A 115,343-nucleotide genomic window follows, 5' to 3' on the forward strand; every position below is an offset into this window, starting at 1 on the left:
ACCGCTGGTAGAAGTCGCGCAATCAGAGTATCACAAATGCAACGTTGTGCATTACAGCAAATTTGACCGGCAATGTCGCCGATGGGTCAAAAGCCGCCCTTGGCGGCCAGACCGGGCGACTTCCGCTTTGTGGCCAGAAGCGGACCGTCGGCCGCGATCTCAATCGTGTCTCTGGGGTCAGAAGCAGACGTTCATGCGGATAGCGACTTCGCAACAGCTCTCGCGTGCTCGATGAATAACTTTGCCAACGGGCCCGGTGTGCGGGTCTTCAATGTAAGAAGTGCGACCGCATAGTGGGTAATCGGGATTTCGACCGGCAGGATTTTCAGCCCTACCCGTCGGGAACTGAATTGGGCAACCGAGTTCGGTAGAATGCCGACGAATTTGCCAGTTGCGATAAGGGTCGTGGTCAACTGAATTGACAACGTGGCAACCGCGGGCCGGGGCGCTTTCAGTCCGCTGGCGACAAAAATTCCCGAGATGATTCCACCGGGCGCGCTGTCATACGGCGGAAGCACCCACGATTGCTCCATCAAATCAACAAGCGCGATGCGGCGGCGACGCGCCCATTGACTATTAGCTCCAGCAACGGCCACAAACGGCTCCTGAATTAGCGGCTCGAAGACCAAATCCTCTTCGAGAAAGGGATCCGGCAGCCGTCCAATCAGAAGTTCGACCTTGCGCTCGCGCAGTGGACCGAACTGCGCCAGCGCGACGTCTGCATGGACCACACGCAACTGCACCCGCGGATGCTGTTGCAGGAAGCGCTCCGATATCGCAGGCACCATGCCTGCATTCATGATCTCTGGACATCCGATTGCAAGTTCACCCGACGCGGGATCACTCAGGAATTCGATCTGCTTCAATCCCTGACGCATCTCATCGAACACGTTGATTCCGCATTTGAGCAGCGCCTGGCCGTAATTGGTCAGCTCGACGCCCTGCGCGGTGCGGTCGAACAGCTTTACCTTGAGTGTCTGCTCGAGATCGGAAATCGTCTTGGACACGACGGGATGGGAAATCGCAAGGCGCTGGGCAGCCTTCGCCATGCTCCCCGCTTCGGCCACAGCCAGCACAATGTGGAGGTCGCGCAGCCTGATCCGCCGGCCAATCCGCTCAGACCATTCCATTTTCGAACCCCTTAGTCTGCAGGCTACAGGGATATCCAAAAATCGAACTTTCAAACTACAGGGACCCGAGGCAGCATTCAATCCGCGATCGGCCATGGCTTCCGGTCCCCGGCAGCCGCGCCGGCCCTGATGGAGGGAGAGATGTCCAAGCGAAGTATCTTCGGCGCTGCGATTCTCGTTCTTTCAACCGTCGCAACGGGAAACGCCAGCGCGCAGGACGCGGTCAAGATCGGCATGGTCATGCCCATGACCGGTCCACTTGCTGCAGCAGGTCAGCAGGTGCTGGCGGCGCCGCCTTTATATGAAACAGCACGGCGACACGGTTGCCGGCAGAAAGGTTGAGCTGATCGTAAGGGACGGCGCGTCCTCGGGCGAAACCGGCAAGCGCCTGATCCAGGAGCTCATCGTTAATGACAAGGTGGATATCATCGGCGGAGGCTTGACCGCAGACCTTTTCGCGAGCGCCGGCCTCATTACGGAAGCACAGAAGCCGACCGTCATCATGATTTCGAGCACGACGGCAGTGGTCGCGAAATCACCATTTTACGTCCGCACCAGTTGCACGCTCGCGCAATCTTCCGCGATCCTGGCCGACTGGACGATAAAAAAAGGCCTCGCCAAGGCGGTGACACTGGTAACGGAGTTCGCACCCGGGCTGGAAGCCGAGGAAACCTTCACCAACAACTACAAGGCCGCGGGCGGACAGATCGCGGAAGCGATCCGCGTCCCGCTGCGCAATCCCGACTTCGCCCCCTTCCTTCAACGCGTCAAGGACGCCGCCCCGCAGGCGTTGTTCGTGTTCGTACCTTCGACTCAAGCCGCGACGTTCGCCAAGCAGTTCGTCGAGCGTGGTCTCGACAAGGCAGGTATCACGCTGATTGGGCCCGGTGACCTGACCGACGACGAAGCCTTGCCGAACATGGGCGATGCCATGCTCGGCGTCGTCACCGCGCACTTTTATTCGGCAGCGCATGCATCCGCCGTCAACGCGGCATTCACCGACGCCTATCGCAAGGAAGCGAAAGACGGCCCGAACTTCATGGCGGTCTCCGGCTATGACGGGATGCACGCGATCTATGAAGCGCTAAAGAGGACTTCCGGCTCCGCGGATGGCAAGGTGCTGATCGCCGCCATGAGGGGCATGACCTGGGAGAGCCCGCGCGGCCCGATGTCTATCGACCGCAACACTGGCGAGGTCGTGCACAACATCTATATCCGGAAGGTAGAGAAGACCGGAAGCGAACTGCGCAATGTCGAGTTCGAGACCTTCAACAACGTCAGAGACCCTCGCGTCGCGGCACAATGAAGCATCTCGAAGTTATCGTCGCGGGAGGCGGCATCGGCGGGCTGAGTCTCGCGCTCAGCCTGCATCAGGCCGGAATAGCAGTCCGTGTCTACGAGGCCGTGCGCGAGCCCGCGCCGCTCGGCGTTGGCATCAATCTGCAACCGACCGCGGTACGTGAACTGACTGAACTCGAACTGGGCGACGTCCTTGCGGTGACCGGCATCGCTACGCAGCGGCTCAATCTCTGCAACAAGTTCGGCCAGCTGATCCATGCCGAGCGCCGGGGGCTGGAGGCTGGATATCGCTGGCCGCAATACTCGATCCATCGAGGGAAGCTTCAGCGCCTCCTGCTCCAGGCCGTCCGCGAGCGTATCGGAGACCAAAATGTCCGAACCGGACTGAGGCTGGTCAGATTTGAGCAGGACGAGAACCGCGTCAAGGCTCGCTTCGCTGATCGTCAATCCGGGTCGGACCAGGTCGAGGAAGCGGACATTCTCGTCGGCGCCGATGGTATCCATTCAGGCGTTCGGCAGCAGCTTTTTCCTGGAGAAGGCGCGCCTCGCTTCGCCGGTCAGGTGTTGTGGCGAGCGGCCGTGGAGGCCGAATCGTTCCTCGATGGCAAGACGATGGTCATTGCCGGTCATTTTCACCAGCGAGTCATCGTCTATCCCATTGCTCGGAGGCGGAGCGGCAAAGTCCTCATCAACTGGATTTGCCAAAAGACGGTGACGAACCAGGCACCACCGCGCGAGGACTGGAACCGGCGTGTTGCGAAGGAAGAGGTCTTGTCAGCGTTCGGCGGCTGGAAATTTCCGTGGCTCGATCTGCCCGCACTGATCGATCAGTCACCCGACATCTATGAGTTTCCACTGGTCGATCGCGACCCGATCGCCGCCTGGTCGTTCGGCCGCGTCACTCTACTTGGCGATGCTGCTCATCCGATGCAGCCAATCGGCGGCCAGGCCGGCTCCCAGGCCATCCTCGATTCCCGTGTGCTTACCCGTGCCCTGGTTGAAACTGATGATATTGTCGCGGCGCTAGGCCGTTACGACGCGGAGCGCCGGCCGATGATGAACGACATCATCGTGCGAAATCGCAATTTTGGACCTGAAGCGGCCATGCAGATTGCAGAAGAACGCGCGCCAAACGGCTTCGCTTGCATCGACGATATCATCTCACGTCAAGAACTCGATGCTATCGTCGGTTCCTTTGCAAAGGCCGCGGGTCTCGACGTCGAAACGGTCAACCGTCGGCCATCATACGTCTCTCGGCAAGAACAGCTGTCCGAGCCAACTTCTTTTGGTGCCAGGCAGGGCCCTTTGTAGGCAAGACGAGGTCGCTGTGGGTTAAAAGCCCCGATGGCGACCGAACCGGGTGACTTCCGATCACCCTCGAAGAGCCGACCTTCCCGACCGTCCTGCAGACCGTCGGTTAGGGCCAAAAGCTGATCGATGGCGTGGGCAATCAAAACGCCAACGCTCACAATAATCAGAAAGGCAATAATGACGTTAAACATGGCTGCACAAAAACGTTTGGCCCGCGATCAGTCAAAAGATTTCCGTTATTAAGGTTGCTTCTTGTCCATGACTGATGCGCTCAAGACACGCGGTCTAATGGATACAAGGATTGATTTCCTCGCCCAGCCGACAGCCAGCCATGACAAAGGGCAACAAAAGCTGCGGCTGGCTGATGTCCTTGAACTGTTCGAGCTGATGCGATGAGCGAACCGGCATGCATCCTCTGCGACGATTGCAGCTGTCTGTGAGGCGCACCAGGATCAGCCGTGGACCGGTCCGCACGCCTGTACATGTGGTGGTGCCGGCGCACCCTGCCCGAAGTGCAACAAGCTCGAAGGCGAGCTACCTCGGTTGCCGCGCGGGTTTCGGGACATGTTTGATAAGGGTGACCGCTGAAACCGGAGGCGGTGTCCTTGTGTGGAGCGTTTGAGCCGATCCAAGATGGCCGGATCTACATCGAGAAGATTAACGCTCCGATGCTCTACTAGGACAAGGCGGCACCGGCCGAATTTCGCTGCGGCGCCCTGGCGGCCCATTCGGAACCGTTCCATGTCGGCGGCGTTTGCCAGCAGGCTCGAATGCTGAGATCGCCGACATAAAATGGATTCTAGTTGTATTGGTTGGTGGCGTAGCACCAGTTCAAACCGATCTTGTATTTGAGAAGCTATCGGATTGCCTGACCGCCGAGGAGCAATTGCAGCACACCTATGCCGATGCCTACGCCGCTTTAAGTCAACGCTTCATTATTGATGAAGGCCGGTTCGACCGGCGCCGCAGTCGCAACTACCGCCGGGCTCGAGAAGGTGCGACCGGAAAACTTGCGAATGCCGGGACCTGCATTCCGCATGCGGGGACAGATAAGCCAATCACCTCGCTAGACAATCAAGCAGCACCGGGGTCTCAGGCGCCTACGCCTGCTCCTTCGCCAAGCTCAAAACCATAGCGTCAACGATGCGGTCCCGCGTTTGCTTCCGACTGAACGATGCAAAAAAACAAAATCCCGACGCCGGTGAGGGCCATAGCACAGTGTTCGCGAAGGCGGCCACACCATTTCGATTTAGATGAAGTAGTTGCAGAGGAAAGCTTATGGTGCGCTTATTGCTCGGCATCAGCTTGATCCTAGTCGGTTTGACGGCCACTGAGAACGCTCGGGCCCATGGTGCTTGCGGCGTTGGCTGTCATACGACGGTCTTTGGCGCATGCGTGCGTGATGGGTGGCAAGAAGCTCGGCCGGTTCGGAATGAATGTCCTGCTACCTCACGGCCAACCCCGCCCTGCGGTCACTACTATCGATGGGCGCGCCCCTTAACCGCTTGCATTCAGCGTTGAGGGCGGCTCCGTCACATTCGCAGCCCGACGGCAAATGGCCCCAGCGCCGAGGAAACGCTGAAGCCGTGTCCCGTTGCTCGTATCCGAGAAACCGGACTGACGGAGCACGAGATCGCCCAGAAGCTCGGACGCGTGCGACCGGGACCGGCGAAGTCCTTCGACGGCATAGAGCGCGGTAAGCGGCGGTCAGCCTGCTCATCGTAATCCAACTGCCCCCCCCGCGGCGAGCGCGTCTATTCACTCAAGCTGATTTGCAGGACAACATCGTATGCGCGACTGCAGAGCAAGATCGCTCAATCGTTCTCCAACAGAGGACTAAGAAAGGAGATGCCGGCGCACTTCTCCTGGTCTCATATCCAGAGCAACTGCGTGTTCCAACGCAAGTCGCCTCTGGATCAAAGCGACTGTCCATCCCTCAGGAATAACGTCCAGCGCTCGCTCTAAGGCCTCTTCGCGTGAGGTCGCGGCAAGCCAGATCTGGATCTCGCCGTCATCGGTTGTCACGCGAACTAGATGAACCTCGGTCGCCTGGTGCATGAGAATTAATAGCAATGCCAGTTAGTTTGTTTCTACTCTTGCGGACGGTTATTTTCTCAATTGCCTTCGGCGGCTGTAACCCTGGTGACGTCAGCCAATCGTTGATGTGGGCTGCCGTTTCGGCCTGACGGGCTCGGCGAAGATATAGCTCACGCTGCGTGCCCGGCGGGAGCTGCGCGGCAGCTTCCATGAAGCGAGCGGCCTCCTCGGCCAGTCTCTCTTCGAATGTCTTCGTATGTTTGGTTCGGTTGCGACGCTTGATAAACATAACGCGGTCCTTCCGCTGGATGACGGCGGGAACGCGGTGACAGCGATCTCATCACCGATGGATACCGGGGGCTGCGCGGTGATGGCAAAGTGTACGAAGGCTCGCGCCAAATTTCCACTAGATATTCTAGTAAACGATTGTTTTTATTACAAAATACTCAAACATCTCAAAACACTAATTTCCCGTCTAGTGATAGTCACGCTGCCTGATCTCGCTCTTAGCAATAGATCGTCATGCCAAAGCATCGTCGCGCCCGGACGCTCCATCGTCGCGCCTGGCGCCTCGTACCATCCGCCAGCACGCTTGATCGGCATCATATCGCACTGGACAGCCCGGGAGACGTTGGTCGCTATTGCACGGTTAGGCACCCAGAGTGCTGCATGAACGGCCAACGGTGCCGGTGATGAGGTCTGCAACCGGCTGATCGTGGCGACCAAGTCGATCGCATAGCCGACCCGGCTCATTTCCGTCCTGTGATCGGATGTCACCAAGTACACTGCGGCGAACTCGCCCCTGCGTAGTAGGTCGCGGATCGGTTGGCATAGTCGGAAAGGTCGATCATCGGCGCGCCTCAACGCGAGCAGCCTTATCATGCCCGTCGTGCCAGCTCTTGCCGTCCTTCATCCGGCCCACGCCACCGATCCACACCTTGCCATGCGGGTTAACGATCGGGCTAAAGCCCGGGCAAGGAACGCTCAACCACGAAGTTCGGCGTATGCGCCGGCTGGGCGCGCTCGTCGATGACAGGCGAATCCACTTCGGTGCCGCCGAAGCGCACCAAGATCAGCGCCACCGATCGGTCGATCCGGGATCGTCCGTTCGCTGCAGCGCTCGCGCTCCGCCCCTTTCGCGCTGGCACCCCGCTTAGGAACAGCAACGGGCATTCCGAGTTGATTCCGGGATGAGAGGCCAGGAGCACTTCCGTGCCCATGACGATGGCATGCGCCAAAGACCTTGAACTCATCGCTCTGCGGGAGCTCCGCAGTCTCCCCGGCGGAGAGTATGTCTGCCACGTCGAAATTAGTCCCTCCGGTACTGATTGGACCTTGGTGGCGGTTGTCCGTGATGGGGCTGACCCTGAGCAGGTCCTCGTAGCAGCAAAGACCACCGAACTGAGGCTAAAGCAGCGGTACTCGGTGCGATTCGATTGGTGAGCTAATTTAGTCTCCGACGCCGTTATGGGCCGACAGGCTCGCGCGCGGTCGCTACGGTCTCGTCGAACGATGCAAGCACAGGCCGTCAAGTTCCTATAAACGCGGTTGGGCGCACGCTCGAATGGGAAATGATCCCATCCGAGAGGCACTGCCATGGTCGAGAATTATACCCTTCCATCGTTCGATGATATGCCGAACGACTGGTCCGACGCTCCAGCCCAGTACGCGAGATCGCCTTCGGACAATCAGCGACGGTTCGATCCGGACGCCTACCTGAGATCGGTGCACAACGATGATCCGCAGCGCCCTCTCATGTTCGACGATCTCCCATCGCCGGGACCAGATAACACACCAATGGCCGGGTCAGGAATGGCCCGGAACAGAACAACACGACCAATCGCAAGCCGAGAACGAACTGAAGAGGTTCGGTCGAGAGGCGGCGCATGGTGTGCGGTCACTTCCACCTGACGGACACGATGGCGAAGCAGCGCGCCGGGGAGAGTGTCAGTCAACTCCCATTGAAAATTAAAGCACTTTCGGCCTTCCAAGGCCAAAATCTACCATTCGGGTTAAGGGAAATGGCGTTTCCTACTGCCGCTTGGGTGAAGCAACGTGAGCCGCGTCAAGGTTCTATCGTCGGGCGCCTCCGGGGGCCAACCGCCCGTGGACCTCGCGCCAGGTTGGCGGCGCCACCCCGTCGGCCAGCGGCGTAGCTTCATAAATGCCCTTCGCGATGGCACGCGCGAGCTGAAAGCCGATGGGAGTCAGCGATTATTCACACTGCACCCTTCCGACCACTCCGAGCTAAACTCCATCTATTCAGCGACGCTTCTTCATCGCATGTTCCAAACCCTGGCGAAGAGACTCCGGAGTATAAGGTTTCACGATAAATATCGCGCCCAATCGCGCGGCTTCAGATTTCACTCCGCTGTCACCTGTCGCGAGAACCAAGCACAGATCGGGCCAGCGCACGTAAACGTCTCTTGCGAGCTGCAGACCGGAAACTCCCGGGAGGCCGACGTCCGTAAGTAAGATGTCCACGGGTTGCTCATCCAAGATCTTCAGCGCCTCTTGAGCCGTGCTGGCCCCTTTTACCTTGCATCCGATATCGCTCAGCATCTCCGTCGTCGTAAGGCGGATGAGGTCGTCTCTTCGACGAGCAAAACGGTCGCGTCCTTGTAAGTCTTTTCGCTGGCCAAGTGTTGCGATCCCTGAGCCACGCGCCTTTGAGCTTGATTGGCCAACACGTGTCTGATTTTCCGGGCGAGCGCCTCGCGCGTGTAAGGCTTGGCCAGAAGATCGACCCCGGGATCGAGCCGCCCGCCGTGCACGATGGCGTTCTGAGTATAGCCGGATGTAAAAAGTACGGCGACGTTAGGCAATCGTTCCTTGGCTTTTCGAGCTAAGTCCGGGCTGCGCAGCATGCCAGGCATCATGACGTCGGTGAAGATCAAGTCTATCGGGATGCCGCTATCGACGACGACGAGTGCGCTCGCCGCATCTCGCGCCTTGACCACGCGATAGCCGAGCTCGGTGAGCATCGAGACCGCGACCTCGCGAACCTCATCGTCATCCTCAACCACGAGGACGGTTTCCTCTCCGCCTTTGACCTCGCCGGACGGAGACCCGACCAGAGTATCTTCACTCGCCACCTCTCGCGGGAAGTACAGCTTCACCGTGGTTCCGGCACCTACCTCGCTGTAGATTTTGACATGTCCGCCGGACTGCTTGAGGAACCCGTAAACCATGGCGAGGCCTAGGCCCGTGCACTTGTCCTCCGTCTTGGTTGTAAAGAATGGCTCATAGACCCGTTCCAGGATGTCCGGCGGAATGCCGGTGCCCGTATCAGTCACCGCGATCATCACGTATTGTCCCGCGGACAATTCCTCATGCTGCCGGACATATTCGTCATCGAGGAAGGCGTTGCTTGCCTCAATCGTCAGCCGGCCTTCGCCGTTCATCGCGTCGCGTGCGTTGATCGCGAGGTTCAAAACCGCATTTTCCAGTTGATCCGGGTCGATAAGGCTATTCCACAGTCCACCCGCGACTACCGTCTCAACCTCGATTTCCCCACCCAGGGCGCGACGAAGCATCTCATCCATACCGTTGATAAGACGCCCGACGTTCACAACTCTTGGCTCCAGCGGCTGTCGCCTCGCGAAGGCAAGCAACTGGGAGGCAAGTTTCGACCCCCGGGCAACACCTCCGAGAGCGCTTTGGACCCGCATCTCGGCACGGGCATTGCCGGCGATATCCTTGCTCAGCAGTTGCAGGTTTCCGCTGATGACCTGCAGCAAGTTGTTGAAGTCGTGAGCGACGCCGCCGGTGAGTTGCCCGATCGCCTCCAGCTTCTGCGAACGGATCATGGTCGCCTGCGCCGCTTGGAGCGCAGCTTCGGCCTCGCGCCGTTCGGTGATATCCCGCGTCACCTTGGCGAAGCGACGAGCTTACCGTCATCATCCCGAATGGCATCGATCACGACGTGCGCCCAGAACGCAGTGCCGTCCTTTCGGACCCGTTGACCTTCGTTCTCCCATCGCCCGACTCGGGTCGCCGTCTCCAGGCCGGTACGCGGAAGCCCGGCGGCGCGGTCGGCTTCCGTGTAGAAGTTGGAGAAATGTCTGCCAATGATTTCTTCGGGAGTATAGCCCTTGATACGCTGCGCACCGGCGTTCCAACTCGCCACGTAGCCGTCCACATCCAGCATGTAGATGGCGTAATCGGTGACGCTCTGAACGAGCAATCGGAACTGTTCTTCGCTTTCCCGCAGTTTAGACTCGGCGGCCCTTCGCTCGGTCAAGTCGCGGGTGATCTTGGCGAATCCGACAAGGTCCCCCTCGGGCGAGCGGATCGCGTCGATGACCACATGGGCCCAGAACTGCGTGCCGTCCTTGCGCACGCGCCAGCCCTCGCGCTCGAAGCGGCCTGTACGCTCTGCCTCCGCCAGCGCCAGCGCAGGAACGTTCTGCGCCCGCTCAGCGTCGGTGTAGAAGGTCGAGAAATGACGACCGATGATCTCGTCCGCTTCATAGCCCTTGAAGCGCCTGGCGCCAGGGTTCCAGCTGGTCACACGACCCTCACGATCCAACATGTAGATCGCGTAATCAGTGATCGCCTCGAAGAGAAGCCGATAACGGCCGTCGCTGGTCTGGGCGGCTTCGAAGCGGTTTGAGGTTTCCATCCGAATCCTATCCCAGCTCCAATGTGGGTTGGGACGCAGCCTACTGAAACTGCGCTGAATCGATACGGTTCCATGAACGGGATGGAGGCTAGCTTCTGGGACACCTCAAAGGCTAGTTGCCCCTCCACCCGTTGGCCCTAGCGATGCAGCACCGAACGGACCGATGAGTGGCGCTGCATTCGCTTCGTTCCTAATCAAAAGGTCTCGCATCCGGGTCGCGCGGTCCTCAGGCCTGGCCTCTCGGCCTTTGATGTGGAGAGAATCTCCTATCCCGGGCTCTGGGTTTGCGAGGGCAAGATCGAAGGCGATCGAGCGGCTTTACGTTTTAGGTCGATTGAAGGGTTCAGCCTCTCGCTTATGCGCGCGCCGGTCTCAGATTGCCGGTCAGGCAGGTCGGCTATTTCAGGCGGATCGGGCCGTGTAACCAGATAGAGCTCGCCGGCAAACAGCATAAAAGCGGCGACCGCCACGCCGAACATGGCTAGGACCAGATCGTGTGAGTCATCCAACCGCATTGAACGATAGTTGGCCAAAGTATGCAGCCGTCGCCTTTGGCTATCCGCGCGAGCGCTAGTGTAGAATAACAGCGGGCCTTCAGACCTTTGGATATCCGCGACAGGCGTCGTTGAACGGCGGGCGATGGCTCCCGTTTCAACATCCTTGGGATGATCTCGTTCCATACTATGACGTTCTACGAAAGCCGACATACGCCAACTATCTTGTGCCGTTCAACAGCTTCGCCGAATACGCTCCGGAAACAAATTCTGAGACGAAGAAAAAGGACGTCGTTTGGTTCGCGCTGAGCGACGACCGGCCGCTGGCCGCGTTCGCCGGAAGGCGCTGCAGCGGCCATTGGCTGAGGATGCGCTCGAGATCGTCGCGCGCGGCGAGGCGAAGGAAGGCGTCTCGGTATCGTCAAGAAGGCAACCGGAACGGTGTTCAGCCAAGCGCGCAGCTTTGAGATCGAGCCTGGCCCGAAACGGCACGCTCTTTTTGCCGACAAGCGCCGTTCCATCGACCGTTGCCGAACCCTCGGTATACGTGCCTGTGAATCCGCAAGTGACTTCGCGGCCGCCGAATAGGAAATTCACGCCGACCGCGTCGGCGTGTTGGCCGGTCGTCAATTCGCCGCGCCACTTTCCGTCATTGAACGTGTACGCGCCGAAGTAATAGAAGTGGCTATCGCCGCCCAAGACCCGACCGTCGTGAAGAACTATGATGCCGCTGGCGTGAGCGTTCGATCCATCCTCCATCATGATCCGGATCGAATACAGGCCATTCTTGACGTCTGACATCCCAACGCCCTCCCCGCGGCAGAGAATAGCGTCGTGGAACGGTCGAAGCGATGGCTACCATCGTCGCAGCTGCCAACGAGGGTTACAGAACCGTCTCGATCAGGCCCAACGTCTTTGCTTCCTGCGCCTCCAAATACCAGTTTGACGGCGCCTTCTGCATGACCTCGTCGATCATCACGTTCGATCCCAGGATGAGATTATGAAAACCCTCGTTCTGCATAGCGATCGAGCATTCGATTTCGTTGAGCGTCGCCCTCACGACAGCGATGCATGTCGTTAATGGGCCATCGATCACCAAGTTCTTAGAAAGCTTGCGTTCATGGATCATCAGCCGCGTGCCGCGCGCGAGGTATCGGTTCGGCCGCGCGAAGAAGCTCAGGAACGTCACGCCGGCCGAATAAATTACAGCCTTACCAAGGAATACGAAGCGCCGTTGCGGTTCCGTCTCGCTCGCGAACCGCACGTCCTCCCCCATCATTCGGGCGACCTCCGGATCGCCACCTAAGGTCGACAGTTCGATGACGACAAGGTCTCTATCGGCCGCGTTGTCGAACTGCGTTCGAAACGCGGTGTACATGTTGTAGTCGACGACGCCCGAGAGGCTGATCGCCGGCGATTTAAAGGCGGTGGCAGGCAGCGGGGCTAGTTCCATCGGGTCGATCCTTCTGTGGCAGTCGTGGTCTCAGCCCAACATGCAGATGCCGCGCCGAAAAAGGACTACTCCTCGGGCAACCGATACAGAACCCGATCGCGGCGTACGGTCATCCGCCAAAGCCCGGCGATTGCTGAAAGACCGATCCGTAAAACGAGCACAACCAATGTAATCTGGAGCCAGATCAGGCCGCCTATCTCGCGGAATACAAACTCGACGCGAGGTCCCCACGGCGGCGGAATGGCGTCGCCAATCGTCTCAATGCCGCGCTGAAGAATGCGCTGCGCGCCAGTTAGTAGTTCCGGCTTCCCGTAGAAGGCGGCTACGATCAACACCCATGCCAAGATCGCCGTGATGGTGCGGAAGGAATGCACCTTCAAGTGATAGCCTAATCCGGGCCGATCGTAACCGCGAATTTTCGCCATCGGGTGATCCTTAGTCAGGACCCGATCAGGATCACTACATCGTTCGCTTATGACGCTTGTGGTGCTTGTGAGAACTGCTCTTCATTCCCATTCCGCTCTTCATACCGCCCTTTTCGGCAGTGTCATTGGCCGTTGCGCCAGGATTTGCCGACGACGGGCTGCTTGAAGCGCCCTGGCCGCTCTTCTGCGCTGGCGAATTGCCTCCGCCACCACCTTGTGCGGACGCGGCTGCAATCGATCCAAAGATAAACGCCGTAGCCAAAACCACTTTCGCAATTCTCATGGGTATTCCTCCGATTGCTGCCCAAGTGGCAAACCAGGGGAGTCCCGAGTGGTTCCAAAAGGCAACTTCGGGCGGAGCTGCCCTCGGCATAGGCAACGGCCCAAGGCGAGCTGAGAAGTGCGTCGGATTGATTTTACGACGCGAGGACGACCGGCAGCGGACATCATTCTGAGCGAGCCGGAGTCATAGCCAGCGCGCATGAATGAAGCTGAGACCGCACGACTGATGAAGGTGTCCGAGGCGATCGTCCGGGAGCTCGACCGCCAGGGCCTGGCGGATGCCCTCGTTCGCGCTCCGATTCGACGCGCTCGAGCTAGCACGGGTAGCGATCCGGGCGGCGGACGGCGACGTGATACCGTTTCGAAAGCCGTAAAGCTGATGGACCTCACCCTCCGCCCCACCGTCATAGCCGGCGACCGTGGACTAAGACGTGCGGCGGCCTTGACCCGATCGCCGAAATGCGTCGCGGCGTTCACCGCGTAGCGCCCGCTCATGCAGTAGCCGACGGTGCCGATGATGTTGGTGTTGGCGGCCTTCTCGGGTCTGCTTGTCGTCGCCGGCGAGCCTGGCGCCGGACGCGACCGGGAAATTCGAGGTGCTGGCGTCGGAAGCAGTGGCGGCCATACCGCTGGCCTAATTTTAGAACGGCTCAAAACTTTGCGTACAGCAAAAATTAAAACCCCGCCGTAGGGCACGGCGGGGGCATGCTGACGCGTCTCAGCCTCAGTGCATGTGGCTAATCAGGTAGAATCCGCCACCGAGAACAATCACTGCTGGTACGGCCCAAAGTATGATCACAGGCATAGCTTCCTCCTCCATTTCACGCTGGAATAACTTGGCAATGAACTTGACGTTCCTGCCGTGCCACGTCTGCGCGCCAACACCTTTTGATCTGGATCAAAAGGTTGGATCAGATCAGATGGAGAACGGTTATTAAGCCGCCTCAGTAGCTCTACCGAGAACATCGGTCACCACTTCAGCAAGCCCTCACGGGATCAAATCGTGCTGGTGGAAGAAGGCCACGTCGACTCCAGATCCGGTTCGGTGGTGACCAGCTTGCCAAGTTGGAGGGTCAACTCGACCAACCGCTTCACGATCCCGCGTCGGCCTGCCAGGCTCCAGTCACATGCGAAGGGCCGCTGCGGGCGGCCCTTCCTCGTTCATCCTTTCAAGCCCGAAGGATCAGTCGATCTCTTCGATGATGCGACGCTCATGGGGTTCTACGATGTAGGTGTGACTGTCTCGGTTGATGTATCGGTACTCCCGAAGGGTCGGAGCATCGCGGTAGACCTCTTCCGGGAAAGCCTCGATCTCGACATCCTCTGGCACGCGCTCTCCGGTCCGGACCTCGGTCCTAACGGTGCTGCCCGTCGTGCGACGCTCGCGCTCGACCGGACGCGCCTTAACGTGCTTGCGGATCACGTCGCGATCTCGGTCGCTGAACTTCATCTTGCGCTCCTCGGTCCGCGCCGGCGCGGAAGCGGTCGAACGCCCGGAGTAAGGCAGGACGGTCACGATCTTGTAGCTGGACGGCTCCACGATAACGATCTCGTCCTTTACGAGAACGAAGTCGTAGCCACGGTACTGTGGCAGGATTTCTACGACTTCGGCGGGCAGCGGTTGCAGGCGGACGTCGTGCGGCACGACGGTGCCCACCGACAGTGAGAAATTTACGTTGGTCAACGGCTGAACGTTCAGGTGTGAGATCGACGTATTGATCCGGGTCCGCTGCTGATCGTTGATGTTCACCGACGCGTTCACGTTGGTATTCGCCGAACGCTCGGCCGTGTTCTGCTGATTGTTCGGCTGCTGGGCCGCATTGGTCGATCCGGTACCAATCGGCGCCTGGTTTGTGCCTGCGGCGGGCGGATTGGCGCCCTGCGTCTGGGTATTTGTGCTCGATGGCGAATTGGTCTGCGCCTGGTTGGAAGGCGTCGTGGTCTGGTTGGCCAGCTGGTTGGTCTGAGCCTGGTTCGCCGAGTTGTTCGAGGTCGGGGCTTGCGTGGTATTGGTGGTCGTACCGGAACTGGACGACTGGCTTGCGGCGGGCTGACCATTCGAAGAAGGGGACTGCGTCTGCGCCGAATTCGTCGAAGGGTTGGTCTGCGAAGATGAGCTGGGAGACGGAGTTGATGGCGAAGTCGAAGGCGACGTGGTCGATGTGGAATCCTGCTGATGCTGCGCCGTCGGCGGATTCGAACTTGATGTCGGTGGAGAAGACTGTGCGAAGGCCGAGGTCGCGAGGGCAACTGCGGCGGTCGTGGCCAGGAATAAACGCTTGTTCATGTGAAACCTCCCAAATGCGATCGTCGATCAAACCCTCGACAAGACGCTCGGTTCCTCTTGGGCATTCTCGGCAAGGCCGGATTAGCAGAAAATAAGATTCCTTAACTGCTTTGGCGAACGCGCTAAATTCGGAAATAACAGGAACTTCACTTCGTGCTCTTCGTTTGCGGAGGCTATCTTCTTTGCTGTTTGAGGAGGACATCATGAAGAAGTTGATCGTGTGCGGGGCGCTCGCCGCCTTCGGCGCTCAAGCTGCCAATGCTACTGAATTCTACATCGTACGCGACGCGGCTACCAAGAAGTGCACAGTCGTCGATACAAAACCGACGCCGACCACCACGACCGTCGTGGGCGATGGCGTCTATAAGACCAAAACGGAAGCGGAGTCTGCCGTGAAGACCACCAAGGTCTGCACCGAGCAGTAATCTCAACGCGGCGCGTCGCGCGAGGTAGTCGAGTTGCCGCTGGAGCTTGTCCGGACCGGTTCTTCCGCTAACTTCAGCTTGTCCATCGAAACGGCGATGTCGTGCTCGCTCATTCCGAGAAGGCCGCCGATCCCGATAACGACTGCGTCGACCTTGCCGCTCTTGTCGAGGAGCAGTTCGTTGATGTCGCCGAGCTTTTCATTGGCGTCATTGTTGACGTTCAGGCCTATGAGCTTCGAGGCGCGCCAGCTTCCCTCAAGCGCCATCTTTGCATCAGCGGATTGAGCGCTCGCAGCAGGCGCAGCATGATCGGCCGGTTGAGTGGACTGCGAGATCGCAGTTGCGCCGATGCCCTCCAAGATGAAGCAGTAAGGCTGTCCGCAACGACATGCGGCATCGATGCGGAGCGGAGGCCGATCGCGGGCCTGCCACGCCCTCGCAGCGATCATGACGAGTCCGAAGGGCTCGGCCGATCGCCCATCTCCGCGGTGAACAGCAGAAACATTTGCCTATTTTTCCCGTTGTCGGCGGGGCGCTCAAACAACGTGGAGGATCGTTGATGAAGAGAATTGCAATGTCGGCGCTGATGGTCGGCGCTCTCGGTCTAGCCTCGGTGGCCACGACGTCTCCTGCCGAAGCTCACTGGCGTGGGGGCGGCTGGGGACCAGGCATCGCAGGCGGTCTGGTCGCGGGCGCGGTCATCGGTGGCCTTGCTTCGTCGGCTTACGCCTGGGGACCGGGCTATGGCTACGACGGGGGGCCTGGCTACTATCGAGCGGGCTACTACGGTGGGCCCTACGCCTACGACTACGGTTACGACGAACCGTATCGCTGGGGCGGCGGCTACGCCACAACCTACTATACGGCGCCCGTGTCATACGGCTATCGCTACCGCCGCGTCGTACGCCCTGCCTACGCCTATTACAGCGGATCCTATCCGGTCGTTCGGCATCGCTGGCATCGTCATCATCACTGGTGAAGCCGGACCAACTGCACAATGGAGGCCGCGCGGAAGGCGCGGCCTTTTTGCGCATCGGAGAATTTTCCGCTCACCGCCGTCGGCCGGCAACGGGTCGTGCCGATCGAAGGCAAGCCGCCGTTCGGGCGCTCTTGTTGGCGGCTTCGCCGACCGCTTCGAATGTGGACGTGCCTGGGCGGAGCGGGCGGATTCTTTCTTGACCCCGGCGGAAGGTGCTGCGGGCATGGCGGCCAAGGCTTGGCGCACCTGCTCCTGCGGGTCTTCAGAGGTGACATCTGCCTGCACGGTGCTCGGCACTTCGGCGCGCGGACGCGTGTCGAATACGATCTTCTCCGGAGGAATTCGCGCCGAGCTAATCCGGATGATGGTTGTCTGGATCCGCCGCGGCGGCAGTTTCGATGGGAGCCGGCAGGTACCGGTCCGCCGCGAAGAGCAACGCCAGCAGCAGCCCCCCGACGAAGAAGAATTAACGAATGATCGGCATGGACGGCCGTTCGCAAATCAGAAATCAGGTATCGGCGGGGGCCGGCTTGCAGGGGCGGGCCGCTGCCTTCAGCGACCCGCCCGGAGGGCTTAGTCGCAAGAGCGGCACCATTTCCAAAACCGATTGCGCGGCACCCGTGGATCTATTTCGAGCTGAGAAGATCGCAACTGTCCCGGACCGATCACTTCATGACTGCCGCTTTTGCGGAGTGAAGCTCACCCTCGTCAGAACGATCATGGAATCTGAAAGCGGAGTTGTCATTCATACGTTTGAATGCGAGCGGTGCGGAGACCGCACTTGGACCGACTAAATTGAAATCATGAAGGCGTACACAATCTCAAGCGGTTCACGACGAAAAGCCGATCCGTACTGTCAACTGCAACGGAAACGGACTGGTTAGTTTGTTGCGGTCAATGCGGCTGAAGCCGGGTTGTCTATAGGCTAGATGTCCTGACAAACGAAAAGCGACCCCAGCGCTGGGGGCGCCAGGGTCGCCACTAAGCTCCCGGTCGGGGGGCAACCTAACGCAGGAGCCAAATGACGACTCCTGGCGTTGCCACTTGTTCCCAGAGGCGAACCTCAGCCTACTCTGAGGTTTTCCGCGGACGTCTTGCCCCGGTTGTTCGTTTCTTCGTAGCTCACCTTAGCACCCTCATTGAGGCTGCTCAGTCCCGCTTTCTCGACGGCCGAGATGTGCACGAAAACATCCTTGCCGCCGTTGTCGGGCTGGATGAACCCATAACCCTTGGTCGGGTTGAACCACTTCACAGTACCTGTAGCCACTAGACCAATCTCCTTAGAGCTAATGACTGCAACCTAGGTCGATAGCGCTTTACCGCGCAAGGCCAAACGGGCCACGCTGTGAGCCGCTAATTGGATAATGCCGCTAGTTCCCCAATCACCGAAAAGAAACGACCCCGACGCGCCGCGCGCGCCGAGGCCGCATTCCAACTCTCGGCAAGGGCTTGGGGGGTCTGATTTTGCCGAGAGCCCGTCCAACGACTCTTGACGCCCTCTCTCGTTCCTCTGTCCTCCGACACACAAATTGGACCTTATGGGCTACTTCGGCGGATGCGTTAGCAAATCGGGAACCAAATCGGCGCAGGCTTCTTTGTGGGACGGGACCGCTGGGGACATATCGCGGACCGTTTCGGGAGGAGCTGGCGTGCCGGCCCTGGCGCCAGCTCTTCTTCCAACTGTGTGAAGCAAGTAACAGCCGCTCGGTACAAGCGTTGCTAGATTGTCGTTGCTGGGAATTTCAGGGCCCAGAGGCTGGAAGAAGAGGGCGCCGTCGGGACAAACCATTTCGGGCCCGGCGGCGTACTTTTGAGATTTGCCGGCCAAGCGCGTGAGCGTCTCCGTGATGAATGGCAACAAAATCGCTACCAAGACTGTGTTGAAGCTGGGAACCTCACGCTGCGGATGACGCAGAAGCGGTTCGCGCGCCTCACCGCGCTGCAACCTCTACGATACTACTTCTGGGGTAATCGCCACAGTATGCATTTTGTGCCAAGCTATAGCCATCAGGATTTTGCCAAGCCTTCCTGGGGCTAGAGCCAGCGCCGCCCGCAAGCATTTTAAGCGAGGCGGCGTTGTGTTGTCGGGTGTCCTAATTCCCTCTCAAGAAATGGCCCCAGCACTTCTGGGGGCCGGTGCTGGGGCCGTCACTCGATCCGCCGATCATATTCTTGGAGGTCGGCAGCCTCGATACTGCGCCCCGCTCTAAGCCTCCCGCAATAGCGTGCGCGCAACAGTGTCCACGTTCCCCAGTGCGAGTAGGGCAGCACCGGATTGACCAACTTGTTGTAGGCCGCTCCAGGCACAGAGGTAGACCTAGCGGCTTCTCACCTGGGCCGTTGGGCGCGATCATAGAAAATGGGATCCAGGTCTCGCGAGTCCATGTTCGGAGCGACCGTCAGGCACCTGGCCAAACGGGCCACCGAGGCACGCTGGGAGGCCGATGTACTCGCCTGCCAGGCATGGAATGCCCGCATGCTCGCGTTTCAGGGGCCTGCCGAGCACCAAGAAGATCAATGGCTTACTTCGTTCTATTTGCCGACAGCGCGACCGCCGCACCAGAAACCGCAACAGATGCGTCCACTTTTCGTTCAGCGGTTCGCGCTCCGCCCGCGATCAGCCGAACTGAGAAGATGGACGAGATACTTGCCGGCGCTCATTTTCGGCGACACGTTGAACGAATGATCGAGCCCCCGCTTGCCGTACACCGTGCAGGTGGAGCGCGGCCCGATATCTGACAGAAGGATCTCGTCCGGCCTGCTCGCCGCGTCCATCGTGACGTTAGAGCAGCGGTAGTCTTTGCAGAAAACAGCGATGTGCTTTGCGCCGGTTTCGCGCAATACGCGAAACGAGATCTTAGTTGGATAGTCCTTTCATCGTGCGATTACAGCCGCCTCTCATGCTAGCTGATAATCCACGAAGCCTAGCGAGCGGCCACGTTCCGTCCACCGTCAATCGGTCAAGGTCATTGCCGGGAATAATTTAGTTCTACTCCAAAATTATGCTGGACTAGATTGCCGATGCTTTATCGCCGACTGAGCAAGATACTGCGCTGTTGCAGATCCCTGACTTTCTCGGGCGCGATGTCGAGCTGGCCGAGGATGTCTTCATTGTGCTCGCCCTGGTAGGCCGGCGCACCGGGGGATGGCAATTCCGAGCTACTAAAGATCCAGGGGTTGCCTGGCATGCGGACGACCCCGCCGGCGCGGTCATCGACCTCAACCACGGCATTCCATTCCTTGGCCCAGTCGGTGTCAGCGAACTCATTGACAGTGCGTACGCGGCCTACCGCAAGCCCCGCTTCGCTGACTTGCGCCTGCAACTGCTCCAGATTTTCGAAGGTCGTGAGCCAGGTGCGAATTTCAGCAAGCAGCGGGCCGAGGTTTTCCCGGCGTAACCTGGCGGTGGCATAGCGCGGATCGGCCAGCAGATCGCTCCGCCGCATCATCGCGCAGTAACGCGTGAACATCGGCGAATAGATCGGACTGGCGGCGATCGTCAGGCGAGCGCCGTCGAACATTTCGAAGATGTGAGATTCGTTGGCTGAGAGCGCGATCGGTTCACCGTCGGTATCGATCTCCGACATCATCGCGCCGGCGCGTTCGTTGACCGAGAGCATCGTCGCCGCCATCGAGACGTCGACATGCTGGCCTTCGCCGGTGCGATTGCGATGCTGCAGCGCTGCCAGCACGGCAATCACGCCTTGCAGTCCGGTATAGATGTCTGCATGGCTGCAAGAATCGCCGCGTGGCTCGGACAACGCCTCGCCGAAATGGTCCTGCACGATCGAGGTCAGGCCGGTTTCGGCCTGCACTGTCGGCGCAAAGGCCGGGCGATTCCGCCACGAGGTCGTCTGTCCGTAGCCGCTCAGCGACACATAGATGATGCCGGGATTGAATGCGCGGATGTCCTCATAACCGAAGCCGAATCGTGCCAGGGTACCGGGACGAAAATTCTCGACGATGATGTCGGCGTCCCGGCACAGCCGGGTGACGATTTCGCGCGCCTCGGCGTAGTTCAGATCGATGCTGAGATTTCGCTTTCCGGCGTTCTGTTGCACGAAATAGAGACCGATGCCGTTCACGTTGGGCAATCCGGCGCGGCCGATATCGCCGGATGGCGGCTCGATCTTGGTGACATCGGCGCCAAGGTCACGCAGTGCCTTGGTGCAGTGGGGACCCGCCAGCACACGGGTGAAATCGACGACCCGAAGTCCATGAAGTGGCGCAGCCGACATCGTCAGTCTCCCTCGAACACGGCCGTCGCGGGGCCGGAGGCAAAGAAGGCGTCGGCGCCGCGCTGGCGGTCCTTGGTTTGCCAGATCATGTCGTTGATCTCGACCTGTCGGGCATCGGCGGCCGCGATGCCGCCCCGCCCCTGCAGGTTCGCCTGCATCTTGATGCCCTTGATGACCCGGGTCGGGCCGGCGGCCAGCTGCCGGGCCATGGTCATCGACGCCCCTGACAACTCGGCTTCCGGAACCACGAGATTGATGATGCCCCAGCGCTCGAACGCCTCGGGCGTATGACGGCGGCCGAGCATCGAGATTTCCTTGGCCCGCGCGATGCCGGCCCGCTGCGCAATCCGCTGCGTGCCGCCGAGCAAAGGCAGCAATCCGACAGCCACCTCGACCTGGCCGAGGAAAGACGTGTTGGCCGCGACAATCATGTCGCAGGTCAGCGCGAGCTCGAGGCCGCCGCCGAGCGCGCCGCCATTGACGGCGGCGACCGTCGGGACCGGCACATCCTCGAGACTGCGCCAGACCCTCTCGAGCCCGGCCTGATCGGTGTGCAGCTTGGTGCCGGTTCCCCAGGACGCCATCTCTGCACCGGCGCAGAAATGCCGCATCGCGCTGCGCAGCAGGATCGCACGGCAGCCGGCCGAGAGCACTTCATGGTAGGCCGCGACCACATCATTGATGAGCTTGTCGTCCAGCAGATTATGCGGCGGCTTCGCCAGCGTGACCACGCCGACCTTGCCGTCCAGCTCGTGAGTTACAGTCATGCCAATCCCTCGCTCGATCAAAAGCCGGCAGCAGGCTTCCGCCGCAATGGCGCGACCGGCTTGCGTTTCCTCATCGCGGGTTGCTTCGCACAGCTCCCGCCGTTCCTGATGGTTTGAATGTCGCCCGTCATAATAAACGTGACAACGTCAAGCTCTGCCAATTATGATGTCGAAAATTGCCAAACGGCCGCGAGAGCCGTTCACCGGCCTGTCAATCTGTGCCAGCCGGACGGGGAGAAAACGCCATGAAGGCGATCAAGATCGTGATGCCGATCTCGAGCGATCCCGATGCGCCGACGCAGAGCCTGCTCGGCCTCGGCGCACTGGCGGCCGAGCTGGCGGCGCAGGGCGTCTCGGTGCGCGAGCTGTTCGCACGCACCGGTCTCGATGCCACACAACTGGAAGATCCGCACGCGCGAATCTCGCATAGGCAGCGCCTGGCGATCTACCGCAACGCCATCCGGCTGGCGAAGCGATCCGACATCGGATTGCTCGCGGGCGCGCGGCAGCGCATCAGCGACTACGGCATCTACGGTTATGCCATGGTGTCGAGCCGGACCTTCGGCGAGGCGCTGATGTTCTCGCTCGACCACATCACGATGGCCGGGCCGGCGGTGCGGCAGATCAGCTTCCGGATCGAGCACGGCGCGACCGCAATCCTGCGCAGCCATGGGCTCGATCCGCTCGGAGAGCTGCTGCCCTTTGCCGCCGAATTCTGGCGCAGCTCGATGACGGCGCTGTTCAGCCGCGTGCTCGAGGCGCCGTTCCCGAGCACGCGGATGATCTTTCCATTCGCCGCGCCGGCACACTGGCGCAACTACGAGCGGATGTTCAACTGTCCGATCGAATTCGACGCCGATCGCATGGAATGGCACTTCGACGCCAAGGCGCTCGATCTGCCCTGCCCGAACGCAAATCCGATTACCGCCAAGGTCTGCCAACAGGTCTGCGACGTCGTGATGAAGGAGCGGCCCGGCGAATCCGAGCTGGTCAGGCGGATCCGCGCCGCATGTCTCAACAGCCCCAACAAGTTTCCGGCCGCGGCGGAGATCGCATCCCAGCTCGGGCTCTCGTTGCGCACCTTTCACCGCAGGCTGGCGGAGGATGGCCAGTCCTACCAGGCGATCGCGACGGGATGCGCCGGTCGTTGGCCACCGAGCTGCTCGAGAACACGCACCTGGCCATCGACCAGGTCGCCGAGCGCGTCGGCTTCGCCGACGCGACCAGCTTTCGCAAGGCGTTCAAGAAGTGGACCAACCGCTCGCCGTCGGATTTTCGTCATCCCGAGCAGCGCGAGAACCCGCGAGCGCGATGACAATCTGATCGCCGCGCCGACCGGGCGTCAGGGCGCAGCGACGAGCAGCATCGCCAGCTGCGCAACCACGAGCAGGCACAGTGCCACCGCCAATGTCAGCAGATGTCCGAAGCGGACTTCGTCCGGATCGACCGGCGAGTCCAGGAGCTCTGTGCAGACGAGCAGACAATCCACATCAACCACCGTCAGTCATGCTTGCTTCCGACATGACGGCATCGGCCGGCTCGATCCTGCCGACACATGATCCGAACCCGATGGTCACATAGCCTTCCCTGCTGCATCGGCCGCGGAAGGTGACCTCGTCGCCGTCCTGAAGGAAATCCCGGAGCTCTCCGTTCGGCAGCACGGCCGGCCGTGATCCTGCGACGGTGAATTCGAGCAAGCTCGAGAGCTGGGCCGGACTTGGTCCCGAAATGGTGCCCGTGCCGATCAGGTCGCCCGGCTGCAAATTACAGCCGTTGATGCTGTGGTGGGCAACCATCTGCGCCGGCGTCCAGTACAGGTACTTGCTGTTGGAGGTGAGAATCGCCGCAGCCGACCGGTTCGCCGCACGCATCTGCGGAGTCGAAAGCAGGACCTCGAGCTGGACGTCGAGTCCTCCGCGGGATTGATCGGCGTCGTCGAACAAATAATCGAGCGGACGCGGATCGTTGTCGGGACGCTCCAGTGCCGGGACGCGGAACGGCGCCAGTGCGTCTGATGTGACGACCCAGGGCGAAACCGAGGTGGCGAAGCTCTTGCTGAGGAAAGGCCCTAGCGGAAACATCTCCCAGCGCTGGATGTCGCGCGCCGACCAGTCGTTCAGCAGCGAATAGCCGATGATCTGCTGCGATGCTTCGGCGATCGGCACGGGACGGCCGAGCCGGTTGCCGGCGCGAGGTAGAATCCCATCTCGAGCTCGAAATCCAGCCGCTCGCACGGACCGAAGCTCGGTGCCTCGCCGGCCGTCGCGGGCGGGCGCTGCCCGAGCGGCCGTCGCACCATCCCTCGCCCGACCTGCACCGATGACGCCCGGCCGTGATAGGCGATGGGGACCCATTTGTAGTTGGCCGGAAGCGGGTTCTCCGGCGTCAACAGTGCGCCGGCCGCCTGCGCGTGATAGATGCCGGCGTAGAAGTCCGTATAGTTCGAGACGTGCGTGGGCAGATAGAGCGTTGCGTCCGCGACCGGCGTCAGCAGTTCGGACGCATGGCGCCTGATATCATTGGCCGCACTGCCCTGACCAAGCAGGTCTGACGCGCGGCGACGTAACTCCCGCATCGCCGCGGCTCCGAGCGAGAACAACGCATTGAGCGTGCTGTCCTGGAGCGCCTGGCGGATCGGCAGCGCCAGCCGTTCGTCCGAACCGAGCGCCCGCTTGAGGTCGAAGACGCGATCCCCGATCGCCATGCCGATCCTCGGCCGCGGATCGGTCGCGGTCGCGAAGACGCCGAGCGGCAGGTTCTGGATCGGGAAGTCGGTGTCGTTGCCGTCGGCGGTCTCGACAAAGCTCCGCCGTGCCGGGTCGTGCGTCTCGTCGAGCTGCCGCGAACTGATCATGCGTTGTTTCACTCTCCGCAGGCGTGCTGCGATTTCACGAACCGGCCGCCGCGAGGCTGACCTGATCGCCGGCCAGGGCCGTTCCGATCTCGGACTGGATGAGCTGCGCCGTGAACGCCTCGTGTTCGCGCGTTGCACGTGCGCTGCGATCCGTCACCGAGAAAAGCCAGACGAACAGGAAGGCGAGCGGCATCGAGAACAATGCGGGATTGTCGTAAGGGAACACCGCCGAAGGAAAGCCGAGGACGGCGACCCATACGGTCTTGCTCAGGACGACCAAGACGACCGACGCAACCAGCCCGGCGAGACCGCCGGCGACAGCGCCACGCGTGGTGGTTCCGCGCCAGAACATCGCCATCGCCAGCACCGGAAAGTTGCAGCTTGCGGCAACCGACAAGGCAAGCCCGGCCATGAATGCAACGTTCTGGTTCTCGAAGGCATAGGCTAGCAGGACCGCGATGACGCCAATTGCCATCGCAGCGATCCGCGACACCAGGAGTTCGCGGTGCTCCGACGCCTTGCCACCGGTCAGCACCTGGCCATAGATGTCGTGACTTACGGCCGAGGCGCCAGCGAGCGTCAGGCCCGCAACAACCGCAAGAATGGTCGCGAACGCCACCGCGGAAATAAAGCCGAGCAGAACCGGGCCGCCCATTGCGTGGGCGAGATGGATCGAAGCCATGTTCGGCCCCCCGATCAGGTCTGCGATCTTGTTGAACTGGCCGGATGCTGTGACATTGAAATAGCTGGGCTCGGGCATCAGGATTGCCGCGGCGGCAAAGCCAAGCACCGGAATCACCCAGCAGAAATAGGCCACGCACATCGTCGCGTAGAACACGGATTTGCGGGCCGCCGCGGCGTCACTCACGGTGAAGAACCGCATCAGAATATGTGGCAGGCCGGCCGTGCCGAACACGAGTGCCAGTCCGAGCGAGATGGCGGAGACCGGTTCGGCAAACAATCCACCTGGCACAAGGATCGCAGCTCCCTTGGGATGAATGCGGCTTGCAGCCTCGAGCAGTCGCGCAAGGCTGAAATCGAAATGCCATAGTGCCGCAAGCGCGAGCAACGTTCCGCCACACAGCAGCAACACCGCCTTCGAGATCTGCACCCAGGTGGTGGCCTGCATGCCGCCAACGATCACGTAGAGGATCATCAGAACACCTACACCAACCACGGCGAGCACGTAGTCGATCCCGAACAGCAGCTGGATCACCTTGCCCGCACCGATCAGCTGCGCGATGAGATAGAACAGGACAACAACGAGGCTTCCGGTCGCGGCGACAAGCCGGACCGATGTCTGGTCAAGGCGAAACGCGGCTGCGTCCGCAAAGGTATAGCTTCCGAGATTGCGCATGCGCTCCGACATCAGGAAGAGCACGATCGGCCACCCCGTCAGGAACCCGAGGGCGTAAAGGAAGCCGTCGAATCCGTTGGCGTAGACGAGCGCGGAGATGCCGAGGAATGCGGCCGCCGACAGGAAATCGCCGGCGGTCGCCAGCCCGTTCTGCAACGGTGTGATCGCGTGGCCGGCAGTGTAGAAGCCAGCCTTCGATTTCGTGCTGCCCGCCGAACGGTAGGTAATGAGGAGCGTGATGGCGACGGTCAAGGCGAACATCGCGATGGCAATCCAGTCGGGCCCGCGCCCGCCCACCATCGGCGCGCCCTGCGCCAGTGCCGCGGATGGAAAGGCCACGCCGAGCGCGACAAGCAGGCATCTGGCGATCATCGACCAAGCTCCCGTTTGACGGCGCGGGCGAGTTCATCGAAGCGGGTATTCGACCGTTGGACGTAGATTCCGGTGAAAACCACGAGCACTGCGACCATGGCGAGCGCGAGCGCAAAACCGAGAGGAAGAGCGCTCCCCGCGATGCTCGTGCCAAGCGCGGCTTTTGCGACCGAAACCAAGGCAATGAACCCGAAGAACATGACCAGCGTCAGGATAGACAGGATCCATCGCAGCCTGGCGCGTCCCGAGACCAGTTCCCTGAACGTCGCATCGGCGAGGATCTCCCGCGTGCGGCCGGACGGCGCCTGTAGCATCTGGTTCCTCCTTCGAAGACATTGTGGACCGCCGTGCCACGTCTGCGCGCCCTGCGTCGCAGAGAATCAAAGCTTCGGAGGTGTCTTCCTGCTGGGCTCAGAGCATCAGAATCCGGACCGAATCCGACAAGGTGCTATCCTGCCAAACTACGGGTGATTTCATGCCATCGGCGGCGAGCCAACTAAATCGAGATGAGTCTCGGTCCGCTCTACACTGTAAGGATGTCGCAGCAGCGCGGGTTCATGGCGCGCTCGGAGGGCGGGTCAATTGCTGTGTTTTCAACGGACTACGGTGTCGAAAAAAGGGTTTAGGTGCATTTTCACGCAGCGGCAGTGGCACGGAGGCGATTCTGAGCGCATATCACAAACCATAGGACGATAGTGTCAGGTTGGGAAAACGGAATAGCAGCGACCATACGGCTTATCCGCTGGACGGGCACCATCGATGTCGACGCGCTCAATACCAAGTCCCGCGCCGGAGCAACTGCATCCGACCTTCAGTTGACTTGCGAGGTGCAATGACAGGCCGCCCCAAGCCATGAACCGGATCGGCCGCAGGATTATCTTCGCAGTGCTGCTGATCGTGGTGCTGTTGATCGTCTGGCAGTTTCTTGAATCGCTTTAGAAACCCGCCAGCGCGAGCCGCGGCGACGACAAGACGGCCTTTCATGGCGCCGCTTAGGACGCGCTGACGCGCGCAATCGCCAACGCCGAGGCGCTGGTCCCTCAGCACAACGCTTCACGCCGCCGTTTAGGTTTAGGACCTTTCGGGCGCGTTGAGCGTTGTGACGCGTAGCACTGGGGCAGGCAAGAACCCGGAGGTTGGGTCATGTCTACTGTCCCTCTGGACCTCGAAAGAAAGATCGCACAGCGGTGGGCTGCCAGATTTCGGCGGCCAGTGTTATCGGCGCGTGAAGGGCACGAGGCCGACGGCCAGACTGAACAGCTTGCCGCGCCCGTCCAATCCGAACCAATGCCCCGCCAGAAGCATCGGCCTCGAAGCCTCAGCAACAGTGTGAGTGCGGGACCGAAGCCCCGCACCTTTGTTCTCGTATTGCAGCTGTCCACCGATTGTCCACAGAACGACCGAAACGTTTCAGGATCGGACCACGAACCTGCTCGTCAATACGGCCCCGAGAGCCGTGGTAAGGCCTAGGAACGCCAAAAAATAATCAGCAGTACAATTCCGATCAAATGACCCAATCGCGTTGCCGTCGCAGGTGCCGATAGTTCATCGAGGCCACTCCGTCAGCGCGAAAATTCTACCATAAGCGCTTGATTCTCCGATGGGTGAGTTGCGGACGGTAGGAGTACTGACCTATTCCGCCGATGCCGCCGGTTCGGTGGCCCCCTATCTAAGACTGTTCACACTGCCCCGAGCAAGCCGCGGGTGGCTCGGTCGATCTCTTCGACATAGCGGCGGCGCGCGAGCGACTCGGGCAAATAGCCGATCACCTTGCGGCTGTCGGCGGATTCGACCACGGCCAGAAGATCCGCCTCCGCCTTGTCGAACACGGCCATCGCGGTCTTCACGTTCATTTCGGGCAGCAGCACGTCGTCGAAATAGCGCACGAGCTCCACCACCTGGATGTCGTCCGCGATGGGATCGAGCTCGACGGAATACAGTTCTGGGAGCAGCACCAGTCCGCAATATTCGTCGGCGTCGTTGACGATCACAATCGCCTGCAGCGAGCTCAAGGGGAACTCGCGGCGGCAGGCCGCGATGGTCGAGGTCGATGGCGCCTTGGCGACGTCGCCGCGCATTATCCCCTGCACCGTCAGGTTGCGCAGCCAGCCGACGTCGTTGGCACTTCGGATCGTCTCCCCGCGCAGGTGCAGGCGCCAGGTCGAGAACGAATGGCCGAACATGAACCGGACGCAGATGCTAGTGACGATGCAGCCAGCCAGCACGACCGCGGTGACGTCGACGCTGCGCGTCAGCTCCAGCACCAGGAACGACATCGTCAGCGGACCGCCGACGATGGCGACGCCGAGCGTCGCCATGCCCGTGAGCATGCCTACCAGGGGATCAATCCCGAGCTGCGGGCTCCCGAGGACGACCAGCGCGGCGAACAATTTTCCGAGCAGGCTGCCGACGAACAGCGAGGCGAAAAAGAGACCGCCGCGGAAGCCGGAGGCGAGCGAGATCATGCACGCGGCAAGCTTCAGCACGATGATCGTTGCAATCAGGCCTGCCGCCATCTCGTGGTGCATGTCGAGCACCATCGCGCCGTGGCCGGCGGCGAGCACCTGCGGCGTGACGATCGCCAGCGCGCCGACGCAAATTCCGCCGATCGCCGGCCTGATCCAGAGCGGAAGCCAGGACTGTGCGAACATGCGCTCGAACAGAACGGAGCTTCGCATCACCAGAATTCCGACACCACCGGCGATCAACGCCAGCACGATCAGGGTGAGGTATTGCTCGACGCTGACCGTGCCGACGCTCGGAACTTCCAGCAAATAGGGCGAGCCGCCGAGCCATTTCGCGGCGAGTGCGCCCGACAGCGACGCGGCGAGAATGGGGGCTGCACTCGCCACCGAGTATACGCCGACGATCAGCTCATAGGCATAGAACGCGCCGGTGATCGGGGCGCCGAACGCCGCCGCGATCGCGGCGGCCGCGCCGCAGCCGACGATCAGGCGGAGGTCGGTGCGCCGCAAATTGAGGAACTGGCCGAGCAGGGAGGCGACGCCCGAGCCGATCTGGGTGTAACCTGCCTCGAGCCCGACCGACGCGCCGCAGCCGTTGGAGATCAGGGTCTGGCTCGAGACCACCACGCTGTCGCGGAGAGAGAGATGCCCGCCACGCAGCGCGTTGGCCTCGATCGGATCGACCGCGTTCGAGATCTTCAGGCGCCGCCGCGACCACTCCATGATCCCGAGCGCGAGCCCTCCGACCGCGGGGGCGGTGAGCGCCGCCCACGGGTTGATATGGTCATGGGCGCTGAGGCGGACGTCGACCGGGATCCCGTAGATCAGGACGTGGGCGATCTGCGCGACCTCGCTCATCAGCGTGACGATGGCACCCGCGATCAAGCCTACCAGGAGCGCCAGTGGGATCAGGTAGAATTCGTTGCGACGCAAAAGCGCGCGCACCCGAACCAATAATTTGTTGGTTCCTCTTCGCAGGGCAATGTGGCGGATCGCGAACACCATTCAGCTCTTGTAAGGTCCCTGCGAAGAAAGGTCAGCGGACCGGATCTGCGATGCCCATCGGGCTTAGGCTGCTCCGCGAATCTGGACAGGTCAACGAGAATTAGAATTTTCCCCTTCTGGGTGCAATTGCTAGGCCAAGCCAATAGCAAACTGCATCTGCCGAGAAGGAGCTGATCGGCAGATGGTAAGCGAGGCGCCATCATCGCCTGTGGTCATGGGCCTCATCAAGCGCGTGCTCGATGAGCGGCCCTCGCGTACTGCGCCCGCCGCGCGTTTCCGAAATGAGCTCGAGGACTACATGTCCGAGGAGGACGCGGATGATACGTTCAAGACCATCGTGTCGCGGGGCCGCTATGCGCAGCTGGTTGCCCTTGACGAACAGTCGGAGACATTCAGCCTGGAAAACCCGGGCTGAACGGGGTGACTTGCGCCACTTCAAAACATTCTACGAATGACCGCTCAGGGTCAAAAGCGCCGTTTTCAAAGTCTGACAGTCACTTCTGGTCTACCCCGATAAGCAGACAATCTCGGAGAACGCCCAGACTTCGCATTGGGGGCCATTACCAGAAGTCATCATCCAGCCGGATACGTCGACTAGGCCGGTATACCCGCATTCTGAAGCGCTGACCTCAGTTGAGGTTGCGTCTCCAAAGATCGAAACGACTGTTCTACGTGCGCCGTGCGGAAGTCGGGCTGCCTTCTCCGTCTATTGCGCCGGTGATCGTGTTGCGACCAGTTGCCTCTAAACCTGAAATGACACCTATGCCAGGGTACGAAATGCGACCGTCTGGAAACGCACGCTGCAGTCCCCGGCGTCGCAGTACGCCGGCAAAGATGTCTGCAAGTTGATAATATTCCGGCTCATCCGGCGTACAAAAACGCGTATGCGAAGCGTGCAATTCAGACAGCATGGTGTTGATGACGCGCGCCAGAGAGCCTTGGGAGGTTGCCCGCTGAACGCCTGGGAAGATATCTCTCTCGAACCGTCGGCCAGTCCAGTCCGTTGTGACGCGGGTCGTAAAAGCGACCACGTACGGTCTCCCAAACGCTCTCGAAGGTCGAGACGCCATCAGCGGGAACGTAGGAGTTGTCAGTCTCTCCCTTTAGAGGCTCCGCGGCGTTTGGGGCCTTCGCAGCCACGGCACACGCCGTAACCATGGCTGCTAGTCGCAACACTTGGCGACGCGAAGGCGATGTATCGACAGCCTCTTTCATCTTCATCGTCCGATCTCACGGTGAAGCGCATGCCGGGCGCATTCGACGGCCACGCGATGCCGGCCTGTTACGGAATGGTCGCACTCCATTGGGCGAAGGAGGCGGTCATTGAGGTCAAGACACGCCAGACCAAGATAGCGATCCTGCCGCTCGATGCTACTTCCTGCAGGACTTTGCGTCAGTCGAGCCAAGATTAGCCGGTGGGCTTTATCCGCCTATCAGCACCGATCGGCCTCGCATCTCGACTCTGAATACCTTCTACATGAACGAGTATCTCGGCCTCTGATCAGCTTGTCGAAGACGGCTGCTCAGCGCAGCAAACAAGCTCAGGCGTGAGATAGCCGTCATTTCGGTGGGATTTGGGGATGCAATCTCGGCATAAAGCTGCACGGCGGCCTGGTGAGCCGTCGCCATACGTCGCTCTACGGGCTGAGCGGACATGATCAATTTTTGAGTACCAGCCCCAACACCCGAGGTGATCAGCTCGGCTGCGACGCCACGACGGCGGAGATCTCTTCAAGAAGCGTCGCGTGCTGTTCCCAGGGTATGCAATCGACACTCATCTGCGGTCGCCCGGGATTGTCGACCCGGCTGTCATCAACCGCCTGCCCGGTCTCCACCGCCGCCGACAGGAACACGTGATCCATATTGCGATTGAAATAGCGTAGAAGAGCGTCCCGCAACGCCGGCTTGGTGCAGGCCATTGCAGCAAGGAGGCCATAAGCTCCCCAGTTCGACACGCCGGCGACGATGAGCACATCGACCGGGGTTGTTGCTGCGATCACCTCGCCGTTGGGAATTCCGCGTTCGATGATCTCCTTGGGCAGGGATCCCATCCCGATTTCATTGCCCCCGTCCCCAATACCGATCGTGTGCCAGCGACGCTTCGCGGCGGGGTCACTAAAAAGAAGATGGAGCGGCGCCGTTTCGCGCGACATATCCCATCCGTGCTCCCGATGAGGCTTTCCATCCGATCCCGGAGAGGCCCGCTCAATTGCGATCAAGTGAGTTATCGGTCGATCGTCCGTTTCCAGGTACTGTCGTAAGCGGAGAACCGAATTCTCTGTCGTCGACACGACCTCGAGATTCACGGATGCCGGCAGCGCATCGACTACGGCCCACACCGCCTTTGCACACGGTGCATCGGTGATGACCGTTACCGGGATCCCCGCATTTGCGAGGCCCGCGGCCAGATGGGCCATCCCGCCGAGCCCATCCGTTTCCGGAGAAGGCGGCTCCGCGTGCTGGATATAGAACCCGGTGACGATGCCAACGTGCGCGTTGGGCGTGTTCATGATGGCCTCTGCGGCGCGGGCGAGATTGCCTTTTGCCCACTCGGTCATCTGGCTGATGTCGCGTTTGACTCTGCGCCCGATGATCGCCTCGATCCGGGCCACGGACTCATTTACTGTCTCCACCTCGACTTGCAGCGTATTCACGGATAGTTCGTCAGGTTCGTGTTGGCTTCCGGGGATGGAATAGCTCTTCGACGGACTGTTTCGGGTCCTTGATGCAAGAGCGGTCCTTGCGATCATTTTTCTGGGCATCGAGCTTCTGCAGGAAACGGAAACGCGGCGATGGGGTCGCGTGCCCCGATCGCCCGTGCTTGGTCATGCCGAAACCCTTTTGGCCGCCATGTGTCATTTGATCGCCAACGAAACCGTGCAGCTCATTTCTTGCACCCGGGAGTCGCCACCGGGGCCAAAGCTTCATTCGGTTCGCCGAGAATAGCCCTGATCGTCAAGAGCCGCGAGGGTTGTGGGACAGTCGGTTTACGAGATCAAAATGCTGCAGTGCGGCACATTGAGACGCGCAACGCTACTCGCGGATCAAAGGCGCGAACCGGACGGGCGCTACGATCGTGGTTGTGGCCGTTCCGTCGGCGTGTTTTGCCAACACCACAAGCTTCTGATCGAAGCCGCCAACCGGGATGACCATGCGGCCGCCAGGCCCCAATTGCGCGATCAGCGGCGGTGGGACGTGGTTAGGAGCTGCGGTCACGATGATGGCATCGAAGGGCGCATGCTCCGGCCAGCCTTGGTAGCCATCGCCGATCTTGGTCGAAACATTTGTGTGAAGGCGAAGAAATAAAAGCCGCGGCTGAGTACGCCGAGGCGCCCCTGTCGGGGTGTCTTCGGACACGACAGTCAGCAACTAAAACGGACGTGAAGTGTTTCCAAATCGGGCGACTTTCAATTGGGAGAGCCCGATGCCTAGGAAATCCCTGAGCATATTATTCGCAGTAATTGCCGTGGCGTATGCACCGACTGTTGCTTCTGCGCGCGGAGGCTTCGGCGGTGTGGCTTTCACGGTGGCGGGTTCCACGGCGGGTTTGGTGGAGGCGGCTGGCATGGCGGCGGTTGGCGCGGAGCCGGGTTTGGAGAAGCGGCTCTTGGACTTGGGATAGGTCTCGGCCTGGCGGGTGCCTACGGTTATCCCTACGGATACGGCTACCCGTATGACTACGGCTACGATTACGGCTAAGGGGCTGAGAAACAGGAAAAGAGTTCGCCCCGGATTGCACAGCAAGAGCACTTTCGAGAGATACTGCGAACAAAATCCCGAATGGGGCAACCGAGCAAAAGCTCTCGTGCTCGCGAACGGTGAAGCTGCTCGGTTGCGCAAGGGCGATCCGAAGCGGCTCAGCACGCACCGCAATCGAGGACATCTCTTCGAGCCCCGCAACACAGGAATGCGCTGGAACGGATATCGCTACTGCAAGAGGTGTGACCGAGACAATCAGAAGGTCGGACCCGAGCTGAGGCCGGAGGCAATAGAAGCCGTGCGCTCGGCAGTGCTGAAGGGAGAACGATTGACGACATAACCCAGTAGAAACGGTCGCAGAGCGATCTGCACGTTCAAGGCACTCAAGCGCTATCGAATCGAGCAACCGGAGTTTGATCGCTTTATGATCGAGAACGCCAAGAACAGGATCTCTCGCGCCGTGCTAGTCAAATGCCGGATAGTACCTGCCGACGCGGCGTACTTTCGACTGGATGTGACGCGCGATGACATCCCCCCTTTCGAAATGCTGCCCGGTGACTATGAATGGATTCAATCGATCCTCCGTTCGAAGCGCGTGCCGTTCGAGGTCAGGGGTGACCTAGCCCAAGACATCCTTGTATCGCTGCTTGCAAGGGCCATTAGCCGCGATCAAGTGGCTCGTCGGGTTGATGACTTTCTCTCGGCGCACTACGGCAAGAATAGCCGGATGGGCTATGGCACAATTCAGGCCCCGCTCTCGCTTGATGAACCAATTCGCCGAGACAGCAACGTAACGCTCTGGAGCAAAGCCAGACACCGGCTTTGGGACGACGAACTATAAGCCGGCCTTGATATTACCTCTTGCGCTCGACTCCTGGTTGATTCCGAGTCCCCGAAGAGATCACCGGAGCTAGACGACGATGGCGACCATCGGCACCGTGGCTTGTCTCGCAATAGCTGGCATAGCGATGCTTGCCAGAGCGCGCTTTAAAGCGCGTGCGTACCACCGCCAGCAAATGACCGCCAACGCTATGCGCTCAATGGGCACCGATTGATTTGACCGGCTCAGGAACTTGCTTGCTCCTGAGCGGTTCTAAAGGCGTCGTACTTTGACGAATTTAGGATTAATCAGATGAATCGGTTGCTAGCCGTTCTGGCTTTTTGCGCTATCTGCATTATTCCAAACGCTGCATCGGCACAGCATTCAAAGCTACAGCTCAATCAGCCTTCCGATTTCAGCTCTCGTCAGCGCTGCGCATGCGGCACATCATGGCACAGATCTATTCACACCGTTCGATACAGGCACTATCGGCTGCTGAGATCGGCATATCTGATCGGTTATGATCCCCTGCCATATCGCTTCGGCTCCACGTTCGTTTTCGAGCCGCCGTATCGCTATTACCATCGGTGACGGCGGGTCCGCGATGAGCTGGATTAAGGTACTGCTTTTGCTTTCCGTGCTTCTTCTCGGATGCGCTGATCTCGCGACAACGAACAAGATTTTGGAGATGGGGTTCGGCGCGGCAAACCCTTTTATGCGTTTCGCTCAGACTTGGTTTGGTGCCTGGTGGTTGATTCCCAAGCTGGGGTTGACGTTCCTGATCATGGCGCTGCTCTGGCGTAGCAAGAATGTCTTCAATGCCGCACTTGTGGTGGCGTTTTGCGCGACCCCGTGATCAACAACGTTCTCCTCATTATTGCGTCCATCCCGGAGTGAAGCCGCTCGGCGCCGATGGTCCCCAACGCACGTTAATGCCACCGGCGTCAGGAAAACCTCCTTGGCGCCGTAAGCCCACTCCCTTCCTTCTCCGGTGTGGTCAGAAGATTCGATCTGTTGGGAAAGGTGAGCGCCGCGGCCTCTCGGCGACTTCAGATCGAGAGGCCAGCCGCAAGCGCCGGCTCGTCAAGGGACCCGAGGAATTCCAGAAGGTGCGACAGCGCCCGAAATCGGAAATGAACAGCGCCGGGACCAGATGGCGCCGGCTGATCGAGATCGGGTTGAAGGCGCGTCCCGGCGGCAATCCAAGAAACCTAGCGAGCAGCTAGGTTCCACCCACCATCAATCGGTCAAGGCTCCGTCCGCGACACCGCCCCCGCGATTCGATGGCATGACCCCTGCACTAGATTTCCTGCTGGGGATTCAGTGTCCCAGGAATAGACGCCGTTACGCGGTGTATTTTTGAGACGGCGCCCCGGATCAATGGGGAGGTATCGTTGAATAGTGCAGCACCTCAGAAGGCTAGGTTTCTCGTTCGGACGGGAGGCACCGGCTGGATGGTCTACGATCGAGAACTCAAGGGGCCAGCGCAATTGGAAAAGGGTGGCCGGTTCGCGGAGAAGCTGACGAAGGAACAGGCTGAAAATCTAAGGCAGATGCTGACGGATTCCCTGCCACCGCCGCCTGCGGGCAAGCGTCGCGCCGCGCGTTCCGAGTAAATTGCATTGTTGTCCACAGTGTGGATTACGCCACACCGCGCGGACGTGAATCGCCGTACCATAGGCTTCAGGAGTGTGACTCCATGGGCCTCGGACCCGTCGCGAATGGCAGGCTATGCTTTGGCGGCCTACATGGGCCGCGCGGCGTTAATCGAGCTCCCGCCTGACAATTGGAAATACAACGCATTCCGGTTTCGCGAATGCAAGAGCGGCACCATTTCCAAAACCGATTGCGCGGCACCCGTGGATCTATTTCGAGCTGAGAAGATCGCAACTGTCCCGGACCGATCACATCATGACTGCCGCTTTTGCGGAGTGAAGCTCACCCTAGTCAGAACGATCATGGAATCTGAGAGCGGAATTGTCATTCATACGTTTGAATGCCCGCGGTGTGGCGATCGTACTTGGACCGACTAAGGCTAGCAGGCAGCTACCGGATCTAGAGATCAGTCACTCACCGCAACCACACCGATCCTCATAAAAACACCAGCGCCCCTACCGGGGCTGGTGTTGAAGTTGCGCAAGCGTGTAGCGTGCACCGCTGCGTACGCTGAGCTTTGCCAAGCTGGCCAGCGCTAGACAATGCACCGATTGGTCTATGCGGAACTCGCTAAACCGGCCCGAGCTAGAGGCCAACGCTCAACGCGACGCCGGTCACATCGCGCAAAAGTTCCCTGGGTATATTCTTCGCACACCGCGTTTACCGGTCACTTGCCTGCAGGCATGGCAACTGCTGGACTTGTAGGCTGCGAACTCGTTGCCAAGAAGTCACGCCATCGAACCGAATGGATAGCCGGCGTCATTATCGTGGCGGCGCTCGCGCTCGCAGCTTATTGGTGAGGGATAGATGGGGCGGCATTTTTTCTGAGCCCCGCAGTTTGCTTCTAATGCGTTCATTGATCAGAGCTCGAATTGGCAAGAAACCAAGTTCAGATATCATGGAGCATGTCGCGAAATGAATTTTTATTATCAGTCTAGCGCTAATCATTCAGGCCACACGCAACAGCTACGCCCCCTGTCGATCAAGCGGATGGAAGCCAGAGCAAGACGCGCTTGGGATTCAAGGCGACTGACCTGATCGTCTACCCTGCGCACGGCGTCGGTCAAATCGTTGCGATCGAAGAGCAGACTGTAGCCGGCGCCTGCCTCGAGTTCTTCGTCGTCTATTTTACGAAGAGCAAGATGACACTACGCGTTCCAACGAGCAGAGCGGCCAAAACCGGAATGCGTTGGTTGTCCGACTCCAGCACCATCCAGCACGCACGACGAATCCTGGGTCAACCACCTCATAAGGCGCGGGGTAATTGGTCGCGGATTGCCCAAGAGTACGAAAGCAAGATCAATTCGGGTGATATTGTTGCAATTGCCGAAGTGATGCGCGATCTCCACAGGCGCGCTGCCAGCCCGGACCAGAGCTACGCCGAACGGCAGCTCTACACGGCGGCCATTGATCGCTTGTCCGAAGAAGTAGCTCTTGTTAGTGGCATGACCGAACAAGAAGCGGTGAAAGAGCTGGAAAGTGCGATAGCCACCGAAGTCAGGCGCAGCGCCTAGTTGAGGCTTCTCGAACCAGTCATAGCTTTGCATCCAAGGCGACGCGCTGAAATGCTCATCACCGCAAGCTGAGAGGGAAACTCAAGCCTGTATGAGCGCGAACTACCGAGATGACGGAAGATTCTAAGATGCAGATGAAGGGTGACCGCTCATACTCCGACCCCGAGAAGGCCGCCCGCAGGCTCATGGAGCACGCCCGGGCGTTCGAGCCCATCCAGGATGGCCGGATCTACATTGAGAAGATCAACCGCCCCATGCTCGATGAGGACAAGGCGACGCCGGCCGAGTATTGGGCTGGGCTACAGCACGCAATCGGCCAAGGCTGGCTCGAGTACCATGAGAGTGGGACGTTCGTGAGACTGACGCAGTCTGGGAAAGATCTGTTCACCTGACAGGATCCCAGCGAGATGGACTGGCCGGAACTGCCTTTTGATTTCCAGAAAAAGACCCCGGGGTGAGTGGGCACTCCCCCGGGGCCGAGTGCTGGGCGTCCAACGTACTGCCGGCAGGACAGCACCTGAACGGCTGACAACCCGGCGCGCGACGCGACCGTTCCTATTTGAGCAGGACACTGGGACGCATCGGCCTCTTTCATTTGCCCTAAAATAATAAGTCCCAGCGCCCCGGGGAGGGTGACGCTGGGACTGAAAGCGAATGCGCCAACTTGGGGGCCGGAGAACGCATTCACGATTGCCTAATTTTCCCGATTGGGAATCGTTCCTAACGAGAGGAGTTGCGGTTCAAAGAAAGGCCCCAGCACCTCTGGGGGCCAACGGGCCGGTGCTGGGGCCATCACTTGATCCGCCGATCTTATATCTTGGAGGCCGGCGGGTTCGATCTTCCGCCCCCCTCTCAGCCTCCCGCAATAGCGCGCTTGCAACAGTGTCCTAGTTCCAGCGCCGCTCAATCCTCGGGATGGGGCGTTGCGCCGTTGCGCCGAAGAACGCCGGGTCTTCGGCGATGTAGTCGAACACCTCGCCGTAGCTGAGGCCGAGCTTTTCATGGATCAGAGCCCAATGGGCGCCATCGGGAAGGTCCAGCGCGTCGAGCTCCTGGATGACCTCACGCACACGCTCTTTCGAAGGGCGGCTCATATCCTGCCTAAAGAAATGGCCTCAGCGAGGGGGGTACAAGCTGAGGCCCAAATCGATCGTCATGAGGTGCTAAGTTGTCACCAGATGAAGAGACAGCTCGCCACCAGCGCGATAAATGACGCCGCCAGTCCGACCAAGCTGTGCTCGCTCCCATCCATCTGACCGAACTCGAACATGATGCCAGTATGCGGCCGGCCGGACGTTCCCGCATTCACTTAGGTATGGCAGCGACTTGTCATAAGAAACGGCCCCAGCACCCTTGGAGGGCAATGCTGGGGCCTCACCGCGCCGGCTGAATACCGCAGGTCGGTCAAAGAACTGGATCAAGGTCAAGAACCGGACGCATCCGGCCATGTCGCGGGAGTTTTGAATATGGTCAAGGACGTTTTCGACCAATGGTGGGAATGGGCCAGGAAGCCGCTGGAGAGCCATGTGGAAATCCCCGTAGAGATCTGGCGTCCCGTTTCACGACTTTCCCCAGAAGATCGGCTTGACCGTCGGACGGTCAATGAAGCCGTGGCAAATCACAAAGAGCCCGACGCCGATTAGGGTATCGCGGCGCCAAAGCAAATGCCTATTGCCTGCTTTACCTAAGCTATTGGCTCACATCACCTAATCGTCGTAGCTTAGTGGATGCGGGGTTCGCTGCGTTCGGCCAAGGATCAATTATGTGGTTCCGGATTTTGGCGGTGGGAATTATTGGCTTTGCCGGTATGGGTGCAGTTGCAGCGCTCGCGAGAGATCCGGCGCCGGCACCGACCCTCGAGTATCCAGTGGCGGAGCGCGCTAAGAAGGCCGATCGGCTTTCGCTCGTCCCAGAGCAGCGGACGGTGCGCACCATAACGAGCGCTCCCGCGGTGCAGCCAGCACCGATCGCATCGGTACCGCAGCCACCTGCCCTGCAAACGAAAACCGTCCTGGAGCCTCCCGCTCCTGTCGTCGCCTCCCATCGGGGCGAAGCGATCCATTCTAGTTCGAAAAAGAGAAAGCGGCTCGCCAGCACCAAACAATCTCAAGCCGCCCAGGTCGAAAAGCCGATCCGCACCGTCGACTGCAGCGGAAATGGGCTGGACGGTCTCTTGCGGTCAATGCGGCTCAAGCCGGGGTGCTTGTGAGCTGAAGTGGGAACGGCCCCGAAGCGCTTGCCGACGGAAGGCTCGTGATTATTCGAGCGGTAGAGAAAGCGCCGGCAGCGGCTTGTCGGCCCGCCCGCAGCCAGATCGTCCCCTGACTGGCAACACGGAGGTCGAGGCAGCCGCGGCCATCGGCCGGCTCATGAATTGGGCCAGATTAGCATCCGACGACCATCCCACATAAAGAACGACTGCAAGGACCACCGCCACAACGATGAGAATGCCGAGCATCGATGTGGCGGCCGCGCTCGACCAGCTTCCGCTGCTGAGTAGTGGCATCAAGGCTCTCCGATACCGAGCTGTCGATTTGCATTAAATCGTCTTGAACCGGTCGGGTGTGATCCGCCTCACATCTCACGCGCACTTGATGGCAAGGTAGCACCAGACCGAGCCCGCCGGGCGCGGCGTGAACCGGCGGTCCATGAGACCCCCGTTCACTGAACTGTCATGTGCGATTGCTAACGCCAGATGGTCGTGACGTTTCGGAAACTCGTCACGGTGACTTCATCACCCCGCTCGCGGTCCGAGCGGGGCTTTTTTGTGGTTTGCCGCGCGATCTTGCTGCGCAATGGCTGCGCGGCAAGCCGTGGGAATCAGAGCCATCCGAAAGCGACCCCAGCGCAGGGCGCGCCGGGGTCACCACTTAAGCTCCCGGTCGAGGGCGCCACCTGTCCGGGAGCCATGTTGATGACTCCCCCGGCACGCCACTTGTTCCCATAAGTTGAAGAACAGTGTCGCACGCGGATTAGAATAACCCTGTTAAATTGTGATGCTGCCTGCCGCTCGGAGACTGTTCCGCCCGGCATATGGACGTGTCCGAAGGCGAGCGCGATGTTGATGACAAGCGCGAACAGCGCGAGCCATGAACCATACCTGAGATGTTTCCGAAACCAGAGCACACTGCGCGGTGCATAGCCGACGCACTGATGGCGTTCAGGCAACTCTTCTTTCCGCCAGATATTCGCGTTTCCGCCAGATATTCGCGGCCGGTGGCCTCAACATCCCGCGTCCCGGCTGAGGCTGACCTTGAGCTTTGATCATCCCGCCATCCAATTGCAGGCGTCTTGCGGCCCAATCATCAAGGCCGTCCAGCGTTCGTGCCTTCCTCCTGCTGAAGGCTTCCCATCGGCTTACGCGCCCGAGCGGGCTCATGGAGCTCAAACTCGAGTTTCCCGCCACGCTCCGCGCACGGCAAACGATCATCTGCCACAAGTGCATGACGGATCTTCCCAAGGTGAGAATCGTCGTCGACCTGCTCAGGCGAGAGTTTTCTGATCTGAGGACGAGCCAAGTCTCGGAGGGACGTCGAATGTTGGCGCAAGCAATTTCAAAACAAATTAGAAACAAGAAGGAACCTCACCCACACATTCGAGGCGAGAAGCCTATTCGGTAGATCCGTCATCTGTCGGGGGTAGCGCTACCTACGTTCCCCCGACCGCTGTCCGCCGAGTTTATGGTGCCCGTGGCCTAGCGAGCGAAGGTGGCGCGCTGCCTAACTTCGCAATCCGTCTCAATTGAAATAAAATTTGATGGGATAAGTCCAAAAGACGACTTGATCCTTCATCCTTCTTTGATCCTGCGATCCTCCATTAATCGAATGGGTAAGAAGTGATGACCGATCAACAACTTGCTCTTCAGGCCGTCAGCGAGGCCCAACGCATACTGAACGAATACCTTCAACCCCGCCCCCACGACAATGAGCGCATTCTCGACAGGCTGGTGGAGGTTCTTGAGCGGCCCGATCTGGTCGTTGCTGTGAGCCGATTGCAGCAACGAAGTAGTCTCTGAGTGCTCAGATGACGAAACAATTTCCATTAATTCTTTTGGCCGCCTGCATCACTTCCTCTCTACTAATTGGAATGCCAAGCACGCAGGCGAAACAACAATGCAACGCCGCGATACCACCAAATCCGCGCGAGCATTGGTCTTGGCGCCTCATCGACGGACGAAAATGCTGGTACGTAGGCGGGCCGATGCTCTCAAAATCATTGCTGGATTGGCCTGCGCGGGTTTCGACGCAGATGGGTCCCACTGAAGCGCTTGCAAGCGCCCTCATAGAGAAGCCGAGCGATCCGATTGGTTCAGAAGAATGGACGCCGACTCGTCAGAATACTTTCGATGCCCTGTGGCGCACCAGGGTTGAACAGCGGTAGACGGTTGATCTTTGCATTAGGCAAGACCGCCTTGCCGTCCCACGGCCTGCCTTAGCAATGCGCAAGGTGAATAGCGGAGCGGCCTTTCAGCGGGAATGCGCCCGAATAGCTAAGCAATGAATCCGGGATGTCCGCATTCTAAGTCGAAAACGACACGCAGACGTTACGGACATGGACAACGATACTTTGGAAAAGGCCGCCAAAGCAGGCGGCCCTTTCATTCCGCTTATTACTTGTCTGCCGTCCAAGTTCGCTTAAGCAGCGCGTTCCCTGTCTGCTTGCTCCGAGGCGGTGGTCGCGGTTTCTTCAATGCCCTTTTCGTAGTTGCCCGCAAACCTCTCAATGCTATCAGCCCACATTCTCAGCATTAAGACCTGAAAGTGCAAGATTGGTTTCAATGCGCTCATGCCCATCGCCGTCGCTGCGAGCATGCGCCCTTGTGGGCTGCGCGTGAATTGGTTCGCGTTATCGATCTTGTCCGTCATGCTGCTCGCTCCTTCGATCTGGAGTTACAACTGTGATTATCGGGTCGTGCCGTTGCGTGATGCCAGGCATTCGGCCAAAGCGTGATCTGCTGCGCCTCTCGCACTTCGCTCGTCATGCACTTCGTCCAGGCTTTTCAAGTAAGCGACTGCCGCAATCTGAAAGAGATCGAAGTCATATTGGCCGGCGTCACGAAGATTATTGACGTAGCGACGGAGGGCGGAGCGCCTGTCATCGTTCTCGCTGACACCGCTGTGGAGCAGCAAGTAGTTCCGCCAAGCGAACGCACACGCACCTTCTCTTGCCTGAGCATTCATGGGCACCTCCCTTAACGTCAGAGAAGGACTGGGAGGCCTGTTTCGTTCCGAAATTTTCAGGCGCAGTATTCGCGTTGCTGGCGCGAATGCGATCTGCCCCTATTGGAACGCAACAGCGTGGTTCCGCACATTAATTCCGGTCGCGAAGTATGCCTGCTCTCGATTTATGCTTTGAGATTGATCGAAGGTACGCCCGAGCCTCTATCTATCTCCTTTAACCGACGTAGCGTCGCGCGAAGGTGGGAAGGCAAAGGCGATTGATTCCGATCGAGGGCAAGGGGAAGCCTTTCGCCTACCTCGTGACAAAAGGGCGCGGCAATGTTCCCTCTCTACTTGCGGGGCATACAGCTCAACCATGGGACACCTCTCAGATCACGCCCAAGGCTACCGCAATAGACATTTCCACGAGGAACGCGGGGGCAAGAGTGGCTACGGTGATAACTGCTTCCACGAGCGACAGGTGCATGGTTGACCTCGCGGTCCCGCGGCGCCCCAAGTTAAAATTCACATAAGTTAAGTTGGTTTCGGCTCCGACTGCATTTTTCTGAGCCGGTGGAACTCCGTTCGCGGTTTGCCGAGATCGATCCGCTTGTGATCCAAACGGATATTTCACTCCAGGCGTCCTCGATGCCTGCTTTTGAGCGAAATGCGGACCTACCGTAGCTTGCCTTGAGAGATCAACCGTCGGTCAGCCGCGCTCGTTTTCAGAAATCCTGTTGACGGGCTACGAAGTCGCAACTTGGGGAGCTTGGAAGCCCGTCGATAAGAAAATAGGGCCTCCGAAATATTCGGTTTCGCGAGAAGGGCCTCAGCGACAGCCAGCGCCGTGCATTAGGAGCATCATTTCCGTAGAACCACGGGATTTCGCCAGTGCCCCCAATGCCGAGCGTTTGGATTCGCGTTGTGTCCGCCCGGCACCTAAACTGCGGGCATGCTGAAGCGAGCGCCGTTCGAGCTTCCGCTGGATGTGGCTCGCCAGTAGGCGGCAGACATCGAGGTCAGCGGTCCCCACTCGCCATTTCAGATCGACACTGTGGAGAATTCCCGCAAAGAGAGCGAGCTTTGCGGTGTCGAAGTCAAGTAATCGCAGCTCAAGAACGTCTTCTTCCGTTCGAGCCGATGATTTCGCCGCATCTGATCAAGCGCTTCCCGTGAGCCGGTCGGCCAAAGTGGCGGATGCATTGAGATGGCGGATCGTTTATTAAAACGGTGAGGCGCTGCAGACCGTATGCCCAAGCCGAACGGACCGAACGCGGGTTTTGTCGAGAGATGGCTGGAACAGCTAGGGCTGTCTGGCTACCTGCAGGCATTCCTCCACAACGACATAGACGCTGGCGATTTGGCGCATCTTACCTCGACCGATCTTGTCGAGCTCGGCGTCACGTCAGTCGGACATCGCCGCCGGCTGCTCGATGCGATCGCAAAGCTTGCCGTGGAGGTGCAGCGGCCCGAGCCGAAGGAGAAGCCCGCCCCTCGGACGCCTGCGCCGCGGCCGCTTGCTAACGCCGAGCGACGGCAGGTCACGACCATGTTCTGCGACCTCGTCGGCTACACCAGACTTTCCTCCGATTTCGACCCCGAGATCGTGCTGGAGCTCCTCACCAGTTACAAAGATACCTGCGCCACGCTCATCGAGCGCTATGGCGGATACGTGCTGCGCTACGTCGGGGACGGCGTACTCGCGACCTACGGATATCCGCGCGCGCGCGAGGACGACGCAGCACGCGCGGTCGCTACCGGGCTGACGCTCACCGAGGAGATCGGCAAGCTGGTCACACCACGCGGAGATCAACTCCAGGTACGGATCGGCATCGCCACCGGGCCCGTCGTGGTTGGCGACCTAGTCGGCCATGCCGCCATCGAGCGGGACTCGCTGGTTGGCGAAGCCCCCAACCTTGCCGCGCGGCTGCAAGGCGAAGCCGGGGCCGGCGAGGTGCTCATCGCGGAAACAACCGCGAAAATTATCGGCGGACAGTTCCGCCTTGCGAATCTCGGCCCGCGAAGCCTGAAGGGCTTCGACGCACCCGTCACGGCCTACCGTGTGATCGGGGAACAGCGGGGAGCGACCCGCTTCGACGCTGTGCATGGCGCGGTCAACCTGCCTATGATCAGTCGCGAGTACGAGGTCTCCCGACTGGTTGACCGCGCCGCCGCCGCCCTGCTCGGCCAGGGTCAGATCGTCGTGATCACCGGCGAGGCCGGCATTGGCAAGTCGCGCTTAATCGATGAGATGCACCGCAGGCTCGAGATCAGGCCGGAACAGCGTGTGGTGCTGCAATGTTCACCGATCCACGCCAACCGCCCGTTCCACCCGATCACCCATTATTTTGACTACATGACGGGTGTGGAAGCGCCGGATGCTGATGTGCGCCAGCTCGACAAGCTCGAAGCAATGCTGCGCGGCCTCGGCCAGGCGAGCCCCGAGCGGCTGGCGCTAATCGCCGAGCTGTTGCGGCGCGAGAGCAGCGACCGAAAGTTATTGCTCCGGCTTGCGCCCACGGAAATCAGGGAACGCACCATCGCGGCACTGCTCGACATAGTAGAGGCAATCTCGCGCGAGAGCCCAATCATCGTCATCGAGGACGTGCACTGGGCGGATCCCTCGACCAGCGAATGGCTGAAGCAGTTGGCCGGAATGATCCGCAGTCTTCCGGTATTGCTGGTCGCGACCATGCGCCCGCAGGAGATGCCGGATTGGGCGCGGCATACTGGAGCGAGTATTCTGCAGCTGGCGCGGCTGCAGCCGGACGAGATCAGGCGGCTCGTCAATACCATCGCCGCCGAGTGCAAGATGCCGGCCAGTATGATCGATGCGATCGTGGCACGCTCAGACGGCATCCCGATCTTTGCTGAGGAATTGACCCGCAGCCTGCAGGCGATGGGGGACGCCTCTCCCGGTGCGATGGACGCGACCGCGATCCCGGTGACCTTGAACGAAATCCTGCTGGCGCGGCTCGACCTGCTTGAAAATGGCCGTGAGACGGCGCAGCTTGCGGCGGCTATCGGGCGCGACATCCCGCTCGATCTGATGATAGCCTTATCACCCTTCGGCGAGGCCGCTATGCGGGAGAGCGTCGAGGGGCTGGTCGGAAGCGGCATCTTCGTCACGCGTCCCAGTGGCTTTGGTGATGTCGTCGATTTCCGCCATGCGCTGCTGCGCGACGCCGCCTATCATCTGCTGCTGCGGCGCGACCGGTTGCGCGTCCACAAGCTGATTGCCAACACCATCGAGGAGAAGTTTCCCGCACTCGTCGACAGCATGCCGCACGTGCTGGCGCACCAGTTCGCGGAAGCCGGGGACCATTCCGCCGCCATCATTTATCTGGAAAAGGCAGGACGTGACGCCGCGCGTCGTTCGGCGGCCATGGAGGCGGTCGCCCATTTCACCGCGGCGCTGGAGCAGACCTCACGCCTGCCACCGGGACGCGAACGTGACGTCCGAGAATTCGACCTGCGCCTTGCCATTCTGGGACCACTGATCGCGGCACGTGGCTACGGCGCGGGCGAGGTCGAGGGGCAGATCACGCATGCCATCGAGCTTTCAGCGCGCATCGGCGGCGGCGAACGCATCGTTCCGGCGCTGTTCCTGAACTGGATCGCTCGCTTCAACGAGACTGATGTTCGATTCGAAGTGGCCCGCCAGATCGTGCAGGTGGCGGCGCATGGCAGCACCTTAGATAAACTGATCGCGCATCGCTGCATGGGCACGACTTTGTTGTTCCGTGGTGAGTTCGCCGCGGCGATCGCCCAGTTCGAGCTATTCCAGAAATTATTCGTTCCTGAACAACACAACGAGGTGCTGAACAAGGTCGGCGCCACCGTCCATGCCGTCACCGTCAAGGTAGGGCTTGCTGAAGCCTGGACTATGCTCGGCGACGTCGAGCGAGCCGGCATCTGGCGCAAGGCTGCGCTCGATGATGCCATCGCGAGCGGCCACTACCAGACGATATGCCATACCACCGCTTTCGCAGGCGGCCTCCTCGCCGCCTTGACGGAAGATGCCAACGATCTTGCCTCCCATGCCGCGCGATTGCGCGACCTCACGCTAGAGCACGACCTTCCCTACTGGCGGCCACACGCCGATCTCCTTGCAGGCCTGGCTGACATCCATCGGGGATATGTCGAAAAGGGCTTCCGTCTGGCCCAGCACGGCATGGAACGCATGATCGCTGAGCGCTTGCCCTCGCTATCTGCGTGGTGCGTGGTGTTTGCCGGCGGTTGTGTCAGGGCACACCGCCCCGAGGAAGGGCTAGTGACACTAGCAGGCATCGCCAACGAGATCGATACCGGCGAGCGCTGGACAGCTGGCGAGTTTCACCGGTTACGCGGCCTGTTGCGACTACAATCCGGCAACAGCGCGAGTGGCCTCGAGGACCTCACGGAAGCGCAGCGGATCGCCGGTCAGCAAGGCTCGGCACTGGTCGAGCGCCGCGTTAAGGCCGATCGCGAGCGGGTGGCCAAAGCAAGCTGAACCTTCACCGCAACCTATCTGCCATTTCCATTTGGGACGCGGCCCGAGGTCGGCAGCGATTCAAGGCAAAACTGGGTTTATGGTGCGCTCGGAGGGAGGGCGCATTTGACGCGATTTCAATAGGATACAGGGGCCGAGAACGAGCTGAGGTGCATTTCGCGGTCAAAAGTGCCCTTTGGCTCGACCGCTGAATACGAGCCCTGCCCTATGCGATGTGAGGTTGGCCTCGCCGCTCATAACGGTCTGGTTGCAGGTTCGAGTCCTGCCGGGCCCACCAAGAGGACCAATATCTTACTGGGTCCTCGTTGCCCGTAGCGCGACGGCCGCACCAGAAACCGCACCAGATATGTGCACTTCTCGTTCGTGAGCCCACGATCGACCGCTACGTCATCGGTACTCAGAAGCCGACGTTCTGCGCGTTCGTAGAGCCGAAAAATCGTGCATTTCGATCACGGGTGCGGATCGGCCCGCGCCTGGCAGGCCTACACATCTTGCCCGCCCTCGATGACCGGGTGAGCCATGCCGCCGGCGCTTCTTATCTGGTCAACCACATCAGCGAGCTTGCTCGAGGCGATGCACCTCGTTGTCGGCAAGGACGATATCTCCCCTGCCTTTAAGGGAGCTGAAAGGTTGAAAGACGGTCGAGCCCAACCTCACGGCGGAGCGGTGCCTCGCTCATATTTGCTGACGGCCCTCGGCGAGATATCCGTCGCTCGGCAGCCGCCGTCATACCGCCGCTCTCGACCACTCGCACGCAACCGTCCTTGCGCGGTACAAATCCATTCTCAAGTTTTCCTTCAGAATGAATGAAGCTTCCCCCCGTTTATCACGCTCCGCCGCTAACCGATATTCCGCGCGTATTCGCACACTCAAGGAGGTTAGCTATATGGATCTAAAGCTGAAGGGACGCACTGCACTTGTGACGGGAGCAAGTTCCGGAATAGGCGCCGGGGTGGCGCGCGAGCTCGCGAAGGAAGGCGTGCGCCTGGCTCTCAACGCATTCGACGCCGAACAGTTGCACCGGGTAATCAGCGACATTGGTAGATCGACAGACCAGGAACCAGTCCTCTTAGCTGGTGATCTCACTGACCCCAAGCAACTGCATCGCATCGTTGGTGAGGCACGCGCAGCTCTCGGAGAGATTCAGATATTGGCGAGCTGCGCCGGAGGATCCCGTCCGACGTCCCTTGACGAAGATGAGGCGTTTTGGGACGAGGCTATGGCGCTCAACTTCCAGGCGACCCGTCGCATCGCACAGGCCTTGCTGCCCGACATGCGAAGGAGCAAATGGGGGCGAATTGTTAGCATCAGCGGCTCTATGGAGCCTCGCACCCTCAACGCGGCAAGCGTCGCAAAGGGCGCAATGCATCTTTGGGCCAAGGGACTTTCCTGTGACGTGGCGGCGGAAGGCATTACGGTCAACTGCATCGCGCCCGGACGGATAAACAGCGTCCAAACACTTACTCGCCTTCATCCAACCGAAGAAGCCCGTAGAGAGTTCATCGCCAAGAATATTCCGGCTGGAGAATTCGGAGAACCGGAGGATATTGGCCGCGTTGTGACATTCCTTTCATCCCCGTTGGCTCGGTACATAACCGGCGCGGTCATTCCGGTCGACGGAGGAATGCACTATTTCGCGCATTAAACTTCGATGTGCGAACATGGCTCGGAGATCGGCTTACCTGAACGCGCGGCCTCCGAGCTTTCATCTTCCGATCTCTAATATCGATCTCCGAATTCCGACCCACTCCCCCTCAGCGTAACGTTCACGAGCAGCGCCTCTCAGTTTGAAAAGGCCTTGAGCATGGACTCGATGTCCCCGTGTGGCAACTCACGCGCGAACGCCGCAATACTATCGTACGCCGCTTGCCGCACGTTCGCCTCCTCCCCCATGCTTCGGACCAGTTCCTCTACTTGAGCGGCAGAAAAGTCGTAGTCATTCGGCGTGCGGGCCATCTCGTCACGCAGTACGGCGCCATCCTCAAGTTCCAAGACGATCGCACAGCTCAGTCGTCCGACGGACGGATCGCCCTGGAGTTCAATGCGTGAAGCCAGCGCATTGACTGCGGCATCGTCAAACTCAAGCATCGAGTGGATGGTCGGCGCGCCGCGCAACAGGGCGTGTGACACGCAGAACGGCACACTCATCAGCGTCCCGGCAATCGTTGTAAAAGGGCCCCTTGCATCCATCCCCGCATAGCCGGTCTCATACGGGTTCATCCGCACCTCGACCCGATCGACATTGCGACCAGCAATCATCTCGCGCAATCGGAGGGCTGCGGAAATCGGCGTTTGATTGAACGCGCAAACGGGGAACGGCTTGAAGGTGACACGCCGTAGTGCCCAATCCTGCCCCAGTCTGGCCGCCACGTGCGATGAATCGATCCCTCTTTTGGTAAAGACCTGAAACAGGCCACGCGAACCTTCCAGCGCCAAGGGCGACGTCAGATTCCCCTGAGCCGTGAGCGAGGCTGCCATGACACCGTTCACCGCTGCAAAGCCCAACTGGAAGCGCCATTCCTCCGTACCGTCCTCGATCGGCTGCAACAGGCCACCCGTCACAGACGCGGCGTTTGCGATCGCCGCATCGACCTTCGCTGCAGGAAGCTGCATGAAGTGGGCACTGGCCGCGGCAACAGCCATCGATCCATAAAGCGGCGACGCACGGAATCCCTCAACCGTCGATCCAGCAGATCCGACGGCTTCAAGCAGGCCACCAACCTCATAGCCGGCAATGAGCGCAGGCAGGAAGTGCGCGAGTGGCCATCTCTTGACCTCCGCGAGCGCGACAAGGGCGGGTATGACCATGGCGCCGATATGCGCCGCACCGCACGTGTCGTCCTGCGTGCGCCCATGAAAGAGCGCGGCATTGGCGAAAACCGCACCCAACAGCGCCGTTTTCCGGCCATCTCCCAACATCGTCGCACCGTTCGCATCAAGCCCGTGCAGTGCAATGGAGGCGTTGCGCGCGCTCGCTGCGTACGGGGTCATATTGCTCCCGCGCGCAACTCCGAGATTATAGAACAGGCAAGTACGGGCCTTCGCCAAAATGTCGTCGGGCACCCGGTCCTGGACCAACCCGGCGACGAACTCCCCCAAAGATCGCGTAAGACTAGCCATCACTCACCCAACTCAGTTTCATCTCGCCAAGACCAGATCCAGATCGCCGGAAAGCGCCGCCAGACTACGGCCGCGCGTTGATATCAATCGGCCAGCAAGCACTCGAAAGCGCTGCTGTCGATCGGACCCATCCGCTTCGTCCGCGTGCTCCTACTGCATCACAACGAGCAGGTCTTTCGCTTCAACCTGCACACCGGGTTCTGCGACGATCTCGATAATCACGCCATCCCGTGACGCATGGAGCGCCGTTTCCATCTTCATCGCTTCGAGCGTAAGCAGCACGTCCCCGGCCGCGATTCTCTGGCCCTCCCGAACGGCGATCGTTGTAACTGAGCTGGCCATGGGAGCCGCGACATGCGTTTCATTCGTCTCGTCAGCCTTGCGGCGCGCCAATACCGCGCTTCGCGCGGCGCGGTTGGGAACTGTGATGACACGTGGCTGGCCATTGAGTTCAAAGAACACCTCCACCATGCCATCCGCACGGCTGTCCCCTATCGCGGTCAGCCGAATGACCAGTGCCTTCCCGGCCTCAATTTCGACCGCGAGTTCATCTCCGACCTGCATTCCATAGAAAAAGGTTCGCGTGGGAAGAACCGAGAGCGGACCAAACTTGCGTTGCGTAGCCACAAACTCAGCGTAGACTTTCGGATACATCAGCCATGAAGCGAACTCGTCGTCTGCGGGCGCGCGACCGGTCGTTTTCGCAGCCTCGGACCGCAACGCAGCCAAATCAGCGGGAGGAAGCAATGCAGCGGGGCGCACCGTGATGGGCGCACTCCCCTTGAGCACCCTCTCCTGGAGTTTCACAGGCCACCCTCCCACTGGCTGCCCAAGATCGCCGCGCAGCATCTCGACCACGGACGCCGGGACGGCGATTTCGCGAGAAGGATCGAGCACGTCGGCTGGCGTTAGGTTCTGCGCGACCATCATGAGAGCCATATCGCCGACGACCTTTGAAGAGGGCGTCACTTTGATGATGTCGCCGAACAGCTCGTTTGCGTCGGCATAAGCCTTTGAAACCTCGTGCCATCGTGCATCCAGTCCCAGCGATCGCGCTTGCTCTCGCAGGTTGGTGAACTGCCCACCTGGCATCTCGTGGAGATAGACTTCAGAAGCCCCCGCCCTGTAGTTGCTTTCAAAGGCTGCGTACTGAGCCCGAATGTCCTCCCATGCGGAGGATATGCGCCGAATCGCTCCGCCATCAAGGCCGGGATCCCGGTCGGAGCCGCGCAACGCTTCGACGATTGAGCCGAGGCAAGGCTGCGAGGTTGTCCCGCTCATCGAGTCCATTGCCGCGTCGATGGCGTCGACACCCGCCTCTACCGCCGCGAGAACGGTGGCGCCAGCGATTCCCGAGGTGTCATGGGTATGAAAATGAACCGGAAGGCCCGTCTCTTCCTTCAACGCTGTTATCAGCACGCGCGCTGCGGCAGGCTTCATTAGTCCTGCCATATCCTTCAACCCGAGGATATGAACACCGGCGCGCCTCAGGTTATGAGCCAGTCCGACATAATATCTCAGATCGTACTTCGTACGCGTGGAATCGAACAGATCGCCGGTATAGCAAATGGTCCCTTCTGCAAGCTTGCCGCTCTCGACCACGGCATCAATCGCAACTCGCATGTTCTCGACCCAGTTGAGGCAATCGAACACGCGGAAGAGATCCATGCCCGCTTCTGCTGCTCGGTGGACGAAGTGGCCGATAACATTGTCCGGGTAGTTTGTGTAACCGACGCCGTTCGCCCCTCGAAACAGCATCTGCGTCAGGATGTTTGGTGCACGCGCGCGGATCAAGCGCAATCGTTCCCAAGGATCTTCCGAAAGAAAGCGCATGGCGACATCGAATGTTGCGCCGCCCCAGCATTCCAGACTGAAAAGCTGCGGCAGGCCGCCTGCGTAGGCCGGCGCCATCATTGCGAGGTCATATGTGCGCATCCGGGTCGCGAGCAGCGACTGGTGAGCATCGCGCATGGTGGTGTCGGTCACGAGCACCCGGCGCTCGTCCAGCATCCATTGCGCGAAGCCCTTGGGACCGAGCTTTTCGAGCCTCTGACGCGTGCCTTCGCTCAGCTCCGCGTGCATGGCTGGAGGCTCAGCCTGCCGCGCTTCGGCCGGCGGCCGGGCCCGGTCGCGCGTCTCCGGGTGACCGTTAACGCTGACGTCGGCAATATACGTCAGCAGCTTCGTCGCACGGTCCTTGCGCCTGCAAAAATCAAGGAGCGCAGGGGTCTCGTCGATGAAGCGCGTCGTGTAGTCGTTGGCACGAAATCTGGGGTGACTGATCAGATTGTGCAGAAAAGCGAGATTGGTCGCGACCCCGCGGATGCGATACTCCATCAAGGCGCGGTCCATACGATCGATCGCCTCCTGGGGGGTCTTCGCCCAGGCCGTGACCTTCTCAAGGAGTGGATCATAGAAGCGCGTCACGATTGCACCGGAATAGGCCGTGCCGCCATCAACCCGAATGCCGAAGCCGAAGGCGCCGCGATAAGCGGTAATCCGCCCGTAGTCCGGAATGAAATTGTTCTCCGGATTCTGGGTTGTAATGCGACACTGCAGTGCATGGCCGCGCAGTGCGATTGCGCCCTGCTGGGGAATCCCGACCTCCCAATCCCCGCTCGGGTCTCGCCGGCCTATCGCGCCTCCCCCAGAGATGCGGATTTGCGCCTTGACGATGTCGAGCTCGGTCACAACTTCCGTCACCGTGTGCTCAACTTGAATGCGGGGATTGACCTCTATGAAATAGAAAGAGTTGGTATCGGCATCCATCAGAAACTCGACGGTGCCAGCCCCGACATAGCCCGTCGCGCACGCAATCTTGAGCGCCGCTTCGCAGAGCTCATCGCGCGCGACCTCGTCGAGATAGGGCGCGGGCGCGCGCTCGACAACCTTCTGGTTACGCCGTTGAATCGAGCAATCACGCTCGAAGAGATGCACGAGATTGCCGTGGTCGTCGCCGAGGATCTGCACTTCAACATGGCGGGCATGGCGCACTAGTTTCTCGAGGTAAACCTCATCCTTGCCGAAGGCGCTCATTGCCTCGCGCTTGCCCGTCATCACGGAGCCGAGCAACTGGTCCTCACATTCGATCGGGCGCATGCCTCGCCCGCCACCACCCCAACTCGCCTTGAGCATCAAGGGATAGCCGATCTCAGCCGCGAGACGCCTGACCAGTTCCGGATCGCCTGGAAGCGGCGGCGTCGCAGGCATCACCGGAACACCAACTGAAGCGGCGAGGTCGCGTGCCGCAACCTTGTTGCCGAGCCGGCGCATCGTCTCTGGCCTCGGGCCGATAAACGCAATGCCCGCCGCCGCACACGCTTCGGCAAATTCCGGGCTCTCTGACAAAAAGCCATACCCCGGGTGGATTGCATCCACCTTTCGCTCGCTCGCGACGCGGATGATCTCCTCGATCGAGAGATAGGCCTCCAGCGGCCCCATTGGCTCCTTGAGGTGCCGACCGCGCCCGATCAAGTAGGCTTCGTCAGCCTTAAAGCGATGCGATGAGAGCTTGTCTTCCTCCGCGTAAACCGCAATGGTTCGGATGCCGAGTTCCGTCGCGGCGCGAAAGACGCGGATCGCAATCTCCGAACGGTTGGCGACAAGCAGACGACGGATTTTACGCATGGTTGGCCGCTTCCCTCACCTGCCGGAGAATGCGGCGCGCCCGCTCGACGACAGGCTCATCGACCATCCGACCATCGACCTGCACAGCCGCACCGTCCTGAGCTGCAGTCAAAACACGCTCTGCCCAGTGGATCTCGTCCGCGCTGGGGCGGAACGCGGAAAGGACCGGTTCAACCTGGCGCGGGTGAATAACGAGCTTCCCCCCAAAGCCAAGAGCACGTGCGCGGCGCGCGTCTTGTGCGGCCGGCTCTTCGCAATCGATGGCTGTGGTCACGCCATCAAGAGGCGGCGAAACGCCCGCCAATCGACACCGGAAGACAAGCTCGCTTCGCGCCGCCAGCAACGCATCCCATTCGTGTTCTGAACCTACGCTCATGGCATAGTCGATAGAGCCGAATGCAGCTCCCCAGACACAGCTTGCCCGCAAGATCGATTGCAGCTCAGCCATGCCGCCGACGGTTTCGATGAGCACAAGCACGGGCACTTGACGACCGAGACGATCGAGCAACACCCCGACATCTTCCGCGGTCTCGACCTTGGGTAGCATCACGCCAGCGAAGGCCTGATCGCGAAGCATCGCAACATCGTCAAGGAACCAGGGCGTACCCACAGCATTGATCCGAACGATGACGTTCTGCAAATATTCGGGAAGCTGAGAAAGAAGCATTCGCGCCGGAGCCTTAGCCTCTGGCGCGACGGCATCCTCCAGATCGACGATGACGCCGTCTGCTCCGCTCCGCCAAGCCTTTGCAATTCGGTCGACGCGGTTCGCGGGAACGAAAAGCGGTACGACCGGAAGAGGCCTTGTGACGGTCACCATATCGCGTTGGCCCATGTCGATGCCTTTGCTATTGTCGTCGTGCAAGAAGTCCGCGACCGATGACGTGTGCCTGAATTTCGGCTGCGCCTTCAAATATGTTCAGGATGCGCGCATCGCACAGCACGCGGCTGATCTCGAACTCGAGCGCGTAGCCGTTGCCGCCGTGAATCTGAAGGCTGGTGTCGGCGTTGCCCCACGCAACGCGCGCCGCAAGAAGCTTGGCCATCCCAGCCTCGATATCACAGCGGTGGCCCTTGTCCTTCTCGCGCGCAGCGACATAGGTGAGCTCGCGGGCCATGACCGTTTCCGTCAACATCATAGCGAGCTTGTCGTGGACGCGCGGGAACTCGACGATCTGCCGCCCAAACTGTCTCCGCTCGAGCGCATAACGCAGGCCAAGATCGAACGCTTTCCAGGCCACGCCGATCGCTCGCGCGGCGGTTTGGATACGTGCTCCCTCGAACGTCTGCATGAGTTGCTTGAAGCCGCGGCCTTCTTCCCCTCCCAGCAAGCTATCCCCGAGAACGGCGAAATTCTCAAACGAGAGCTCGTATTCTCTCATCCCCCGGTACCCAAGCACATGGATCTCGCCGCCATCCAGTCCGTCGGATGGAAACGGATCGGCTTCGGTTCCTCGCGCTTTCGCGGCCAGAAACATGCTCAGGCCTTCATAGCCACGCGCCCCCTCGGCGGTTCGCGCAAGCACGGTCATCAAATCGCTGCGCGACGCGTGAGTGATCCATGTCTTGTTGCCGGAGATGCGCCAGGTACCGTCGGCATCCCGGCTTGCTCGCGTCCGCACGGCTGCGAGGTCCGATCCCGTATCGGGCTCGGTAAACACCGCCGTCGGAAGGATCTTCCCGGAAGCGATGCCGGGCAGGAAGCGGCGTTTCTGCTCTGATGTCCCGGCGAGGGAAATCAGTTCGCCAGCAATTTCCGAACGTGTGCCGAGCGACCCCGCGGCAATCCAGGCACGGCTCAGCTCTTCCGAAACGATCGCCATGGCCAGTTTGCCAAGGCCGAGCCCGCCATATTCCGGATCGATGCAAACTCCGAAAACACCGAGCTCGGCCATCTCGCCGACGACATCATCGGGAATGAGCTGGTCCGCGAGATGCCAATCATGAGCGTGGGGGGCAACCCGTTCGGCGCCGAAGCGGCGAAACTGATCGCGAACCATATCCAGCGTTTCATCATCAAGACGCTCGTCGACGGTCGCTCCCGCGACGATCGCGTCGATGAGGGCGCGGCGATTGGCGGGATTGTTGCCCTCGGCCTGGAAATATTGAAACGAAGCGTCCGCAGCCAAAACCGCCGCAGGCCCGTGCAACCCAATCTCGCTGGGGCGCAGGACCTCGTTTTGGCTCATCGGAATCCCGAAGGCGAGCTGAGCGAGGTATTCGCCAAGTCCGATTCTGAGGACAAGCGCTTCCGCTTCACCGAGCCGCCCGCTTGCGGCAAGCCGGCTCGCCCAGTCTAGTGTAGCGGCGAGCGTCTCGACGAGAGTTGCAGCCCAGGAAAGGCCGTGCAATCGGCGCTGCTGATTGTCGGCACGCCTCGGATCGATCCGGCCGCCGTCCACCAACTCTGTCGCGACGCATCGCGCGAACTCGTGCACATAGGCTCGTGCGGCGGTGACTGCATCCGCTGCAGAGGCAAGCAGAGCTTGTGAAGAATGGGACATCGTACACATCTGCCTTCAGACTATTCATGATGGTCTTGCGATAATGCCGGCATCGACGAGCCGGCCTATGTCGGCGGTGCCGAGCTTGAGCACTTCGCTGAGCACCATCTCGGTGTGCTCGCCCAGGCGAGGCGCACTTGGTGGACTCGCGCGCATCTGCTGCGATATGCGCGCAGGTGCACCTGGAGTTGGATAGCGATGGCCGCCTGGATGTTCGACCGGTTCGAAGACGCCGTACCCCGCCTGAAAGCACTCCTCATGATCGACGGCCTCCTTGAGGGTCCGATAACGTCCGTAACACACGCCACGACGATCGAATTCCTCAACAAGCACATCATAGTCCCGCGCGGCGATCGCATGTGCGACAAGCGGATTGAGCGCGTCGCGCTGCATGAAGCGCGTCCCTTCGTCCGTCCCAAGCTTGACGCCCAGTGCGGATTCGAGTTCGGTAATGGCGGCTTCCAGGTTGATCGCCTCGACGAGGCTCGACCATTGCCGCGAGGTAATCGCGATGACGATCACGCGAACGCCATCGCGCGTGACAAAATCGCGCCCGAACGCGCCGAATAGATCGTTCCCGACCCTCGGCCTGTCCTGCCCCAGCGTCACTTCGGCTACCTGCCCAAGATGTCCGAGCGTACTGGCAGCGATGTCGCTCAACGGCACCTGGATTTCGCCGCCGTTGCCGGTTTCGCGTCGCCGTCGCTCAGCAGCGAGCAGCGCGAAGGCCGAATAGGCCCCACAGATGAGATCCCAGGCCGGCAGCACGTGATTGACCGGTTGGGACTCAGCCTCCACAGGCCCGGTCATGTACGGCAGGCCAAGAGCAGCGTTGACAGTATAGTCTACCGCCGTCGCGCCATTGCCCCAGCCCATCACGCGGACCGAGATGAGATCCGTACGGCGCTGCGAGAGGACTTCGTGAGAAAACGCGCCGCGCGGCGCCTGGTTGGTCAGGAACAAGCCGGCACCAGAACCGCGTGCTGTGACAATTGCGGTCGCAAGCTCCCGTCCTTCGCCGCGACCGAGATCGAGCGCGACCGACTTCTTGCCCTTGTTGAGCCCTTGCCAGTAGAGCGACGTCGCGTCGGTCGCAAGCGGCCAGCGCCCGTTGTCGAGCCCGCCGCGGAGTGGATCGATCCGAATGACCTCCGCCCCCATTTGCAGCAGATGCAATCCGCATGATGGCCCGGCCACGAACGACGCCATTTCGACCACGCGCAACCCTTCAAGCACCTGATACATGGCTTGCGCTTACCTCGTTGCGAAGCTGCGGCCGATAATCTGCCGGTGGACCTGATTGGTTCCTTCCCAGATCTGGGTAATCTTCGCATCGCGCATCAACCGCTCGACGCGATAGTCCTTGGTGTAACCATAACCCCCGAACAGTTGGACGGCCTCGGTGCTGATACGCATGGCAAGGTCGGACGCGCGCATCTTCAGCATGGACGCTTCCTGATTGATATCGCGCTCGCCAGCCTCGATGCGCCGGGCAAGAGTCCAGAGCCACGATTCGCACATCGCGAGATCGGTCGAGAGATCGGCCAGCGTGAACTGGATACCCTGAAAATCGATGATCCGACGCCCGAACTGGTGGCGCTCGTTGATATAGGCGACGGCATCCTCAAACGCCGCACGGGCAATACCGAGTGCATGCGCAGCGACGCTTGGCCGAGACTTGTTGAGGAAGTCGAACAGCATGGGAAGACCTTTGCCAGGCGCCCCCAGAAGATTGGCGCGCGGCACCCGACAGTTGGTGAACGAGAGCGCAGCAGTGCTGGAAGCGCGAGTTCCCATCTTGTGTTCCGTGCGCAGAACTTCGAACCCGGGAGTGTCTTTTTCCATCACCAGCAGCGAGATTGCATTCTTGCCGTCGCCGAGCGGGGCCCACTTTCCGAAAATCACGAGGAGATCCGCGACGTCGCCGTTCGTGATGAAGGTCTTGCCGCCATTCACGACGATCTCGTCACCATCCTCCTCGAACCGGGTCTTCATGCCCGTCGCGTCGGAACCGGCGCCGGGCTCGGTCAGACACAGAGCCGCAAGGCCCCCTTCGGCAATGCGCGGCAACCAGCGAGCTTTCTGTTCCGTTGACGCGTAGTCGACGAGTGGACTGGCGGCATGAAAATTCGTTGCCCAGACGATACCCGTCGATGCACAGGCCCGCGCGATCTCGCGGCAAACAGCCAGATATGCAGTGTACGACAGCTCGCTGCCGCCGTACTCCGCGGGAATGAACATCGAGTTCAGCCCCAGTTCGTTGATCGCCCTGATGTTGTTCCACGGGAATTCCGCCGTCTCGTCGTAGTGTGCGGCGCGCGGTTTGAGAACGTCATCCGCGAGACGTCGAACGCTCTTCAGCAACAGGCGCTCTTCTTCGCTGAGTTGAATGCTCGCGTCGAGCCGATCGAATACAGTCATGATGTCCTCAGATGCCTATGCCATAGCCGCCGTCGACGACGATCGTCTCGCCGGTCAGGAACGGGATGTCCTCAACGTAGAGGGCTGCGATCAGACGCGCGACTTCCGACGCATTTCCGGCTCGCCTGATGAAAGATCGCGTCCGGACTGCCGCGCTCGCGGCTTCGTCCCGCAGGAAGTCGCGATTGATGTCGGTCTCGACGTAACCCGGCGCAACATTGAGAACGCTGATGCCTTTGCGGCTCCATTCCGCCGCAAGACACCGGGACACGGCGGCAACCGCGGCCTTGGATGCGCAATAGGCGACACTGCCGCCCACGCCAAGCCTTTCGAAGAACGAGCCGATATTGACGATCAGCCCGCGTTTGTTGGCCAGCATGAGAGGGTACGCCGCCTGACACGCCGCCAGCACCGCCGTGGTGTTCATGCGCATCACCCACTCGAAATCCTCGATCGACATGTCCTGCGCGCGCACATCCTTGTGCACTCCGGCGTTGTTGATCAGACCACCCAGTCCACCCGCCAATTCGGCAACCTCGGCAATGACGGCGCGGAACCTGGGCATGTCCGTCACATCACAGGGCCGTGCCGCGAGGCGCGCGCGGACGTCGTCCGAAATCGGCGTGTCCGATGCGGGTACGGCGCCACTCCGCGACACGCAGCCAACCGTAAAGCCGCGCCTCGCTAGCTCGAGAGCCACCGCGGCACCGATACCTCGGCTTGCTCCCGAGACGATGATCGCTCCTTGGATCACGGGACGCTCCTAATGACCGAACTTGGATGTATCTGGCACGCGCTTGTCGTTGAACGAGGCGCCGAGCTCCCTTGCCTCTTCGGTCTTATAGTAGAGCGGCAGAACGAGATCGTGCGTCACGCGGCTTAGACCAACGACACCCTGGTGGCGGGCATTGAACGATGCCTTGACGCCTGCCAAAGCGTAGGCGCCGCGCTGAGCGGTCTCGTTGGCGAACGCCATGGTCCGGTCCCAGAATTCCGCATCCGGCACAACCCTATTGACCAAGCCGAGCGACAGCGCCTCGTGTGCCGTCATCTTGGGATTGCAGAACCAGATTTCCTTGGCCTTCTTCTTGCCGACCAGATCCTCAAGATACCAAGTGCCGTAACCCGCATCGAACGACCCCATCATCGGTCCGACCTGCCGAAAGACGGCGCTTTCCTTCGCGATGGTCATGTCACAGACCATCTGCAGCACATTCCCGCCGCCGACCGCGTATCCGTTGACGGCAGCGATGACCGGCTTCTGGAGGCGATCGATAGCCTCGTACATCTCCAGCGTTGGCACCACGCCCGGATAGAGATTGGTGTCTGCAAGTTCGTTCTTGCGCCCGCCAATGCAGAAAAACCGGTCACCGGCGCCCGTCAGCACAACAACGCGCGTGCGCGTCTCGTTCCGTATGGCTTCAATGCAATCCCTGATCTCGCGGCACATGGGCGGCGTGAACATGTTGCAGTCGTCCGGGCGATTGAGGGTGATGATCCCGACTGCCCCTTCCTCGCGATACAGAATCGTCTCGAAATTCTGCGCTTTCGTCATTGCACCAGTCCTTTCTCTTGAAGCTCGGCGATTCTCGAGGCCGGGTAGTTCAGCAATTCACCCAGGATTTGCGTGGAATGCTCTCCAAGGCCTGGAGGCGCGAAATCGTAGCCTGCGGACTGCTCATCAAATTTGATCCCAAGCCTCACCTGTGGAACTTGGCCTAACCGCGTCTCCAACGCGTACAACAAGCCGCTTCGATGCAACTCCGGATCTACCGAGACCTCGGCAAGCGTATTGATCGGACCGGCAGGCACCCCGAAGCGCCCGAAAAGCGCGAGCCACTCGGATCGTGGCCTCTCTTGCAGGAGCGCACCGATCTTTCCGACCAGTTCGGACCTTCTGCCAACGCGGCCCGCGTTGTCCTTCAACGCCGCGTCCTCGAGCCAGTCCGCACGACCCGTGGCTTCGCAGAAGCGGCGCCATATCGCATCGTTCGCAAGACCGAGCGTGATGGGTGCATCCAGCGTCGCAAAGACCTGATAGATCGCGATCACGCTGTCCTTGGCGCCGCTTCGATGCGGCAGGTCGCCGCTTCCGAGATAAGACACAAGGCGCGGCGTCATGAAGCGCGTCATGGACTCGACGAGGGAAACATCGACCAGATGCCCGTTACCCGTTCGCGACCGGTCGAGCAGCGCAGCCAGGCATCCGAGGGCGGCATCCATGCCGGCAAGCAGGTCGGCGGCCGGCGTTCCTACCTTCTGCGGGTCGCCGCCAGCTTCACCCGTCAGATCCATCACGCCGCTGTAGCCTTCAGCGATCAAATCGTAGCACGGCAGATTGGCGCGAGCGCCCTGTAGGCCGAACCCTGTCAACGACACGTAGACGAGGTCGGGTCTGATCTTGGCGAGCTCGGCATAGCCAATTCCGAGCTTGCCTTGCACGCGCGGCAACTCGTTCGAAATGACCACATCCGCGCTTCGGACGAGATCGTGAAGAACCAGCGCGCCTTCCGGCTTCGAATAGTCCAGCCCGATCGACCGCTTATTCCGATTGATGCTCAAAAACCACAAGGCCTCTCCGCCAAGCGTGGGCGGGCGCCAGTGTCGCGCGTCGTCGCCAACACCGGGCCGCTCGATCTTGATAATGTCGGCCCCCAGATCAGCGAGGAGCAGGCTCGCATACGGCCCGGCAAGGGACGTCGTCAGATCGAGCACGCGAGTTTCCGCTAGAAGCTGGAGCCTTCCTCCCGCCGAACGCCGCGGCAAGTTGCCCGCCGGCAATGCATCCGTTCGATCCGGCGCCATGCTATTCTCCCATCATCGGCGTTAGCCCGCGGCACACATGCGCCAGCCGTGGACCCACGTCTTTCACCAGCTTGTCCGCGCTGATCTGAAATGTTGGGGCGACGCAGTTCATGGCCAGGACGTTTTCTCCATCCGGCCAGATGATGGGCGCAGCAACCGCGCGCGTATCGCGTTGCCATTCACCGTCGACCAGGCAGAAGCCTCGCTCGTTGACTTCAGCGATGCATTCCTCAATGCGCTGCCTGATTGCCGGCCATTTCTCCCGGTGTCGCCGCTCGAAGTGATCGTAGAAGTACAGGCGCTCCTTTTCCGTAACGCCCGCCAGGAATGCGCGGCCGACAGCCGAATTCTCGAGCGTCACGCGCGTTCCCAGGTCGTGGCGCATCGTGCGCAAGTTCGACCCATGCGTCATCGCCACATAGATCATCGACAGTCGATCACGGCTCGCTAGCCCAACCGAAGCCAGCGCATGCTCGGACAACTTCTGCATATGATCGCGGGCCAACTGGCGTACGCGCATGTTCGAGAGAACGCAGTATCCCAGCGCCAGTATGGATGGGCTCGGCTCGTATTTGCCACCCGCATCGACATAGTTGAGATAGCCAAGGCGGAGAAGCGTGTGGGTCAGCCTCGACACCGTCGCCTTTGGCAGCCCCGTTGCGCTGGACAGCTCATTGTTGCTCAGAGGCCCCTCGCCTGGACGGAATGCTCGCAAGATTTCGAACGCTCGCCCGATCGCGGCTACGAACTTCCGATCGTGCGCAATGTCTTCGCCGTCGTCTGTCTCGTCGGACTTTCCGAGGCTCTTTCGTGTATCCATCGCCGTCTTCCGCTTCAATCAGGCCTTCCGATCAGGAGGAATGCATATCGATCAGCCCCGCGAGAATGTCGTCACGCAGCTTGGACCGCTGGATCTTTCCGCTCGGGGTCATCGGAAAGGCGTCGACGAACGCGACAAATTCCGGGAGCTTGTATTTGGCGAGGCCGCGCTGCTCGAGAAAGCGCACGATGTCGCTGAGTGCAGCGTGCTGTCCCTGTCGGAGAACGATGCAAGCGCAACTCTTCTCGCCGAGTCGAGCATCCGGCACCGGCACCAAGGCGACCTGATCGACCTCGGGCAGATCCGCGATGAGGTCCTCGATTTCACGCACTGAAATCTTCAGACCACCACGATTAATGACCTCCTTCATCCGACCGACGATTCGGATGAAACCATCTTCATCCATGACGGCGAGGTCGTTGGTGAAGAGCCATCCGTCCGCGCGGAATGTAGCCGCGGTTCTTTCAGGATCGTTGAAATAGCCCAGCGCGACGTGCGGCCCTCGTGTGGCCAACTCACCAACGTCCCCGGGGGACAGAATTGACGAGCGTGACTTGTCAAAGATGGCAAGCTCGCCGCCTTTGACCGATCGGCCGTCGGTTGCCCACAGCTTGTCATCGGGCATGTCAGGGGCTGACGCACTACCGACGAAGCACTCAGTCATCCCCCACATGCCGATCAGTGTGCAACCAATGTCCCTTCGCGCGCGTTCACCGAGCACTCTGGGGATCGGAGCGCCTGCGCAGCCGAAGATCCGCAAGCTCGAGAGATCGTGAGATCCGAGCGAAGGCGACTCCAGCAGCATGGTCATGAAGGTCGTGGCGGAAAGAACAAACGTGCATCGTTCGGCTTCGATCAGGCGCAACGCGTCTTCGGTGTTCCAGACATCCTGGAGTACGAGAGTCCCGCCGACTGTAATCGCCTGGCGAACGCCCCACTCGAACCCCGTTCCATGCGCAATGGGTGACGGCATCCAGACGACATCATCGCTCGTCAGGTTCAGGAGACGCGCCATCTCCTTGGTCGAAAACATCGCGGTGTTGTGCGAATGTAGCGCCCCCTTGGGGCTCGACTCGGTCCCGGATGTAAAGATCAGCGCTGTGATATCATTGCCGTCGTGCCCAACGTCCGACAAATTTCCTTTCCTGACCAGGATATCATCGTACGGGCGCATGCCTTCGCACGCGGAGCCGCCGACCACATATATCTTCGACAGGTTGGGCAGGTTCGGCCAAAGGTCCGCATACATCGCGTCAAACGCGAAGCCGCGATAGTTCTGCATCGTCACGAGCACTTTCGTGCCCGCACACTTCAGGATGTAGCCGAGTTCCTTGGCACGGTAGTTCGGAAGCAGCGGGTTGGTAATCGCGCCAAGCCGTGTGGCGGCAAGGTGAAGCACGATGAACTCTGCGCAATTCGGCAACTGCAACGAGACAACATCGCCCTTGCTGATGCCCGCGCTCGCGAGGCCGAAAGCGGCGCGATCGACCTGCTCCGCCAGTTCACCATATGTCAGGCGCACGCCATCGGGCGCGACAATGGCGGTTTTTCCCGGGTCACGAGAAACAGCCGAATCGAAATAGTCCAGCAACGTCTCGTTCGCCCAGTCTCCTGTCTGGAGATAGTGGCGCTGCTTTTCAGCCTGTGTGACGGCGCACGCACTCATTGATCATCTTCCGTTGTATTGAGGCCCGAATGCGCCGCGGCAGCGACGTGCGCGCGTCGAGGCGGCAGAAACCCGGGGTCGCCCAGGGCGCCGTGCAATTCGCTGGAAATGGCGAAATGTTCGACGAGACCTGAACATCGCAGGATATCCACCGGACCGCGCGCAAAGCCGAGACCGAGCACCAGCGTCTTGTCGAGTGTCTCAGGGCTGGCAAGACCACGGTCGAGCGCGATCAATGCGCGATTAAAATAGGGGCGCATCAGACGGTCGAGGATGCGGCCGGGCGTGTCGGCGGCGACAACAACGACGAAGCCGGCGGCCTCAAAGAGGTCCCGCGCCGCCGCCAACGCCATGGGCGTCGTTGCGGGCTGGGTCACGAGCTCTATGACATTTGTCGCCGTATCCCGGCCATTGCGATAGCGGGCAAATCCCACCGTTTTGTCTCCCTCACGACCGAAATCCTCGCCCGTCAGGGTGCCGAGACAGTGGCGCTGCAGCTCGACGATAATGGCCCGGCATCCGTCGGCGTCGATTGCGTCGAAGACTGAACGAGTGACGTCGCCAAGCACGAGCAGGATGTCGGCTGACGGCTCTGGAGACAGCGGGAACGGATGCGCGCTTGGAAATGACAAGCTGTCTCCGTGTACCGACAAACGGAACTCCGTCATGTCATGCTCCGAATGCTTGTTTGTCGTTGTAACGATAAAAGCCCCGGCCGGACTTCCTGCCGAGCCAGCCCGCGGCAACCATTTGACGCACAATGTTCGGGCATGCGAGCTCGGGATCGAGCGTGATCGGATAGAACGCGTCGCAGAGGCGCTCCTGGGTGTCCACGCCGACGAGATCAACGAGCTCAAGCGGCCCCATGGCGTGTCCGTACGCGGCCTTGACCGCCTTGTCGATATCGACGGCGCTGGCAACCTTGTCCTCCACCATGCGGATGGCGCGATTGTTCAGCGGAATGACGAAGTGGTTGAGGACGAAGCCGGGCGAATCCTGCGTCTCGACCGGTATCTGCCCGACAGCAAGGCAGAATTGCCATGCCCGCTCGAAAGCCGCCGGCGCGGTATTGAGACCGGGGGTCACCTCGACCAGCTTCATCAATTGCGCAGGAAGACAAAAATGCAGGCCGATGACCCGGTCCGGATGCCTGGACGCCGCAGCGATCCGCGTAATCGAAAGCGTCGACGTGTTCGATGCCAGGACCGTTGAGACCGGACACAGGCTGTCGAGCCGTTGAATCAGGAGCTCCTTGGTTCGCTGATCCTCAAAAACAGCCTCGATGACGAGATCGCAGCTTGCGAGCGCGTCAAAATGCGGTGCTGGCACGAGCCGTGCCAACGCGGCATCGGCCTCCTGCTGCGAAAGGCGCTCCAGCTTCACGGACCGCGCGAGGAACGCGGCAGCGTCCTCCCGGGCCTTCGCAATGCGCGTCTCTTCAGTATCGTGCAGCAGGGTTTCGCAGCCCCCACGCGCCGCCACGATCGCGATGCCGATGCCCATCGTGCCACAGCCGACGACGGCGACTTTTCTTATCGAACCGTCAGACATTGCTCATCTCCGGCGATAGCACACATGAGCGACGGACGAGACCACCCCGCCCGCGAGACGAACGAATGGTGATTTTGGTCGACGCGTTCAGCCGATCCATCATTGTAAGGGTTCGCGTCATGACACTCTTCTTGCTGCCTGGGGCTGCCACGCCGATTCCATGGATTCCGGCTCCTCACGCGTCCAGCACCATCAATGAGCTTCCAACCAACGCACGCCGTTTGAGCCACGGCGACGGGCGATAGCGAGGATCGGCATAGAACTTTTCGAGTTCTTCAAGGACCGTCAGGACGGTCTTCGGACCGAGCCGGTCGCCGAGCGACAGTGGGCCAAATGGATATCCGAGCCCGGTTTTGACCGCGAAATCGATATCCGCGGGTGTGGCGATCCGCTGCTGTGCGATGTCGCAAGCAACGTTCACAATCATCGCAAGCACGCGCTGAACGATGAATCCCGGGCTATCGTGAATGAGCGTGACGGCTCCGCCAGCCGCATCTATCATCCCGACCAGGCTGTCGCGAACTGCGCCGGAGGTGGTTACGCCTGGCATCACGGTCAGGCGTTTCGCGTTCGTAATCAGTGGATCAAGAGCCATGACCCGGGACGGGTCGAGACCGTTGCGAACCGCGCTCGTGGTCGCGTCAGCACCGAGTGGCAGCGTCAACAGAATGGCGTCTCCCGACGCCTCGGGCGGCTCCGTCCACTGGATCCCAAAACCCTTGAGCTTCTCCTCGACCCAGGGAAAGCGCGCGCGATCCTCCCGTGAGATAGATACCGGCAATCTCTTCCAGTCGCTCGGCGCCGGCCGCGGCGCTATCACCGGCTTACCGCCCTCGTAACGGTAGAACCCCTCCCCCACTTTCCTTCCGAAAAGCCCAGCCTCGACCTGACGTTTCAGCAACGGAGCCGGGCGGAACCGCGGCTCGCCATAAAACTCTGAATAGATCTGCAGGAGCACCTGAAAGGACACGTCGAGCCCCGTCATGTCGAAAAGCTCGAACGGCCCCATGCGGAAGCCTGCCGCTTCGCGCATGACCAGATCGACATCCTGCGGGCTCGCGATCCCTTCCGAGACAATGCGCGCGCCTTCGGTATAAAGGCCTCGACCGGCGTGGTTGATCAGAAATCCCGGAGTATCCGCCGCCTCAACGGGTGAGTGCCCAATTCGTTGCACAAAGGCCGCAAGCAGGCGCATCACTCGTGCGCTGGTACGGGCGCCCGGAATGATCTCCGCGATCTTCATGGCAGGGACTGGATTGAAGAAGTGGATGCCGCCAACGCGCTCGGGATAGCGGGCAACCCGCGCAATAGACGTAACCAGAAGGGAGGACGTATTGGTGGCCAGGACGCAGTCTTCCGACACGACGGCCTCGAGTTTGGCAAACAAGGCGCGCTTCGCGTCGAGGTCCTCAACAATCGCTTCGATGACGAGATTGGCCTGCGCCATGTCCGCAAGCGACCCCACGACCTTCAGTTGCGCCAATGTGCTTCGCACCTCGTCGTGCGTAATTTTGCCCTTTGCACGTCGCGCTTCGAGTTCTTTCGCGATGGCTGTTACGGCGTCGCCGGCCCTCTCCTGCACAGCATCGAAGATCAGCACGGGAATGCCAGCACGAGCGGCGACCTGCGCAATGCCGCGCCCCATCGTGCCCGAACCGACGACGGCAAGCACGAACGGGAATTCGGGTTCAACGTTATTGCTCGGCTGGTCTTGAACAGTCTGGATCATGATTTGGCCTTAGCGATCTTGAAAGCGAGGCGCGCGTTTTTCCAGGAAGGCACGAAGCCCTTCCTGGCCGTCCGCGCTCCGATAGGAAAGGGTCGATGCCTGCGCCTCTATGGCGAGGCCATCCTGCAGTGGCCTGTCCGCACCGAGTCGAACGGCATCGCGGATAAACCGCATCGCGGTCAAGCTCATCGAAGTGAAACCACGTGCGAAGGCCTTCGCAGCCTCTAGAGGATCATCGTCAGCAAGAATGCGGCTGACGAGCCCGACCTTCAGCGCTTCCTCCGCCCCGATCATGCGACCAGTCAGCATGGCCTCGAGAGCGATGGCAGAACCGACGAGCCTCGATAGTCGTTGCGTGCCGCCATAGCCTGGAACAAGACCAAGCCTGACCTCCGGCAACCCGAACGCAGCGCTCGGCGTTGCGAGGCGGAATGTACAAGCAAGACACAGCTCGCATCCGCCCCCTAGTGCATAGCCATTCACGAGCGCGACAGACGGTTGGCGCAACGTTTCGAGCCGGCTGATGATCCTCTGCCCGTGCAGAGTTCCGTCCAGTTCCTGCTCGACCGATCGGCCGGCCAACTCCGACACATCTGCCCCCGCAGAGAACGCCTTGCTGCCCGCCCCCGTGATGACGACGCAGCGCGCGTCGCTCGCCTCGATCTCATCAAGCCGCCCTTCGAGGATCTCGAGCTGCGCAAAACCAAGCGCGTTCAAGACAGCCGGACGGTTGAGCGTCAAAACCGCGAATTCGTCCTGAAATGCGAGGTCAATCACAGCATGCTCTCCAGTCACGATCTCCACTCCGCCACGTCAGGCTGCCAGATGACGGAGCTTGACGTCCTCGTTGGCCCGGAATTCATCAACGGTACCGGTGAAGACGGCCGTCCCCTTGCTGACAATCGTCACGTCGCTCGCTACCCCGAGACAAAAGTGCATGTTTTGCTCTGCCAGCAGGACCGTCAGACCGGCTTGTCGAAATGCCAGGATCACTTCTGCGATCTGATTGACCATGATCGGCGAAAGCCCCTCAGACGGCTCATCCAGCAACAAGACCTCAGGGTTTCCCATCAACGTACGCGCGATGGACAGCATCTGCTGTTCGCCGCCGGACAGTCTTCCGGCTGAACCCGCGCGTCGTTCGTGGAGGATCGGAAAAAGCTTGTAGATCCGATCGATGGACCAGTCCGTGCCCCCATGCGGCCCAGCCTTCTGCGCGATCTCCAGGTTTTCCTCGATCGTGTGCATTGCGAAGATCTGACGATCTTCGGGCACGTAGCCGATACCTCGACGCGCAATCGAATAGGTCGGAAGCCCGCCAATGCCATGTCCAAAACACTGGATCGTTCCGGCGTGGACAGGAAGCATGCCCATGATCGCACGCATGGTGGTTGTCTTGCCGGAGCCGTTGCGCCCCAACAACGCCATCACCTGCCCAGCCATGACCTTCAGATCGAGGCCGAACAGGGCCTGGCTCGTTCCATAGAACGCGTCGATCCCTTGAGCGAGTAGTACCGGCTCTGCCCTCATGTCGCACTTCCAAGGTAAGCTTCGATGACCTGCGGATGCCTGCGAACTTCGGCTGGTTCGCCGCTTGCCAGAAGCGCGCCGTTGCGCAGCACGAATACCTGCTCGGCGATACCAAATACGATGTCCATGTCGTGCTCGATGAACACCAGCGACATTCCTTCAGCCTCCCACAGACGATAGATCCGATCGATCATGAGGCGACTTTCGTCGCGCCCCATGCCGGCTGTCGGTTCATCGAGCAGCAAGATCCGCGGCTCCAAAGCGAGCGCGAGAGCGATGTCCAACAGCTTGCGATCGCCATGGGAAAGTGTGTCACACCGAGACTTTTCGACATCGGAGAGACCGATCAGCGAAAGAATATGGCGTGCGTGCTCAAAAGCCGCCGGAGCAGGAAACGCGCCGATGAGATCGAACAGCCTCTGCCGGTGCGACAGCACGGCTGCCGCCATCGCCTCCCTGACGGTAAAGGTCCCGAACAGACTTGCGACTTGAAATGCCCTGCTAATCCCTCGCCGGACGATCGCACCAGGCCTCAGGCCGATCAACTCGCCTTCATCGAGCCGGATGCTGCCTGCCGTAGGAGATAGATGACCCGTGATCATGTTGAACAGGGTCGTCTTTCCCGCGCCATTTGGGCCAATCACCGCGGCACGCACGCCGGGCTCCAGCGCCATCGTGACATCGCGAATGGCGTTCAGCCCGCCGAACGACTTCGTGAGATTGGAAATTTGCAGGTGTCCACGCATCTAAACACCTTCCGTGTTCGACTGCTGGATCGCAGCCTCGTGCAGTCCGGATTGCGCTCCGCTTGCCCGCTCCTTGGATCGCCCTCCGGTTCTCTCCGAAGCGAAGCGTCCATCCGAAGCATCGCGAACAAAGTCGACAACTCCCTTGCGCAATCCAAGCGACGTCACGAGGATCGCCAGCCCCAGAAAGAGGCCGCGATGCGCCGTATAGGCGTTGACGACCGTATCGAGCAGCAGCAACAGACCCGCACCGACCACCGGGCCGGCAAAGCCGTTCACCCCGCCAAGCATGATCATGAAGAGGCCTTCGCCCGACATCGTCCAGAACGCGAAGTTTGGATACGCTCCAGAGACGTAGAGTGCGGTCAACATGCCGGCGATTGCGGCGAATGCCGATGCGAGGACAAAGGCCGCAAGCTTGGTGCGATAGACGTCGACCCCCAGAAAGACTGCACGTTGGGGATTATCGCGGATCATCCGCAGTGCCGCGCCGAACGGTGAGCGAACAATCCGCCACAATGCCCAGGCAGCCGCAACGAAGATAGCGATGTTAAAGACGAAATACTCGCCTGGCTGCATCAGATCGACCCCGAGAAATTTCGGTCGCGGAATGCCGCCGATCAGCCCCTGCTCCCCGCCCGTCAATCCACTGCAAGCGATCAACAGCGAGTAGAAGAGCATCTGAATCGCCAGGGTCAGGAATGCGAAGTAGACGTGGGTCAGCCGCACGCAAATTGCGCCGACGACCGCCGCGACCGCACCGGAGAGCGCAATCGAACACGCGGCGGCAAGGGGAATCCCGAAGCCGGTCGTACGCAGCAAAATGGCGAACGTGTACGCGCCAAGGCCAAAGAACATTGCGTGACCGAACGACAGCAGACCCGTGTAGCCGACAAGCAAGTTGAGCGACAACGCGAAGAGGCCGACACCACACAGACGAATGATGCTATCTCGAACAGATCCGCTTTCGACTAGGCCGCTGAAGATGACTGCGCCAGCGATGATCGTGACCACAACCGCGACCTCTTTGAGCGTTCCTTTCATCTCAAAGCTCCCTCACTTGGCGGCCAAACAGCCCCTGCGGCCTCACGACCAGGACGGCGATCATGATCACGAAGATCAGCCCCTCGGTGAACAGCGGGAAGCCGATACTTCCGAACGATCGCACCAATCCGATCATCAGTGCTGCTACGAGCGCGCCAGCGATTGACCCCATGCCGCCGATCACGGTCACGATGAACGACTCGATCAGAATGGCGAATCCCATTCCGGCGGTCATTGAGCGCACGGGTGCAGCCAGAGCTCCTGCGGAGCCGGCAAGCATTGCGCCGAGGGCAAATAGGGATGCGTATACGAGCTGGGTGTTGATGCCCAGCGCCGCTACCATGCCGGGCTTGTCTGCCAACGCTCGCACGATCTTTCCGTAGCGCGTCTTTTGCATCAGGAGCGCGATGCCGATCGCGATCGCCAAGGCGATGCCGACCAGGAAGAGATAGAAGGGAGGTATGACGCCGCCGAATAGCAAGATGGGCGCGCGCTTGAAAGCACTTGGCATTCCCATTGAGAGAAATTCGTCGCCCCAGACGATGCCAACAAGATCGTCGAAGATCAGAATGAAGGCGTAACACACAAGGATCTGGAGCAGCACATCGGCGTGATAGATCCGGCGCACGACCGACGTCTCCAGGGCGGCGCCCAGGGCTCCGACGCCCGCGGCCCCTGCTATCACCGCGGCCGTGTAGCTTCCCGTCGCCGCATACGCCGCGTAAGCGAAGTACGCGCCGAGCATGTAGAACGAGCCGTGCATGAAGTTGACGAAGCCGAGCACGCCAAAGATCAGGGTCAGCCCCGCCGCAACCAAGAAGAGAAGAAATCCGGAAATGAGGCCTGCAGCGACTTGCGTAACGATACAAGACGACGTTGCGGCGCAGATTCCGAGCGCAGATAGATCCACGGCGCGGGCTCCTGAGTTTATCAATGTTTGCTGCTACGGTTAGGAACCCGCCTTCAGCCGAAGCCCACACGCCGCTTCCAATCAGTCTCAAGCCGAAGCACTTCCGACCAGTCCGCAGGTTGAACATCAACGAGATACGGATCATTGGGGACGATTCGGCCCCATCCCAGGGCGTAGTCGACGATCGTCTGATCTTCGGATCGCATGACGGTCTTGCCGTCTCTCATGCCGACTGGTGCGGCCACCTGCATTCCCTTGATCGCCTCCGCAAGCTTGGCCGGCTCAGCGCTATTCGTTCGTCGGATCGCGTCGATCACGAACCGCGCACCTACACACGCCTCCCAGGACCAGTTGGTTGGTTTTGAGCCGAACCGCTTGTTGTAGGCCTCGGACCAGCTGGCATTCTCGGATCGGGAGGGAAATACACTCACGTACCGATTGGACGAGAACGCGCCGGCCGCTGGCAACTGTTTGACCGACATGAGCGTCGTGTAGTCGGCCAGGTGAATTGCGAAGACACGAACGTTGTCGAAGAGACCGAACAAGTTCCCCTGATCGATGAAAGACACCAGGTCGCCACCCCACAGTCCACAGAAGAGCGCTTGAGGCCGGGACTGAAGGATCTTGGTGATGCTGTCCGTGTAATCCGGCTGGAAAAGCTTTGGCCAGGATTCTGCAACAAGCTCCACCTTCGCTCCATTGGACTCCACATAGCCCATGAATTCCGGCGTCGCCTCCCGCCCATAAGCGTAATCGGCGGCGATCGTCGCCCATCGCGTCAGGCCTTGTTCCTTGGCGATCTTCGCAGCAAATGCCCCACCCACGATCGAGTCGTGGAGAGCCTGGCGCGCACTCCGAAACGAATTCCAACTCCGCAGCTTGGCGTCGGCAGTGAGCTGAGTCGTCTCGGAGATGACGTGCATCAGGAGAGCCCTGGACGACCTTGCAACCTCATGCGCCGCGAATGCGGAGCCAGATGCTTCGCCACAGAAGATAATGTCGCAACCTTCGGACTCGATAAGCTCGCGCGTGAGGCGGGCCGCATCCTCCGGCTTCCCCTTTGAGTCCCGATCCACCAGTTCGATCGTCCGCCCCCCGACCCCGCCAGCGGCATTGAAGGCTTCGAACTCAAGGAGCAGTCCGTTCTTCGTCGTGATGCCGAGTTGCGCGACACGCCCCGAGAAAATCGAAGTCAAACCGACCTTGATCGGACGCGATTCCGCGTGCGCCTGCCTGAAGACGCCGGGCGCGAGACCGCTCATACCAACAGAGACACCAGCCGCGATTACAGAGCGGCGAGATACAGAACCGTTCATCGTTAGCCCTCTGGTCTCCCTTGACAGCAGCGATCATCGGCACGGCCAATGGCCGGCCGGGCATCGCTGGTTGTCGCTTGTTAATTTTCTGCGCCGATCTTGGATTTCGGCGTTGCCGTCCCGCTGTGCAGAACAGCCGCGTTATTAGGCGCGATGAGGCGCCCGATAAACACGACCGGGATGAGATCACCTCAAAGTATTTCTTGGGAATGTGACCTGCGGTCGGACGTGACGCCTGTTCTCCGGACACGCCTCAGAGCAACGAATGCCTTCTCATTTTCGACCGGAGGCGGGCACTCACCTCGGGGCGAACGCTCTACTTCCTCGTCCTGCTCGACGCGCCGAAACCATTGGATGCCCGGATGGGCACTCACCTTCCGAAACGAACAACCGGGTGCAATGGATTTACCTCGCGTCCACTTCGCGCAGCAGAGAACTGGCTTTGTTTCGCTGCCTCGGACCGAAACGCTCGATCATGAACTCGACAAAGGTTCGCACCTTGGGAGAGATACGCCGATCCGGTGGGTAGACGACGTGGAGTGGCCTTGAGGGGAGTTCATACTGCGTCAAGATCTGGATCAAGCGGCCTGCATCGATCTCTTCTTGTAGCAAAACGATCGGGAGCATCACGATCCCCATGCCGGCCACTGCGGCGCGGCGGATCGCTTGGGCGCTGTCGACCCTGACGCGCCCTTTCACGTCGATCGTAATTGGATCGCCTCCCGCCTCCTTCAAGCGCCACTTCACTCCGGCGTCATGCCATTCCGAACTCGGCGAGTATGCGAAGGCGAGACACTCATGTTCCTTGAGATCAGCCGCTACTCTTGGCATCTCCCGTTGCGCAAGATACTCCGGCGCGGCACAAATGGTCATTCGATAAGGAGCGAGCGGGCGCGCGATCAGGCCCGAATCTGCCAGCGTGCCGAGGCGAATCGCGACTTCAAAACCATTCTCCACCATATCGACCATTGCATCCGAGAGAACGACGTCGACATCCACCGAAGGAAATCGATCGAGATACTCCTTCATTGCGGGAAGCAGGCATTCCGTTCCGAAAGTCGCCGGAGCCGTGATCCGCAGGCGTCCTCTGGGTGTACCGAGCGTGTCGAGTGCCATCGTCTCAAGATCCGCGACCGAGCCCAAAATTTCCAGGCAACGCTCGTAGTAGGCAGTGCCGAACTCTGTGAGATGCTGACGTCGCGTCGTTCGTTGGAGAAGAGTGACCCCCAGCCTCTTCTCAAGAGCTTGAACGTAATTGCCTACCATGGTCGCCGACATGTCACATCGGGTTGCCGCGGCAGTCAGGCTGCCGGTATCGACAACTCGAACGAATACTTCCATCGCACGAAGGACATCCATTGCAAAGCCAGACTTTGAGATGACTGAAATGCGGACCAGTTTATCAAGTAGGTCGCTGCAATCCATCACTATTTGCTCGGGAAAAGCCGGGAGACAACATCACGGCTGGGAACTGGAGCTCGTGGACGAGCGGCCTTGAAGATTAGGCGGCCACCTCGTGACCGGGGGCCTGCATCTGCATTGTGCGAATGCACGCGGAGAAAGCCGCCCGCCCGGGCTAGCAGGCCGGCTGTCCCAATCAACGAAATGCCACGCATCGAACAGCGTCAGGACGTCTCAACGACGCGCGTGCACGGATCTGGCCGGAGCAATAGCGATCTGGGAAAAACGTCCGTGACCACCTGCTTCAGCGGCAAGGCGTTTCACAGCGGCCATTCCTTAGACATGAGCCCTGTTGAAGAACGAGGCCCGTTCGCTAAGCGCGTTCAAAAATGGCGGCGATGCCCTGCCCACCGCCGATGCACATTGTCTCCAGTCCGTAACGGCCCTTCCGCCGTCGCAGTTCATGCATAAGGTTGGCGAGAATGCGTCCTCCGGTCGCTCCAATCGGATGACCGAGCGAGATACCCGAGCCATTGACGTTAAGCTTTTCGTGACGCTCATCTCTATCTGTCCAGCCCCACCCCTTGAGAACGGCCAGCACCTGTGGAGCGAAGGCTTCGTTCAGCTCAATAAGGTCGATATCGTCCCATCTGGAGCCAACACGCGAGAACAATCTATCGACCGCGGGCACTGGGCCTATCCCCATGCGCGACGGGTCGCACCCAGCGGCTGCCCACCCAACAAACCAGCCTATCGGTTCCAGGTTTAGCTCTGCGAGCTTATCTTCTGCGACCACCAGGCAAGCCGCCGCTGCGTCGTTCTGCTGGCTAGCGTTGCCCGCGGTCACCACTCCGTCCTTCTCGATAGGCTTGAGGGTCCCCAACGAATCCACCGAGGTATCCGATCGGTATCCCTCGTCGTGCGCGAACACTTTAGGATCGCCCTTCCTCTGCGGGACAGCAACTGGCACCAGCTCATCGGCAAACTTGCCTTCCCTCCACGCCGCTGCAGCGCGCTGATGGCTACGAGCTGCAAACTCGTCGCAGGCCCGGCGAGAGATGCTGTAATCGCGCGCCAAATTCTCGGCTGTTTCGATCATCCCCGAGATGACGCCGAATCTCGAGATTGGCTGGCTCATCACGCGCCCACGCGTCAATCGATCATGCAAAGTGACCGAACCAGAACGCGCGCCACCTCGCATGTCGGTGGTATAGTACTCTACGTTGCTCATGCTTTCGACGCCGCCCGCGATAACAACGTCAGCGGCACCCGTCTGCACCATCATCGACGCATCAATGACTGCCTGCAAGCCAGAGCCGCAGCGGCGATCTAATTGGTAGCCGGATATCGTGATCGGGAGACCCGCAGCCAGCGCCGACCAACGCGCTATGCACGGCGCTTCGCCACTGCCATATCCCTGCGCAAACACGATGTCATCGATCCTGTCCGGATCGATGCCAGACCGGTCTACCATCGCCCGGAGAATGACAGCCCCGAGCTCGCCTGCCGTCAGCGTCGATAGAGCCCCCTGAAATTTTCCAACTGCCGTGCGCAATGGCTGGACGATGGCCGCCCGCCGCAACGATCTGTAAGTAGGCACTATCCTGTTTCCTTTTGAATATCCGATGGCACGGCCCCTATTGCAGTGCTGCACTCCGGGAGGGAAATCCCTTAGTTGGTCCGTCAAGGCGAATAAACACAAGCCGGCTTGGATCAATTCGAAGAATGACTTCGGAATGTCCCATGCTGAGAGCTTATTGCGTCGACATCAGACCGGCGCCCGCATGCCATGGAAGATCGCGCCGTCCTCCCCCCAACAGAAGGCTGTCCCGATTGGCATGCTAAGATTTTGGATCGCTGCGCCAGCGCGACGTGAACGTCCCGCGCACGTTTCAGATATTGAGCGAGGCTCGTAAGAATTCGAGGATCTCCGCGCCGGGCTATTTCAGCTTGCCCTTTTGTCCCGGGCCGGGGTGAGGAACGCATGCCTCGCACCTTCAGTGAGCCGAAGGCTTAGCACCTCGATTGGGTCATGGCGCGCTCGGAGGGCAGACTCATTTGCCGTGATTTCAATGAGTTACAGCGGCGGTGCATTTCGCGCGCAAGAGTGCGTTTGGCCGAACCGCTGAAGAAAACCCCTGCCCTATACCAGGTCAGACTGGTCCCACCGCTCATAACGGTCTGGTTGCAGGTTCGAGTCCTGCCGGGCCCACCAACGAGATCAATAGCTTACTCTGTTCTCGTCGTACGTAGCGTGACGACCGCACCAGGAACCGCACCAGATTCGTGCACTTTTCGTTCGTGGGTCACTCGCGCTCCGCCCGCTATTGGCCAAACCGAGAGAAGGAGCGAGTTAAATGCTGACGATCGCTCCCCGCTTCATCGCCGCGAAGAACCTCAAATCGGCAAGGCGGGGGTTTCTAACACCGCGCTGTTGGCTTGCGGTAATCGCACGTGGACCCGGCAGTTACGACACGCAGTCGCCAAGACCCTTCACCCTCCGAACCCCGTTTAGGATCTACTCATGGGACGTGGCCACAGGCCTCCTTCGGACCAGGATTCAGACTCTTCTGGGGACATTGGATCGGCTCCGCCGCCGGTCTTTGCAGAATCGGAATTAAGCCACCGGTGCAACTCAAGCCTGCCAATCTGGTTGCGGTGGACTTCGTCGGGGCCATCGGCCAGTCGCAGCAAGCGCGTCGTCGCGAGCGCGGCCGACAGGAAATGGTCGTTGTTGGTTCCACCGCCACCGAATGCCTGTATCGCCCAGTCAACAATCGTCTGCGCCATATTCGGCGCGACGACCTTGATCATCGCGATTTCCTGCCGCGCTGCCTTGTTGCCGACGGTGTCCATCATATAGGCCGCCCTGAGAGTCAGCAGTCTCGCCTGCTCGATCTTCATGCGCGCTTCGGCCACGCGCTCAAGCGTCACCGTTTGCTCGGCGAGAGGCTTGCCGAACGCGACACGTTTCAGCGCCCGCCGGCACATGCGCTCTAGCACCCGCTCGGACAGGCCAATCAACCGCATGCAATGATGGATGCGTCCAGGCCCGAGCCGACCTTGCGCGATCTCGAATCCGCGTCCCTCGCCAAGCAGCATATTGGCGGCCGGCACGCGTACATTGGTGAACATCACCTCGGATGCGCGATCCGGCACGCCGTAAAATCCGAGCACCGGCAGCGAGCGGACGACACGCACTCCGGGCGTCTCTTTCGGCACCAGGATCATCGATTGACGCTTGTGACGGTCCGGATGCTCAGGGGCGGTCTGCCCCATGAAGATGATGATCTTGCATCGCGGATCGGTGGCACCGGTCGTGTACCATTTGCGACCGTTGATCACGTAATCATCGCCGTCGCGCACGATCGAACTGGCCACATTGGTCGCGTCGGATGAGGCAACGTCGGGCTCCGTCATCGCAAACGAGGAGCGAATCTCACCGGCGAGCAGCGGCTTCAGCCAGCGTTCCTTCTGCACCTCCGTGCCGTAGCGCAGGATCGTCTCCATGTTGCCGGTGTCCGGCGCACTGCAATTGAACACTTCAGGAGCAAGGTGCGAACGTCCCATGATCTCGCATAGCGGCGCATACTCAAGGTTCGTCAGCCCGTCCTCGTGAGCAGGCAGAAACAGGTTCCACAAGCCGGCCTGTTGTGCGAGCGGCTTCAGTTCCTCGACAACCGGATGCACAGCCCAGGGCCCGAGCCGCTCCGCCTCCTGATAGTATCGGCGCTCACTTGGGTAGATGTGCTCCATCATGAAGCGCTGGATGCGCTCGGCCAGTTCCCGGCTGCGTTCGCTTTGAGTGATGTCCACGTGAATACTCCTTACTAGCTGCGCAAGCCGTCCCTGAGCGTGTTTCGCGTGATCTTCCCGGATTCCGTCTTCGGCAAATCCACCACCACGCGAATGTCGGCGGGGCATTTGTAGGCCGCCAGCCGCTCGCGGCAAAACCGCGTCAGCGCGGCGACGTCGATCGTGGCACCCGGTTGCGCGGAGACGAAGGCCAAGACCGTCTCGCCGCGATACGGATCGGCAGCGCCGACAACGGCGGCCTCGCGCACCCCCGGAAAGCCGTAGATCACGTCTTCCACTTCGCGCGGCCAGACCTTGAATCCGGAAGCGGAGATCATGTCCTTCTTGCGATCCACGAGGTAGAACCAGCCGCTCTCGTCAAAGAAGCCGATATCGCCGCTATGCAGCCAGCCGTTCGTCAGCACCTCATCGGTTTCCGCCGGCTTTCGCCAGTAGCCGGCCATCACGCCAGAGCCGTGCACAACCACCTCGCCATGCTCGCCCGGTCCGAGCGGGCGGCGATCGTCGTCAACAATGATCGCATCGACGCCCGGCGTCGGCTTGCCGATCGACAGCGCGCCCGACTCGGGATCGACGGGAATCTGACCTTCATTGGGCGCAAGGTGACTTGCAGACGTCAATTCGGTCATTCCATAGGAACTGCGGATAGCCCGTCCAAACCGTTTCGCAAAGGCATCGATGACCGAGGGAGCAATGGGCGCGCCGCCCGAATAGATATGTACGAAGCTGTCGAAATGGCGGCTGGTCGCGTCGGCCTGATTCATGAGCGCGATGTATACGGTGATCGCACCGACGATGAATGTCGGCCGCCATTCAAGGAAGGCATCGAGCGCGACCCGCGGCTGGAAACGATAGGTCAGTACCATCGCCGCGCGTGCACCGAAGGCGGCAACCATCTGAATTTCGAAGCCGGTGATATGGAACAGCGGCGCGACACAGAAAATGCGCGACGTGTCGTTCAGTTCGAAATGATCGCGGCAGATCTGCGCGGTCGCCACCAGATTGCGATGCGTAAGCATGGCGCCTTTGGGAAGGCCCGTGGTTCCCGACGTGTACAGCAGCAGGCCGACGTCGTCGGATGTCAAACCCGGCAGCGGCGCTGCGGGTGCATCTCCGGCGAAAATCGTCGCCAGCGCATGAGCCGGCGGCGCCGCGCCCGGTTCAGGCAGCACGCGGACATCGTTACGCGTCTGGAATTCACGAGCGCTGGTCCAGAGCACCAGTTCAGGATCGACAAAATTGGCCGCGGGGAAAACATTGTCCCATTGATCATCGTGGCAGATCACCACCTTCGGTTCGCAGTCCGCAAACAGTTTCCGAAGCTCCGGCGTTCGGTACATCGGGTTGAGGCTGACAACGATGGCCCCGACCTTCCAGGCCGCAACGCTGGCGATGACGGTTTGCGGCACATTCTGAAGAATGACGGCGACCCGGTCGCCGCGCCCGACCCGCTTGCGCGCGAACAGGCCGGCGAGTTGATCGCTGAAGCGGTCTATATCGGCATAGGTCAGCGCCGCATCGAAATAGAAGACCGCCGACGCCTCGCCCGGCGCGGCACGAAATAGATCGAGCGCCGTCAGCCTTCCGGGATCGGGAGGAGCCACAGGCGTTTCCCCGAGCCGCCTGCGCAGCCGACCTGCGGCTTCCTCATAGGCGCGCACGCGCGACGCGGAATCCGAGCCGGCGGTCATTGCCTCTTGCCATCGCTGTCGTAACGATACCAGCCGCATCCGTCCTTGCGCTCATTGTGACCCGCGGCCACCTCCGAGCCCATCATCCCGGCGCCGACAACGCCGATCTTCTCGAATTCACTCATTGGTACTCTTTCCTCGATAGACCGAGCCGAGACGCACGCGCGGCAACGCGACGCGGCTCGCGATGGGCGGTTGGGCCGCCCCCCTCTCTTTCGCTTGAATGACGACGCGCGTCCGCCGAATGTGGAGGCGCACCAACACCTGCGCCGCGTCGACGTCGCGCGCCCGGATCGCGTCCATGATCAGAACGTGCTGGGGATCGGAGAACGGAAAGCCATCCTTGGCGTAGGTCTCGCTCACAAACTGCCGCCGAAAGTGCTGCGTGCTGTTCCAGAAGCGTTCGACCATCGCCAGCAATTGCGGCATCCGCGCGCGCGAATAGGTCCGCAGATGAAACTCCCGATCAAGCTGGATGTATTCTTCGAGCGTCGTTACCTGCTCGAGCTCGCGCACAATGCGGTCAAGCGTCTCGATATCCTCGTCGGTCAGGTTGGGAACGCTTTCGCCGATCGCGAGCGGCTCGACCGCTTCGCGGATCTTGTAGATCTCGACCGATTCCTCCGAATTGACGTCGGCAATCCAAGCGCCACGGTTCGGCGCCATCACGACCAGCCCCTCGTTCTCGAGCTGCTTCAGCGCCTCGCGCACGGGAATGCGGCTCGCTCCGAAGTGAGCCGCAAGAAGTTCCTGCCGAATCCGCGTGCCAGGCCGCATCTCGCCGCTCAGGACCGCACTGCGAATCTCGCTTGCGATCCGCTCGCTCATCAGGCGGCCGGCATCCGGATCGTCTTCATTGGCGTCCCGCGCCACGTCCTTCCAATGAGGAGGTCGCTGATAGGCACTCATGAAAGGCCTCCTGATCAGTGAATGGCCGCGTACATGATTTTGTCCTCGGTCGCATCAGCACGTGCCATTTCCTCAACGATTCGCCCGCCACGCGCGACCAGGATCCGATCCGAGATAGCCAAGATCTCCGGCAGATAGGAAGATATCACCACGACCGCCTTGTTCTCCCGGGCCAGCTTGCGAATGGCCTGATGGATTTGCGGGATGGCGCTGACGTCGACACCGCGCGTCGGCTCGTCAAAAATGACCACCGTCGGTTCCTGGGCCAGAGACTTTGCCACCACGACCTTCTGCTGGTTGCCGCCGGAATATTCCACGATCTTCAGCGTTCGCTTTAACGCCGAGATCGAAAGCGCCGAGATCCATCGATCGGCAATCCGCTTCATCTCGCGCGTAGAATAAAGGAACCGCTTGATACGTGGCGACGACAGATAGCCAAGATAGATATTCTGATCCACCGTCATCGTCTCAAAGAACCCGTCGACCTTGCGGTCCTCGGTAATATAGGCGATTCCATCGCGCACCGCCTGCCGTGGCACCCGGTAGCGGACCGGCTTGTCCCGCAGATAGATCATCCCGCCGCGCAGGAAGTTGCGCTTGCGCGCGCCGCTGACGATTTGCGCGATCTCGGACCGTCCCGCTCCGACCAGCCCGAAAATACCGACGACTTCTCCGTTGAACACCGAAAACGACATGTTCTTGACGATGCTCCCCATCGTCACGTTCTCGACCGAAAGCACCTTCTCGCCGGGAGGTGAATGGGGCTTCGGCGCATCGGGATCAGCGCCGTGGGTCGCGTACTGCGCTGCGGTTTCCTCGCGGCCGACCATCATCCGCACCAGCGAGTCCCGGGTGACGTCCTTCGCCGGCACGGTGGCAACCAGCTTGCCATCCCGGAGCACGGTGATGCGATCGGCGATGTTCAGTGCCTCTTCCAGCGCGTGCGAGATGAAGATGATCCCCGCGCCCTTCTCTTTCAGGGTATTGAGAAGATGAAACAGATGCTGCGTTTCTTCGGGCGTGAGCGATGCGGTCGGCTCGTCGAAGATGAAGACCTGGGCGTTGTGGCGGACAGCCCGCACGATCTCGACCATCTGCCGCTTGGCCGTTCCGAGGTTCTCCACCAGCACCAGCGGATCAACGTTGAAGTTCATCGATTGCAGCGACTGGGTCGCAGCGATGTTGATCTTGCTGTAGACCGTAACCCACTTCTCCATGCCGAGTTCGAGATTCTGCGCCACGGTCATCGAGGGCACCAGACTCGATTCCTGGTAGACCATCGCGACACCGCCCTCGAGCGCATCCTTTGGCGATGCGAACGAGACCTTGCGGCCCTGGATCATATAGTCGCCGGAGGTCAGCACGATCGCACCGGCAATCGCCTTGCAGAGCGTCGATTTTCCCGCGCCGTTCTCACCTAGCAATGCGTGGATTTCGCCCGGCCGCAGATCGAAGTTGACGCCATCGATCGCGTGCAGGCCGCCATAGACTTTGCTGCCCTTGACCACCTGGAGCAGCGGGATTTCCGTCTGTTGTTGCGCCGGCATGGTGTTCATCCTTCTTCCGCGCCGCGACCGGCCGGCAGTTCGACGAGGCAATCGCGTCCCTTGGACACTGCCAGCACGCGCGAGCCGATCGGGCGGACGGTCGTGACGCCGTGGACACGGCCATCAACCCGGCTGTGCAACGTCTCTACCGCAAGTCCCCTGGTGTCGAGCCGGGCGACTAGGCCATACGAGCGCGGCGGTGCCCACGGCTTCTGGATGCCGAGCTTCTTGATACGCCCGATCTGAGTCGGCTCCCGCGGATTAAGACGACCGTCCAGCACCGGCCCGATCCAGAGCTCGGACGGCACCGTCCGCATCATCTCATCGCAGAACGCCCGTTCGCGCAGGACGAATTCGGTCAATTGCGTGCGGAGCGCGAGGAAAGCCATCCAGACCTCTCCGTTCGGGCCGCAGCCGAGACGCGCCGGATAGCCGGTATAATTCTTGACGATCACGCGCCTGCCTTCGCCTGCGCGCGAAAAAGCGCTCAAGCGGTGAGCCCAGGACTCGGCGACCCACACCTCGCCGCCGTCGGGAGACACGGCCACGCCGAGTGGCCAGGCGAGCTTGTCCGCGCGCACGCTCACATTACCGAGCGAGGGATTGCACGCAATGAGACGACCCGACGGGGCTCGGTTTTCCATCAGGTCGGCGAGCCATAGGTCAGGTCTGTTGTTGCGCGAGCCGTCGGTCAAATAGATCGCGCCGTCGGGCGCGACCGTCACCGATAATGGACAGGCGATCTTCTCTCCACCGACACTTTCGAGCTTGCCGGTGATCTCTCCAGCTGGGGAGAGCGCCACCAAACCCACGCCGGAGACGCATGCGAGCAACCTGCCGACCGGCGTGCAGGCAAGGCCGCCGACCGGACCGTCGAGCGTTGCGAATACCGTGCGCTTGTTGAAATCGTCCCCGGTGCAACGCAGGATGCGGTTGCCGGTCGAGACGTAGAGCGCGCCGTCCTGCCCGAGCACAATGTCGTCCGGTCGTTCGATCTCGTCGCCGAGCTGGCGGGCCTGATCGAGCCGCTGGTTCGGAGAGAACGCGCCGTCGAGCACGGGAATGACATGAAGCTCGCGGTTCGGAAACAACACGCGGTCGATGATATCGCCGAGCAGAGACATGGCTTAGGCCCCTCCCCAATAGGACTTGTGCGCTTCCCAGGTCGGATCAGCGTCCTGCAGGTGGACACGGCCGATGCGGTTGTTCTCGAGACCGCCGATATAGAGATAGCCCTTGTGCTCGCGGACCGATGTGATGGTCGGATGCGAAAGCCCACCTGGATCCCAGAGCGATTCCGTCACCACGCCATTGTCGTCGAACTTGACCACACAGCCGTAGTTGATGCCCGGGCACAGCCACTCGTCTGGCGGAATTTGCTTGACCATGCGGGTGCGGAAGACAGGGTTGCGCATCGCAAGGTCATAGACCGGCGTGCGCAGGCCGACGAAGGCAAGCCAATACTTGCCGTCGGAAGCGCGGTTGATGTTGTCGCAATAACCCGGAAGGTTGTCGATCAGGACTTCGCTGGTGCCTGCCTTCGGACCGGCGATCCAGTAGCGGTTGATCTGGCAGAGCCAGGTGCTCGCCCATAGCACAGACTGACCGTCATGCGAGATGCAGATCCCGTTGGGAAACGTCAGGTTCTTGAGAACAGTCCTGGTTGTTCCGGTTTTCGGATCGTGGCAGATCAGCCGCCCGTTGCCGCGTCCCTCAAAGCCGTCGAGCGCCCAGTCGGTCAGTTCGTAGCGGGTCGAGGCCTCACTGAAATAGATCCTGCCGTCGGGCGCAACGTCGAGATCATCAGCGAGATAGAGCCGCGAATCGTCCTTGAGGCGTGTCCGGGTGCGCGTGGTTCGGTCAGTGACCTTGAAGACCGAACGATCGGGCTTCACGCCGTAAACACCCATGCCCGCGATGCAGACAAGGAGGTTCTGATCTCGATCGAACGCCAGCCCAAGCGGCCGGCCGCCGATGCGCGCGAACTCCTCACGGACGGTATAGTCCGGTGCGAGAAAGCGGATGATCGAGCCGTTGCGGTTGACGGTGTAGAGATTGTCCCTGCGGTCGAGGATGATGTCTTCCGGGCCCTCGATCATGTTGAGGGCGATCGCTTCCGCGTTCTTCAGGCGGTCATTCTCCGCGAACGGAGTGCCGCTGCCACGCTCGACCGACGGTGGCGGCTCAAAATCAACCCAGCTCGGTGTGACGTATACCTTTTGCAGCACCTTGCCCTTGTTCTTGACCCACTTCACGTTGAAGCCCACCGCGAGCAGCAGGATGATGCCGATGATGGCGGTCGTCAGGTTGCCGGAGATGCCCAGCCGTACCATGCCGCTGGTGAGCATGAAGATGATCGCCGCGCCCATGACGGCGCGCGCGATGGTGCCGCGGCCGCCGGCCAGGCTGATGCCGCCGAGAACCACCGCGGCCAGCGCGTTGATCTCCCAGCCCACGCCGGTGTCGGTGCCCGAGCTGCTCTGCCGCGCGGCATAGAGAATCCCCGCCAGTGCCGAGATCGCCCCCGACATCACATAGGCCGAGAACAATACGCGCTTGACGTTGACACCGGCGTGGCGCGCCGCCTTGCGGCTCGACCCGACCGCCATGATGTGGACACCGGGCTTGATGCGGGTGAGAAAGAAGTGCGTTCCGACGGCGAGCAGGATCAACACCAGCATGTTGAAGGGAATGCCAAGAACCCTGCCGGATCCCATGAAATCCCAGGTACTGGAACCGCTGTCGATGCTTGCGAGTTCATTCGTGAACGCGACCGTCACCTTGTTGTAGGCGGCGCGGACGATGATGAGGACGACCAGCGTGGTCAGGAACGGGCGGGTCTTGCCGTAGGCGATCAAGCCGCCGTTGATCGCGCCCATCACCGCACCGAACAGCACGACAAGTACGAACGTCACCGGCAGCGGCAGCCCAATAATGAGATAAAGATAGAGCGCGAGGAAGTTCGACATCGCGAACACAGCGCCGACCGACAGATCGATGCCGCCTGACAGCACGGAAAACGCCATCGCGACCGCGACCATCCCCTGCTCCGCGAAATTCCGCATCAGCTCCTGAAGGCTGCCCGCCGTCAGGTAGCGCGGGATCATCACCGCGAATGCCAGGAAAACCGCGATCGTCAGTGTGAATGGAATGATCGGCTCCATCCACCGCTTTTCAAGCAGCTCGCCCAGGAACAACTGGGGCGAATGGCGATGCCAGGCTCGTTGCAGGCTTTTCATCAACAGACTCCAGCGGGTTCGGCGCGGACGGGGGCCGAACGGCGGGACGACGCAGGGAATGGGGATCGGCAATTCCGGCCTGCCCGCGCCGCAGTGGGCGCGGGCGCCGAAACGACTTACTTCGCGCCCTTCGGGATGCTGAAGCAGTACATGCGGTCGTCCTTCGACTTCACCCAGGCGGGGGTCGTGTAATAGGCGGTGTTCTTCGCACCCGGCTTGTCGCCGCTCTGCAAGAGCGCGATCACCGCATCGGCAATGGTCTGCCCCTGCACGTCAGCGCGATACGACAGGTTCGCGGAGAACGCGCCTTGCTCGAGGAGATCGCAATCCGCGGGTTGGCCGTCGCTGGCGACGAACACCTTCACCTTATCGCCCATGTTGGCCGCCTTGAGCGCCTGCGCCGCGCCTGCCGTCTGCGGTCCCCAGACGCTGAGGATGCCGCACAGCTTGGGATGCTGCTGCAACACGGTCGTCGTGATATCGCCGGCCTTGTTGGCGTCCCAGCTAGTCGGCTGCGACGACACGACCTTGATCGAGGGATCGGTCTTGAACACCTCCATCGCGCCGTTCTTCATGTCGAGCGAATAGGCCGCGGTCGCCTCGCCTTCGAGGATCGCGATTTCGCCTGAGCCCTTGCCGCCGCCGCACTGATTGATAACCTCGCGCGCGATCTTGGTGCCGAGATCCTTGGCATCGACGCCGACATAGGCGTCGGTCAGCGTATTCGACGCCATGTTGACCTGCACAACATAGATCCCCGCGTCCATCGCACGCTTCAGCTCCTTGGCAAGCAGCGTGACGTTCGGATTTTGCACCACGATCACGTCGGGCTTTTCATTGATGTAGTCGCTGACGGTCTGAAGCTGGACGTCGGACTTGAAATTTGCATCGCGCGTGACGAGCTTGATGCCGTAATCGTCGAAACGATCCTTCATCACGCGCGTCCATTCGGATTCCAGAACGCCCATCCAGACCGGCGACCAGGCGACCGTCTTGCCTTTGAGTGCCTTGTCGAATTTCTCGCGCAACTGGTCGCGCGGCCCGGCAGCCTGCGATGGCGCCGCCACTAGAGCGGCGGTCGCCACGATCGCCGCCAGTCCGATGCCGGCAAGCGCCTTCCTGTGCACCGATTTCGTCATGTCTATTCCTCCCCTTTTATGTCGGCCGACTGTTGCGGCCTGTTGATGGAAGCCGAGCGTCAATCACCCTGCTTCGACGTCTCCTCGTCGCGCGGATGCAGTCGGGAATCGAGCAGGATCGCGATCAGCAGCACGATTCCCTTGACGATGTTCTGGGTCTGCACGTCCATATCCATGATGGTCATGCCGTTCAGCAACACGCCGATCAGCAAGGTTCCGGCGATGACGCTCATCACGTTGCCGCGGCCGCCGACGAGGCTGACGCCGCCGAGAACGACAACCATGATGACGTCGAAAATGATGGTCGATTCCGCGACCTGGAGATGCATCAGCGCCGTCTGCGCGACCATCACGACGCCACCGATGTAGCCGATCGCAGCGCACAGCGCGTATTCGATCATGGTCAGCGGACGGGTGGGCAGTCCGGTCTGACGCGCGGCGTCGGGATTATCACCATGGGCATAGACGAAGCGCCCGATCACGGTGCGCGACAGAAAGAGATGCACGACGACCGCAGTGGCCGCGAAGATCAGGATCGAGATTGGGACGCCGCCCCAGACATTTCCGCCAAGCCGCAGGAATTCGTCGTGCCCCTTGGAAAGATATACGACATAGTGCTGCACTGCGGTGGTGCGTACGACCCCCAACACCGCAAGACTCGACGCCAGCGTCGTCAGCAGCGGCGGCATCTCGATCACCGAGATCAGAAACCCGTTCAGGAAGCCGATGGCGATCGCCATCACGAAGCCGATAAACAGCGCGACTGGCGTCGCATAACCCGAATTCATCAGAATTATCGCGATCGCAGTGGAGGCGGCGAAGGAGGCGACTTGCGACAGGTCGAGTCCGCGTCCAATCACAACGACCGCCATGCCGAGCGCGAGAATGCCGAGGATCGAAATGTTGCGCGCCAGCGCGAACAGATTGCCGAGCGTCAGGAAGCCATTCAGGAAGATCGAAAAAACGACGATCAGGGCCGCGCACATCGCCAAGACGGCCGTTGTCTGTGTCAATTTCGGCCCGCGCGCTCCCGAACTGCCGGTCACGGGATCCTCCCAGGTTAGTTTTTATTCTGGGAGGAAACTGAGCACAATGTATCCAAAAGTCAACGCCTGCATCCAAACATTGGGCGACGAGCTTCTTGCGAAGGAATAACGCGCTGTAGCAAAAGTAATAAGATAATATTTTCAGTTTATTACGCCAAGCAATCGCGATATTCGCAACATCTTCACGTGGCTCATTCCGGCAGTTGAGAGCCAAAATGGACGAATTGGATACATTCGATGTTAAGCCGAGCCGAGCGTGAGGCTGTCAAGCTGAGATGGATGTCGCCCCTCGGGGTGGCGCGGCGAGGTCGCCAGTCATGCGGGAATCTGTTGCACGTGATTATGGAACGCGCACCGCCGCTCAACACGCCACGAACGCGAATCTTGATAGCGACTTCCAAAGACGCATTGCGTCTACTTCGCGCCCGGTAACTGCGGCCGCAATTGCCAGGCGCTATTGGGTCCGACCTATCGACGGACGGAGCCCATCGGCACAGCTGGACGTCTGCTTGTGGTGCGCTCGGAGGGCGTTCGCATTTTCTGTGATTTCAATCGCTTATCCCTACGATGAAGAAGCAGAGGTTCATATCAACCTTGTAGGAGCCTTTCAGCTCCCATTGCCGACCCTTACGTCCCGAACGTAGTAAGCGATCGAAAAAATCAACAAAATCAATGAAGCTTGATCCTGATTGACCACCGTTATCGCTGTTTGTTCACGTCGGTGGTTGGCGTCTGATGCCGGGCTCGCAGAGTGAGTTGAGGGTCGTGGTCGACTTCCTGCTCAGACCGTCAACGGGGCCGCCTCGGTAGCCTCGGAAGTCGGCCAGGGTTGAATGGTAGTATGGGCGGAGCTGGCACCGGCAATCGGGATGCGTGTGATCATACCGGCTAAAACCGAGACGCTCCGACAAGGCGGTTGAAGGAGATGCCTGCTATCGCGCGGCTTCGCCATCCATTACGACGCGGCCGTTCTCAGGGACGCCCATCAAGCAAGGGGTAACCAGCGTTGTCCGCGCCGGGGCGGATCGACGTCGTGGCGCGAAAATCGCCGCAGGGAGCATGACTCCCGACGGCGTTTTCCAAGGGCAGCAAGCATTGAGGCCGGATTTGGACACGGAACTCACAGATGCAGGCGCACTAGCTTAGCCAGGCGGAAGGTAGCCGCCCGGTTTTAGATCCTTCACCATCGCAAGATTCTTATCGATGGCCGACAGCAGCTTGTCGAACGCATTTCCTGGAATACTGACTGGGCTCGACGGCTTGCCCCCCGAAACGGCTCCCAGCTCGTCGGCTGACAGTTCACGAATGCTCGTCAACTTCATTTGCTTTCCTCCTGTTGCCGGCGGCGACATTGCCACCTGGTGCAGGATGGATACGAACTCCAAGCGACGGCTGCTGTGACGTGCGTCACATGCGTAAAATCGACGCTGACCACTGGCGCTCATTTGGAGCCGCTCGTCTACCGAACGAATGATCGAGCCTCGCTTGCCACAAGCCGTGCGGATAAACGGGGGCAACTTGCATCAGAAACGACCTCGCCCATGTCCAGCAAACGCGACCAGACCGACGGCGTCATGACGAAGGGCCTATCCTATCGGTCCGATCAAACCTCCCTTTAGCGCACCAGACCTCCGCCTTCTTGCGCCACTTCAACGCTAGCTCGCGACGACCAAGAACCGTGACTTTAGTCACGCGAAAGAGGATCTCAGCTGTCATGCTCGCAACTCGATGAACGCGGTGTTCATCACAGCAAGGGAGTACGAATATGATCGACGAGTTGAATGACGCCGAACTCGGTCTCGTCAGCGGCGGTCTGCAGGACGGTTATCAGTTCTGCCCGAATGGACCGGCAGGAACCGGTGTGTATCCGTCGTATGTAAATTGCGATGGGCTTACAAATCGACAGGTTTACGGCGCCTTCTTCGACGGCTTCAACAAGACATCAGGCCAGCCGCCTATTTGAATGATGCGCCCGCCTTTGCTGAAGCCTTGGCGTGCGCTGCCGTGAATCAGCCTGATGAAATGGCCGTCTCGACAGTCTCGGTGCACGACCTGGTCCTTTTGTCGTCGCCAGCAGCCTCGGATCGGTGAACTGCAACCGGCAGCCTGGGCGCATCAGAGAATCCCGCCGGCCAAAACCAGCGGGCTTCTCACTACTATGGTCTCGGCAAGAGGCGTCCGCTGCGTCGTGAGATCCACCATCTTCGACGCTCCGGAGCTATTTTGCCTGATGCACCAGCAGCTCGGCAATCCGATCATCGGCGCGGCGGAGCCTCCGACAAAGTTCGCGACTGATATTTTGTATCACGAGGACATACGCGTGGATGTCTGCCTTACAATACATGTAGAGGCTTCGAGCCGTGAGCTCGTACAAGACGGTTTGGCTTTGCGCGGAGACCGTGGCCGATCGATTTTGCATTTCGATGAGCGTCATCTCGCCAAAAAAATCCCCGGCCTCAAGACCCGCCATCCGAATGGAGCGCCCCGAGTGCCCAAGCCTGCTCACGACGAGCTCGCCGGAATGAACGATAAACATTGAACGCCCCGGCTCTCCTTCCGCTACGATCGTGGCGCCAACGTCAAAGCGGCGCTCGACGAGCATTGAGATCAGCAGATCGAGGCTTGTATCTGACAGCCCTCCGAAGAAAGGCGTGGCGAGCAGGAAAGCTTTCAATTCGGGAGAGCTGACAGCCATCGCGCCACTATACTGCCGCTCCCAGCGGCAGCAAGCCCGGCGGTCCGAGTGAATACAGGGTCTGCTCGTTCAGGTGAGCTGGCGCCCCGCGTCTAGCCGACGCGATCGCGCCTGGGAGCTTCGCTGTGTCGGTTCGTGCGCGATCGGAGCCGGCATCGTTCGGAGTGCCGGCTCTGACGCGCACCTACTGGCCGATCACGCCGGAAACGGTCCGAACGGACCACCCGTAGGAAAGGTAGGTCCGGTGCCAGTCGGAAGCCATGGACCACGCCCGATCGTCGGAGAAACATAAATGGCCCCTCCATGACCGTCGGAAACCGGGATTCCGAAGCAACCGCCGGTCACGGATTCAAATTCCTCGTCCGACAGCGGACGGACCGTCTGATGCTCATTCTGGTATGCACTCATCAAAGTCTCCATCTGTCTAAGGTGAACGGATGATCGCTGTCATCCGGGTGCAGCTTGCCGCGTCAACGCGCACTGCGCCGTGATCTTGATCACACAGTTCATACAGGCGATGCAGACCCACACTTTCCACGGGAAATCGTCGACGATCTTGCTGATTGAGGCACGGCGCTGAAGGGAGCAGATCGGCATGCCGCGCTGCCACTAAAGGTAATGCGAGGTCCTCGTTTCCGAGACCTCGCATCCATTGACCCTTTCCGGTAGCCCAAGGCACGAACCCGTTCGAAGCTAGCTCCGAACGGGTCCACCCGGTGAGGTGGGAATGTGAAGTTGGCTCAAAAGCCAATTTATGAAATCGGAAACAGCCGAACCGCCGGCTCCGCCATTGCCGCGGCTTCCACCGCAGGCGGAATCGAGTTCGTCAACCGTCAACTCCCGAGGCTTCTGCATGGTACGCTCTCTCATCTGTTGGGCTTGTGCCGCTTGAGATCATGCTCGCCGCCAAAGCGAAACCCATGATGCGGACTCGCGCTGGATCTCGCTTTGGTCGGACGGTATGCTCAAAACAGCTGGCTGATGCAGTACCCGATCCCGCCGAGGAGACCGCCGCCAATGGCACCAGGTACGGCGCCGATGCCGCCAACTGCGGCGCCACCCATGCCGCCCGTCACTCCTCCGCCCAACAGCGACTTGGCGAAATCTCCCCAGCTCCATTTGCCGCCGGCCACCGCGTCGAGTTCGTCGATGGAAAGCTCGCGAGTCGCTGCATTGTCGTTGGTGCTACGCGTCATCTCAGTCCTCCTTGCTGTGTTCATGGTGCGGGACCACCCCGCAACCAGAGTCAGCATGTCTCAGCTGTCCGGAGGTCTCCGTGAGAATTGTCACTGAGCTGCACCATACCGCGATCAAGCCGGCTGATTTGAGCCGCGCGAGTTTCAAGGGTGAGGCGAACGTTGCAGCAGATCACCCGCATTCGGCGTCAGCAAACCCGTGGCGCCTTACAGGCGATCCCGAATGGAGTTCAGGATGCCGGTCGTTGTATCGATGACCCTCAATGCCTCCTGTGCTTTTCCGAACCCCACCGGATTTTTGTTGCATTGCTCGGACAACTGAACCAGCCGCTTTCTCTCGCTGGTCAGAATGACGTTGGTTTTATCGACCGCAAACTTGACGACACCTCGCAGCGAATTGTCGTCACCGACGTCGGTCAAATCCTTCTCCATCGTGATCAGATATTCGTAGCTGGCGAGTTCGTCGGAAATCTGCAGAAGCTCGCGGATCGTGGAGTTGACACAGACGATGTCCCCGTTCGGCACGTCCGAGCGCTTGGCGGTCTCGACGAGATCAGTCATCAGATTCGAAAACAACGGCTTCAAGCTTTCCGCCTGCTTGCGATCGCTCTCGGAAAGTACACCGGCCCGTGACACAGGGGACCATAGCAGACCCAGCGCTACACTCGTGACGAGCACGGCTTGCCGCGCGTGCGCTGCAAAAAACCGCGTTGCCCTGCCGCTCAGCGTGTGCATTCGAAGCTTGCCACCGATTTCGCGCCGGCCATTGTTGTGACCACGTCTGATCTATGCGAAGATGCCGGCATATTCATTCAATCAATTCAGTCCTTTGCGTGCTGATATGTCGACCTCGGAAACGCTCGGACAACCGCAGAATAGGAGTGCGACCTCCGAGCCGCAACGGGCATTTCGGGCGACGGCACTCGACCGCGCGGCCTCTCCTGAACAGCTTGACCAGCTCGTCGTCATCACCAGGCCTGCCGACTGGATTATCACGGTCGTTTTCCTCGTTGTGGTGGTGGCCGCGGTCGTGTGGGGCATTTTCGGGCGCGTGCCCACCCGCGTCTCCGGCGAGGGAATCCTGATCAGCAATGGTGGCAAGGTGGTCGACGCGGTCTCGGCCGCTGCCGGCCGGCTGCAGTCCGTTGCCGTCACGGTCGGCGACCACGTCGACCTTGGTCAGCCGATCGCCCAGATCGTTCAGACTGACATTGAGCAGAAGCACAAGGCGGCGGTCGAAGTATTCAGGGAGCGCCAGCGCGAATATACCGACCTCAAATCGAAGGTCGCAGCCGAGCTCGCCGCCAAGAGTCAGAATTTCGAGAAACTCGAAGCCGCACTCGAACAAGTCATCAAGGCGACCGGCCAGCGCGTCGATTATCTGTCGGTCGACGTCAAGAACCTCGAGGGGCTGCTCGCGAAGGGTTACACAACGCGACGTGCTCTGGAGGACCGGCGGCAGGAACTGAGCGATGCGCAGCAACGCCGCCTCGACGCGCAGAACGAGATTCTCAAGCTCAGGGCGCAGAAGACAGACCTGGAGACACAGCGAGAACGCGACGTTCAGCAATCCGAATTCACCCTGAACGAAGCGCGCCGGCAAGTGAATGCAGCCGCGGAGCAGTTAAGCCAGAATACGCAGGTCCTCAGTCCGATGGAAGGCCGTGTCCTCGAAGTGAAGATCTCTCCCGGCTCGGTGCTCACGGTCGGGATGCCCGTGGTCCAGATCGAAAGCGAAGGCAGCAAGCTGCAGGCCGTCGTCTATATCCCGGCCGAACATGGCAAGCAGATCAAGCCGGGGATGGCGGTTCATCTCGAGCCGAGCACCGTCAAGCGCGATGAGTTCGGCATGATGATGGGTACGGTCTTGAGCGTCTCTGACTTCCCGATGACTCCTCAAGGCATCAGCGCAGCACTGCACAATGAAAGCCTGGTGTCCCGCTTCTCCCACAATGGCGCGCCATATGCCGCTGAGGTGACGCTTCAGGAGGATGAGTCCACCGCGACGGGTTATCGCTGGGCCGTGGGCAAGGGGCCCGCCACTCATTTGACGAGCGGGACGCTGGCGCGCGCCGAAATCACGACCCGGCGACAACGGCCGCTCGACCTGGTGATCCCCTTGATCAGGCACCTCACGGGAATTGATGGATAAGCCCTCTCCTACGTCGGCAAACGCGCGGCACGGTCGCCTGTCAGGACTGCTGCGCAAGAAGGTGAAGCGGACCCCCGTCGTCCTGCAGATGGAGGCGGTCGAATGCGGCGCTGCGGTGCTCGCGATCGTTCTCGCCTATCACGGCGCCTGGATTCCCCTGGAGCAGCTCCGCATTGCTTGCGGCGTATCGCGCGACGGCAGCAAGGCAAGCAATATTGTCAGGGCAGCGCGGCGCTATGGCCTTGTTGCAAGAGGATATAGTGTCGAGCCGTCCGCGCTGGTCCAGCTCCCGACGCCCTGTATCATCCACTGGAACTTCAATCATTTTGTAGTCCTGGAGGGTATCAAGGGCAGGAACGCCTATATCAACGATCCTGCGAGCGGCCGCAGACGCATCAGCATGGCCGAGCTCGATCTTGCCTTCACCGGGGTGGTGTTGGTCTTCGAGCGCGGCGAAGAGTTCAAAACGGTCGGCAGCAAGCCCAACGGGATCGGGCTGCTGCTGGGAGAGTTGCGTCACTCAAGGGCGGCGGTTGTCCTGCTGGTGATCGTGAGCATCGTGCTTGTCATTCCCAACATCCTTGCCGCAGGCTTTTCCAAGATTTTTGTCGATAACATCCTGATTCAGCACAGCGATAGCTGGCTCATGCCACTCCTGATCGGAATGGCGTTAACGGCAACTTGTCGCGGGGTGATGGTCGCGGTTCGTCAGTCGGTGGCGTTACGGCTGCAGGCAAAGCTCTCTGTTGTCATGACCAGCCGCTTCCTCTGGCGTGTGATGGCGCTGCCGTTGGAATTCTTTACCCAGCGCCATGCCGGGGACGTCGCCAGCCGCGTCGCATCGAACGAGCAAATCGCGCGCCTCTTGTCCGGCGGCATTGCGATGAACGCACTCAGCTTGACGTCGGTGCTTCTCTTTGCCGGCGCGATGGCGGTCTATGACGTCAGCCTGACGGTGCTGTGCATCGCGATCGCCTTCCTGAACCTTCTCCTGCTTCGCCTGATTGGGGCGCGACGGCAGGAGCTCAGCTACCGGCTCGCGGTTGAACGGGGCAAGCTCCTGGGCGCCACGGTGGGCCTGGTGCGCACCATCGAAACCATCAAGGCAAGCGGCCTGGAAGATGATGCGTTTGGCAAATGGGCGGGCCTCCAGGCCAACAATCTGAACGCCGAACAGAAGCTCGGTGCATCGGCCATCATCCTCGACATGGTGCCGACGCTGCTCTCCGGGTTGATGACCGCTGCGATCCTGGGGCTCGGTGGTTTGAGGGTGATCGAAGGCTCGCTGACACTTGGCAGCCTGGTTGCATTCCAATCCCTGGCGGCGAACTTCTCGGAACCATTCGAGAATCTCGTCAACTATTTCGGCGGCCTGCAGACGATCAAGGGAGCGCTCGAACGGCTCGAGGATATTCGCAAGTACCCACTCCGGCCCGCGCCGCCCAGCAACCTCGTCGATAGCGTTCCACCAAAGCTTGCTGGCAGGGTCGAGCTTCGCAACATCAGCTTCGGTTATTCGGTTCTGGAACCGCCATTGCTGGCCAACCTGTCGCTGGCGATCCCCGCGGGATCGCGCGTGGCGCTTGTCGGCGTCTCCGGTAGCGGAAAATCGACGCTCGGCAAATTGATCTGCGGGCTGTACGAGCCGTGGGCGGGAGAAATTCTCTTCGATCAATGGAAGCTGGCGGACCTTCCACCCCAGGAATTCGCAAATTCCGTCTCCTATGTAGATCAGGACATATTTCTGTTCGAGGGGACCGCGCGCGACAATCTGACCCTTTGGGATTCGACAGTGGATGAGCGCTACTTGATCGCCGCCGCGAGGGATGCATTGATCCACCACGACCTGGCAACACGTCCCGGAAACTACGACTGCCACATCAATGAGGGCGGAGGCAATTTCAGCGGAGGGCAACGCCAACGTATCGAGATCGCCCGGGCACTCGTCTGCAACCCGTCGATTCTCGTCCTGGACGAAGCAATGGCGGCCCTCGATCCGATCACGGAAAAAGTCATCGACGACAACCTGCGACGCCGAGGCTGCACTTGCATCATTATCGCGCACCGCCTGAGCACAGTGCGCGATTGCGACGAAATCATCGTACTGGAGCATGGCCGGATCGTGGAACGCGGCACCCACGAACAGCTTGTCGCGCTCCAGGGCGCCTACGCAAGGCTCGTGACAAGCGAATGAGTAACCCCGTTACCAAAGATGAGTTTGTGAACATGAGGCCAATTGCTGCCTCCCCCGCTCGCCGCACGGCGATCGACCCGCGGCATCCCGTTCTCCTCAACGAACGTGATCACGCGCTGGAGGTGAGTGCCGGTCATATCGATATCTTCGCGGTGGAGACAGATGGCGTCCGACATCATCTGCTGAGGTGTGAAATTGGTGAAGTGATACTGGACCTGCACACGGCTTGTGAACGGTCAGCGATACGGCTGCAGATCGTCGCAGTCGGGGGCCCTGACGCGGAAATCACCACAGTCCCCCGAAACGAGATCGCCACGGACCGCATGTCCGGCTGGATCGCCCGGCTGTCCTCGCTCGCGGCCGGCTCGGCCCGATCGGACGACGCTTCCGAATTGATCGGTGGCGAAACGAGACAACTGCGTGCGGGCGAACGTTGCCGCGGCCCGAAGCGAAGCATCGCGTGGGCCCGGATCGAAGCAGGAAGCGTGAAGGTACTGGATCTCGCCCCCGAACTCGAGGCCGGGGGTCCCTTCATTCCGCTCACAGCGGAGACTTCGCTGGAAGCCGGCGAGAGCGGCGCCAGGATCATCACAGAGCCGACCACACCTGAACCATCTCTGGTCTGGCCAGCCCTCGACTGCTTCCATGTCGTGATTGTCGCCAGTCTGGAGCGGTGGCTCCGAGATGAAAGGTCGTCCGAACAGCAGCAACTCGCCCGGCGAGCCGAGCTGACCCGTGCGCGGACGCTGGATGCCCTCGAGCGCCTGTCCGAAGTGGTCACGGCCCCAACCGGTCGCGCGCAGGTCGAGCTGGATTCCGGTGACCTCCTGCTCGACAGTTGCCGCCTCGTCGCCGACGCATTGGGAAGCTCCATCACTCACGCAAGCCGAACGCATCCCGCGGGCCAGAGATTCAGCGACATTCTACAGATCGCGCGTGCATCGCGATTACGAATTCGTCGCGTCCAGTTGCGCGATCGCTGGTGGAGATCCGATGCCGGCCCCCTGCTGGGGTGGCATGGGCCCGAAGGCGACCCGGTTGCTCTGATCCGCGACCGGCGCGGTGGGTACACGATGATCGATCCGAAGCAGGGATGGCGACGACCGGTCAATAGCTCGGTTGCAAGCGCTCTCGCACCGGAAGCTGTCAGCTTCTACAAAACCCTGCCCGCGCACCCGCTTCGCTATCGTGATCTGCTGTCATTCGCGAGCGGAGGCCTCTCCGCCAGCGTGGTTCGCATGGTCCTCGCGATCATCGCCATCGGGTTGCTGTCGCTGATACCGCCGCTGGTAACAAATCTGCTGGTCAATTCCGTGATCCCACGCACGGAGATCGACCAGCTCGTCGTTTGTGCGGCGGCGCTCTCCGTCACCGCGATTGCGATGGCGGGACTGCAAGGCATGCAGGGACTGGTCACCATCCGGCTTGAAGGCCAGCTCGACTACAAGCTTCAGGCCGCCCTCATCGATCGCCTGCTCAGGTTACCGGCGTCGTTGTTTCGCGACTACACGACCGGAGATTTGGTCGACCGTTCGATGGGCATAGAAGCGACGCGCCAGATCGTGACGGGACGAACCTTGCGAGGCTTTACATCGGCCCTGTTCGGGATTTTCAGCATTGGGTTGATGTTCTATTATGACCTCCGGCTCGGCAGCATCGCGCTCCTGCTAATCGCGCTCCGGGCGGCCGCGATCGTCGCAACCAGCGCCGTGCGAACTTACTACGAAAACAAGCACTTCAATCTGCAAGGCAAGGTCAGCGGCTTTGTGCTGCAATTGATCGCTGGCGTCAGCAAGCTTCGCGTGGCGAACGCCGGAAGTCGCGCACTGGCGCGATGGTCGGGACAATTCGCTGCTCAGAAGCGCTACTTCATCGCCTCGCAGCGAGCGGCCAACGTTCTGGTCGTCTTCGAGACGGCCTTCCCTCTTCTGGCCACGTCGATCATTTTTGCGATCGCCTCGCGCACCAATAGTCAGCTCCTGGTCAATCTCGGCGCCTTTCTCGGTTTCCTCGCCGCGTTCGGCCAGACCACGGCGGCGATCGGCAACTTTGCCTCGAGCATGAGCGAATCGCTGGTGGTCATCCCTCATCTGGCCAGGATGAAGCCGATTCTCTCCGCTGCCGCCGAGATCGCGGAAGATCGACGGCCGGCGGGCGAGCTCACAGGCGAGATCGAGTTCTCTGGCGTCACCTTCCGCTATATCGAGGATGGACCGATCATCCTTGACGATATCACCCTACACGTTTCGAGGGGGGAGTATGTGGCGGTTGTCGGTCCTTCAGGAAGCGGAAAATCATCGCTGTTGCGATTGCTGCTGGACTTCGAACGACCGGAGGCCGGGACGATCTTCTATGACGGCAAGGCGCTGAACACGATCGAGACCAATGACGTGCGACGCCAGCTTGGGGTTGTGCTGCAAGACACGAAGCTGGCAACAGGCAGTCTGTACGAAAATATTTGCGGCGGCGTCGACCTGACGCTGGACAAGGCCTGGGAGGCCGCGCGGCTGGCGGCGCTCGACGCCGATATTCGGCAGATGCCGATGGGTATGCACACGCTCGTTGCGGAAGGGATCAATACGCTCTCGGGCGGACAGCGCCAGAGGGTCCTCATTGCCCGTGCGCTGGCACGTTCGCCACGCATCCTGCTTTTTGACGAGGCAACGAGCGCGCTCGACAACCAGACGCAGGCGATCGTCGGCGCGTCGCTGGAACGGCTGAACGTCACGCGGATTGTTATTGCACATCGGTTGAGCACAATCCGCCACGCGGATCGAATCGTGATGCTGGTCGGTGGCAAGATCGTGCAGTCGGGAAGCTATGACGAGCTGACAAGCGGAACTGGCCCATTCGCGGAGTTCGCGCGGAGACAGCTCGTCGCCTAGCGGCTGGCCGATCTGTTTCTCTTCTCCTTTAGCGCAGCCTCTGCATTCAGTACTATCCCCTGACGGCTGCGAGCCCAGAGAATGTCGGATATGTCGTCACGTGGTCCCGACCCGGGCGCCATGGTCGCAGCAGGCGAGGCCGACCTGGCCTATTACCTAGCTCAGAGATCGCCGAAAAATACTTCGATGACCAGCAACGCCGAGGCCCAAGGCAAGCGCAAGCTACCAGCCGCGGCCTGTGGGCAACTCCTTAAGCATTCCTTTGCTCTAAAGGGGTCTCCACCCCACGGGCAGACGCGGCCTCACTGCACAGATGAGGCCGAGTGGCCGAACGGTCTGGAGGTTCGCAATGGCCATCCTCGAAGCTATCTTTCGGGCATACCGTCACTGTTCTAGTGCTTGTTCGATCTGAAGCTGGCCTGCGAGCCTACTATCACTTTCCCTATGACGTGGGCTCGCATTCACATAGTGGGCAGCGAACCGGGCAGACTGGATTCGGGAAAGCGTGATGCGCAGCAGCTTGCTGCGCAATCGATGCGCAACAAGCGTTGATTAAGTATGCCGCGTTGTCCATCGGCGATCGCGTGACAACGCAGATTCCAAGCGAAGATCAGAAGGGCCAAATTGATTTGACGATGCCCTCCACCGCGCCGATGACCTGCTTGATTCCGCGAACGAGGCCGTGACCACCGTTACCCGTACCGGTACCGTTGCCATCACCATCCGCACCGCCGACCACACGATCGAGGGCTTCCATCGACATTTCATGGTCGAATTTGTTCATAGCCATTCTCCTGTTTCCGGGAGGGGCCACCCCCTCAAGCCGTGATCACAGGCATACAAGGTCATCGGAGTGGTCGCTGTGATCCGCATCACCCTTTGGAAGCGCGGTTGCCGCTCCGAACATCAGCAATCAAGTGGCCGACGTTTTGAACAAACCACACGGGACCGGTCGCCGCGTTTCTCGCCCACTGCTATCCCTATCGGGACGGAATGAAGCGACTTTGGCGGCTGGTCAAGCCCGTTCGACCGATCCGCAAACCCGGCGGCGTTATCACCATAAAGAATTCAACCGTTCTTGCATTCGCCGGCATCAGTGTCGAAGCCGCCGACAATCCGGATTGGGTACTTCAGCTGACTCACACGGAAGCTGCTATTGCCGCGCGTCACGGATGCCGGGCCGAGCAAAGTTACCCAGATTGGCTTGACGCACTGATCATATCATGGCCGAAGGCAGTTCTGCCGGTCATAAAAGATCAGATCGAACGCGAATGGTCTTCGCCTTCTGAAACGCCTACCACATTCTTGTATCGATACGGTTCACTTACCAACGCGATACAGCTGCCGGTGCAACGCCTCATAGTCTCAACCATTCTCAAGTCGGACGCGAATACGGTCCAGGTAATCAGAAGTATTCTCAAGGTTGTCCGCAATTTGGAATTGGATGCCGGACAGCGCAGGAAGCTGTTTGCGACCGCGGAAGCGCGCTACGACGAGCATGTCAAAGGCGAGAGGGACGATTTCGCTCTGTCCTATTTGGCGCTCTTGCTCATAGTTGATGCCGACAAGGCTATGTCGATCCTTGCCAGATGGTTAAATTCTGGACCCAAGGTTGCCCGGCAAGTGCGGGCGGATAAGACATTCAGTACGTTGTTCGACCGCCATGATTCAGTCATTACGGGCGCCCTTTCGAGCGCGCCGGTCAAGACGCTGGAAGCGCTCCTTCACTTGGCCTACACCCACATCCGCCCGAAGGACGACACCATACGCAGAGGCTCCTACAGTCCCGACACGCGGGATAATGCCCAAAACGCGCGCGATGCTATTCTGACGACGCTTTTGGAAAGACCAGGCGCGGACGCCTACCAAGCAATCAAGAGACTTGCTGACGATCCGGTCTTTGCATTGCGTTCGCACCGGTTTCGCGAGCTTGCGCGCGGGAAGGCCGAGCGCGACGCTGAAAGTCCTGCGTGGAACGCCGCAGAGGTAATCGCATTTCAGCGTCAATTTGCAGCTCCGGCAAAAACGGGTGCAGATTTGCTCCGCATTGTTGGCGGCGTTCTAGCCGACATCGCCAGAACCCTCACGCAAGGAGACGTTACGTCCCGTCCGCTACTAGAGCGAGCAAAGGATGAAGACGAAGTCCAACACTGGCTCGTAGAGCAGATGACAGCTCGCGCACGTGGCCGCTTCCATGCATTTCGCGAAGCTGAAGTTGCGACGCGCGACAAGCCGGACGTTATTGTTGCATCAACTTCCGCGCCCTGCGAAGTGGCAATTGAAGTCAAGCATGGCGGCAAGGGCTGGACTGCTCGCGACCTCGAACATGCGTTGCGAACCCAGCTTGCGGAAGATTACTTGAAGCCGGAAAGCCGTCGTCATGGTGTGCTGGTCATCACGCATCATCGCGACAGGCGATGGCTCGGTATTGGCGATAGCAAGCCCATTTCCTTTTTCGACTTGATCGCATGGTTATCGGGAATCGCATCAACGATCACGGAAAATGCTGCTGGCCCGATTGTGGTGAAGTGCGTGGGGATAAACGCTTGGTCAAATGGAAGTGTTCCGCCTGCTTCGAAGAAGCGTGCGGCGCAGCGCCCCCGCAAGCGACGACTTTCCGCCAGCAGAGGCCAGAAACTTGCCAAATCGGGCCGTCGTTGATGGCATTCCAGTTGCTTGGTTTCCTTTAGGCGATATCTCCCTTCTTGGTCGGTCCAATACTGTAAGGCCGGTTCAAAAAGAATTCGCGATTGCCGAGCGCGGCCTCTGCGTACTGATCGATAGCTACCTGGATCGCCTGAACATGGTGATAGCACCAGCCTTCACGAGCAGAGAGTTGCCGGACTTCGTTTAGTGCCCTGATGAACGGCGGCGGGTCTTCGCAATCATCGAACCACTGCGGACGCTCCCTCACCATTTCCGGCCTCCGAGAACCTTACCCTTCGGCTTCGGTAGCGCGGCTTCATCCGGTCTCGGTCAGCGCAGAGAGCGTCGATCTTGTCGAGCATCCGTTGCAGCAGCGCTTCGGCCGAGCTGGTCGGGATACCCGCTCGCTGAAGCTGAACGATTTCTTTGCGCTGGCGGCTGACCTGCACGCGCATGCGCTCGATCTCCGAACGGAGGAATTCGAGTGTGGGCATATTTTGCTTCTGGAACTGACGATGAGTCTCTATAAGAACGAAACGCGAACGATGAGTCAAGACTGCAAAATGGAGAGGTCCTGCCGAGTGGGCGCGCGCACGTCCGCTTCGGAAGGCAAAACCGTCGCGTGATCCCGCGCCAAGGTCGTCGCCTTGTGACGCGAAGCGGACGTTAACGGCATTACCTCTGCAAGTGGACGCCCGCCGTTTTAGCGATAAAGTACGGCGCTGCAGGCCCGTCGGGGCGTTTGAGAGCATCGGAGTTTGAAATGACCGATTTCGTTATGCCCCGGACGCACTACGCCCGCAGCGGCGAGACGAATATTGCCTATCAAGTGGTTGGCGATGGACTGATGGACCTCACGCTTGTGCCCGGTTCGATCTCCCACCTCGAAGTGATTTACGAGCTGCCAAACATAGTTGCGAGTTTGCGACGCTTTATCCGCTTCGCGCGGCTCATAAGCTTTGACAAACGCGGTCAGGGCCTCTCCGATCGCGTGCCGGGGGTGCCTTCGTTGGAAGAGCGAATGGATGACGTTCGCGCTGTCATGGATGCGGCGGGGTCTCGCAAAACAGCTCTGTTGGCTTTCTCAGAGGGCTGTCCCATGAGCCTCCTCTTTGCGGCACCCCACCCCGATCGCGTCTCCCACCTTGTGCTGATCGGAGGCTTTCCGCGAGCAGGCCACTCAGTGCCGGCCAGTCAGTTCGAAGCGGTTATGGACAAGATAGTTGCAGACTGGGGCTCCGGCCAAATGATGCGACACGTCGTCGGCATGACCAACGGCGGCACGGATGAGCTCGCAGCGCTCGGCAAGTTCGAGCGAATGAGCTGCAGCCCCGGTGCGTTCAAGTCCATCATGTTGATGAACCGGCTCATTGACGTGACGCCGGTCCTGCCAAACATACGGGTTCCGACACTCGTTATTCACAGCCAGGCCGACGCAGTAGTGCCTGTCGCGGAGGGCCGGAAGCTCGCGGCTGCAATTCCGGGCGCGAAGTACATTGAGTATGAGAAGTTTCCGCACGGGGTCTTCTTTTCTGACGATTGCGAGCAGGTAATCGGCGACGTTGAGGAATTTATCACGGGCAAACGGCCCGAAGCCGAAGGCGAAGCAGATCGGGTGCTGGCCACCGTTCTGTTCACCGACATCGTGAACTCCACGACGAGAGCGATTGAACTTGGAGACCGCCGCTGGCGCGAACTACTTGATTCCCATGACCGCCTTGCTGCACAGGTTGTCGAACGACATCGAGGAAAGTTGGTCAAGACCACTGGCGACGGTATCTTGGCGACATTCGATGGCCCCGGGCGTGCTGTTCGCTGCGCCCTCGCTTTTGGCGATGCGGCACGGCAACTCGGCTTGCCCCTGCGCGCCGGACTGCACACCGGCGAGGTCGAGGTGCGAGGCAAGGATGTTGGCGGAATAGCGGTTCACGTTGCCGCCCGCGTTATGGGGCAGTCAGGCGCAAATGAGGTATTTGTATCTCGAGTAGTGACCGATCTGGTTGCGGGAGCCGGGCTGAAATTTGCTGAGCGGGGCTCATTCGATCTGAAGGGTATTCCGGGGTCCTGGGATCTGTTTGCGGCCGTCCAGTAGCCTGCATGACAGCTATTGGGCTCAAAGCGGCGTTCGCTTGTGGCATCTTCGATGTCTGCCTTTGAGGACAATCCGGACTTACCCGCGCTCGCTTTTACAGAAAGTCCTGCTCAGCCGCGCTCGTTTTCAGAAATACATTGCTTACCGATGAACACAGGCGTCACAGGCTTGGCAGTCACCGGACCTTCGTACCGCGCCGCGAGGGCCAGCAGCCGCCGCTTGATGAAAGGATCATCCGCACGGTCAGCAAGGTCGCGGATCAGAATAGCCCGCTGCTTGTTAAATTCATTGTCCAACATGGATCACCAATAAAACTGCATTATACTGGTGGTCATTGTACCATGTTATTTTTGAGTCATGTATGTTTAAGCCTACCAAAGCCGTCGAGATGCCAGGCTTCATCAAGCCGCAGCTTGCCACGCTCCGGAGCAAAGCGCCCAAGACCGGCTACCTCCACGAGATCAAGTACGATGGCTATCGGGTTCAGCTTCACCTGAACCAAGGGAAAGCCAAGGCATACACCCGCAACGGGCTCGATTGGACCAAGCGGTTTGCGGCTATCGCCAAGGCTTTCGACATTCCCGGCCAGGCTATCGTCGACGGCGAAGTCGTCGTCGTTCATGAAGGCCGAACCAACTTCAGCGAACTACAAGCCGAACTTGCAAAGGGCAAGCAGGAACGGCTGCTGTACTACGCGTTCGATCTTCTGTGGCTCGATGGACAGGACTTGCGGAAACTGTCGCAGATCGAACGCAAATCGATGTTGCGGGGTTTGTTCGACGCTTACGCGCTCAAATCTCCGCTTATGTACAGCGAGCACCTTGAAGGCGACGGACACGAGTTGTTCGAGCACGCGAGCAAGCTGAAGTACGAAGGCATCGTCTCGAAGAAGGCTGATGCGTCCTACCGCTCTGACCGCAACGACGGCTGGCTGAAGGTCAAGACTGTTCAGCGAGAGAAATTCCCAGTGATCGGGTTCGTAAAGGACCCGACTGGTGTGGCCGCCCTCTATCTCGGTAAACAGGAAGGCCGAGAGCTGGTTTATATGGGCAAGGTTGGTACCGGCTGGTCGCGTACCGTTTCCAGTCGAATCCGTAAGCAGCTCGACACGGTCGTTAGTCCGAAGTCCAAGCTGACCAAGCCGGTGAAGAAGCCGAAGGCGACTTGGGTTGAGCCGAAGTTCTACGCGGATGTCGAGTACCGGGACATCACGTCCGAAGGGCTTCTGCGGGCTAGTTCGTTTAAGGGCCTCTCAAAGCGGTAAGAAATGTGCATCCGGCGCTCTGGGCTCTGCCAAGCCGCGTCCGCTTGCGAGCGAACAGGCATTAAGCCGGTTGAAAGCCAGCGCAATTTCCAGAATAATCGGCATTTATTGCGAAAGAATGGGGCTGATTATGGCTGAGCTACCATTGCCGGAAACTCAATACGCTCAGAGTGGCGAATTCAATATTGCTTATCAAGTGATGGGCGACGGCCCAATCGATGTGATTTTGGTTCCGGGCATTATCTCGCACATCGAGTATCAACACGAATTGCCAGGGTACACTCGCTTTCTTAAGCGACTTGCCAAATTCGCTCGCGTCGTAACCTTCGATAAAAGAGGGCAAGGTCTATCGGACCGCTTGGCGGACGTGCCATCGCTCGAAGAGCGGATTGATGATGTTCGGGCTATTATGGACACGATCAATTCCCGGAAAGCCGCGCTGGTTGGTTTTTCAGAGGGAGCGGCGATGAGCGCTTTGTTCGCAACCGCCTACCCTGATCGCGTCACTCATCTTATTCTTTTTGGGGGACTGGCTCGTATTTTAGACTTGCTGCCGCCTAACCTCAGCCCGGAGATCATTCAAGAACGCTTGGCGAACCTAGTGAAACGGTGGGGAAACGGTGATTTTCTAAGAAATGTCTTTGCCAGTGAAGCGAACAATCCCGACGCAATGGCGCGCATCGCCAAATTCGAAAAGTTTGCTTGCAGTCCGGGCGCCCTGAAATCCTACATCCTTTCAAATAGGCGCATAGATATAAACCCAATACTTCCCGCCGTTCGGACACCGACGCTCGTATTGCACCGAGCGACTGATGCGCAAGTTCCTGTAAGGCTCGGCCGACAACTGGCGGAGGGAATTCCGGGCGCGAAATACATTGAGTATCCCTCCGGTGATCACGCGTTCTGGACCGGGAGTATTGATCAAGTTGTAGGAGACATCGAAGAATTTCTCATCGGGCACCGCGTCGGCGACGAGTACGATTTGGAGCGCGTTCTTGCGACGGTACTGTTCACAGATATTGTTGATTCCACCAACCGGGCTTCGGAAGTCGGCGATCATCGCTGGCGCGACCTACTAGACAGCCACGACGACGTTTCGAGCAGGCTGATCAGCAAGCATCGCGGAACCCTGGTGAAGAGTACGGGCGATGGTGTTCTTGCAACCTTCGACGGCCCCGGCAGGGCCGTACGCTGCGCTCTGGCGCTCAGCGAGGAAGCCGAAAGTATCGGCTTGCCAGTACGAGCGGGTCTGCATTGTGGGGAGGTCGAGATCAGGGGCAACGATATTGGTGGTATCGCCGTCCATGCGGCCGCTCGCGTGATGTCTCAATCGTCGAGAAGCGAAGTTCTGGTATCTCGCGTGGTTACCGATCTCGTCGCGGGTACGGACCTAAAGTTCGCTGAGCGCGGATCATATCAGCTGAAAGGACTTCCCGGAAAATGGGAGCTTTTCGCCGCCAGCAGATGATCTGAACCCGCGCGAAAAGCAAGAGACTGCTTGGCAGAGATTTTTTCAGCCCCAATGCCTAATTTCGCGAGAAGGGCGAACGTACCTCAAAAGCGATGACCCCGACGCTTTCGCGCCGGGGTCAATCGTGATCATGAGGCGCGGGTACATCCGCCGCGCCGTCCGATCATACTCATCCGTCACTACACCACCCGATCATGAGCAAGCTGTGACAGCGACGTGGCGCTGACGTGTTCACATCCGCGCGAAACCGGCCCGCAGCCAGTTCGCGCTCGCGCCACTCAACTCGACGCCGATGCTCAACCGCTAACGCCTTCCGCGCCTCCATATCCCGGATGATCTGATCGATCTCAGCGCCATCCAACGTTCGCTTGATGCGCAACACGACCGACAGCGCGATAACGACATCGCCATATGGCTTCAGCAAGTCGCGCGCGACGATGTCGCAGTGCGCGATAAAAGTGGCAACCGCCTCTTCACTGGAGCAAATCAACATAGCCAGCTCGCGCGCCTGCCGAATGTCATCGATAGGCTCGGCCGGTTCCTCGTCGAGCAGCATGCGTTCCAGCTGCTCGACCGGCCATAAACTCAATGCACTTGGCGTAAACATTGCCGAAGACATCTGCGACAGGGCGACGATCCTCGCCCGGCTGCGGCATCATCGGGCGCAGAGCGTCCCGAACGTGGGAAGCATCACCGCGACCCTCCGCAAACGCTTCAGCATGGCCCAGCCCCCAACACAGACCTTCAGAACCACGAACCGGGTCCGGGTTCACCGTGACGCCACCCACTTCATGTCCCAGCAGACGCGTGCAGACGGCATGACCAGCTTCATGGATGGCGATACGCACATCGTCATCGAACGTGCGACCGAATGAGGCAAGCAAGCGGTCGTAATCATCGAGTTCCACGTCAAGACCGCTGCCGTGATCAGGATCAACGCCGACCTCGACAGCGGTCTCGATCTTGGCGAGAAAAGCTGCTGACCCTTTCTCAGCCGAAGTTGTTGCATCAGACATAGCCAAGCACCTTCTTATGTCGCGCCAGCATGCGCGCGCGAATGATTGCAACAGGATTATTGCCCAGCTGCGGCATTGCGCGAGCGATCATCGCAGCGACAGCGGGCGGAATGCGGCCGTCGTCCTTCGGATCGACGACCCAGCCGTCGATCCGCGTCACGATTTGATGGGGTTGCCAACCGGGCGGTGCTGACTTTTTCACGTGCGCGGCACCGCGATCTCGATGGTGTGCGCTTCGGCGCTACGGTCGATAACGGTGAAGTTCGCTTCGCGCAGCACCGGATCAGGCTCGATCTGCGGCGCAGCATAGGGTTCCACGATTGCGTCGAGGTCAACGACATCCAGAGCTTGAGGGCTGAAGTCACCCGCCACGCATGCCACGGAGCTGGGCGCGGCGGGGGTCGGTCGTGGCTGTCGCAATACCGCGATTGAGGGCGCGATGCGCGGTCTCCACGAGCATGGTCGCGTCGTTCCACTGACCGGCAAACTTCTTGCAGCCGTCGTGGTCGCGGTAATGCGCGCTGCGCAGCATGAAGACGGTCTGCGTCGCCGGGGCCGGCTCGGTCACCACCATAAGCGCGGGGGGCTCATCCGGGATCGCCTGTTTCAGTCGTGGCCTTGGCCGCCTCATCCTCACATTCGGCAGCTTTCTGACGGTAGTATTCAGCGGCTTGCGCAGACATCTTCTATCTCGGAAACCGTGGCCGCCCGATGTGAACGAGCTTCACCCGCTTTCCCTTGCGACGTTTCGGTTGTGGTGGCTTGATCGGTGTGCCGAAAAACCGCTCGCGCGCGATACCGTTGTGGTTGATCGTCCATGCCCAAGGGCCGCAGATTGCGTCGCCGCATAAAATTAGGTGCTTGTTGCGACGGCCGAAGATGTGAACGTAGATGGCCTCGCGGCGGACAATTGCCCGCCGCCTGGCCCTGACGGCTTCGAGGTGATCGTCGAATTCCTCCTCGAATGCGGCGCGGAACGTTCTCACTGACGGGTCGATGAGTATCGGCCACCGGCATCGCACACCAACAAGTCTTGCTTGACCAGCCAGTCAACATCATGGTGCCCCTGCCGACCGTGCAAGCCGTGCTGCCTATCGGGATGCTAGGCGCGCTTGCTGCTGCCAAAGACCAACATCAGCGTCGCAAGCGCCTGCCTGTGCTTCCAGTCGCTCCGGTTCGCGTTGACGAGTTCCGTTTGGGAGCCGGCGCACGCTTAGACGACTGAGAAGGGGCAGTCACTTGTGCACAGCGTCATCGTCCACCCGAAAGCCTTGAGAAGCCTTCGCGGTCGAGGTCAAGGGGGATGGCCGCACTGGTCGGCGAAGGACTCTTTCCGGAGGCCCACCATAACAGGGGGTCATACGCGGTAGCGGGGGAAGGACTCGAACCTCCACCCCAAGTTTAGGATGCCTGTGCCCGGGCCAACCATCGACTGTAGTAATAGGCCGGGTCCCACGAAGCGAAATTATCGCCTTCGCGGCACCATCGCGCGGGCACCTAACAGCTTTCGTAATCGGCGGGGCGCCTGCCAGTCATCGTCGACGAACCAACTCCTCCGGATCGACCCTAAGAGCCTTGGCTATCCGCTCAATCACCAAGAGCGATGGATTTCTTTTGCCGCTTTCGACCCCGCTCAAATACGTCTGATGAACCTCGGACAAGCCCGCGAGCTCTTCTTGGCTGAGTTTCCTTGCCCGACGTAATTCTTGAATGTTGAGACCGACTCGATCCTGCAAGCGCATGCAGGACAGCAAGGGAAACTGTGCTGTCTAGCCCATAGACTATGAGTCATAAAATGAGTATCCTTCCCTCCTTCCAGGAAATTGGGCGACCTATGTCAGCAAGTCTGGTTGAGCTGAGCCTCAGTCCCTTCGTCAAATGTGGGCGAGAAATCTCGAACGTCGGCTATCTCGACGTGTCGACCGGGAGAGTTGTGGCTTCACTGGAAGTCCCTCTCGGGCTGATCGAACGCGCGGTTCTCGCTAACGTGTCGGTGGAAATAGCTTTGGCAGGCGACGGTAGAATTGCGTCCTCCGTCGCTGGAGAGGCATCCGCTTACTCGTCAGCAGTCAAGACGGTTTCCATTGACCACCTAATCCAGGAGTTTCTGGCTGGCGACAACCTGCGTCTGGAAGAAACGACACAAGCGGAGCTGAGAACGCTCCTGAATAGGCTTCAAGATTCAGCTCGTGCGGTGCAACGCGCGATCGCGTCGTTCGAACGTTCGGCAAATGAGGCATGAAAGCGACCCAGCGAGGCTCCGCTATTGTGTTCGGCTGAGGGGTCTTTGGCGATCACCGGCCAATGCTGATTTCCGCCAGTGAGACCATTAGCCAGAGCGCTGGCCTTTCGCGAGACAAATCGGCGCGCGCATGCGTTTAATCCTTGCCGGACTGCTAAGTGCCGACAGGCGCTGACTCGCCGAGCGCCTGGCGACACCCGTCGCGGCGAGGCCATTTCCTGGTCCCTCCCACATAGCATGATGCTGCCTAGGCCCATGAGATGATGCATCAGGACAATGATGATGTGGAACTAACGGCGCGCCGCCGTGTCCAACGACCTCGCCGGGCAAACCCAACGCCTGACGGCGTCGTGATGGAGATGGCGAACATTGACATCGTTGACTCTGGTGTCGCCGGCCAATGAGCGAAACATGCTCATGGTCCGACGCTCCACTCTCGTTCCAACGGCACACCTTCTTGGGACGCTCACAGTAGAGATGTCGAAGACCGCTGGCTGCACTCATATGCCCTTCGTCTAACAGCCCAAAGCTTCTACGAAAATTCACCATCGATCTGTTGCGTGGTCCCCTGGTGGCGCGTGGCCACACGCTCGCGGCCGCAGACGCAATCAGCAAGACGCGTCTTGGCCTTGGCTTGGCTCTGGCGATATCGCAGACCCTAACAGCGCTAACTCTTGGATGTGCAGACAATCACTTAGCCGCCTTTAGGCGACAGTGCTTTTATCTTGTCGTCACTCCCTTCCATCCTCTTCATCGGGCTACGTCACCCTGGCTTTGCTCAAATTGCCAAGTCGATGCACGGCGTGATCGATCACATCGGCACAAAATCGAACCCTTTCGCTTGAAAAGCGGCGGACAATTTGAGCCTTGAGGGCGCGCGCTGAAGCATCATTACTGCTCGTGAGATGGACGAAATCACACCTCCGAAGATCGAAAAGCGGAGTTCAATTCCACGCGAAATGCGAGCGTCAGCTCAAAAATACTGCGTCAAAATCCCTCGGATCGCTCGCATTTTTGCGAGCTGCGAAGCCCTCTTCCAACACAAAAATGCTCCTCTTCTCCCTCCCAAAGCGGCGCAAGCAACGCAAAAAGGCCCCGCCTCCGAGGAGGCGGGGCCGATGATCCGATGCGATCAGTCGCCGCTGCGGCGCGACCAGATCAGGGTGAAATCCTCGTCGCCTTCGACCTTGACCAGCGAGGCGTAGATCGGAGCCGGGAAGCTCGGATCGTCGAGCTTGACCGAGAGATATTCGCGGTCGCTGTCGCGAACGGTCTTCTTCCACGCGGCGCCGAACTCGGTTGCGCCGGCGAAAATGCGGTAGTCGGGAGCCTTGTCGTGGTCCTTCTCGGACGCCATGAACTTGGCCTTGATGTTGAGCGTCAGCGTCTTGATCGAGCCGGTGTAGCCGTTGTCCGAAGCGGTGAAAGTGCCGATGGTCGCCATGATAATCTTCCTCTGTTTTGCTCGGGCCGCGCCCATCGCAGCCTCGATGGCTGTCCTTGGCCCGGGGAGCGATCGGCCCGCAGCCGTAAGGCCCGCAGCGCCAGCGGAGGACGGCGAAAGCCTGCTTTTTTGTCTTGCGCGAGGAATGACGCCGCCAGGCGGCAGGGGAAAAAAGCAGGCGTGAGCTGTTGCGGGAAGGCGATCGAGGCTCTTGCCGTCCCTCGGGCCTGATCAGCCCATTCGAGGGTGCGTTGGACGCGAGCCCACGCCCAAACTGACCGGGATTAGCATGGCTACCGGCGCCCACCGCAGCACCGGGAAAACGACCGGATCGATCAAGAAAGGCCGACGTCTGCGCATCAATGACAGGAACGACGCACCAGGAAACGAGCGCGAACTCAATCGCATTTTCGCTTGCGAAAACGACGGCGGCGCCAAGAGTATCCGCCGCAATTGCGTCTCGGCTCACGAGGTCTGGACACGATCAAGGCTTCCAACCTGATCGCCTCGTCACGGCAAGGGATGGCGCGACACAACCGCTCCGGGTGCAGCAAGCGGCATGGGTCGGATGGATCCTGACCCGCATTTGAGGAGCGGCTAGCGTGGGTAATCGCCGCTTCTTTTCCTCTAAGCCGGCCGCGCGCCATCAGGCGCGCGGCCGCAAATTTGGAGCTTGCCGGGGCCGCCCTTGCGGCCCCGGCTCACCATTTACTCCGCAGCTTCCAAGCAGGAAGCACTGCCCTGCGCGTCATCTGGCGCATCAGCCCGATCGTCCGTCCTGGCCGTCCGCAGCAAGGACGGTAGCCAGCCGGTCGGCGCCAGTAACTGCTCGGCGGCGGCGGCCATCTCGGCTTTTTTCATGCCCGACAAGCACTCCGCGGCCTCCTCGCTGACGCCTTCACGGACGGCCTCCAGAATGCCAGCTTTGGTGACGCGGCCAAGATAGCTGCCGACCGTCGGCCGCCAGTATCCGGTCATGTCGAGGGCAACCGCCTCGGCCAAATGCCGGGCTGCCGCGAGGGCGCGCGGCCTCCGGTCAAACGGCAGTTTGACCGCGTTGACGGTCAATGCCGCGCAATGCGCGAACAGGGACATGCGGCTGTCGTGGTCGAGTCCGGTCACGAATTCCCAGAGCCCGCTGGCGTCCTTGGGCATCTGCCTGGCCCAATTGGCATGGCGATCCGACCACGCCTTACCGGCCGCCGTGTCCTCGATTCCAACCGCATGCACGGCCAAATCCGTCTTCATCGGTTGGATGCCGACCACATGAGCATTGGCCCCGAAATAGAAAATCTGAACCGCCAGCGCATGCGTCACCGCGACGATGGCGACGTCCGGCTGCTCACTCAGATTGAGGCGCAGCCCCAAGGTGCGATGCGCGGTGAGGTCCCGAACGAGCGCGTCAGACAGCCGTTGATCCTCGTCCTCGTCGTCGCTGGCACTCTCCTCTTCTTCACCGTCGTGCGCAGCTTCGACGCCTCCTTCGCCCTCTTCTTTCGCTGCCTGAGCGTCGCCTTCATGCCCGGTTTCAGCGTGGGGTTTCTCGTCCTCGGGGCGGATGAAACCCCGCTCGACCCGCACCGTGCCGTCGTGATTGAGGACCACGAAGGCGCCGCCGCGCGCGACGTCGGCAGGATCGTAGGCCTGCCGCTTTGCCTCCAGCCGCTCGATCTCAGTCTCCAGCTCGCCGAGCCGCGCGTCCACGTCGTCGGGCAGTTCCTCGGCCGTCTGATGCTGTTCGGTCAGCCGGTCGAGCTCGGTCTGGACCGCCTGAAGGGAGGCCTGATCTTCCGCCGACAGCTCGACCGGATGCGGGTAGACCCGGCGCAAACCGTGGGCATGCGGGAAGTCGAGATGGGCTTCCGTCCACCGCCATCCCTCGGCCGCTCGCAGGTTATCCGCCTCGCGGCCGAGCTTTGCGGTCACCAACAGATCGAGCAGCGAGACGTCTTCCAGATAGCCGCCGCAATCCTCGGTAAAGAGGTCGCGCAGCACCGTGCCGCCCGCCTCTGTATAGGCCTCGAGCCCGACGAAACGCGCTCGCCGATCCGTGGCAGCAACGTGGGACTCGGTGAGCAGACGGCGGATGGTGGCAGCATCCGGGTCGAAGGGCAGGCGCTCATAGACGGCTTCCTGCCGGCCATGATCATCCGTGATGGCAAACGCCATCAGCTGCTCAAGCGTCAGCTCGCCGTCGCGATAGAGCTGCACCAGTTTGGGCGACACCGCGCCTAACCGCAGGCGTTGCCGCACCACATGCGCGGTGACGCCGAAGCGCGCCGCGATCTCCTCCACACCGAGCCCGCGCTCATCCGAGAGCTTCCGGAACGCCTCGAACTCGTCGGCCGGATGCATCCTCTCCCGGGTGACATTCTCGTCCAGGCTGATTTCGTGAGGGTCGTTCGCGGTATCGATGACGCAGCGGATCGGTTCGTTTTTCTTGATTTCCTTGCGCTTCACCCGCAGCAGCTGGGCCAGCCGCCGGCCCTCGCCGATGGTCACGCAAAAGAACCCCGTCGCCGCCCCCTCGCCATCGACCTCCGGCTCGACAACCAGATTCTGCAGGATGCCTTTGACGGCGATGCTCGCCGCCAACGCCTCGATTGCGGCCCCGCTGTGCGGCGTCCGGCGCGCATTCTTCGGCGACTTTTTGAGCTTGCCGAGCGGAATGCGAACCTCTGTTCCATCAGGTATTCCAATTGTTTTGGCCGACATGATCATGCTTCCTTTTGCTTCCATGGGTGCAAGGCGCACCACGCGCCTGCACCCCTGCCCATCGGCGAGATCGGGGGTAGCAAGTGCCAGGACGACCCGGGCGGTGGGGGATCGCCCGCCCGAAGGGCCGCTTCGTGAGAAGCGGGTCTGCACAAGCGTGTGCCACATCATCGAAAGTCGACAACGTGAAAGCAGCGCGGAAGACCGGGGAGACCGCTCGGGGCGGCGTCGGCGAAAGCCGGCGCTTTACCCTGGCGCGCGCGAGGGGCAGCGCCCCTTCAATGTCTTCATTCAAGAAAAAAGACGCGAAGCGGCCGTCGCCGCACCGAAGGTGCGGTGGTTAGGTGATAGCAATGGCGTGATGCTCTCAAGCGTGAGATTGTTGGGCAAAGCAAAGGAAGTGTAATCAAGCCAAGAGTGAGAAAATCGAAACGCAGCCGACGAGAGTGCAGTGATAGCGACGCGGGCATGCAATGACCGCGGGCACCGAGGCGACTGCGGTCGCGAGACCGGTCTAAAAAGGCACCCGAGCGCGGGTCAGTGATAACGACGCCGGCATGCAATGCCGGGGGGCCCGCGAGCGAGTGCCTCCGGCGAGCGACACATTATATTCTACTCCTTGCGCGAGGGATCGCAGCCAATTGGCCGACTGTGCACTCGGTTCACAAGAGCCCGCCGCGGCGCCTGCCGCACGCGTTCAAACCAAAACCAGGAGAGCCAAGACGAGAGTAATATTTGGTTTGTGCGTCAAACATTCGAATCCGAAGTATCAGAAACGATTGCAGCTCTTCGAGAAGCCGGGGCGCGTCGCTCATTGCACACACAACCCTACTCTCTCCTCATCACGAATCGCTGCCCCGTGATAGCGGAGGAACGAATGACAGACCTAAGGATTCGTCGTAGCAGGAGCTATCTCAATGTTGACGACGCGAGAACGAAGGCCAGCAATGCGGACCCTGCGGGGATGGGCGATCCAGGTGCTCCAGGAAGCGGGCGCAATCCACGAGTGCGACGAGCACGGTTGGATGCAGGATCACGGCGATCCGCACGCACGAGAGCGGGCCTTTGATATCGCGCGTGGAGACCCACCATCAGGCATCTCCCCTGATGCAGCTGCGGCCGAGGTGCTCGACGTGCTGAACTCGATCGGTGATACCTGCCCGGAATGCCTCCAGGCTAAGTGAGCGCTATAGAAGGGCTTGTGCTGAGTCTAAACGCCAGGCCGGCCTTTCCATCTCAGCGGCCCATCTATTTCTCCACGCGCTTGCGCGCATTGACCTAGCTAGCCCCGCGCGCGCCGCAGCGCAGTCTCCAATCGCGTCTTCTCTTTATCCCAGCGGGCTTCTTCGGCCTGCGACCTCTTCTCGAGAGCCTCGACCTCGGCCTGGATCGCCGCGGCCCGTTTCGCGTGCTCCTGTTCGGCCCTATCGAACGCAGGCCGCGCCTTGTCGACCGCCTGCTGACGGCGTTCGCGCTCCTTCTGCCTGGCGGCCTCCTCTCTCGCTCGTTCAAGCTCGCGACGCCCTTCCTCCCGTTCGTAGTCAAGAGCGGCCTTTCGCTCCGCAGCCTTGTCGACGGGACGAGAGCCAGACGTCTTCGCCTTTGAGTCT

The 115,343-nt window shown here is 60.3% G+C and carries 97 protein-coding genes and 7 pseudogenes (1 of these 104 running past the window's edge); 32 read left to right on the forward strand and 72 right to left on the reverse strand.

The features are described 5' to 3' along the window. Positions 1 to 191: 191 nt before the first annotated feature. Positions 192 to 1,130: a LysR family transcriptional regulator gene (locus tag AKN84_RS14495; RefSeq protein ID WP_050421382.1), complete on the reverse strand. Its 939-nt coding sequence runs from the start codon at positions 1,128 to 1,130 to the stop codon at positions 192 to 194. Between the two features lie 141 nt (positions 1,131 to 1,271). On the opposite strand from AKN84_RS14495, the pseudogene AKN84_RS14500 reads away from it, so the two are divergent. The 4 genes and pseudogenes from AKN84_RS14500 (at position 1,272) to AKN84_RS45350 (ending at position 4,875) form a co-directional block, all read left to right on the forward strand. Continuing rightward, positions 1,272 to 2,436 (forward strand): annotated as a pseudogene (locus AKN84_RS14500) (ABC transporter substrate-binding protein). Continuing rightward, on the forward strand, positions 2,433 to 3,740 hold the full coding sequence (locus AKN84_RS14505) for a flavin-dependent oxidoreductase (protein WP_050421383.1): 1,308 nt from the start codon (positions 2,433 to 2,435) through the stop codon (positions 3,738 to 3,740). Before AKN84_RS14500 ends, AKN84_RS14505 begins: the two are co-directional and overlap by 4 nt. Positions 3,741 to 3,998: 258 nt before the next feature. Further along, positions 3,999 to 4,136 carry a hypothetical protein gene (locus AKN84_RS47325; protein ID WP_157863299.1) on the forward strand — a complete coding sequence of 46 codons (138 nt, stop codon included), beginning with the start codon at positions 3,999 to 4,001 and terminating at the stop codon, positions 4,134 to 4,136. 358 nt (positions 4,137 to 4,494) lie between these two features. After that, entirely contained in the window at positions 4,495 to 4,875 is a 381-nt protein-coding gene (locus AKN84_RS45350; protein WP_244485106.1) for a hypothetical protein, read from the forward strand. Between the two features lie 3,164 nt (positions 4,876 to 8,039). Here the strand turns inward: AKN84_RS45350 and AKN84_RS14525 are convergent. Then, positions 8,040 to 10,401: pseudogene (locus tag AKN84_RS14525) on the reverse strand (hybrid sensor histidine kinase/response regulator). A gap of 718 nt (positions 10,402 to 11,119) precedes the next feature. On the opposite strand from AKN84_RS14525, the pseudogene AKN84_RS50685 reads away from it, so the two are divergent. Then, positions 11,120 to 11,236 (forward strand): annotated as a pseudogene (locus AKN84_RS50685) (SOS response-associated peptidase); the annotation flags it as partial. A gap of 542 nt (positions 11,237 to 11,778) precedes the next feature. Here the strand turns inward: AKN84_RS50685 and AKN84_RS14540 are convergent. The 5 genes and pseudogenes from AKN84_RS14540 to AKN84_RS14555 form a co-directional block, all read right to left on the reverse strand. Continuing rightward, complete coding sequence (locus AKN84_RS14540) at positions 11,779 to 12,348, reverse strand: hypothetical protein (RefSeq protein WP_050421388.1); 570 nt, start codon at positions 12,346 to 12,348, stop codon at positions 11,779 to 11,781. 65 nt (positions 12,349 to 12,413) lie between these two features. Beyond that, a complete protein-coding gene (locus AKN84_RS14545; protein ID WP_050421389.1) occupies positions 12,414 to 12,773 on the reverse strand; it encodes a hypothetical protein in 360 nt (119 codons plus the stop codon). A gap of 34 nt (positions 12,774 to 12,807) precedes the next feature. Continuing rightward, positions 12,808 to 13,056 carry a hypothetical protein gene (locus AKN84_RS45370; protein ID WP_128970807.1) on the reverse strand — a complete coding sequence of 83 codons (249 nt, stop codon included), beginning with the start codon at positions 13,054 to 13,056 and terminating at the stop codon, positions 12,808 to 12,810. A gap of 425 nt (positions 13,057 to 13,481) precedes the next feature. Then, a pseudogene (locus AKN84_RS49010) lies at positions 13,482 to 13,592 on the reverse strand (dienelactone hydrolase family protein); the annotation flags it as partial. A 646-nt stretch (positions 13,593 to 14,238) separates the two neighbouring features. Next, a complete protein-coding gene (locus AKN84_RS14555; protein ID WP_050421391.1) occupies positions 14,239 to 15,342 on the reverse strand; it encodes a DUF1236 domain-containing protein in 1,104 nt (367 codons plus the stop codon). 203 nt (positions 15,343 to 15,545) lie between these two features. On the opposite strand from AKN84_RS14555, the gene AKN84_RS14560 reads away from it, so the two are divergent. After that, the gene (locus tag AKN84_RS14560) at positions 15,546 to 15,767 is read left to right on the forward strand and encodes a hypothetical protein (RefSeq protein ID WP_050421480.1); all 222 of its coding nucleotides are present in this window, start codon (positions 15,546 to 15,548) and stop codon (positions 15,765 to 15,767) included. A gap of 2 nt (positions 15,768 to 15,769) precedes the next feature. Here AKN84_RS14560 and AKN84_RS48345 read toward each other — a convergent pair whose 3' ends face one another. Next, entirely contained in the window at positions 15,770 to 16,126 is a 357-nt protein-coding gene (locus AKN84_RS48345; protein ID WP_244485108.1) for a PRC-barrel domain-containing protein, read from the reverse strand. Positions 16,127 to 16,326: 200 nt separating this feature from the next. Here AKN84_RS48345 and AKN84_RS14570 point away from each other — a divergent pair, with 200 nt between their 5' ends. Both AKN84_RS14570 and AKN84_RS14575 read left to right on the forward strand, forming a co-directional pair. After that, entirely contained in the window at positions 16,327 to 16,746 is a 420-nt protein-coding gene (locus AKN84_RS14570; RefSeq protein ID WP_244485109.1) for a hypothetical protein, read from the forward strand. Positions 16,747 to 17,219: 473 nt separating this feature from the next. Continuing rightward, positions 17,220 to 17,540, forward strand: coding sequence for a hypothetical protein (locus AKN84_RS14575; protein WP_050421392.1), 321 nt, complete (start codon positions 17,220 to 17,222; stop codon positions 17,538 to 17,540). 269 nt (positions 17,541 to 17,809) lie between these two features. Here the strand turns inward: AKN84_RS14575 and AKN84_RS14580 are convergent, their stop codons facing one another. From AKN84_RS14580 to AKN84_RS14595, 4 genes are all read right to left on the reverse strand, one after another. Next, positions 17,810 to 18,013 (reverse strand): cold-shock protein, encoded by a 204-nt coding sequence (locus AKN84_RS14580; RefSeq protein ID WP_050421393.1) that lies wholly within the window; start codon positions 18,011 to 18,013, stop codon positions 17,810 to 17,812. A gap of 1,325 nt (positions 18,014 to 19,338) precedes the next feature. Continuing rightward, positions 19,339 to 19,587, reverse strand: a complete 249-nt coding sequence (locus tag AKN84_RS47335; protein ID WP_157863301.1) for a hypothetical protein — start codon at positions 19,585 to 19,587, stop codon at positions 19,339 to 19,341. A gap of 185 nt (positions 19,588 to 19,772) precedes the next feature. Then, the gene (locus tag AKN84_RS14590) at positions 19,773 to 20,984 is read right to left on the reverse strand and encodes a CaiB/BaiF CoA transferase family protein (RefSeq protein WP_050421395.1); all 1,212 of its coding nucleotides are present in this window, start codon (positions 20,982 to 20,984) and stop codon (positions 19,773 to 19,775) included. A 2-nt stretch (positions 20,985 to 20,986) separates the two neighbouring features. Next, entirely contained in the window at positions 20,987 to 21,751 is a 765-nt protein-coding gene (locus tag AKN84_RS14595; RefSeq protein ID WP_050421396.1) for an enoyl-CoA hydratase/isomerase family protein, read from the reverse strand. Between the two features lie 266 nt (positions 21,752 to 22,017). Here AKN84_RS14595 and AKN84_RS49015 point away from each other — a divergent pair. Together AKN84_RS49015 and AKN84_RS49020 are read left to right on the forward strand one after the other, a co-directional pair. Further along, positions 22,018 to 22,593, forward strand: a pseudogene (locus AKN84_RS49015) (AraC family transcriptional regulator); the annotation flags it as partial. A gap of 293 nt (positions 22,594 to 22,886) precedes the next feature. Then, complete coding sequence (locus AKN84_RS49020; RefSeq protein ID WP_244485129.1) at positions 22,887 to 23,066, forward strand: helix-turn-helix domain-containing protein; 180 nt, start codon at positions 22,887 to 22,889, stop codon at positions 23,064 to 23,066. Positions 23,067 to 23,241: 175 nt separating this feature from the next. On the opposite strand, the gene AKN84_RS50375 is transcribed toward AKN84_RS49020, so the two are convergent. The 5 genes from AKN84_RS50375 to AKN84_RS14620 all read right to left on the reverse strand — a co-directional run bounded on the left by AKN84_RS50375 (position 23,242) and on the right by AKN84_RS14620 (position 29,804). Further along, complete coding sequence (locus tag AKN84_RS50375) at positions 23,242 to 23,916, reverse strand: fumarylacetoacetate hydrolase family protein (RefSeq protein ID WP_347337335.1); 675 nt, start codon at positions 23,914 to 23,916, stop codon at positions 23,242 to 23,244. Then, on the reverse strand, positions 23,868 to 24,605 hold the full coding sequence (locus tag AKN84_RS50380; RefSeq protein WP_347337336.1) for a fumarylacetoacetase: 738 nt from the start codon (positions 24,603 to 24,605) through the stop codon (positions 23,868 to 23,870). Before AKN84_RS50380 ends, AKN84_RS50375 begins: the two co-directional genes overlap by 49 nt. A gap of 34 nt (positions 24,606 to 24,639) precedes the next feature. After that, positions 24,640 to 26,334, reverse strand: coding sequence for a cation/acetate symporter ActP (actP, locus tag AKN84_RS14610; RefSeq protein ID WP_050421397.1), 1,695 nt, complete (start codon positions 26,332 to 26,334; stop codon positions 24,640 to 24,642). Further along, positions 26,331 to 26,648, reverse strand: coding sequence for a DUF485 domain-containing protein (locus tag AKN84_RS14615; protein ID WP_050421398.1), 318 nt, complete (start codon positions 26,646 to 26,648; stop codon positions 26,331 to 26,333). Before AKN84_RS14615 ends, actP begins: the two co-directional genes overlap by 4 nt. Before the next feature lie 1,365 nt (positions 26,649 to 28,013). Continuing rightward, on the reverse strand, positions 28,014 to 29,804 hold the full coding sequence (locus AKN84_RS14620) for a chloride channel protein (RefSeq protein WP_050421399.1): 1,791 nt from the start codon (positions 29,802 to 29,804) through the stop codon (positions 28,014 to 28,016). A gap of 211 nt (positions 29,805 to 30,015) precedes the next feature. Between AKN84_RS14620 and AKN84_RS14625 the strand changes: the two are divergent. After that, positions 30,016 to 30,219, forward strand: a pseudogene (locus AKN84_RS14625) (AAA-associated domain-containing protein); the annotation flags it as partial. Between the two features lie 485 nt (positions 30,220 to 30,704). Here the strand turns inward: AKN84_RS14625 and AKN84_RS50690 are convergent. The 3 genes from AKN84_RS50690 to AKN84_RS14635 form a co-directional block, all read right to left on the reverse strand. Continuing rightward, positions 30,705 to 31,025, reverse strand: a complete 321-nt coding sequence (locus AKN84_RS50690; RefSeq protein ID WP_128970811.1) for a hypothetical protein — start codon at positions 31,023 to 31,025, stop codon at positions 30,705 to 30,707. A 473-nt stretch (positions 31,026 to 31,498) separates the two neighbouring features. Then, entirely contained in the window at positions 31,499 to 32,458 is a 960-nt protein-coding gene (locus AKN84_RS14630; RefSeq protein ID WP_050421401.1) for a glutamate cyclase domain-containing protein, read from the reverse strand. A 379-nt stretch (positions 32,459 to 32,837) separates the two neighbouring features. Next, a complete protein-coding gene (locus tag AKN84_RS14635; protein ID WP_202814690.1) occupies positions 32,838 to 33,161 on the reverse strand; it encodes a protein-L-isoaspartate O-methyltransferase family protein in 324 nt (107 codons plus the stop codon). A 766-nt stretch (positions 33,162 to 33,927) separates the two neighbouring features. Here AKN84_RS14635 and AKN84_RS14645 point away from each other — a divergent pair. The 5 genes from AKN84_RS14645 to AKN84_RS14665 all read left to right on the forward strand — a co-directional run bounded on the left by AKN84_RS14645 (position 33,928) and on the right by AKN84_RS14665 (position 37,885). Further along, positions 33,928 to 34,344: a hypothetical protein gene (locus AKN84_RS14645; protein ID WP_050421404.1), complete on the forward strand. Its 417-nt coding sequence runs from the start codon at positions 33,928 to 33,930 to the stop codon at positions 34,342 to 34,344. Positions 34,345 to 34,927: 583 nt separating this feature from the next. Further along, complete coding sequence (locus AKN84_RS14650) at positions 34,928 to 35,179, forward strand: DUF5658 family protein (RefSeq protein ID WP_050421482.1); 252 nt, start codon at positions 34,928 to 34,930, stop codon at positions 35,177 to 35,179. 598 nt (positions 35,180 to 35,777) lie between these two features. Further along, a complete protein-coding gene (locus tag AKN84_RS49030) occupies positions 35,778 to 35,939 on the forward strand; it encodes a hypothetical protein (RefSeq protein ID WP_244485111.1) in 162 nt (53 codons plus the stop codon). A 1,053-nt stretch (positions 35,940 to 36,992) separates the two neighbouring features. Beyond that, a complete protein-coding gene (locus AKN84_RS14660; protein WP_050421406.1) occupies positions 36,993 to 37,493 on the forward strand; it encodes a CarD family transcriptional regulator in 501 nt (166 codons plus the stop codon). A gap of 128 nt (positions 37,494 to 37,621) precedes the next feature. After that, the gene (locus AKN84_RS14665; RefSeq protein ID WP_050421483.1) at positions 37,622 to 37,885 is read left to right on the forward strand and encodes a hypothetical protein; all 264 of its coding nucleotides are present in this window, start codon (positions 37,622 to 37,624) and stop codon (positions 37,883 to 37,885) included. 495 nt (positions 37,886 to 38,380) lie between these two features. On the opposite strand, the gene AKN84_RS14670 is transcribed toward AKN84_RS14665, so the two are convergent. After that, positions 38,381 to 38,563, reverse strand: a complete 183-nt coding sequence (locus AKN84_RS14670) for a hypothetical protein (RefSeq protein WP_128970813.1) — start codon at positions 38,561 to 38,563, stop codon at positions 38,381 to 38,383. A gap of 396 nt (positions 38,564 to 38,959) precedes the next feature. On the opposite strand from AKN84_RS14670, the gene AKN84_RS48035 reads away from it, so the two are divergent. Next, positions 38,960 to 39,136, forward strand: a complete 177-nt coding sequence (locus AKN84_RS48035; protein ID WP_167351851.1) for a hypothetical protein — start codon at positions 38,960 to 38,962, stop codon at positions 39,134 to 39,136. Positions 39,137 to 39,750: 614 nt separating this feature from the next. Here the strand turns inward: AKN84_RS48035 and AKN84_RS14680 are convergent. Continuing rightward, positions 39,751 to 39,999: a hypothetical protein gene (locus AKN84_RS14680; protein ID WP_050421409.1), complete on the reverse strand. Its 249-nt coding sequence runs from the start codon at positions 39,997 to 39,999 to the stop codon at positions 39,751 to 39,753. Positions 40,000 to 41,331: 1,332 nt separating this feature from the next. Between AKN84_RS14680 and AKN84_RS48040 the strand changes: the two genes are divergently transcribed. Continuing rightward, the gene (locus AKN84_RS48040) at positions 41,332 to 41,508 is read left to right on the forward strand and encodes a hypothetical protein (protein ID WP_167351852.1); all 177 of its coding nucleotides are present in this window, start codon (positions 41,332 to 41,334) and stop codon (positions 41,506 to 41,508) included. A gap of 8 nt (positions 41,509 to 41,516) precedes the next feature. Beyond that, positions 41,517 to 41,873 (forward strand): hypothetical protein, encoded by a 357-nt coding sequence (locus tag AKN84_RS45395; protein WP_128970814.1) that lies wholly within the window; start codon positions 41,517 to 41,519, stop codon positions 41,871 to 41,873. A 254-nt stretch (positions 41,874 to 42,127) separates the two neighbouring features. Here the strand turns inward: AKN84_RS45395 and AKN84_RS14695 are convergent, their stop codons facing one another. Together AKN84_RS14695 and AKN84_RS45400 are read right to left on the reverse strand one after the other, a co-directional pair. Next, positions 42,128 to 42,358, reverse strand: coding sequence for a hypothetical protein (locus tag AKN84_RS14695; protein WP_050421412.1), 231 nt, complete (start codon positions 42,356 to 42,358; stop codon positions 42,128 to 42,130). A 36-nt stretch (positions 42,359 to 42,394) separates the two neighbouring features. Further along, positions 42,395 to 42,673 (reverse strand): hypothetical protein, encoded by a 279-nt coding sequence (locus AKN84_RS45400; RefSeq protein WP_128970815.1) that lies wholly within the window; start codon positions 42,671 to 42,673, stop codon positions 42,395 to 42,397. Between the two features lie 1,228 nt (positions 42,674 to 43,901). On the opposite strand from AKN84_RS45400, the gene AKN84_RS14705 reads away from it, so the two are divergent. After that, positions 43,902 to 47,144 carry an adenylate/guanylate cyclase domain-containing protein gene (locus AKN84_RS14705; protein WP_050421414.1) on the forward strand — a complete coding sequence of 1,081 codons (3,243 nt, stop codon included), beginning with the start codon at positions 43,902 to 43,904 and terminating at the stop codon, positions 47,142 to 47,144. Between the two features lie 886 nt (positions 47,145 to 48,030). After that, on the forward strand, positions 48,031 to 48,789 hold the full coding sequence (locus AKN84_RS14710) for an SDR family NAD(P)-dependent oxidoreductase (protein ID WP_050421415.1): 759 nt from the start codon (positions 48,031 to 48,033) through the stop codon (positions 48,787 to 48,789). Between the two features lie 137 nt (positions 48,790 to 48,926). On the opposite strand, the gene AKN84_RS14715 is transcribed toward AKN84_RS14710, so the two are convergent. From AKN84_RS14715 to AKN84_RS14870, 32 genes are all read right to left on the reverse strand, one after another. Continuing rightward, on the reverse strand, positions 48,927 to 50,264 hold the full coding sequence (locus tag AKN84_RS14715) for an MmgE/PrpD family protein (protein WP_050421416.1): 1,338 nt from the start codon (positions 50,262 to 50,264) through the stop codon (positions 48,927 to 48,929). 150 nt (positions 50,265 to 50,414) lie between these two features. After that, positions 50,415 to 53,891, reverse strand: a complete 3,477-nt coding sequence (gene pyc, locus AKN84_RS14720; protein ID WP_050421417.1) for a pyruvate carboxylase — start codon at positions 53,889 to 53,891, stop codon at positions 50,415 to 50,417. Further along, positions 53,884 to 54,756, reverse strand: coding sequence for an HpcH/HpaI aldolase/citrate lyase family protein (locus tag AKN84_RS14725; RefSeq protein WP_430649907.1), 873 nt, complete (start codon positions 54,754 to 54,756; stop codon positions 53,884 to 53,886). The genes pyc and AKN84_RS14725 overlap by 8 nt, the downstream gene beginning before the upstream one ends. Next, positions 54,740 to 56,404, reverse strand: a complete 1,665-nt coding sequence (locus AKN84_RS14730) for an acyl-CoA dehydrogenase family protein (RefSeq protein ID WP_430649908.1) — start codon at positions 56,402 to 56,404, stop codon at positions 54,740 to 54,742. Before AKN84_RS14730 ends, AKN84_RS14725 begins: the two co-directional genes overlap by 17 nt. A gap of 15 nt (positions 56,405 to 56,419) precedes the next feature. Further along, positions 56,420 to 57,640 (reverse strand): CoA transferase, encoded by a 1,221-nt coding sequence (locus tag AKN84_RS14735; RefSeq protein ID WP_050421419.1) that lies wholly within the window; start codon positions 57,638 to 57,640, stop codon positions 56,420 to 56,422. Between the two features lie 9 nt (positions 57,641 to 57,649). Beyond that, positions 57,650 to 58,816 carry an acyl-CoA dehydrogenase family protein gene (locus tag AKN84_RS14740; protein ID WP_050421420.1) on the reverse strand — a complete coding sequence of 389 codons (1,167 nt, stop codon included), beginning with the start codon at positions 58,814 to 58,816 and terminating at the stop codon, positions 57,650 to 57,652. Positions 58,817 to 58,823: 7 nt separating this feature from the next. Further along, positions 58,824 to 59,570, reverse strand: coding sequence for an SDR family NAD(P)-dependent oxidoreductase (locus AKN84_RS14745; RefSeq protein ID WP_050421421.1), 747 nt, complete (start codon positions 59,568 to 59,570; stop codon positions 58,824 to 58,826). Between the two features lie 9 nt (positions 59,571 to 59,579). Further along, a complete protein-coding gene (locus AKN84_RS14750) occupies positions 59,580 to 60,371 on the reverse strand; it encodes an enoyl-CoA hydratase-related protein (protein WP_050421422.1) in 792 nt (263 codons plus the stop codon). Continuing rightward, complete coding sequence (locus AKN84_RS14755; RefSeq protein ID WP_050421423.1) at positions 60,368 to 61,621, reverse strand: CaiB/BaiF CoA transferase family protein; 1,254 nt, start codon at positions 61,619 to 61,621, stop codon at positions 60,368 to 60,370. The genes AKN84_RS14750 and AKN84_RS14755 overlap by 4 nt, the downstream gene beginning before the upstream one ends. Before the next feature lies 1 nt (position 61,622). Continuing rightward, a complete protein-coding gene (locus tag AKN84_RS14760; RefSeq protein WP_050421424.1) occupies positions 61,623 to 62,441 on the reverse strand; it encodes an IclR family transcriptional regulator in 819 nt (272 codons plus the stop codon). Between the two features lie 31 nt (positions 62,442 to 62,472). Next, the gene (locus tag AKN84_RS14765) at positions 62,473 to 64,107 is read right to left on the reverse strand and encodes an AMP-binding protein (protein WP_050421425.1); all 1,635 of its coding nucleotides are present in this window, start codon (positions 64,105 to 64,107) and stop codon (positions 62,473 to 62,475) included. After that, complete coding sequence (locus tag AKN84_RS14770; RefSeq protein WP_050421426.1) at positions 64,104 to 64,775, reverse strand: 3-hydroxyacyl-CoA dehydrogenase family protein; 672 nt, start codon at positions 64,773 to 64,775, stop codon at positions 64,104 to 64,106. Before AKN84_RS14770 ends, AKN84_RS14765 begins: the two co-directional genes overlap by 4 nt. A gap of 1 nt (position 64,776) precedes the next feature. Continuing rightward, positions 64,777 to 65,658 (reverse strand): 3-hydroxyacyl-CoA dehydrogenase family protein, encoded by an 882-nt coding sequence (locus AKN84_RS14775; protein ID WP_050421427.1) that lies wholly within the window; start codon positions 65,656 to 65,658, stop codon positions 64,777 to 64,779. Between the two features lie 175 nt (positions 65,659 to 65,833). Further along, positions 65,834 to 67,387 carry a 3-hydroxyacyl-CoA dehydrogenase gene (locus tag AKN84_RS14780; RefSeq protein ID WP_050421428.1) on the reverse strand — a complete coding sequence of 518 codons (1,554 nt, stop codon included), beginning with the start codon at positions 67,385 to 67,387 and terminating at the stop codon, positions 65,834 to 65,836. Between the two features lie 9 nt (positions 67,388 to 67,396). Then, positions 67,397 to 68,164 carry an enoyl-CoA hydratase/isomerase family protein gene (locus AKN84_RS14785; RefSeq protein WP_050421485.1) on the reverse strand — a complete coding sequence of 256 codons (768 nt, stop codon included), beginning with the start codon at positions 68,162 to 68,164 and terminating at the stop codon, positions 67,397 to 67,399. 36 nt (positions 68,165 to 68,200) lie between these two features. Next, positions 68,201 to 68,917: an ABC transporter ATP-binding protein gene (locus AKN84_RS14790; protein ID WP_050421429.1), complete on the reverse strand. Its 717-nt coding sequence runs from the start codon at positions 68,915 to 68,917 to the stop codon at positions 68,201 to 68,203. Beyond that, positions 68,914 to 69,663, reverse strand: coding sequence for an ABC transporter ATP-binding protein (locus AKN84_RS14795; protein ID WP_050421430.1), 750 nt, complete (start codon positions 69,661 to 69,663; stop codon positions 68,914 to 68,916). Before AKN84_RS14795 ends, AKN84_RS14790 begins: the two co-directional genes overlap by 4 nt. Beyond that, positions 69,664 to 70,707 (reverse strand): branched-chain amino acid ABC transporter permease, encoded by a 1,044-nt coding sequence (locus AKN84_RS14800; RefSeq protein ID WP_128970816.1) that lies wholly within the window; start codon positions 70,705 to 70,707, stop codon positions 69,664 to 69,666. A gap of 1 nt (position 70,708) precedes the next feature. After that, positions 70,709 to 71,617 carry a branched-chain amino acid ABC transporter permease gene (locus AKN84_RS14805; protein WP_050421431.1) on the reverse strand — a complete coding sequence of 303 codons (909 nt, stop codon included), beginning with the start codon at positions 71,615 to 71,617 and terminating at the stop codon, positions 70,709 to 70,711. A gap of 53 nt (positions 71,618 to 71,670) precedes the next feature. Further along, positions 71,671 to 72,933 carry an ABC transporter substrate-binding protein gene (locus AKN84_RS14810; RefSeq protein WP_128970817.1) on the reverse strand — a complete coding sequence of 421 codons (1,263 nt, stop codon included), beginning with the start codon at positions 72,931 to 72,933 and terminating at the stop codon, positions 71,671 to 71,673. A 405-nt stretch (positions 72,934 to 73,338) separates the two neighbouring features. Continuing rightward, the gene (locus AKN84_RS14815) at positions 73,339 to 74,358 is read right to left on the reverse strand and encodes a LysR family transcriptional regulator (protein ID WP_202814692.1); all 1,020 of its coding nucleotides are present in this window, start codon (positions 74,356 to 74,358) and stop codon (positions 73,339 to 73,341) included. Between the two features lie 349 nt (positions 74,359 to 74,707). Continuing rightward, on the reverse strand, positions 74,708 to 75,934 hold the full coding sequence (locus AKN84_RS14820; RefSeq protein ID WP_244485113.1) for an acetyl-CoA C-acetyltransferase: 1,227 nt from the start codon (positions 75,932 to 75,934) through the stop codon (positions 74,708 to 74,710). Between the two features lie 911 nt (positions 75,935 to 76,845). Then, a complete protein-coding gene (locus AKN84_RS14830; protein ID WP_128970818.1) occupies positions 76,846 to 78,150 on the reverse strand; it encodes an acyl-CoA dehydrogenase family protein in 1,305 nt (434 codons plus the stop codon). Between the two features lie 14 nt (positions 78,151 to 78,164). Continuing rightward, the gene (locus AKN84_RS14835) at positions 78,165 to 79,841 is read right to left on the reverse strand and encodes an AMP-binding protein (protein WP_050421433.1); all 1,677 of its coding nucleotides are present in this window, start codon (positions 79,839 to 79,841) and stop codon (positions 78,165 to 78,167) included. After that, a complete protein-coding gene (locus tag AKN84_RS49970) occupies positions 79,838 to 79,966 on the reverse strand; it encodes a hypothetical protein (protein ID WP_283805519.1) in 129 nt (42 codons plus the stop codon). Before AKN84_RS49970 ends, AKN84_RS14835 begins: the two co-directional genes overlap by 4 nt. Then, entirely contained in the window at positions 79,959 to 80,750 is a 792-nt protein-coding gene (locus AKN84_RS14840) for a GntR family transcriptional regulator (protein ID WP_347337337.1), read from the reverse strand. The genes AKN84_RS49970 and AKN84_RS14840 overlap by 8 nt, the downstream gene beginning before the upstream one ends. A gap of 14 nt (positions 80,751 to 80,764) precedes the next feature. Then, on the reverse strand, positions 80,765 to 82,306 hold the full coding sequence (locus AKN84_RS14845) for a sugar ABC transporter ATP-binding protein (RefSeq protein ID WP_050421435.1): 1,542 nt from the start codon (positions 82,304 to 82,306) through the stop codon (positions 80,765 to 80,767). Beyond that, the gene (locus AKN84_RS14850; RefSeq protein ID WP_050421436.1) at positions 82,303 to 83,421 is read right to left on the reverse strand and encodes an SMP-30/gluconolactonase/LRE family protein; all 1,119 of its coding nucleotides are present in this window, start codon (positions 83,419 to 83,421) and stop codon (positions 82,303 to 82,305) included. Before AKN84_RS14850 ends, AKN84_RS14845 begins: the two co-directional genes overlap by 4 nt. A 3-nt stretch (positions 83,422 to 83,424) precedes the next feature. After that, positions 83,425 to 85,536, reverse strand: coding sequence for an ABC transporter permease (locus tag AKN84_RS14855; protein WP_050421437.1), 2,112 nt, complete (start codon positions 85,534 to 85,536; stop codon positions 83,425 to 83,427). A 116-nt stretch (positions 85,537 to 85,652) separates the two neighbouring features. Beyond that, on the reverse strand, positions 85,653 to 86,675 hold the full coding sequence (locus AKN84_RS14860; RefSeq protein WP_050421438.1) for a sugar ABC transporter substrate-binding protein: 1,023 nt from the start codon (positions 86,673 to 86,675) through the stop codon (positions 85,653 to 85,655). A 59-nt stretch (positions 86,676 to 86,734) separates the two neighbouring features. Then, on the reverse strand, positions 86,735 to 87,688 hold the full coding sequence (locus tag AKN84_RS14865) for an ABC transporter permease (RefSeq protein WP_244485114.1): 954 nt from the start codon (positions 87,686 to 87,688) through the stop codon (positions 86,735 to 86,737). A 1,175-nt stretch (positions 87,689 to 88,863) separates the two neighbouring features. Further along, positions 88,864 to 89,043: a hypothetical protein gene (locus tag AKN84_RS14870; RefSeq protein ID WP_128970819.1), complete on the reverse strand. Its 180-nt coding sequence runs from the start codon at positions 89,041 to 89,043 to the stop codon at positions 88,864 to 88,866. Positions 89,044 to 89,486: 443 nt separating this feature from the next. Here AKN84_RS14870 and AKN84_RS14875 point away from each other — a divergent pair, with 443 nt between their 5' ends. Next, positions 89,487 to 89,684 carry a hypothetical protein gene (locus tag AKN84_RS14875; protein ID WP_050421441.1) on the forward strand — a complete coding sequence of 66 codons (198 nt, stop codon included), beginning with the start codon at positions 89,487 to 89,489 and terminating at the stop codon, positions 89,682 to 89,684. Between the two features lie 255 nt (positions 89,685 to 89,939). Here AKN84_RS14875 and AKN84_RS14880 read toward each other — a convergent pair whose 3' ends face one another. The 3 genes from AKN84_RS14880 to AKN84_RS14890 form a co-directional block, all read right to left on the reverse strand. After that, positions 89,940 to 90,416, reverse strand: coding sequence for a Crp/Fnr family transcriptional regulator (locus AKN84_RS14880; protein ID WP_050421442.1), 477 nt, complete (start codon positions 90,414 to 90,416; stop codon positions 89,940 to 89,942). Positions 90,417 to 91,381: 965 nt separating this feature from the next. Continuing rightward, complete coding sequence (locus tag AKN84_RS14885) at positions 91,382 to 91,612, reverse strand: Blp family class II bacteriocin (protein ID WP_128970820.1); 231 nt, start codon at positions 91,610 to 91,612, stop codon at positions 91,382 to 91,384. A 207-nt stretch (positions 91,613 to 91,819) separates the two neighbouring features. Further along, complete coding sequence (locus AKN84_RS14890) at positions 91,820 to 92,347, reverse strand: hypothetical protein (RefSeq protein WP_244485115.1); 528 nt, start codon at positions 92,345 to 92,347, stop codon at positions 91,820 to 91,822. Positions 92,348 to 92,453: 106 nt separating this feature from the next. Between AKN84_RS14890 and AKN84_RS14895 the strand changes: the two genes are divergently transcribed. The 3 genes from AKN84_RS14895 to AKN84_RS45405 are packed head-to-tail and all read left to right on the forward strand — an operon-like array spanning position 92,454 to position 98,843. Beyond that, complete coding sequence (locus AKN84_RS14895; protein WP_050421444.1) at positions 92,454 to 93,764, forward strand: NHLP bacteriocin system secretion protein; 1,311 nt, start codon at positions 92,454 to 92,456, stop codon at positions 93,762 to 93,764. Beyond that, a complete protein-coding gene (locus tag AKN84_RS14900; RefSeq protein WP_128970821.1) occupies positions 93,757 to 95,958 on the forward strand; it encodes an NHLP family bacteriocin export ABC transporter peptidase/permease/ATPase subunit in 2,202 nt (733 codons plus the stop codon). The genes AKN84_RS14895 and AKN84_RS14900 overlap by 8 nt, the downstream gene beginning before the upstream one ends. Then, positions 95,955 to 98,843 (forward strand): NHLP bacteriocin export ABC transporter permease/ATPase subunit, encoded by a 2,889-nt coding sequence (locus AKN84_RS45405; protein WP_128970822.1) that lies wholly within the window; start codon positions 95,955 to 95,957, stop codon positions 98,841 to 98,843. Before AKN84_RS14900 ends, AKN84_RS45405 begins: the two co-directional genes overlap by 4 nt. A gap of 610 nt (positions 98,844 to 99,453) precedes the next feature. Here the strand turns inward: AKN84_RS45405 and AKN84_RS47345 are convergent. Beyond that, complete coding sequence (locus AKN84_RS47345; protein WP_157863303.1) at positions 99,454 to 99,627, reverse strand: hypothetical protein; 174 nt, start codon at positions 99,625 to 99,627, stop codon at positions 99,454 to 99,456. A 209-nt stretch (positions 99,628 to 99,836) separates the two neighbouring features. Here AKN84_RS47345 and AKN84_RS14920 point away from each other — a divergent pair, with 209 nt between their 5' ends. Next, on the forward strand, positions 99,837 to 101,504 hold the full coding sequence (locus AKN84_RS14920) for a hypothetical protein (protein ID WP_050421448.1): 1,668 nt from the start codon (positions 99,837 to 99,839) through the stop codon (positions 101,502 to 101,504). Between the two features lie 25 nt (positions 101,505 to 101,529). Here AKN84_RS14920 and AKN84_RS14925 read toward each other — a convergent pair whose 3' ends face one another. Continuing rightward, positions 101,530 to 101,760, reverse strand: coding sequence for a hypothetical protein (locus AKN84_RS14925; protein ID WP_050421449.1), 231 nt, complete (start codon positions 101,758 to 101,760; stop codon positions 101,530 to 101,532). 94 nt (positions 101,761 to 101,854) lie between these two features. Between AKN84_RS14925 and AKN84_RS47350 the strand changes: the two genes are divergently transcribed. Both AKN84_RS47350 and AKN84_RS14935 read left to right on the forward strand, forming a co-directional pair. Continuing rightward, positions 101,855 to 102,115: a hypothetical protein gene (locus AKN84_RS47350; RefSeq protein WP_050421450.1), complete on the forward strand. Its 261-nt coding sequence runs from the start codon at positions 101,855 to 101,857 to the stop codon at positions 102,113 to 102,115. A 137-nt stretch (positions 102,116 to 102,252) separates the two neighbouring features. Further along, positions 102,253 to 103,581: an adenylate/guanylate cyclase domain-containing protein gene (locus tag AKN84_RS14935; protein ID WP_050421451.1), complete on the forward strand. Its 1,329-nt coding sequence runs from the start codon at positions 102,253 to 102,255 to the stop codon at positions 103,579 to 103,581. A 110-nt stretch (positions 103,582 to 103,691) separates the two neighbouring features. Here AKN84_RS14935 and AKN84_RS14940 read toward each other — a convergent pair whose 3' ends face one another. Then, positions 103,692 to 103,880: a hypothetical protein gene (locus tag AKN84_RS14940; protein WP_050421452.1), complete on the reverse strand. Its 189-nt coding sequence runs from the start codon at positions 103,878 to 103,880 to the stop codon at positions 103,692 to 103,694. A 62-nt stretch (positions 103,881 to 103,942) separates the two neighbouring features. On the opposite strand from AKN84_RS14940, the gene ligD reads away from it, so the two are divergent. After that, positions 103,943 to 104,845 (forward strand): non-homologous end-joining DNA ligase, encoded by a 903-nt coding sequence (ligD, locus tag AKN84_RS14945; protein WP_050421453.1) that lies wholly within the window; start codon positions 103,943 to 103,945, stop codon positions 104,843 to 104,845. 70 nt (positions 104,846 to 104,915) lie between these two features. Next, positions 104,916 to 106,313, forward strand: coding sequence for an adenylate/guanylate cyclase domain-containing protein (locus AKN84_RS14950; RefSeq protein WP_244485116.1), 1,398 nt, complete (start codon positions 104,916 to 104,918; stop codon positions 106,311 to 106,313). A gap of 172 nt (positions 106,314 to 106,485) precedes the next feature. Here AKN84_RS14950 and AKN84_RS14955 read toward each other — a convergent pair whose 3' ends face one another. From AKN84_RS14955 to AKN84_RS45425, 7 genes are all read right to left on the reverse strand, one after another. Further along, complete coding sequence (locus AKN84_RS14955) at positions 106,486 to 106,872, reverse strand: hypothetical protein (RefSeq protein WP_050421454.1); 387 nt, start codon at positions 106,870 to 106,872, stop codon at positions 106,486 to 106,488. Then, entirely contained in the window at positions 106,835 to 107,332 is a 498-nt protein-coding gene (locus AKN84_RS45415) for a hypothetical protein (RefSeq protein WP_128970825.1), read from the reverse strand. The genes AKN84_RS14955 and AKN84_RS45415 overlap by 38 nt, the downstream gene beginning before the upstream one ends. Beyond that, entirely contained in the window at positions 107,325 to 107,492 is a 168-nt protein-coding gene (locus AKN84_RS47355) for a hypothetical protein (protein ID WP_157863304.1), read from the reverse strand. The genes AKN84_RS45415 and AKN84_RS47355 overlap by 8 nt, the downstream gene beginning before the upstream one ends. Positions 107,493 to 107,530: 38 nt before the next feature. Further along, positions 107,531 to 107,704 (reverse strand): hypothetical protein, encoded by a 174-nt coding sequence (locus AKN84_RS47360; protein ID WP_157863305.1) that lies wholly within the window; start codon positions 107,702 to 107,704, stop codon positions 107,531 to 107,533. After that, complete coding sequence (locus AKN84_RS14965) at positions 107,694 to 107,906, reverse strand: hypothetical protein (protein WP_050421456.1); 213 nt, start codon at positions 107,904 to 107,906, stop codon at positions 107,694 to 107,696. The genes AKN84_RS47360 and AKN84_RS14965 overlap by 11 nt, the downstream gene beginning before the upstream one ends. A 112-nt stretch (positions 107,907 to 108,018) precedes the next feature. Further along, a complete protein-coding gene (locus tag AKN84_RS45420) occupies positions 108,019 to 108,318 on the reverse strand; it encodes a hypothetical protein (protein WP_128970826.1) in 300 nt (99 codons plus the stop codon). Positions 108,319 to 108,864: 546 nt separating this feature from the next. Continuing rightward, positions 108,865 to 109,074 (reverse strand): helix-turn-helix domain-containing protein, encoded by a 210-nt coding sequence (locus AKN84_RS45425; protein ID WP_069278491.1) that lies wholly within the window; start codon positions 109,072 to 109,074, stop codon positions 108,865 to 108,867. Positions 109,075 to 109,127: 53 nt separating this feature from the next. Here AKN84_RS45425 and AKN84_RS14975 point away from each other — a divergent pair, with 53 nt between their 5' ends. After that, positions 109,128 to 109,574: a hypothetical protein gene (locus AKN84_RS14975; protein WP_128970827.1), complete on the forward strand. Its 447-nt coding sequence runs from the start codon at positions 109,128 to 109,130 to the stop codon at positions 109,572 to 109,574. Between the two features lie 1,132 nt (positions 109,575 to 110,706). Here the strand turns inward: AKN84_RS14975 and AKN84_RS14980 are convergent. Then, positions 110,707 to 111,018, reverse strand: a complete 312-nt coding sequence (locus AKN84_RS14980) for a DUF736 domain-containing protein (RefSeq protein WP_050421459.1) — start codon at positions 111,016 to 111,018, stop codon at positions 110,707 to 110,709. Positions 111,019 to 111,726: 708 nt separating this feature from the next. Then, positions 111,727 to 113,739, reverse strand: a complete 2,013-nt coding sequence (locus AKN84_RS14985) for a ParB/RepB/Spo0J family partition protein (RefSeq protein ID WP_128970828.1) — start codon at positions 113,737 to 113,739, stop codon at positions 111,727 to 111,729. Between the two features lie 911 nt (positions 113,740 to 114,650). On the opposite strand from AKN84_RS14985, the gene AKN84_RS14990 reads away from it, so the two are divergent. Next, on the forward strand, positions 114,651 to 114,917 hold the full coding sequence (locus AKN84_RS14990) for a hypothetical protein (protein WP_050421460.1): 267 nt from the start codon (positions 114,651 to 114,653) through the stop codon (positions 114,915 to 114,917). A gap of 98 nt (positions 114,918 to 115,015) precedes the next feature. Here the strand turns inward: AKN84_RS14990 and AKN84_RS14995 are convergent. Beyond that, a pseudogene (locus tag AKN84_RS14995) lies at positions 115,016 to 115,343 on the reverse strand (cell envelope biogenesis protein TolA) (it continues 286 nt past the right edge of the window).

This window comes from Bradyrhizobium tropiciagri, from assembly GCF_001189845.1.
GTDB lineage: Bacteria > Pseudomonadota > Alphaproteobacteria > Rhizobiales > Xanthobacteraceae > Bradyrhizobium > Bradyrhizobium tropiciagri.

Bases quoted from the DNA above. Each gene is read 5' to 3' on its own strand.
- AKN84_RS14595 (WP_050421396.1), bottom strand. From the start codon at position 21,751: ATGACTGTAACTCACGAGCTGGACGGCAAGGTCGGCGTGGTCACGCTG.
- AKN84_RS14735 (WP_050421419.1), bottom strand. From the start codon at position 57,640: ATGTATCAGGTGCTTGAAGGGTTGCGCGTGGTCGAAATGGCGTCGTTC.
- AKN84_RS14760 (WP_050421424.1), bottom strand. From the start codon at position 62,441: ATGGATACACGAAAGAGCCTCGGAAAGTCCGACGAGACAGACGACGGC.
- AKN84_RS14940 (WP_050421452.1), bottom strand. From the start codon at position 103,880: ATGTTGGACAATGAATTTAACAAGCAGCGGGCTATTCTGATCCGCGAC.
- AKN84_RS45400 (WP_128970815.1), bottom strand. From the start codon at position 42,673: ATGAATGCTCAGGCAAGAGAAGGTGCGTGTGCGTTCGCTTGGCGGAAC.
- AKN84_RS14835 (WP_050421433.1), bottom strand. From the start codon at position 79,841: ATGACCGCCGGCTCGGATTCCGCGTCGCGCGTGCGCGCCTATGAGGAA.
- AKN84_RS14680 (WP_050421409.1), bottom strand. From the start codon at position 39,999: ATGCCACTACTCAGCAGCGGAAGCTGGTCGAGCGCGGCCGCCACATCG.
- AKN84_RS14775 (WP_050421427.1), bottom strand. From the start codon at position 65,658: ATGTCTGACGGTTCGATAAGAAAAGTCGCCGTCGTCGGCTGTGGCACG.
- AKN84_RS14730 (WP_430649908.1), bottom strand. From the start codon at position 56,404: ATGTGTACGATGTCCCATTCTTCACAAGCTCTGCTTGCCTCTGCAGCG.
- AKN84_RS14990 (WP_050421460.1), top strand. From the start codon at position 114,651: ATGTTGACGACGCGAGAACGAAGGCCAGCAATGCGGACCCTGCGGGGA.
- AKN84_RS14920 (WP_050421448.1), top strand. From the start codon at position 99,837: ATGAAGCGACTTTGGCGGCTGGTCAAGCCCGTTCGACCGATCCGCAAA.
- AKN84_RS14765 (WP_050421425.1), bottom strand. From the start codon at position 64,107: ATGAGTGCGTGCGCCGTCACACAGGCTGAAAAGCAGCGCCACTATCTC.
- AKN84_RS14955 (WP_050421454.1), bottom strand. From the start codon at position 106,872: ATGCTGCTCGACGAGGAACCGGCCGAGCCTATCGATGACATTCGGCAG.
- AKN84_RS14615 (WP_050421398.1), bottom strand. From the start codon at position 26,648: ATGCTACAGGCGCCGTCCGGCCGCACGCGGGAGATCCTCGCCGATGCG.
- AKN84_RS14925 (WP_050421449.1), bottom strand. From the start codon at position 101,760: ATGGTGAGGGAGCGTCCGCAGTGGTTCGATGATTGCGAAGACCCGCCG.
- AKN84_RS14965 (WP_050421456.1), bottom strand. From the start codon at position 107,906: ATGGTGGTGACCGAGCCGGCCCCGGCGACGCAGACCGTCTTCATGCTG.
- AKN84_RS14645 (WP_050421404.1), top strand. From the start codon at position 33,928: ATGATCGAGAACGCCAAGAACAGGATCTCTCGCGCCGTGCTAGTCAAA.
- AKN84_RS49030 (WP_244485111.1), top strand. From the start codon at position 35,778: ATGGTCTACGATCGAGAACTCAAGGGGCCAGCGCAATTGGAAAAGGGT.
- AKN84_RS14620 (WP_050421399.1), bottom strand. From the start codon at position 29,804: ATGGTGTTCGCGATCCGCCACATTGCCCTGCGAAGAGGAACCAACAAA.
- AKN84_RS14855 (WP_050421437.1), bottom strand. From the start codon at position 85,536: ATGAAAAGCCTGCAACGAGCCTGGCATCGCCATTCGCCCCAGTTGTTC.
- AKN84_RS14985 (WP_128970828.1), bottom strand. From the start codon at position 113,739: ATGATCATGTCGGCCAAAACAATTGGAATACCTGATGGAACAGAGGTT.
- AKN84_RS14795 (WP_050421430.1), bottom strand. From the start codon at position 69,663: ATGCGTGGACACCTGCAAATTTCCAATCTCACGAAGTCGTTCGGCGGG.
- AKN84_RS45370 (WP_128970807.1), bottom strand. From the start codon at position 13,056: ATGAGAATTGCGAAAGTGGTTTTGGCTACGGCGTTTATCTTTGGATCG.
- pyc (WP_050421417.1), bottom strand. From the start codon at position 53,891: ATGCGTAAAATCCGTCGTCTGCTTGTCGCCAACCGTTCGGAGATTGCG.
- AKN84_RS14570 (WP_244485109.1), top strand. From the start codon at position 16,327: ATGAAGAGAATTGCAATGTCGGCGCTGATGGTCGGCGCTCTCGGTCTA.
- AKN84_RS14885 (WP_128970820.1), bottom strand. From the start codon at position 91,612: ATGACGCGTAGCACCAACGACAATGCAGCGACTCGCGAGCTTTCCATC.
- AKN84_RS48035 (WP_167351851.1), top strand. From the start codon at position 38,960: ATGGTCAAGGACGTTTTCGACCAATGGTGGGAATGGGCCAGGAAGCCG.
- AKN84_RS14780 (WP_050421428.1), bottom strand. From the start codon at position 67,387: ATGATCCAGACTGTTCAAGACCAGCCGAGCAATAACGTTGAACCCGAA.
- AKN84_RS14740 (WP_050421420.1), bottom strand. From the start codon at position 58,816: ATGACTGTATTCGATCGGCTCGACGCGAGCATTCAACTCAGCGAAGAA.
- AKN84_RS14495 (WP_050421382.1), bottom strand. From the start codon at position 1,130: ATGGAATGGTCTGAGCGGATTGGCCGGCGGATCAGGCTGCGCGACCTC.
- AKN84_RS14715 (WP_050421416.1), bottom strand. From the start codon at position 50,264: ATGGCTAGTCTTACGCGATCTTTGGGGGAGTTCGTCGCCGGGTTGGTC.
- AKN84_RS14555 (WP_050421391.1), bottom strand. From the start codon at position 15,342: ATGAACAAGCGTTTATTCCTGGCCACGACCGCCGCAGTTGCCCTCGCG.
- AKN84_RS49970 (WP_283805519.1), bottom strand. From the start codon at position 79,966: ATGAGTGAATTCGAGAAGATCGGCGTTGTCGGCGCCGGGATGATGGGC.
- AKN84_RS14590 (WP_050421395.1), bottom strand. From the start codon at position 20,984: ATGTCGGCTGCGCCACTTCATGGACTTCGGGTCGTCGATTTCACCCGT.
- AKN84_RS14560 (WP_050421480.1), top strand. From the start codon at position 15,546: ATGAAGAAGTTGATCGTGTGCGGGGCGCTCGCCGCCTTCGGCGCTCAA.
- ligD (WP_050421453.1), top strand. From the start codon at position 103,943: ATGTTTAAGCCTACCAAAGCCGTCGAGATGCCAGGCTTCATCAAGCCG.
- AKN84_RS14975 (WP_128970827.1), top strand. From the start codon at position 109,128: ATGAGTATCCTTCCCTCCTTCCAGGAAATTGGGCGACCTATGTCAGCA.
- AKN84_RS14750 (WP_050421422.1), bottom strand. From the start codon at position 60,371: ATGACGAAAGCGCAGAATTTCGAGACGATTCTGTATCGCGAGGAAGGG.
- AKN84_RS14890 (WP_244485115.1), bottom strand. From the start codon at position 92,347: ATGCACACGCTGAGCGGCAGGGCAACGCGGTTTTTTGCAGCGCACGCG.
- AKN84_RS14790 (WP_050421429.1), bottom strand. From the start codon at position 68,917: ATGAGGGCAGAGCCGGTACTACTCGCTCAAGGGATCGACGCGTTCTAT.
- AKN84_RS14665 (WP_050421483.1), top strand. From the start codon at position 37,622: ATGCAGATGAAGGGTGACCGCTCATACTCCGACCCCGAGAAGGCCGCC.
- AKN84_RS45425 (WP_069278491.1), bottom strand. From the start codon at position 109,074: ATGCGCTTGCAGGATCGAGTCGGTCTCAACATTCAAGAATTACGTCGG.
- AKN84_RS14505 (WP_050421383.1), top strand. From the start codon at position 2,433: ATGAAGCATCTCGAAGTTATCGTCGCGGGAGGCGGCATCGGCGGGCTG.
- AKN84_RS47325 (WP_157863299.1), top strand. From the start codon at position 3,999: ATGACTGATGCGCTCAAGACACGCGGTCTAATGGATACAAGGATTGAT.
- AKN84_RS14935 (WP_050421451.1), top strand. From the start codon at position 102,253: ATGACCGATTTCGTTATGCCCCGGACGCACTACGCCCGCAGCGGCGAG.
- AKN84_RS45405 (WP_128970822.1), top strand. From the start codon at position 95,955: ATGAGTAACCCCGTTACCAAAGATGAGTTTGTGAACATGAGGCCAATT.
- AKN84_RS14800 (WP_128970816.1), bottom strand. From the start codon at position 70,707: ATGAAAGGAACGCTCAAAGAGGTCGCGGTTGTGGTCACGATCATCGCT.
- AKN84_RS14705 (WP_050421414.1), top strand. From the start codon at position 43,902: ATGCCCAAGCCGAACGGACCGAACGCGGGTTTTGTCGAGAGATGGCTG.
- AKN84_RS48040 (WP_167351852.1), top strand. From the start codon at position 41,332: ATGACCGATCAACAACTTGCTCTTCAGGCCGTCAGCGAGGCCCAACGC.
- AKN84_RS47345 (WP_157863303.1), bottom strand. From the start codon at position 99,627: ATGAACAAATTCGACCATGAAATGTCGATGGAAGCCCTCGATCGTGTG.
- AKN84_RS50380 (WP_347337336.1), bottom strand. From the start codon at position 24,605: ATGATCAGTTCGCGGCAGCTCGACGAGACGCACGACCCGGCACGGCGG.
- AKN84_RS14695 (WP_050421412.1), bottom strand. From the start codon at position 42,358: ATGACGGACAAGATCGATAACGCGAACCAATTCACGCGCAGCCCACAA.
- AKN84_RS14860 (WP_050421438.1), bottom strand. From the start codon at position 86,675: ATGACGAAATCGGTGCACAGGAAGGCGCTTGCCGGCATCGGACTGGCG.
- AKN84_RS14575 (WP_050421392.1), top strand. From the start codon at position 17,220: ATGATCGGCATGGACGGCCGTTCGCAAATCAGAAATCAGGTATCGGCG.
- AKN84_RS14900 (WP_128970821.1), top strand. From the start codon at position 93,757: ATGGATAAGCCCTCTCCTACGTCGGCAAACGCGCGGCACGGTCGCCTG.
- AKN84_RS50690 (WP_128970811.1), bottom strand. From the start codon at position 31,025: ATGAAGATGAAAGAGGCTGTCGATACATCGCCTTCGCGTCGCCAAGTG.
- AKN84_RS14840 (WP_347337337.1), bottom strand. From the start codon at position 80,750: ATGAGTGCCTATCAGCGACCTCCTCATTGGAAGGACGTGGCGCGGGAC.
- AKN84_RS49020 (WP_244485129.1), top strand. From the start codon at position 22,887: ATGCGCCGGTCGTTGGCCACCGAGCTGCTCGAGAACACGCACCTGGCC.
- AKN84_RS14845 (WP_050421435.1), bottom strand. From the start codon at position 82,306: ATGAACACCATGCCGGCGCAACAACAGACGGAAATCCCGCTGCTCCAG.
- AKN84_RS14880 (WP_050421442.1), bottom strand. From the start codon at position 90,416: ATGGCTGTCAGCTCTCCCGAATTGAAAGCTTTCCTGCTCGCCACGCCT.
- AKN84_RS14875 (WP_050421441.1), top strand. From the start codon at position 89,487: ATGATCGACGAGTTGAATGACGCCGAACTCGGTCTCGTCAGCGGCGGT.
- AKN84_RS14895 (WP_050421444.1), top strand. From the start codon at position 92,454: ATGTCGACCTCGGAAACGCTCGGACAACCGCAGAATAGGAGTGCGACC.
- AKN84_RS14710 (WP_050421415.1), top strand. From the start codon at position 48,031: ATGGATCTAAAGCTGAAGGGACGCACTGCACTTGTGACGGGAGCAAGT.
- AKN84_RS14650 (WP_050421482.1), top strand. From the start codon at position 34,928: ATGAGCTGGATTAAGGTACTGCTTTTGCTTTCCGTGCTTCTTCTCGGA.
- AKN84_RS14810 (WP_128970817.1), bottom strand. From the start codon at position 72,933: ATGAACGGTTCTGTATCTCGCCGCTCTGTAATCGCGGCTGGTGTCTCT.
- AKN84_RS14815 (WP_202814692.1), bottom strand. From the start codon at position 74,358: ATGGATTGCAGCGACCTACTTGATAAACTGGTCCGCATTTCAGTCATC.
- AKN84_RS14850 (WP_050421436.1), bottom strand. From the start codon at position 83,421: ATGTCTCTGCTCGGCGATATCATCGACCGCGTGTTGTTTCCGAACCGC.
- AKN84_RS14870 (WP_128970819.1), bottom strand. From the start codon at position 89,043: ATGAAGTTGACGAGCATTCGTGAACTGTCAGCCGACGAGCTGGGAGCC.
- AKN84_RS45395 (WP_128970814.1), top strand. From the start codon at position 41,517: ATGACGAAACAATTTCCATTAATTCTTTTGGCCGCCTGCATCACTTCC.
- AKN84_RS14755 (WP_050421423.1), bottom strand. From the start codon at position 61,621: ATGGCGCCGGATCGAACGGATGCATTGCCGGCGGGCAACTTGCCGCGG.
- AKN84_RS14980 (WP_050421459.1), bottom strand. From the start codon at position 111,018: ATGGCGACCATCGGCACTTTCACCGCTTCGGACAACGGCTACACCGGC.
- AKN84_RS14770 (WP_050421426.1), bottom strand. From the start codon at position 64,775: ATGACGGAGTTCCGTTTGTCGGTACACGGAGACAGCTTGTCATTTCCA.
- AKN84_RS45415 (WP_128970825.1), bottom strand. From the start codon at position 107,332: ATGTCTGATGCAACAACTTCGGCTGAGAAAGGGTCAGCAGCTTTTCTC.
- AKN84_RS14545 (WP_050421389.1), bottom strand. From the start codon at position 12,773: ATGGCGAAAATTCGCGGTTACGATCGGCCCGGATTAGGCTATCACTTG.
- AKN84_RS14540 (WP_050421388.1), bottom strand. From the start codon at position 12,348: ATGGAACTAGCCCCGCTGCCTGCCACCGCCTTTAAATCGCCGGCGATC.
- actP (WP_050421397.1), bottom strand. From the start codon at position 26,334: ATGATCGCCAGATGCCTGCTTGTCGCGCTCGGCGTGGCCTTTCCATCC.